We start from the raw sequence: 115,343 nt of genomic DNA on the forward strand, positions 1-115,343 counted from the left end.
CGCCGCCAGTTCGGCTACAACAACGACTTCCTGTCCATCCAGATCGACCCCGATGACTCCAACCGGGCCGTGCTCTTCGCCAACCAGGAATACACGAACGACGCCATCATGTACCCCGAGGACATGGACGGAGCCGATCAGCGGGCGATCAGTCGCGAAGCCCACGGGCTGACCGTTGCCGAACTCATCCGCACGGACGAGAAGTCGACGTGGACGATCGATGTCAACGGAAAGAAGAACCGCCGGTTCCTCATCGACACCGAATACGAGTTCACCGGTCCCGCTGCCGGTTCCGATCTGCTGCGGACGAAGGACTACCCGAACGGTGACAAGGCGCAGGGCACTCTCGGCAACTGCTCGGGCGGGCTCACGCCCTGGGGCACTCTGGTGTCCGGTGAGGAGAACTTCAACTCGTACTTCAAGGCGCAGGGCACCTCGGCGGCCGATAAGCGCTACGGTCTCGACAGCGAAGACTCGGCCAACGGGTGGGAAGCCGATGTCGACCGATTCGATACGAACAACCCGGGCTACGCGAACGAAGCGAATCGCTTCGGCTGGATCGTCGAAGTCGACCCCTGGGACCCGAACTCCACCCCTCATAAGCACACGAACATGGGCCGCTTCAAACACGAAGGGGCGAACATCACGATCTCCGATTCGGGCCACGCCGTGGCCTATATGGGAGACGATGAGAAGTTCGACTACCTCTACAAGTTCGTCTCGAAGGACACCTACGTCGAGGGCGACCGCGAACACAACAAGACGCTGCTGACCGACGGCGACCTCTACGTCGCGAAGTTCACCGGCAACTCACCGAAGTCCGAGATCGACGGCAGCGGTGAGGTGCCCGCTGACGGCGAGTTCGACGGCAGCGGACAGTGGCTTCCGCTGGTCAAGGACGGCAAGTCGCAGGTGTCCGGATTCTCCGTCGAAGAGGTCCTCGTCAACACCCGACTGGCCGCCGACAAGGTCGGACCGACGAAGATGGACCGCTGCGAAGACGTCGAACCGAACCCGGTCAACGGCCGCATCTACGTCGCCTGCACGAACAACTCCGACCGCGGCACCGACGGGAAGGCCGCCGCAGATGAGGCCAATCCGCGCACGGAGAACCGCGACGGGCACATCGTCGAGATCACCGAGCGCTCCGGCGATCATACGGGCACCGAATTCGACTGGACGCTGCTGTTGGTCTGCGGAGACCCGAAGCAGGGCGACGCCACCTACTTCTCCGGCTTCCCCGCCGATCAGGTCTCACCGATCTCCTGCCCGGACAATGTCGCCTTCGACACCGCCGGAAACCTGTGGATCTCCACCGACGGTGCTCCCGACGGCATCGGCTACTGCGACGGGCTGTTCAAGGTCACGATCGACGGTGACCAGCGCGGTCGGGTCGAACAGTTCCTGTCCGTGCCTCGCGAAGCCGAGGTCTGCGGACCACTCGTCCACGACGAGTATGAGTCAGCTTTCGTTGCGGTCCAGCACCCAGGTGAGGACGGCTCCTATGCCGATCAGCACTCGCAGTTCCCCGACTATGTCGACGCGACCGATGTCGATAAGGGAGTGGCCGCGATGCCGCGGCCCACGGTCGTGCAGGTCATCAAGGGCGACGGCGGATCGGCACCGGATCCGACTGAACCGCCGAAGGACCAGGACTCCGACGCCGACGGCACAGATGAAGGGGCCAAGGACTCGGATGAGAACGGCAGCTCAGATGGTGCCGGAACGGGTGAGGACACCGATGCCAAGGGTGACAGGACCGGAACGGACGCCGACAGCTCCGGATCGACTGCCGGGTCGCAGGACGGTGCGAAGGATGCCGCGGCAGCTGGTGCGGCCGCGAGCGCCGGAAGCGACGGCGGCTCCGGTTCGGGCGGCTCCGGCGGATCCGATTCGGGCGGCGGTTCTTCGAACGACGGCTCGGGTTCAGGCGGGTCCGGTTCAGGTGGGTCCGGCTCGGACGGCGGTGAACTGCCGTGGACCGGTTCGGACAGCACTCTGCCACTGCTCGGCGGCGGAGCAGGTCTCCTCGCCGTCGGCGGTGCGATGGCGACGGCCGCTCATCTGCGTCGGAAGAACGCAGACGGGACGGAAAGCGAGCAGGGCTTGCCGACGGAGACTCAGAGCGACTGATGACTCCAGGACCATAAGCTGAAAAAGGCCAGAGGCGACACTGCCTCTGGCCTTCTTCGACTCCGCAGTGCGTGCGGACTCTGATGTGCTCAGATGGTGACGGGGCCGTTCTCCGTGTTGAAGCTCACCGACATGATGCCCGGCGTCCCGTGGGGTGCGGACCAGTCGATGTTGATCTCAGAGATCGGCTTGGCATCCTGAGTGCCCAGCCAATCGCGCAGACGATCGCGGTCCCCGGCGATCTGCAGGGTGTCGATGTCGACGCCCTCATTCGTCTTGTACGTCGACGGGTGCTGCGAGGAGTCGGCGGACCACTTGATGAAGAACGGCAGCTGGGGATCGGCGATGAGCCCCTTGACACCGATCTGCAGCCACCGAAGTTCCAAACCGGACTCCGGCGTCCGGTTTCCATCGACAGCCTTGCGCTCGAGGCGGGTTTCGACTGCGGTGAGATCGTCGACCGAGACGCACCAGCCCATCCAGCCACCGCCGAGCTCGGAACGAGCCCGGACCGCCTGACCGAAAGGGGTCGAGAGAGCGGCCGGATGCTCCAAGGCTTCCACGACTTCGAGGTAATGGCCGTTCGCTAGGGGGAAGATGAGGTTTCTGGTGCCGAATCGAGGATGCACACCGCCGTCGTAGGGAGCCACTCCGAGCTTCTCCGCGATCCGCTCGGCGGTCGCACGATAGCCGTCAGGTTCACTGGCGTATGACACATGATCGAGTTTCATGACTCGACAATCGCATAACCTGGCTCACACTGCCCCTTAGGCTTACCTAAGAAATCGTGACCGATGTCACTGATTGCAGTGCCTGACAGTGGAGATCAGCCTCCTGTGGCACTATTCGTCCATGGACCCCTCCGCGCGCATCCCCGTCCCCCACGGTGCTCGTCCACACACCTACACGGCGAAGCAGGTCTCCTCCGGAAGCAGGACCTCCGATGTCGGCGCGAATCCACGTCGATCGACGTTCTTCGTCCGGTGGCTGCCGCGGGTGCTCACCCTGCTCGCTCTCCTCATGCTCGCCCACCTCGTGGTTCCGACAGGCGGCTGGGCGGATGCGGCGCTGAACTGGGTCTGGACCTGGCTGGTACCGATCACACCGGTCGACTTCGTCTCCTCCGTGGTGCTCGTCATCCTCGCGGGGGCGCTCGCAATCGGAAAGCGAGTCGCCTGGTGGAGTTTCCTCGTCCTCATCGCGCTCGTTCTCCTCGCCCTCGGATTGATCGCGGTGCTCTACGCCCTCGTCGACCCGAGGCTGCTCACCTGGGACTTCGCCACTGGTTCCGTGCTGCCGCTGTTCACCCTCATCGAACTCGTCCGTCACCGCCGGCACTACACGGCGAAGACCCAGCCGCGCGGATTCCTCAAGGCCCTCCTCATCCTCATCGTCGGAATCGTCATCGCCTGTGCACTCGTGCTCACGATCCAGTACGTCATCGGAGGCCTGAATACGGTCCAAGCCAAACAGATCCTGGCTGAGCTCTTCGGGCTGCGGGAGGAGACCGAATCGAGTTGGATGCTGACTTTGTTCGGCTTCTGCTCCGGCGCAGTGATCATCGTCGCCTTCTGGACGCTGCTGCGCTCGCAGCGGCAGACCGAACGGATCGGCTTCGCTGAGGAGAAGTCGATCCGCGGCCTTCTCGCCGCTGAGCACTCGGATTCCCTCGGCTACTTCGGCACCCGTCGCGACCGTTCCGCCCTCTTCACCGGCGGCTGCATCGTGAGCTACCGCGTGGAGAAAGGCGTGTGCCTCGTCGCCGGAGACCCGATCGGCCCGCACTCCCGGTGGAACGAAGCGGCCCGTGAATTCGTCTCCCACGCGAGGTCCTATGGCTGGATTCCGGCGGTTCTCGCCGCCAGCAGACAGGGCGCTCAGGCGTATCAGGCCGCCGGGCTGCGCGTCCTTCTCGTCGGAGACGAGGCCGTGCTCCACAGTCGCGACTTCTCCCTGCGGTCGCTGCCAGAGGTCAACCGCTCAGTCGCCAAACTCACCGCCGCCGGATACGCCGTCCGGATCCGACGTCAATCGGAGATCTCCATCGACGAGCTCGCCGCCCTGGCCGACTTCGCCGAAGATTGGCGCGCGGGGGAGACCGAACGCGGATTCTCCATGGCACTCGGGCGCTTCGGCGACGGTGCCGATGGCCAGTGTCTCGTCGTCGAGGCTCTCTTCCCCGACGGCGACACCACTCACGCGCGTACCACCGCAGGACTGCTCAGCTTCGTGCCGTGGGGAGACAATGGAGTCTCCCTCGACCTCATGCGGAGGCACCCTTTGGCCGAGAACGGGGTCACCGAGTTCATGGTCGCCGGTCTCATGACCGAAGCAAGTGAGATCGGCATCGCCTCTGTGTCGTTGAACTTCGCAGTCTTCCGCTCCGCGTTCGAGCAGGGCAGGGAACTCGGAGCAGGACCGGTTAAGAGGCTATGGCGAAATATCCTGCTCTTCGCCTCACGGTTCTGGCAGCTCGAATCGCTCTACCGCTCAAACGAGAAGTACCATCCCGAATGGGTGCCGCGGATGCTCTGCTATCCCGACAGCTCGTATCTCGCCCGCATCGGCCTGGCTGTCAGCATCGCCGAGGGGTTTCTCACGCCGCCGTCGATCTTCGGTTCCGGCCCAGTCGGCCAGCCTCTCTACAGCCGGGAGGAAGCCGCGGAGCTGCTGACCGTCCCGCCCGCAAACGAACCGACCGCGGCGCCGAAACGCGTATCCGATCAAGTCGAGTACCGGCTCAGAGTGCGTGAGTCGATGCTCGCGGCCGGAGTGGAGCCCTATCCCGCCGAAGCGAAGGTCACGGCGCTCAGCGGGCGTGTGCTCAGCGTCCGCAACCACGGTGGAGTCGTCTTCATCGATCTGCTTTCGGAAGGCCGTGGCACTCAGCTGCTCATCGAACGGCAGGCAATGGACTCGGAGTCGTTCGCAAGACTGCACCGCTGGGTCGCCCGAGGAGATCGCATCGACGTGACAGGAACTCCCGGTCGCTCCCGAACCGGCACGGAGTCCTTCCTCGTTGTTGACTGGTCGATGGCCGCGAAGTCGCTGCAGCCGTGGCCCAGCCTCCGACAGGGTGTGCGCGACCCGGAGACGAAGGTCCGCCGACGCTACCTCGACTTCACCCTCAACACTTCTGCACGCGACGTCATGGTCGCCCGGGCGAACGCCTTCCGTTCGCTCCGTGAGACCCTGCAGAGCCGGAACTTCCTCGAGGTGGAGACGCCGATCCTGCAGACGGTGCACGGAGGAGCCAATGCCCGACCGTTCCAGACGCACATCAACGCTTACCACCTCGACTTGTTCCTGCGCATCGCACCCGAGCTGTATCTCAAGCGCCTCCTCGTGGGCGGGTTCGACCGCGTCTTCGAGATCGGACGCAACTTCCGCAACGAGGGAGTCGACGCCACTCACAATCCCGAGTTCTCGATGCTCGAGGCCTATCAGGCCGGCGGCGACTATTCGACCATGCGCGAACTCACACGCACTCTCATCGTCACCGCCGCCGAAGCATCTCTGGGCACCACCGTGGTGCGAGGAACCGTTGACGGCGTCGAACACGAGGTCGATCTCGCCGACGACTGGACGACGGTCTCTCTGACCGAGGTCGTCTCGGACAAACTGGGGATCGAGGTGTCCACAGCCACCGACGTCGAGACGATGCGGTCCCACGCCCGGGCGGTGGGGCTCGAACCGCGTCCGAACTGGGGATGGGGGACTCTGTTGCAGAAGATCTATGAGCAGGTCGCCGAGTCATCGACCATCGCTCCGACCTTCTACACGGACTTCCCGGCCGAGACCTCGCCGCTGACCAGGCAGCATCGCCGCAGCCCGATGCTCGCTGAGAAATGGGACCTCATCATCTTCGGCTCCGAGATCGGAACCGCATATTCCGAACTCGTCGACCCGGTGATCCAGCGTCAGCGGTTGACCGCACAGTCACTGGCCGCAGCCGGAGGCGATCCGGAGGCGATGGCGCTCGACGAAGACTTCCTCCTCGCCCTCGAACACGGAATGCCCCCGGCCGGTGGCATGGGAATGGGACTCGACCGACTCGTCATGCTGCTGACGAATCAGTCGATCCGCTCGACCATCGCCTTCCCCTTGGCCAAGCCGAAAGGATATTGAGGTGCCGGGGCGGATCGCGGGGACAGGGCCGACGGCGAGGGCAGAGACGATCACCGGTTTCGAGCGGTTTGCAGGGTGGGGACTGGCTGTGGCCGTCATCGTCTTCTACAACACCTGGACCTTGGCCTTCCTCAGTCCGTACACGGATCCGCTGGCCGGCTACATCTCTGAACTCGCCGCCGACAACCAGCCTGCTGCCTGGGTGTTCCGCGGTGGTGACCTCATCTCCGGGATGCTGATGGTCCTCATCGCCTGCCGCACGCTATCCGGCTCGCGCGTCCAAGTGCGCGACTGGAGGTGGGTAGTCGCCGCCGGGACGGCGCTGACGGGGATCGGAACGATCGCCGATGTCATCTGGAACATGCCATGTTCGCCGAGCTTCGACGATGCGTGCCGGGCCGCCGCCGACTCCGGTGCGCTGGAGCCGGAGTTTCTCGCCCACACCATCACCTCTTCGGTAGTCACTGTGGCGGTGTGCGCGAGCATGATCGCTGCAGCGATCCCCAGCCGCGGGCCGCGACGCTGGGTGCCGGTCATCCTCACGGTCCTCATCGTGCTGTCCTCGGCGGTCTCGGGGGCCATCGAAGAGCTCATGCGCTCGGGCCAGGGCTATGTGCAGATCTCGCAGATCCTCATCGTCTCCGGCTGGATCGGCTGGCTCGCCGTCGATGTGCACCGCCCACTGATGATCGAGCGCGTCCTTTCCGATGCCGAAGCCCTCGCCGATGGTCGCTGAGAACCCGCTGGCCCGGTGGGCCGTCGAAACCATCGACGGGCACACCATCTATCGCATTGCCGCTCGAACGGCAGGACAGCCCGTGCATGACCGGCCGCCGGTGCTCCTCCTCAACGGATGTGCGATCCCGGCAGGCGGGTGGTCGCCGGTCATCGAGGGTCTTCCCGGCCATAACGTCCTCGCGCTCGATCGTCCGGGTTTCGCCGGCACCCCGTTCGGCGGGGGAGTACCCGACCTCGCCGGGGAGACGGCACTGCTGCAGCAGGTCCTCACCCGGCACGGGGTCACGAGACTCACAGCCCCCAGCACAGCTGCCCGCTCCATGACCGTGCGGGCTGTCATCGTCGCGCATTCGATGGCGGCCTTCCGCGCCGAGGCTCTTGCCAGGCTCCGTCCGGAACTCGTGGCCGGGATCGTTCTCGTCGACCCCTCGGTCGAGTTCGACAGGGTCAGGGGCCTGGCGGATCGACTCTTCGGAGGGTCCCAACTGCGGTCGGTCCGTACTCTGCTCTCATCGCGGAAGATCAGGTCGATCAGCGCTTCGATCGCGCACCGAGGCTTTGTGCGGGAGACGGTGTCCGGCACGGTCCTCGACGAGGGGGTGTTCAAGGACCCCTACGCTGATCCAGAAACCCTGACCTCGGCGTTCGCGGAATGTCTGAGCTACCGCTCGCAGGCGGCAGACCTCACCGCCCTGCGGGCGAGCACGGGAGAAGTCCGGGTGCCCACTTCGGCCCTTTTCGCCTCGGGCCTGCCGGGGCAACGACGACTGCGCGCCCTCGAAGCCGGACTCACCCGCCTCGAGACCCGCGTTGTCTCCGGTTCGGCACATCTCATGATGATCGACCGCCCGGATGAGATCATCCGGGCGGTCGAGGAGAACGCTGCGCGCTGAGACGTCAGCGCTTGTCCGAAGTCGGCTCAGTGGCCCTCGGCCTTGAAACGCTCGATCGAGGCGTTGATCTCGGCCTCGGCGGCTTCGCGGCCGGCCCAGCTGGAACCCTTGACGTACTTGCCGGGCTCGAGGTCCTTGTACCGGGAGAAGAAGTGTTCGATCGAGTCGAGCATGAACTTGTCCACGTCCGAGATGTCGGTGTAGGAGTCCCAGCGAGGATCTCCGGCGGGCACGGCGAGGACCTTGTCGTCGCCTCCGGCCTCGTCTTCCATCTGGAACATGCCGATGGGACGGATGTCGATGAGCACACCGGGGAACAGCGGCTCGGGCAGCAGCACGAGCACATCGAGAGGGTCGCCGTCGTTTCCGAGCGTGTCCTCGATATAGCCGTAATCAGCGGGGTACTGCATCGAAGTGTAGAGGTAGCGATCGAGCTTGACCCGACCGGTCTCATGATCGACTTCGTACTTGTTGCGGGACCCCTGGGGGATCTCGATTGTGGCCAGCAGTTCCATAGTGCTCCTTCACGTTAGGGGTGCATCACTAGAATAGATGGTACAAGTCCCCGTCACCGCCCACCGACGGCGACCGCCTCACGGTCGTCGAGGAATGAGAGCCTGCGTTTGAACGACACCGATGCGCCGCAGAACCCGTCGGACTCCGGCTCCCCGCGCCGCGACCGCAGAGAGGCGACCTCGCGGCGGAAGAAGGGCGGTGCGATCACCGCAGGGATCATCGTCCTCGCCCTCGGTGCCTATGCCGCCGTCGACGCCTACGACCTCGTGCCCGGCCTGCCCGGCGTGCTGACCACCGAACCCCAGGTCGAGGTCCAGACCGTGCCCACTCCGCAGGCCCACGCCCAGCAGGTGCCCGCCCCCGCCTCGGCGGTCGACGATTCCGCTCCTGTGCCCACACAGATCCCGAAGACGATCGACGCCGTGCTCAAGGATTCGAAGGTCAAGGGCTTCGGCCTCGAGGTCCGTGACGGGATCAGCGACGACGTCCTCTACGCGAAGGACGAGACGAAGCCGCGCACTCCCGCCTCCGTGACGAAGGTGCTCACAGCGGCCGCCTCACTGTCCGCGATCGGCGGGGAGAAGCGTTTGGCGACGACGACGGACTTCGACGCGGACACGAACACCCTGACGCTGACCGGCGGCGGCGATGTGCTCCTGTCGGCCGGAGACTCCGATCCCGGTTCGGTCAACGGGCACGGGGGACTGCGGACCCTGGCCGAAGACACCGCGGCCGCCCTCAAGGACCAGAACATCACCGAGGTGGCCCTCAACCTGGACACGAGCCGCTACGTCGGCGAGGACTTCGACTCCGGCTGGTCCCGGTCCGATATCGCCAAGGGCGTGATCACCCCGATCCAGCCGATCATGGTTGACACCGCCTACGTCGGGTCGAAGAACGCCGACTGGCGGGGCCGCAGCGAACACCCGGCGAAGGACGCGTTCTCGATCTTCGAAAAAGAGCTGAAGAAGACCGGGATCACCGTCACCGAGGCGACCGACCGGTCCGAATCCGAGGCGCCGTCCGAGTCCGAGAACCCGAAGGAACTTGCCCGGGTGGAATCGGCGACGATCTCCGAGATCGTCGAATACGCTCTCGTGCACAGCGACAACGTCGTCGCCGAGATGCTCGGCAACGAGGTCGCCATCGCTCAGGGGCAGGACGGCAGCCTCGAGAACGGTCCCAAGGCGGTCCTGGAGGCCCTCGGCGAATCCGTCGATCTCGGGCGCACTCACCTCGTCGACACCTCGGGGCTGTCCTATGACAACCGGATCGCCCCGCACGATCTCACGACCGTGCTGCAGGCCTCGGTCGTCGCCGATGACTCGCTGGCAGGGCTCGTCAGCTACTTCCCCGTCGGCGGACTGACCGGCACCCTGCACGACCGATTCCTCGACGAGAGGAACGCCTCAGGGGTGGTGCATGCGAAGACCGGAACGCTGTCGACCGTGACCTCCCTGGCCGGGGGAGTGCTCGACGCGGAAGACCGCTACCTCGTATTCTCCATCCAGATCGACGACGTGGATAAGGACAAGATCTTGGAAGCCAGAAAGACCGTGGACGATATCGTCACAGCCCTCGCGAACTGCGGCTGCCGATGATCATCGACGAGAACTTCGCCGCCCGCACCGCCCGTGAGCTCGTCTCCGCGGCGAAGGTCCCCGAACCGGGTGTGCTCGACGGACTCGTCGAGGGGATGAAGGACAATGCGCTGACCGCCCAGGACCTCGTGCTCGACTCGTTTCTGCTGCCGCCGGAGCACGCCGATGATGTGCGCGGACGGCTCGCCGCCGGTTCCGTGCTCGTCCTCGACCAGGTCAGCTGGGTCAAAGCCAACGCGCAGTCCGTCAATGGAATGCTCGATGAGGCGGCCCTGCCCGCCCCGGTCAGCCCCGCCACCGCGAAGGCCGGCGCCGTCGAGGTCGCCGGGGTGCTCTCACTCCTGTCGACTCGCGTGCTCGGCCAGTTCGACCCCTTCGCCGTGGAGACGGGACGGCTGATTTTCGTCGCCCCCGCCGTGCTCATCGCCGAGAGGGCCATGGACGTCGATCCGCGTGACTTCCGCATGTGGGTGGCCCTCCACGAAGCCACCCACCAAGTGCAGTTCGCGACCGCGCCCTGGCTGCGCGAACATATGCGCACCCTGCTCTCCGGAGCCGTGTCGACCCGACTGACGATGCCGGGAGTCGGCGGGATCGTCGACCTCTTCGCCACCCTCGGCCGCATCGTCAAGGGCGAGGCCAGCATCATCGACCTCATCCGTGACGAGAACATGCGCACCGCACTCGACGAGGCCACCGCGATCCTATCCCTGCTCGAAGGCCACGCCGATGTCGTCATGGACGAAGTCGGAGCCGGTGTCATCCCGAGCGTGCGCCGGCTGCGCCGCAAATTCGAGGCCCGCCGCGATGCCGCCCAAGGCGGGTTCCTGACGAATCTGCTCGGAATGGACCTCAAACTCGCCCAATATCGCGACGGAGCGAAGTTCGTCCGTGCCGTCCGCCGCGAGGTCGGACAGAAGGGCTTCTCCCGCATCTATGCCGAACCCGCGAACCTGCCGCGCACGGCCGAAATCCACGAACCGCAGCTCTGGCTCGACCGTGTCCACGGCTGAGGGGCCGCGCAGCGCATCGTCGCCGAGGCGGCCGACCCTCGACCCGGCCAGCGCAGCCATCCGCAATGCCGTGCGCGCAGCGCTCGCCGTCGCAGAATCGTCTGTCCCGGGCCTCATCGTCGCAGTGTCCGGGGGAGCGGATTCGATGGCGCTGCTCCACGCGACCGCATTTCTCCATCGACGCGGTGAGATCCGGGCCCGTGCCGTCACCGTCGACCACGGCCTGCAGACCGTCACCGCCGAGGTGGCCGACCGGGTTGCTGTCACCGCCGAATCCTGGGGCGTGCCCGCCGAGGTGATGAGGGTGAGCATCGATGCCGGTGAGGAAGGCCTCGAAGCCGCGGCGCGCACCGCCCGCTACGCGGCCCTCGAAACCGCTCGGGCCGCGGCCGGAGCCGACTGGATTCTCACGGCCCATACGCGCAGCGACCAGGCAGAGACCGTTCTGCTCGGCCTCATGCGCGGATCGGGCACCCGGTCCCTGGCCGGGATGAGCCCGTTGGCCGGTCGCCTCATTCGTCCCCTGCTCGGCCTCGACCGAGACCAGACCGAAGCGTCCTGTCAGGCACAGGGCATCGAGATCTGGAACGATCCGATGAACGCCGACACCGCGTTCACCCGAGTCCGGGCTCGGCAGCTGCTGGCCGGACTCGAAGCCGATCTCGGCCAACCGATCACCGCGAACCTCGCCCGCACCGCCGACCTCTGCCGAGCCGACGCCGATTTCATCGACGCCCACGCCGAAGCAGCAGGGCAGACGATCCGCGGAGCCGCCTCGGTGCCGGTGGAGGTCTTCACCGCACTCGACTATGCCGTGCTCAGCCGCGTCGTGCGCGACTGGGCGATCTCACTCGGAGTTCCCGGACAGAACCTCGGAGCGGTGCGGGTCGCCGAACTCTGTGCCCTCATCTGTGACCGCAGGCGCGGTCGACTGTCCCTGCCCGGGGACACGGAAGTCGTCGTCTCCGACGGGCGGGCCGTGTTCCAGCCGGCCGCGAAGGCCCGCTGAGACTCAGCTCAGCCGCGGCCCGCCCGCCAGTTCGCCGCCGGAGGCGATGAGTCGACCGCCCTTGAACACATCCCTGTCCCTCGGGCAGTCCATGATCGCCGAGGTGACCGTGTCGGCGTCGACGAGCACGAAGTCCGCGGGAGCGCCCACCGCCAGACCGAACCGGGAATCGTCGACCAGAGCCGAACCGTCGGAACGAGCACCGGCCATGACCTGCGCTCCTCCGCGTGAGGCGATGTCGAGACAGCCTTCGATATCTGCGTCTGCACGGAACCCGTTCGTAAACGCCAGCTGCCAGGTCCGGCGCAGCAGATCGCCGTCACCATAGGGACTCCAGTAGTCCCGCTGACCGTCCTCGCCGAGTCCCAGAGCCATTCGGCGCTCACGGATGAGTCTCTGCGGCAGCGCACCCTTGGCCGGGGCAACCGTCGTCAGGGCCACTCCCGCCTCGGCGAGGACATCGAGGATCCGAGCGACCGCGGGTTCCGGGTTCGTGTTGAGAGCGAAGGCATGGGAGACCGTGACCTGCCCGGCCATACCCGCGGCTCGAGTACGCGCAGCGATTTCCTCGAGCGTGAAGAGTCCCGCGGTGCCCGCCTCATGGAGGTGGATGTCGATGCCCTTGCCGTGCTTCTCAGCCAGGCCGAAGACGACATCGAGGTGGGAGACCGGATCCCGGTCGTAGAGCAGCGGATCGAGTCCGCCGACGAGGTCCGCGCCCTCGCCCAGAGCCGCATCGAGCAGCTCTTCGACGCCCTGCTCGTGCACGATTCCAGCCTGCGGGAAGGCAACGATCTGGAAGTCGAGGACATCGACATGAGCCTCGAGCGCGGCCCTGACCCCGTGGAAGCGCTCGAGACCGCAGTCGGCATCGACCTGTGCGTGTGAGCGGATGCGCGTGCCTCCGGACGCGATGATCTTCGCAATTGCGTACGCGGCCTGATCGGCGACGCTGCGCTCGCCCTGCCGCCAGTTCTCGCGATCGTTCATGATGTACCCGTGCAGAGTGCCGTCGGCGGTGTGCGGACGGAACGTCTGGCCCATCCGATTCGAATCCAGATGAGCGTGGACATCGCCGAGGCCAGGCAGCAGGATCCGCCCCGCCCCGTCGATGACCTCGGTCCTGGTCGATGTCGTCCCGGTCGCCGGTGGCGCGGAATCGGGGGCGGCATCCTCGGCGGGGGAGAGGCGAGAGAACCGTCCCTCGGTGATCTCGACGTCGACGGCGGGAGCATCGGGCGTGCGAGGGAACAGGCGCACATTCTTCACAACGATCATGTGCTCAGCCTACGACCGTCAAACGGTATACCATCGGAAGCTGTGCCTGTCTGCGTGCCTCTATGGGGCCGCGGCCCGCGCGCACGACGACTGCAGCGGTCTGAAAGGATGAGGCCATGACGACTTCGCCCGTGCAGGGATTCCGACGCAACCGCGGCCTCGACGTTCTGGCCCTGGCCTGCCTCGTCCTCATCGCCGCCTCGCTGCGCCCAGCCGCCTCCTCCCTGGGGCCCGTTCTCTCCGAAGTCAGCGACGGATTCTCCCTGGCCGAATGGCAGACCGGTCTGCTCACGGCTCTGCCGGGACTCGTGTTCGCCATCTGCGGCATCATCGCCGTACCCCTGCTCAAGCGCCTCGGTCTGTTCTCCGCTCTAGCCCTGAGCGCCGCCCTCATCGTGGCAGGCATCGGTCTGCGCGCCATCGTCACCGAATGGGTGGCCTTCGCTCTGCTCACGGTCCTCGCCCTGGCCGGAATGTCGATCGGCAACGTCATCCTGCCGGTCTACGTCAAGTCCCGCTTCCCGCACCGGCCCACCCTGGGCGCGACGACGTTCACGGTCTCGCTCGGCCTCGGTTCGATGCTGCCCTCGCTGCTGACTGCGCCTCTGGCCGAACAGTTCGGCGGGTGGCGCTTCGGTCTCGGCTTCTGGCTGGTCCTGCCCTTGTCCGCGCTCATCACCTGGACGGTGCTGCGGACACTGAAGTCCGTGCCCGTCCTCTCCGGACAGGCCGCGGAGCCCGGTGGGCAGCAGGAGGAGGCGCCGCCTCGGCGAGCGGTTTTCACCTCGCCCAAGGCGCGGTATATGGCCATGTTCTTCGGCCTCCAATCGGCCAATGCCTATCTCCAGTTCGGATGGCTGCCGCAGATCTACCGCGACGCCGGGCTCGACCCCTTCCTCGCCGGGATCATGCTCGCGATCGTCACCTTCGGCGGTCTGCCCGGTGGATTCCTCGCCCCGCAGATCATCGTCCGGGGCATCGCCCCGCGCGCCTTCCTCGTCTCCTTCGGGGCCAGCGCCGTCGCCGGCTATACCGGACTGCTGCTCAGCCCGGTCAGCCTCCCCTGGCTGTGGGCGGCTCTGCTCGGATACGGCGGATTCGCGTTCCCCGCCGCGCTGGCGCTCATCACCTCCCGCACTCGCGAGGTCTCCGTCACCGCCTCGACTTCGGCGTTCGTCCAGTCCTCGGGCTATGTGCTCGCCGCACTGTGCCCCCTGGCCGTGGGCGGACTGCTCGGGGTCAGCGGCGGCTGGCAGGTGCCGCTGTGGTTCATGGTCATCATCTCCGCACTCATGGCGATCACCGGTTGGCTGTCGGCCGGTCCGGGGACCGTCGACGACGAACTGGCACCGACATCCGGGCCCACTGGCACCGGTGAGGCAAAGTGACCCATAATGGAATCTCCAGGACCCGCATCTGAGGAGAATCGACACTCGTGGACATCAACGATCTCGGCAATGACATCGAAAAAGTACTCGTCTCGGAAGAGCAGATAGCCGCACGACTCGTTGAACTGGCCGCCGCCATCGATGCAGACTACAAAGACAAGGACATCCTCCTCGTCGGCGTCCTCAAAGGCGCCGTCATGGTCATGGCCGACCTTGCCCGCGCCCTGCACTCTCCTGTGACGATGGACTGGATGGCCGTGTCCTCCTACGGTTCGGGCACCAAGTCCTCCGGCGTTGTGCGGATCCTCAAGGACCTCGACACCGACCTCACCGATCGGCACGTCCTCATCGTCGAAGACATCATCGACTCCGGCCTCACTCTGTCCTGGCTGGTCCAGAACCTGCGCACCCGCGGAGCTGCCACCGTCGAGATCTGCACTATGCTGCGCAAACCCGAAGCCGTCAAGGTCGACATCGACGTCAAGTACGTCGGCTTCGACGTGCCCAATGAATTCGTCATCGGCTACGGACTCGACTATGCGGAGAAGTACCGCAATGTGCCGTTCGTGGCGACCCTGGCCCAGCACGTCTACAGCTGAGTCCGCTGGCACCGCTTTTTACGCCCGCGGCGAACCCGGGCCGAGTCCGGGGTCTGTGACGGAATAGATTCGGCACGCATTCGGGCTATAGGGGTGCGAAGTACTAGGCTGTGGGGGATGTTCCCAGGCAGCCTCGGTAGCCTGAAACGGTTGCCCACATCTTTTTCCTGAGAGGACTTATGGCCGAGTCGAACAAACGTCGCCCCCTGCTGAACAAGGCGACGAAGGGCCCATTGGTCTGGATCGTCCTGGCGCTGCTCGTCGTATCGATCGGTGCTCTGCTGTTCAGTCAGTCCGGGTTCAGCCAGATCGACACCGAACAGGGTCTGCAGTTACTCAAGGACGACAAGGTCGAACAGGCCAAGATCGTCGACAAGGACCAGCGCGTCGACCTCACTCTCAAGGACGACTACAAGGTCGACGGCAAGGACTTCGGCAAGAAGGTCCAGTTCTTCTACGTCGAACAGCGCGGAGAGCAGGTCGTCAAGGCCGTCGACTCCGCCGGCCCGGACAAGGGCTTCACCGACGAGGTGCCCAAGCAGAGCTGGCTGATGTCGCTGCTGGGCACGCTCATCCCGTTCGTCATCATCTTCGTCGTCTTCTGGTTCCTCATCTCGCAGATGTCGGGCGGGAAGATGATGAACTTCGGCAAGTCGAAGGCGAAGCTCGTCAACAAGGAGAACCCGGACGTCACCTTCAAGGACGTCGCCGGAGTCGACGAGGCGCTTGAAGAGCTCGAAGAGATCAAGGAGTTCCTCGCCGAGCCGGAGAAGTTCAAGGCCGTGGGAGCGAAGATCCCCAAGGGCGTGCTCCTCTACGGACAGCCCGGTACGGGCAAGACCCTGCTGGCCAAAGCCGTCGCCGGTGAGGCCGGAGTCCCGTTCTACTCGATCTCCGGTTCCGACTTCGTCGAGATGTACGTCGGCGTCGGTGCCTCCCGAGTTCGTGACCTGTTCGAACAGGCGAAGTCGAACGCCCCCTGCATCATCTTCATCGACGAGATCGACGCCGTCGGCCGCCAGCGCGGCGCCGGAATGGGCGGCGGACACGACGAGCGCGAACAGACTCTCAACCAGCTGCTCGTCGAGATGGACGGATTCGACGTCAAGACGAACGTCATCCTCATCGCCGCGACCAACCGTCCCGACGTTCTCGATCCGGCGCTGCTGCGTCCCGGTCGCTTCGACCGGCAGATCCCCGTCGAAGCCCCTGATATGAAGGGCCGCAAGCACATCCTCGAGGTCCACGCCGCCGACAAGCCGCTGGCCGACGAGGTCGACCTCGGGCAGGTGGCGAAGCGGACCCCCGGATTCTCCGGTGCGGACCTGGCCAATGTCCTCAACGAGGCGGCCCTGCTCACCGCACGTGAGAATGCGAAGGTCATCGACAACCGGATCCTGGATGAGGCCATCGACCGTGTCATCGCCGGCCCGCAGAAGCGAACGCGACTGATGAACGACAAGGAACGCCTCGTCACCGCCTACCACGAGGGCGGGCACGCACTGGTCGCCGCGGCCATGAACCAGACCGACCCGGTGACGAAGGTGACGATCCTCCCGCGCGGACGCGCACTCGGCTACACGATGGTGCTGCCCAGCGAGGACAAATACTCGACGACCCGCAACGAGCTGCTCGACCAGCTCGCCTACGCCATGGGCGGGCGTGTGGCCGAGGAGATCGTCTTCCACGACCCGACCACAGGTGCCAGCAATGACATCGAGAAGGCGACGAACATCGCCCGGAAGATGGTCACCCAGTACGGAATGAGCGAGAAACTGGGCATGGTCAAGATCGGCGACGACCAGTCCGAACCCTTCGCCGGCCGCGGTTACGGCGGCGGCGACGAATACGGGGATTCGACCCTGTCCTCGATCGATCGCGAGGTCCGCGGTCTCATCGACTCCGCGCACGCCGACGCCTACTGGGCGCTGACGCACAACCGCGATGTGCTCGACAACCTCGCCTACCAGCTGCTCGAACGCGAAACGCTGGACCAGGCCGCCCTCGAGGAGATCTTCGCCCCCGTCGTCAAACGCGCCACCCGCGAAGTGTGGCTGGCCCACGACGATCGCCCCGTGTCCGAACGCGGCCCCATCGTTCCGCCCGCACCGCAGAGCGAACGCAGCGACGGTGAAGGATCGACCGGCGCCGAGGTGGACACCACCGACATCCCCGGAGCCGGACCCACGGGCGTCAGCGGACCCCACGTCCCGCACAACCCGCCCGGACCCGAGAACCCGAACGGCCCGACCGGCCCGACGGGCGGCCCCACCGGGGGACCGACCGGAGGACCAGGCACAAGCGGTCCGGGAACCGGGGGACCGGCGACGAATGACACGAACGAAGACAGAGGGAACAACGACTGATGGCCGATATCGAAGAGGTCTCCGCCGGTCTCGGCCCCGCCCCCGCAGGGCAGGACAACAAGGTCGACCAGGAGCGCATCGCCGCTGCCGTGCGTGAGATCCTCATCGCCGTCGGCGAAGACCCCGACCGGGAAGGACTCGTCGAGACCCCGCACCGGGTGGCTCGAGCCTATGAGGAGATCTTCGCGGGACTCCACCGCGACCCGGCCGAAGTCCTCGGCGTCACCTTCGACATCAGCCACGAGGAACTCGTCCTCGTCCGCGATATCGACCTCTACTCGACCTGCGAACACCACCTCGTGCCCTTCCACGGAGTCGCCCACATCGGCTACATTCCGAGCAAGAACGGCAAGGTCACGGGACTGTCGAAACTGGCCCGCCTCGTCGAGATCTATGCGCGGCGCCCCCAGGTGCAGGAACGCCTGACCTCACAGATCGCCGACGCGCTCGTCGATCATCTCGAACCGCAGGGCGTCATCGTCGTCGTCGAAGCCGAACACCTGTGCATGACCATGCGCGGAGTGCGCAAGCCCGGAGCCTCGACCATCACCTCGGCCGTGCGCGGGCAGCTGCGCGAAAGCGCCTCCCGAGCAGAAGCGATGAGTCTCATCCTCGGTCGCTGAGGCAGAACACGGATCACACAGCGATGGACGAAACAGCCGCTAAGACGACGCAGATCATGGGCGTCCTCAATGTCACCCCCGACTCCTTCTCCGACGGCGGGCTGTGGTTCGACCATGACCGAGCCGTCGCCCACGGACTCGAACTCATGGCAGCCGGTGCCGACATCATCGACGTCGGTGGCGAATCGACGCGTCCGGGATCGGCCCGCGTCGACGAAGCCGAAGAGCTGCGCCGAGTCGTCCCGGTCGTCCGTGAGCTCGCCGCAGCCGGAGCTGTCATCAGCGTCGACACGATGCGTGCCCGCGTCGCTGCAGAATCCCTGGCAGCCGGAGCTCATATCATCAACGACGTCTCCGCCGGACAGTCGGACCCCACCATGCTCAGCGTCGCCGCCGAGTCCGGAGCTCCCATCGTGCTCATGCACTGGCGCGGCTACCTCGATCAGGCTTCGGCGACGTTCCACTACGACGATGTCGTCGCCGAGGTGATCTCCGAGCTGCGCACCCGCATCGACGAAGCCATCGACGTCGGCGTCGAACCGGCGAATATCATCGTCGACCCCGGCCTCGGGTTCTCGAAGAACGCCGAACACAACTGGCAGCTGCTCTCCGCGCTCGACGAATTCGCCGCCCTCGACCACCGACTCCTCGTCGCCGCCAGCCGGAAGCGCTTCATCGCCTCCCTGCTCAGCCCCGACGACCCGAAACAGGCCGAACAGGCGGCGAAGGATCAGGCCACGGCCACGATCTCCGCGATCTCCGCGCAGGCCGGTGCCTGGGCGGTCCGCGTCCACGATCCGGCCACCTCGGCGGTCGCCTGCAAGGTCATCGCCGCGGTCAGGGAACACTCCGCAGCAGCGGCACACCCGGCAGCGGACTCCGGGACTGAGGGATCCGGGCGATGACCGGCGCAGAGTCGGCCCCCGACCGCATCGAACTGCGCGGACTGACGGTGCGCGGCAACCACGGCGTCTTCGACTTCGAGAAGCGCGAGGGTCAGGACTTCATCATCGACGTCACCCTCCACACCTCCGTCGCACGTGCCGCGGCCACCGACGACCTCGCCGAGACGATCCACTACGGCGAACTCGCCGAAGACGTCGCCGGAATCGTCGAGAACAACACCTTCGACCTCATCGAAACGCTGGCCGAACGCATCGCCGACCACTGCCTGAGCCTGTGCGAACACGTCGAGGTCGTCGTCCACAAACCCTCGGCACCGATCCAACGGACCTTCGACGATGTGCGCATCCGAGTCGAACGCAGACGCGTCGACTCTGCCGCCGCCTCGGTGAGGGAGCCTGCAAGGGCCGCGGACGCGCCGCGCGGTTCGGGCGACACGGCCGAGGGCGAGACCGAAGCGTATCTCAATCTCGGGGCGAACCTCGGCGATGCCGCGGACACCCTCGACCAGGCGGTGGCCGCCCTCGACCGGCATCCGGACATCACCGTCACCCGCCGGTCCTCACTCTTCCGCACCGCCCCCTGGGGCGGAGTCGACCAAGCCGACTTCCTCAACCTCGGAGTGCTCGTGACGACCACATTGTCGGCTCTCGAACTGCTCTCGGTGGCACAGGGCATTGAAGTCGCCTGCGGGCGGACGCGCGAACTCAGGTGGGGACCCCGCACCCTCGACATCGACCTCATCCGCTTCGGAGACGAGGACGGGGAGCAGCGCAGCAAGACCCCGCGACTGACGCTGCCGCACCCGCACGCTCACGAACGTGCCTTCGTCCTCGCGCCATGGGCGGAACTCGTCGGAGACACACTCATCGACACCCCACAGGGACGCCGCCCCATCAGCGCGGTCCTGGCCGAACTCGACGACCAGGACATCGCTCGGATCACCTCTGGATAACCGCCCGCGATCTGAGAGACTGGGAACCATGCAGAGAACCTCCTCGTCCACCCTCGCCGTCTGGGCCGTGATCGGCACGGTTCTCGCGATCGTGGTCGACGTGGTGCTCGAAAGCCAGGGGTTCTCACTGCCGGGACTGCCGTGGTTCGCCATCATCGGCATGCTCGTCCTCGCAGCCATCCTGTTCCTGCTCGGCTGGCCCATCAAGAAATGGAACGACGGTGACCGGACGAAGGAGATCGACCCGATCCAAGCGGCGAGAGTGGCGATCATGGCCAAGGCCAGTGCCCTGACCGGGGCCGGACTGGCCGGCTGGTACCTGGGCAACGCCGGCTACTACTTCCTGTCAGCCCCCGGGATCCGCAATGATCTGGCCGCAGGTATGCTTGTCGCGATGATCTCGGCCGCAGTGCTCATGATCGTCGGTATGATCGTCGAGGGATTCTGCGAGATCCCACCCCAAGACCCGCCGGGAGCTGAAACAGCATGAACCGCGACCTCTCCTTCTCCATCGGAGCCGATGTGCCCTTCAACAGGGTGAGTCCGAAGTACGGGCTGAAAGAGGTTCTGGCGTCACTGACGCTGCTCGTTCCGATGCTCATCGCCGGGCTGGCCTTCGCGATCATCTTCAACTCCGAGGTGCCCTGGCTGCACCTCATCTGGATCGCCGTCCTCGTCTACGGCATCATTTCGACGATCATCATCCTCCGTCAGGCTCGCGCCATCGGCTATGCCGAACGGGAGGACGACCTGCTCGTCCGCCGCGGCATCATGTTCCACCGCGCCACCGTCGTGCCCTACGGCCGACTCCAATTCGTCGACGTCGACGCCGGCCCCATCGACCGCATGTTCGGCCTGGCCACCGTCAAACTGCACACCGCGTCGGCCGCCACCGACGCGACGATCCCCGGACTGCCCCGCGCCGAAGCCGATCGCCTGCGCGACAGCCTCGCCGGACTCGGCCAGGCCAATCTCGCCGGGCTATGACCATGAGCGACGCATCTTCACCCGAAACCCCGAACCCCGGCACCGAGGCGGCCGCACCGGAGGTCTGGCACCGCGTCCATCCGCTGACGCCGATCCTCGAGAGCCTCGGCGTCCTCGTCGGCATCTTCATCGCCGCGGCCTACGGTCTGCAGAACTTCTTCCAGAGCGCCGTCGAAGACCTCGCCTCCGGCCGGTCCGTCAACCTCACCTTCGCCGAATGGCTGGGCGCTCACCCGCTGGTGATCCTCGCCGTCGTCGGCGGAATCATCCTGATCCTGGTCCTCACCGCCTTCTTCAGCTGGCTGGCGTGGCGAGTCATGGGGTATCGGGTCGACGCCGAGGCGATCTACTACCGTCGGGGGCTGCTGTCGAAGAAGCTGCGCAAGGCCCGTCTGGACCGCGTCCAGTCGATCGATCTGCAGCAGAAGCTGCTGCCGCGCATGCTCGGCATGGCCGAACTCGTCTTCGATGTCGCCGGCGGCACCGACTCGAACATCTCCCTGAAGTACCTGTCGAAGAAACGTGCCGAAGAGCTGCGCGATGAACTTCTCGCCGCGGTGAAAGCGAAGAAGAACGCATCCGCGACGTCTGCGACGTCCACCGATGCGGTGCCCGGAGTCGCAGCCGACCACGGTGGGACCGAGGCCGATACAGAGGCAGGCGGCGGCGCAGGAGCCGATGCATCTGCGGGCGACACTGCACGCTTCGGCGCCGGTGGCCACGACAGCCCGGACCCAGGTGCGGACGGAGAACAGCCGGGCATCGACCGCTCAGTGCCCGAACGCAGCGCCGACAGCATCGGAGTGCGACTGAGCAAGCGCCTGGGCGTCCTGGCCGACGACGTCTCCCACGAAGCGGAACGGAGCCTCAACGACCTGCTGGCTCCGTACAACCTCTCGGCCGATGTCGGCGAAGAGGGAGAGATCATCCGTGTCCCCGCCCATCGGGTCATCGTGTCCTCCCTGCTCAACACCGGAACGCTGATCTCCGTCGGCGTCATCATCGTCCTCGTCGCCATTGCCGTCGTGTTCCTCCTCGTCGGAATCGAGGAGGCCTTCCTCCCGATCCTCATCGGTGGATTGCCCGGCATCTTCGCCGCGTTCGCCGGGTTCAAGAAGAACCTCGACAATGCCAACTTCGTCGTCCGCATCAGCGAAGACGGATTGGCCGTCAGCCACGGACTCTTCTCCACCTCCCGCAAAGTCATCCCGCTCGACCGGCTCCAGGCCGTCTGCCTCCACCAGCCGCTGCTGTGGCGCTGGGCCGGCTGGTGGAGGGCCGAATACAACATCGCCAGCGACGGCGGAAAGAGCGACGAGAACCTGCTCCTGCCGGTCGGCGATATCGACCAGGCACTGCTCATGGTGGGTCTCGCTCTGCCCGACCCGCAGCTGCCCGAAGGCATCTCGGCCGACGGCCTCGTCCGGTCGGCCATGTACGACAGGAAATCCACACACCCCGACGCAGCGGCGGCCGAGGAGCTGTTCCACGCGCAGCCGCGCTCCTCACGGATCCTCGACCCCCTCGTCTGGAGACGACGGGCCTATGCCCTCACCGATTCCCTGCTCGTGCTGCGCCTGGGAGTCCTCGATCGCCGGGTCGACTTCGTGCCCCATGTCAGGGTCCAGTCCCTGCGCTACTACCAAGGGCCGCTGATGAGGTCGCTGAAACTGGGCAGCGTGGCCGTGCACTCGACCGCCGGACCCATCACCCCGCTCGTGAAGCATCAGGACGCCGAAGCTGCCAAACGCTTCTTCACCGAACATGCCGAACGTACTCGGATCGCCCGCCAACGCTTCGACGCCGCCGCGAAGTCGGCACACACCGGCCCCATCGAGACTCACGAGGAAGACAACGGATGAGCCAGGACGACGCACCACGGCTGGGCATCGGAATCATCGGCTGCGGCCGAGTCGGAGCCAGCATCGGTGCCGCCTGGAGGCAGGCCGGTCACGCGATCATCGGAGTCAGCGCCACCTCGACGGCCAGCCTCGAACGTGCCGAGGACATGCTGCCCGGAGTGCCGGTCCTCGACCCCGACGCGATCACCGAACGCGCCGAACTCGTGCTCATCGCCGTCCCCGACGACGAGATCGCACCACTGGTGACCGGACTGGCGAACCTCGGCCGCATCCATGCCGGGCAGATCCTCGTGCACTGCTCCGGCCGATACGGAACGGACGTCCTCGAGGCCGGGACCCGCCTCGGCGTTCTGCCCATCGCTCTGCACCCATCCCTGACATTCACAGGCACCGAGGTCGATCTCAGCCGTCTGCGGCAGGCGACGATCGCGGTCACTGCGCCCGCGCCGATCCGTCCGGTGGGCGAGGCTCTCGTCGTCGAACTCGGTGCCGAACCGATCGACATCGCCGAGGCGGACCGTCCTCTCTACCATGCGGCCATCACCCACGCGTCGAACCATTCGATCACGATCCTCGCCGAGGCCATGGAACTGCTCGCCGAGGCAGGGGTCGCCGATCCGTCGGCCGTCCTCCACGCCCTCGTCGACGCCAGCGTCGCCAACACCATGCAGAACGGACCGAAGGCGCTGACCGGACCGATCAGCCGTGGTGATGTCGGAACCATCGAAGCGCACCTGGCGGCACTGAGCGAGTTCAGCCTCAGCCGATCGAACCCGGCCGTGCGCAACAGCTACATCGCACTCGCCCGATCGACGGCCGCGAAAGCACTGGCGATGGGACGGATCACAGAAGCTCAGGCACAGCAGATCCTGAGCGCTCTGGACTGACCGCCGAATTCCCCCGTGCGGCCCGTCCACGGTAGCCTTGAAGCATGGCGAATACCGACTCGAAGACACCTGAGAACGCAGACCTTTCACCCGAACACCTCGATCCGGAACAGATCCGGATTCGAAAGGACAAGCGCCAGCGTCTCCTCGACGACGGAACCGATGCCTACCCGGTGACGGTGCCCCGCACCCACAGCCTCGCCGAGGTCCACGCCGCCCACGACGGTCTCGAAGCGGGGGAGGAGACCGAGGCTGTCGTCGGCGTCATCGGCCGAGTCGTCTTCGTCCGCACCACCGGCAAACTCTGCTTCGTCACACTGCAGTCCGGTGACGGCACCCGCCTGCAGGGCATGCTCTCGCTGCGTGAAGTCGGTCAGGAGCGCCTGGACGACTTCAAGACCGACGTCGACCTCGGCGACTTCCTGTTCCTGCACGGAAAGGTCATCAAGTCCAAGCGCGGTGAGCTCTCCGTCCTCGCGGACTCCTGGACCATGGCGTCGAAGGCCCTCCGCCCGCTGCCCGGATTGCACACCGAACTCGCCGAGGACACCCGCGTCCGCCAGCGCTACCTCGACCTCATCACCCGCGAGCAGGCTCGGGAGACGATGCTCACCCGTGCCAAGGTGATGTCGTCGCTCCGGAAGACCTTCGCGGACCAGGACTTCGTCGAGATCGAGACGCCGATGCTGCAGACCATGCACGGCGGTGCCTCGGCACGCCCGTTCAAGACGCATATGAACGCCTACGACATCGACATGTACCTGCGCATCGCCCCGGAGCTGTTCCTCAAGCGGGCGGTCGTCGGCGGAATCGAGAACGTCTTCGAGATCAACCGCAACTTCCGCAACGAGGGTGCTGACTCCACTCACTCCCCGGAATTCGCGATGCTCGAGGCCTATCAGTCCTTCGGCGATTACCATTCGATCGCCGATCTCACGAAGACCCTCATCCAGAACGCCGCCCAGGAAGCCACCGGATCGCTCGTCGTCACTCTCGACGACGGCACGGACTACGACTTCGGCGGAGACTGGCCGGTCGTGAGCATGTACGACTCCCTATCCGAGCTGTCCGGCGTCGAGGTGACCCCGGAGACCGGACTGGACGTCCTCGACAAGATCGCCGCCGACAACGGCGTCGACATGGGCGGAGTCTTCCGCTCACACGGAAAGTACGTCGAAGAGCTGTGGGAGCACTTCTACCAGGACAAGCTCTGGGCTCCGACCTTCGTCACCGACTTCCCGGTCGACACCTCACCACTGGTGCGTGAGCACCGGACGAAGAAGGGCGTCGTGGAGAAGTGGGATCTGTATGTGCGCGGCTTCGAGTTGGCCACCGGCTATTCGGAGCTCGTCGACCCGATCATCCAGCGTCAGCGTTTCGAGGCTCAGGCCGCGGACGCCGCCCGCGGTGACGACGAGGCGATGGGCCTCGACGAGGACTTCCTCATGGCGATGGAGCACGGAATGCCGCCGACCGGCGGAATGGGCATGGGACTCGACCGTCTGCTCATGGCGCTGACCGGTTTGGGAATTCGTGAAACCATTCTGTTCCCATTCACCAAGCCTTTGGCTTCTTCGCAGGAGGACTCGGCTCAGGAGGGCTGATCTGATTATGTTGGATATCCTCAAAGCGCTGCTCCCGTCGATCTGTGTGGGATTGCTGTTCTGGTATGTGTTCCGGAATATCGTCCGCGCAGATCGCAATGAACGCGAACAGGTAGATAAATACTATTCAGAGATTGACGTTAGCGAAGTCGACGATAATCCCCGAACGGATGTTAAGATGACAGCGACAAAAACCTCTGATTACGAAAAGAGTGAACATGGCAAGGGAAATGCGCCTCGTTCTCACGGATGATTTCGACGGAAGCGAAGCGGCGGAAACCGTTCGTTTCAGCCTCGACCAGGCGACGTACGAACTCGAGCTCTCAACCGAGAATGCCGACAAACTCCGTGAGACGTTCGCCCCATTCATCGCCAAAGCACGTCGTGTAGCCAACACCGGTGGCCGTGGCCGCCGTGCGGGCTCGTCGGGCCCCAAGCGGGACACGGCGAAGATCCGCGAGTGGGCTCAGAACAACGGGTACCAGCTCGGTGATCGTGGACGGATCCCGCTGGAGATCGTCGAAGCATACGAAGCAGCGGAGAAGTAAGAGGCTCATTCGAAAGCCGATAACTTCCGATTAGACCCGAGGGGTCAGCGAATTGAATCGCTGGCCCCTCGGTCTTTTTGTGCTCGACCTCGGAAATTTCAATTGCCCTCATCCGGCGATGCGGCAACACAGCAGTGATGAATCATCACAGACAATTGCCAGGTGGAGAGTAGTTGAAAATCATATCGATTGATGCCGCAGCCAAATGATTCGAAGAAGCTGCACACGAATCAAGGGAGCCTGCACTGCGGCTGAGGAAAGACCTCTGCTCACCGCACGGCTGTTGAAGTCGGTTCAGTTCTCCGGGTTCAATTGAATTCGTGCCGCACTCATATGCTCCGGGTCTCCGGTCTGCAGAGCGTACAGCCCCAATTCGACGGGCGACGTCGAGTAGAGCTCGCCGCAGTGCTCGGCGAACCTGGGCCAGATCCGAGCGCCGGCTTCCACGTATCGCGCGCTCGTGTTCTCGAACGCTGAGGCCGAGACACTGGCGTGATGGAACATGAAATCTCTGGCCGGATCGCCGATTGCCGCGGTCGTCCAGTCGAGGATGCTCAGATTGACGGGTCCGTCCATGAGCTGATGAGCCGGGTACACCTCGCCATGAGTCACGGTTGAGAACGACGGCCAATAGCTGTCTTCGTCGAGCCACGCGGTCCACCGCCGGAGCAGGGACGGCGCCACCTCGAACTCGGCGGCGACGTTGTCGATGTCTTCGCGCTTGCGCTGTCGGATCTCGGTGGGGGAGAACTCCGGAATGCCTGTGTCCCGAACGACAGCCGGGTCGACGGTGTGAAGTTCGGCGAGGACTGATCCGAGCGATGCGGCATACTCGGAGGATTCGACATCGAAATGCCACTGCGGCTGACCACTGTCATCGATCGTCAGTCCGGGTGTTCCCGGCAGCAGCGGGTAGGCGATGAGGTCATTCGAGTGGATCTGCCAATCGGGGACCGCGACGCTCAGATGCGGTGCGATGGCGCCCAGGAACCGGCCCTCGACGGCGGCGCGGGCAGAGACATCCGGACGCCGAGGGATCCGGAGCACCCACGCTCCGCCGTCGACCGCCTCGGCGATGGCGACCTGGAAGTCGAGGCCGAGCTCGTTGATGACGATGGAATCGGTGATGATGTCGAGACCGTGGGCCCGGGCCAGGTCCCGGATGATCGTGGGATCGGTGGGCATGTCTGCGTCCTCTCTGACGTTGCTGTGTGGGTCTCGAGTCTAGAGAATTTCGCCCACAGCCAAACGGTTTCGGCTGATGGCGAAACCTGCAATAGAACCGCGGTCGTGGTGGTTAGGCTCAGAAGAATCAGAAGACCGAGGAGGATGAATATGTTCGAGCGGTTCACCGACCGAGCACGACGCGTCGTGGTGCTCGCGCAGGAAGAAGCGAAACTTCTCAAACACAACTACATCGGCACCGAGCACATTCTGCTCGGCCTCATCCATGAGGGTGAAGGTCTGGCAGCGAAGGCACTCGAGGGTATGGACATCTCCCTCGAGCAGGTGCGCGACCAGGTCCAGGAGATCATCGGTCAGGGACAGCAGGCTCCGAGCGGCCATATTCCCTTCACCCCGCGGGCGAAGAAGGTCCTCGAGCTCAGCCTCCGTGAAGCACTGCAGCTGGGTCACAGCTACATCGGCACCGAGCATATTCTGCTCGGCCTCATCCGTGAGGGCGAGGGCGTTGCCGCGCAGGTGCTCGTCAAGCTCGGCGCGGACCTCGGACGCGTCCGCCAGGAAGTCATCAAGCTGCTGTCGGGCTACCAGGGCAAGGAACCCGTGTCCGCCGGCGGCCGCGAAGAGGGAACTCCCTCGGGATCGCTCGTGCTCGACCAGTTCGGCACCAACCTCACCGCTGCGGCCCGCGAGGCCAAGCTCGACCCGGTCATCGGCCGGCACGAGCAGATGCAGCGCGTGATGCAGATCCTCTCGCGTCGCACGAAGAACAACCCGGTGCTCATCGGTGAACCCGGTGTCGGCAAGACGGCTGTCGTCGAAGGACTCGCACAGGCCATCGTCAACGGCGATGTCCCCGAGATCCTCGCCGACAAGCAGCTCTACACACTCGACCTCGGTTCGCTGGTCGCAGGCTCCCGCTACCGCGGTGACTTCGAGGAGCGTCTGAAGAAGGTGCTCAAGGAGATCCGCACCCGCGGCGACATCATCCTCTTCATCGACGAGATCCACACCCTGGTGGGTGCCGGAGCCGCCGAAGGTGCGATCGATGCCGCTTCGATCCTCAAGCCCATGCTGGCTCGCGGAGAGCTGCAGACCATCGGTGCGACCACGCTGGACGAGTACCGCAAGCACATCGAGAAGGATGCCGCTCTCGAGCGCCGGTTCCAGCCGATCCAGGTTCCCGAACCGTCGCTGGCGCATTCGATCGAGATCCTCAAGGGTCTGCGTGACAAGTACGAAGCGCACCACAAGGTCACCGTCACCGACGGAGCCCTGGCAGCCGCTGTCAACATGTCCGATCGCTACATCAACGACCGGTACCTGCCGGACAAGGCGATCGACCTCATCGACGAAGCCGGTGCCAAGCTGCGCATCTCGCGTCTGTCGGTTCCCCAGGAGGTGCGTGACCTGGAGGAGAAGATCCTCGAGGCCCGCCACCGCAAGGAAGCCGCCATCGATGCTCAGGACTTCGAACTGGCAGCCTCGGAGCGCGATTCCGAGATGAAGCTGCAGAAGGAGAAGGAAGAGCAGACCGAGGCGTGGCGCAAGTCCGGCACCGACACCTCGAAGGTCGTCGATGCCGATCTCATCGCCGAAGTGCTCGCCTCTGCCACCGGCATTCCGATCTTCAAGCTCACCGAGGAAGAGTCCTCGCGTCTGCTGCGGATGGAAGACGAGCTGCACAAGCGCGTCATCGGTCAGGACGATGCGGTCAAGGCGATCTCGCGGGCGATCCGTCGTACCCGCGCCGGGCTGAAGGATCCGAAGCGCCCCTCCGGCTCGTTCATCTTCGCGGGCCCCACCGGCGTCGGCAAGACCGAGCTGGCCAAGGCTCTCTCGGAGTTCCTCTTCGGCGATGAGGATTCGCTCATCAGCCTCGACATGTCCGAATACTCGGAGAAGCACACGGTTTCGCGACTGTTCGGTTCGCCTCCGGGATATGTCGGATACGAAGAGGGCGGTCAGCTCACGGAGAAGGTCCGCCGGAAGCCGTTCTCGGTCGTCCTCTTCGACGAGGTGGAGAAGGCCCACTCGGACATCTTCAACTCGCTGCTGCAGATCCTCGAGGATGGTCGACTGACCGACTCGCAGGGTCGTGAGGTGGACTTCAAGAACACCATCATCATCATGACGACCAACCTCGGTACGCGTGATGTCTCGAGCGGACTCCAGCTCGGATTCCAGGTCGAGGGTGACACGAAGACCAACTACGACCGGATGAAGCAGCGGGTCAACGAAGAGCTCAAGCAGCACTTCCGTCCCGAGTTCCTCAACCGGGTCGATGACACGATCGTGTTCCCGCAGCTGAGCATGGTCGAGATCATCAAGATCGTCGATCTCTTCCTCGAACGTCTCGACGTCCGCCTGGCCGATCAGGGCATGAAGGTCGACGTCACGGCCAAGGCGAAGGATCTGCTCGCCGAGCGCGGCTACGATCCCGTCCTGGGTGCCCGTCCGCTGCGTCGGACGATCCAGCTCGAGATCGAGGACACTCTGTCGGAGAAGATCCTGTTCAAGGAGATCGGACGCGGCCAGACCATCAAGGTCGACGTCAAGGGCGAAGGAAAGGACGCTGAGTTCACCTTCGAAGGCATCGAGACCGAGAGCCTGAAGCCCGCTGAGGATGACGAAGGCGAACTCGCAGGTCTGGGTTCGTCCGGTTCGAGCGGATCCTCGGAGACCTCGGCCTGATCGTTCATCACCTTCTCGGATAACGCATAAGAGTCCGGGGAGTCGGCAGCAGCCGACTCCCCGGACTCTTTCGTGTTCGCCTCCGGCGATGGTGTTGAATGTCGGTATGAGCTCACATGCAGGCGACTTCGATCACGGACTGATCTCCGAGGACCATCATTCAAAGCACGAACTCCCAGGAGGTCTGTACCTGCGACGAGCGAGGACCGGCGATGTCAAAGGCATCGAAGCCCTGGTCGCCCCACTGGCCGGTGAGCGGATCCTGCTCGCCAAGGACACGGTGACCTACTTCGAGTCGCTGCAGGAGTTCTGGCTGGTCGTCGACCCGCAGCCCGATGGTTCCGAGATCCTCGCCGGCTGCGGCGCCCTGCACATCATCTGGGCGGATCTCGCCGAGGCGCGCACGGTCGCCACGTCACCGGACTATCGGGGCAGGGGAGTGGGCAAGGCGATCATCCAGCAGCTGCTCGCCGATGCTCGTGAGATCGGAGTCGACCGGGTGTTCTGCCTGACCTTCGAGACCGGATTCTTCGGTTCGCTCGGCTTCGAACCGATCAAGGGCATCCCCGTCTCACCCGAGGTCTACGTCGAGCTGCTTCACTCCACCGATGAGGGCGTCGCAGAGTTTCTCGACCTGGCCAGGGTCAAACCGAATACCCTGGGCAACTCACGGATGATCAAATACCTCTGAGGCAGACCCTGATCCTGGCCGTCACCGGCGGGCGTCGGTCTTGGCCACGCTCTCACCGGCCAGTGTAGGCGACTGCCGCACACGCACCGTCCAGTGGCGACGTCTGCCATGTTCGGGTCCTGATTCAGCTGTTCGGCAATGCCAATCGGCCATCGACCTGTTGTGCCAGACCGTCGTCGACGAGGTCGGAGATGAGCCGATTGATCCTGTCCTGGTCCGCACTGAGTTCACGCACTCGCGCCACCGCCGTGGCCGTCGATTCGGCCAGTGAGTCGAGAAACACCGGGTCGAAGTCGGTCACCGAGGCGGTGAAGACGTCGAGCCGGACACCGCGTCGGTCGTCCCCGGCGACGTGCGCTGCCTTGAGGACATCCATGATCGCGCCGCGCAGCTGTCGATCGGTGCCTGCCCACTTCTGAGTCTTCGGTTTCGTCGCCGAGGCGGGTCTGCCCAATCGGTTCCATGTGCAGATGTCCTGGAGCGGGCAGGCGGGGCAGTCGGGATTGCGTGCCGTGCAGACGAGGGCCCCGAACTCCATGACTCCGGCGTTCCACTCAACGTGCTTGTCCTCGGGCACCAGGGCGGCCGCCCAGGCAGTCTCCTTCCGGCCAGGTGAGGTGGTGGGGCGTTCCCGGCCCGCGAAGAGGCGGATGAGGACCCGACGCACGTTCGTGTCGAGCACGGTCGTCTTTCTGCCGAAAGCGAAGGAGGAAACCGCGGCGGCGGTATAGGACCCGATGCCCGGCAGTCGTTCGAGCTCTTCGGTCGTTTCGGGAACCCGGTTGTCCAGGTCCGCGGCGATGACTTCGGCGGCTTCCTGCAGTCGCAGCGCTCTGCGCGGATAGCCCAAGCGATCCCAGGAGTGGAGGACTTCGGCGGTCGGGGCGGCGGCGAGGTCGGCTGGTGTCGGCCATTTGTCCATCCACGCACGCCATCGCGGTTCGACTCGGGCGACAGGGGTCTGTTGGGACATGATCTCACTGACGAGGATTGCCCAGGCACTCGTCTTCGGGTGCCTCCACGGCAGGTCGCGGGCGGTGTCCTCGAACCAGGCGATGATGGTGTCCTGGACTCGTCTGAGCACAGGTTCGGACACCTCGGGGAAGGCGGAGGTCGACCCGGAGGGATTCGATTCGGGACCGGCTCGGTGTGTCATTTGGATGCTCAGTCGCTTCGGCCTAGGCTCAAAGCGATGACTCCTTCCAATCGTGGTTCGCAGCCGAACAGAGCTGCCGGGCAGCCTCGCCAGTCTAGCGGGAAGCTGCCTGCTCACGTGTACCGCCGACGCCGTATCACGCTTGCTGTGGCCAGCCTCCTCGTCCTGGGGCTTCTCGTGCTCGGAATCGTCGGAATCGTCAAAGCCATCGGCGGCCGCAGCGACGGATCGGACAAGGTTGCAGCCGAGGAGACTACCCCGGCCGAATCGACGACGGCGGCACCGGTGCCGGATAAGAAGGCAGCGAGCGGAAAGTGCCCGGAGGACAAACTCTCGCTGAAGGCGAAGGTCGATCCGAAATCCGTGAAGGATGGGAAAGAACCCGAATTCGGCATGGTCATCGAGAACGGCCACACCGCCACGTGCCTCATCGAGGTCGGTACCGATAAGCAGGAATTCATCGTCGAAAAGAACGGTGATGTCGTGTGGTCGTCGGAGTACTGCGCGGCGGCGAAAGACGAGAATGCCGAAGCTTCCACGGAGTTCGCACCGCAGTCGGAGAAGACTGCGAAACTCAAATGGAACCGGATCAAGGTCGACAAGAACTGCAACCGCGAAGACGCTGACTTCGCCCCCGGCGACTACGAGCTCATCGTGAAGCTCGATGACAAGAAGAGCGAACCGACGCCGTTCGAGCTCGAGAAGAGCGCCGCCGATAAGGCCAAGGAGAAGAAGGCCGCGGAGGAGAAGAAGAAAGCCGACGAGGAGAAGAAGTCGGAAAAGGAATCCGGCGAGAAGGACTCCTCGGATGAGAAGCAGTCAGAGGAACCGCAGGACTGAGTCCTCAGGCACCACGGTAGGAGCCGACTCCCCAAGAGTTCCCGTCGTGGTCGCGGAAGTCGAATTCGCGGCCGCCGTAGTCTTGAGTCGCTACCGGTCGCACGATCGCATGCCCCAGGTCGACGATCTCCTGGTAGAGTCGGTCCACTTCTCGTTCGGTGTCGACGACGACGTAGATCGAGCTTCCGCCCACTGCATCGAGTGCCGATCCGTCGTTGCGGACCGAACCGAACATGATCCCGCCGTTGTCACCGAGCGCGAATTCGGCATGCTCGACGAGGGCCGGGTCCTGCTCATTGCGCACGAGCAGTCTTTCGGTGAACCCGAGCGTGACCAGCAGTTCGATCGTCGCTGCGGCATCGGTGGTCCGGAAGGCGGGAAAAACTGTCGTGGTCATGACACCAGGATGCTCCAAAACCAAGCGAAAGTCCCGAACTTTCTCACTTCTGCTCCCGAAGACCCTGCTTCGTCAGCATCAGTTCGACCGCCCCGGCGATGTGTTCGCACTCCTCGACCTCCATCTTGTCCGGTGCCGCCACATTGGTCATGGCTCCCTTGGCGACGACGGCATGAGTGATGCCCAGTCGTTTGGCTTCGTTGAGGCGTTGGCCGAGATTGGGGACATTGCGGATCTCCCCTGACAGGCTGACTTCGCCGATCGCGACGAGGTGGCGAGCCAGCGGCTTGCCGAGCAGCGCCGAGGCCAGGGACATGCAGATCGCGAGGTCGCTGGCCGGCTCGGAGAGCTTCGCTCCGCCGACGGTGGCGGTGAAGACATCGCTCTTGGCGAGGTCCGCCTGCGCGACGTTCTGGCTGAGCACAGCCAGCATCATCGCCACTCGGGAGGAATCGACTCCGGAGACCGAGCGACGGGACTGGCCGCCGGCGGATTCTGTGATGAGCGATTGGACTTCGACGAGCAGCGGTCGCTTGCCCTCCTGCGTCACCGTTAGGCAAGTGCCGGGCGGATTCGCACCGCTGCGCGAGAGGAACAGTCCCGACGGGTCCTCGAGACTCTTGATCCCGTTCTCCTCCATATCGAAACAGCCCACGTCGTCGGTGGGGCCGAAGCGATTCTTCACCGCGCGCAGCATACGCAGACGCGAATGCCTCTCACCTTCGAAGGTGCATACGACGTCGACGAGGTGCTCGAGAAGGCGAGGACCGGCGATCGTGCCGTCCTTCGTGATGTGGCCGACGAGCACAGTCGGCAGAGACCGGGCCTTGGCTTCCCTGATGAGGGCGGAGGCGACTTCGCGGACCTGGGTGACTCCGCCGGGGATGCCTTCGACCTCGGAGGATGCCAAAGTTTGGATCGAGTCGACGACGAGCAGCTCCGGCTGTTCGGATTCGATCATTCCCAGTACCGACCCCAGATCGGTCTCGGCGGCGAGGAGCAGCGAGTCGGCCAGGGCATTGATCCGTTCGGCGCGCAGCCGCACCTGACCGGCGGATTCCTCACCGGTGACATAGAGAACCTTGACCCCGAACATGGCGATCTTCGCGGCGACGTCGAGCAGCAGCGTCGACTTGCCGACCCCCGGCTCGCCGGAGAGCAGGACAACGGCGCCAGGCACGATGCCACCGCCGAGCACCCGATCGAACTCGGGGACGAACGTCGATCTCGCCTGCGCGAGCGACGAGTCGATCTCGCTGATCGGCTTCGCCGCATTGGATTTCTTGATTTTCGTCTTCACCTTCGACGAGTTCGCGCCCTTTTCCTCAAGGGTGCCCCAGGCCTGGCATTCGGGGCAGCGTCCCAACCATTTGACTGTCGAATAGCCGCATTCCGAGCATGTGAAAGACATACCGCAATTCTGGCACGGGCCGCTGACACGAGAGTCCTTGCTCGAGAGTCCGGCCTCAGTGACAAGGAGAGCTGGCCGGTGCGCACTGCAGCGGGGGAGCCCGGTGAATGCAGAAGGGCGCCCGACGATGAGTTCGTCGGACGCCCCTGCCGGCAGAGTGCGGCAGCCAGGTCAGTCGAGCGTGGTGAGGATTCGGGGACCATCCTCGGTGATGGCGATCGTGTTCTCCGAATGGGCACCATTCGAACCGTCGGCCAGGCGCAGGGTCCAACCGTCCTTGTCGACGGACAACTTCTTCGAGGTGAACGACCACCAGGGTTCGATCGCCAAGGTCAGACCCGGTTTGAGGACCAAGCCGCGACCTCCCTTTCCGCGGTTGGGCACGTGCGGATCCTCGTGCATCGTGTGGCCGAGACCGTGCCCGCCGAAGTCGAGGTTGACGGGGATGCGGTGGGCATCGGCCACGTCACCGATGGCCTTCGAGATATCGCCGAGGCGATTGCCTGCTTGGGCGGCGCTGATTCCGGCTTCGAGGCCGGCCCAAGTGGTGTCGATGAGTCGTTGGTCCTCGTCGCTGCCGTTGCCGACGACGACGGAGCGTGCGGCGTCGGCGACCCAGCCGTCGATGGATACGGCGAAGTCGAGGGTGAGCACGTCGCCGTCCTTCATCACGTAGCTGTGGGGCTTGCCGTGGAGGACGCCGTCATTGACGGACAGGCAGATGACGTTGCGGAAGGGGCCGGAGCCGAAGGAGGGGGCGTAGTCCCAGTAGCAGGACTTCGCTCCGGCATCCTCAATGAGCTTCCGCGCGGTCTTCTCCAGGTGCATGATGTCCATGCCCGGTTCTGCGATCGAGGTCAGCTCGGCCAAGGTCTTCGCGACGAAACGGCCGGTCACCGCCATCTTGTCGATCTCGGCGGGCGTCTTCAGCTCAATCACAGGGGTCTCCTTAGGCGGGGTGCAGGGTTTCAACAGCGTTCACTGGTCCAGACTCGATTTTAGTCCTCGGCAATGCCGAAGTCGCGGCCGCACCCGGATCTGTGGGCAAGCAGACAGTCGCGGTCGGAGCTCAGCGTCACTCTGTTCGGTCTACCGGACAGCCGACTTCTGCCCGAAACCTGCTCGTTCAAGGGTTCGCTCGAATATCGCCCCGTTTACGTCGTGTGATTCGAGCGAGCCCTTGATCGATGCGCGAAGGCGGGCGTTAAGAGGGAGGGGACCTCTCGGAGGTGGGGTCGTGAACCAGGCAGCAGTTCCGACTACGGGCAAGGATGCTTGTGTCTTGATTTCCCGGTGCGTAGGGTGCGGAGCATGAGGCACATCATCATGGCTTACAGCGCAGGCATCGCTCTGGCAACTTCGGTGTTGTCGGGTGAAGAGGACCTCCGTGCAGGCGGGCCCTGGGTTCTCACGCTCATCGTCTTTCCCGCCTGCTCACTGCTCTGCCTCGCCTTCATTCTCCGAGACCACCGGCGACGGGAGCGTGCAGACAGCCAGTGCAAGCACGATTCTGCATCCTCGAGTGCAGAGCCAGACGAGAGCGTGAGCAGAGATCGCTGAGGACGCAGTCCTGCACGAGAGTTGATCAGTCAACGCGAAACTCGAAAGAGTCGTCACTGGCGACGACTTTTTCGAGTTTCGCGTGACCTGAGCGCGATTGCGCGTCAGCTGAGACTGGTGTCCGACTTCTGCGGTCGTGCAATGAGCCAGCAGATCGGTCCGACGACGGGCAACAGCAGGACGATGATCGCCCAGACGAGTCTCACCCGAGGGTCGAGTCCTGATCGGGCGATGCTCACCATTGCCCAGATGAGCAGGACGACGAGCACTAGGACGACTCCGGACCAGATCACGTCATAGGCGGCGGGCAGTAGCGGATTTTTGCTCATGGCATCAATCTACCTTGGTTTTTGTACGAAAGTCGCTCGTTCAGGGGCCAGCGCGGATATCGCGTCGTGTACCACGTGATATCCGCGCTGGCACTTGAACGACGTGAAGGGTCGTCGGTGGGCCGGTCTGCGCTTCGATCAGCCCACCGGCCCACCGGTCGAGGACCTCACTTCGCCCCAGAGGACTCAGCTCTCTCAGAGGAACTCGACTCCCTGCGCCAGCGGCAGCTCTCCGGAGTAGTTGATCGTGTTCGTGGCCGGGCGCATATAGGCCTTCCACGAATCCGAACCCGACTCGCGTCCGCCGCCGGTCTCCTTCTCACCGCCGAAAGCACCGCCGATCTCCGCACCGGAGGTGCCGATGTTGACGTTGGCGATTCCGCAGTCGGAGCGGGACAGGAACTTCTCGGATTCGGCGAGTTCGGCTGTGAAGATTGCCGAGGACAGACCTTGCGGCACTCCGTTGTGGATCTCGAGTGCCTCATCGAGATCCGAATATGTGACGACGTAGAGGATCGGGGCGAACGTCTCCTCTTTGACCACTGCGCTCTGACTGGGCATCCGCACGACGGCGGGTTCGACATAGTGAGCATCCGGACGTTCATCGGCGAGCACCCGGCCACCACCGCAGAGGATCTCGCCGCCCTCTGCCTCTGCCTGTTTGAGGGCCGCCTGCATCGCATCGAACGAACCCGAATTGATGAGCGGTCCCACGAGCACTCCGTCATCGGTCGGCGATCCGATGCTCAGCGTCTTGTATGCGGCGACGACCTTGTCGACGAACTCGTCGGCGATGGACTCGTGCACGATGAGCCGCCGCAGCGTCGTGCACCGCTGGCCGGCCGTTCCGGCGGCCGCGAAGACCACTCCGCGCAGCGCCAGATCGATATCGGCGCTCGGGGCGACGATCGCCGCGTTGTTGCCGCCGAGCTCGAGCAGGATCTTGCCGAAGCGCTCGGCCACGACGGGTCCGACCTCGCGACCCATCCGCACCGATCCCGTCGCCGAGACCAAGGCCACGCGTTCATCCCGGACCATCACATCTCCGATGTCCCGGCCACCGACGAGGACGGGTGCGAGGTTCTCCGGTGCCCCCACCTCGGCGGCGGCCCGGGTCAGCAGCGACTGTGCCCCGAGGGCGGCGAGCACGGCGTTCTCTGAGGGCTTCCACACGACCGCGTCACCGGCGACCAGGGCCAGGGCGGTGTTCCAGGAATACACGGCCACGGGGAAGTTGAATGCGGAGATGACCCCGACGACGCCGAGGGGATGCCACGTCTCCATGAGCCGGTGACCCGGCCGTTCGCTGGGCATGGTCTTGCCCCACAGCTGCCGGGACTGACCGAGTGCGAACTCGCAGATGTCGATCATCTCCTGGACTTCGCCGGCCGCCTCGGAAGGGGTTTTGCCGGCTTCGACAGTGATGATCTTGGCCAGATCCTCCTTGTGCTCGCCGAGCAGCTGTCCCCACCGCTGCACCAGCTGACCGCGGACGGGAGCGGGCACGTCCCGCCAGGTCTCGAACGCGGTCTGGGCTGCGGCGATCTTGTCCGCCGCTGTCTGCACGGTGTCCGCGGCGATCGTGCCGAGGCCCTGTCCCGTGATGGGGGAGCGGGCCGGAAGGCTCGCCGAGGCGGCCGATCCCTTGAGAGCGGATGCGTCTACTCCGCAGGCGCTCAATCCTGAGGTGAGGAGGTCGGTGATGGTCTGATCGGTGGGCAGTGCAGTCATTGCTGTCCTTTCGTCGTCTGCTGTGTCGATCGGTCGCTTGGCCGGTCGGTGGAGTTCAGTCGTTGCGGGGAGGTGGGAGATGAGGGGCGGGTGTGCGAGGCCTCAGATCACGTTGAGCTCCTTGCGCAGTCCGGTGGTGGCGAAGCGTCGTTTGTCCATGGGAGCCACGTCGACGAAGGGGATGCGGCCGGTCATGAGGTCGGCGACGACCTCTCCGACGGCCGGGCCCATGAGGAAGCCGTGACCGGAGAACCCGCAGGCGTAGAAGAATCCCGGCCTCTCCTCGGCCTCGCCGATGAGGGCATTGTGGTCGGGCGTCATCTCATACAGTCCCGCCCACCCGTGTTTGGCCTCGACTTCGCCGAGTTCCGGGGTGCGGGCTTCGATGTGCTCGGCCAGGGTGGCCAGCCAGTTCGGGTCGCGTTTGTCGTTGAAGGACCAGTCATCGACCTCATCGGGGCAGCCGAACAGCAGCCCGGTTCCTTCCGGGTGGACGTAGTAGCTGGTGGAGAAATCTATCGTGAAGGGCATCTGCGAGGTGTCGAAATCGACGGGCTCGGAGACCATGATCTCCCGCCGCAGCGGCTTCACGGGCAGGTCGACCCCGGCCATGTCCCCGATGGGGCCGGACCAGGCTCCCGCCGCGACGACGACCTGTTCGCAGCTGATCGTGCCCTGATTCGTGATCACCGAGGTGGCCATGCGATCCGTTCCGCCGTCGGTGTCGAATCCGGTGACCTCGCAGTTCTTGACCACCGTGACCCCGCGCTCGCGGGCGGCGGTGACGAAGCCTGCGACGACGGCCTCGGGGGTGCAGTGACCGTCGCCGGGATTGAACGCCCCGGCGATCAGCCCTTCGGTGTTGACGAACGGGGCCAGCTCGGCCACCTCGGCGATGGTGAGCATCCGCGAATCCAGCCCCATCCGCTGTTGCAGGGCCACGTTGTCGGTGAACGCGCGCACGTCGTCATCGTTGTCGAGGAGGAACAGATAGCCGTTGCTGACCAGGTCGATGTCGACGCCGAAATCGGTTTCGAAGTTCCGCAGCACTTCGAGCCCGCGGGCGGCCAATGCGATGTTGACCTCGTCGGAGAATTGGCAGCGCACACCTCCAGCGGCCTTCGACGTCGATCCGGCTCCGGGGGTGTTGCGTTCGACGATGACGATGTCGCGGACTCCGCGTTCGGCCAGGTGGTAGGCGATGGCCGCTCCCATGACGCCGGCGCCGATGATGACGACGGAGGCTTCGGCGGGCAGGGCTCTGGACGTGTCGGGGACCCCGTCGGTGTGAGGGGTGGTGGCTGATGCGGTGGGGGATTCCACGGTTCACCTCGCTGTCTGCTGCCGGGGCGACCGTCGTTGGTCGCCCCGGAAACGGAGAGTGCCGACGGCGATGTCGGCGTTTGTGTCTTGACTTCATTGTGGTTGCCATCACACTTAAGAACAAGGGAGAGTTTGTGAACATTGTGTTCAAGAAACCTAAAGACAGGAGAGCGCTGCCATGACATGGACGCTCGGACAGCTGCGCACATTCGTCGCTGTGGCCGAACTCGGATCGATGACGCGGGCGGCCGACCACCTCGGCTACAGCGTCGGGGCCGTGTCCCAGCACATCTCAGCCCTGCGCAGAGTCGTCGATTCCGACCTGTTCCGACGGCGCGGCCGTGGGCTCGTCCTCGCCGAAGCCGGGCGCACCCTGCTGCCCAGGGCGCGGAACATCCTCGCCGCTCAGCAGCAGGCGGAGATGGCGATGCTCGGCCGGGACTTCCGCAGCGAGGCCATCGTCACCCTCGGCGTCTTCGGATCGGCATCGACGACGGCGCTGCCGAAGGTGGTGCGGGCGCTGGCCGAGCGCCATCCGCATATCGAAGTCCGGGCGCGGGAGATCAATGTCGAGACCATGTCGGCCGCCGTCATCGACGGGATCATCGACCTGGGGATCGGGATCAACTACCCGGCCGCGCCGCTGCCGCCGATGCGCGGGCTGAGTTGGGAAGCTGTGGCCGAGGAAGACTTCGGCATCGTCGTCCCCGCGGGGACGTCCCGGCCGAGCGATGACGATCTGGCCGAGGCCGACTGGATCCTACCGCCGGCCGAGGAGCTCTTCGGCCGCGCGATGCGGTTGGCCACCTCGGCGCTGGGAATCAATGCGAAGGAGACCCATATCGTCACGGACACCGCGGTCGCGCTGGCGCTCGCCGGAACCGGGCTCGGCCTGACCCTGGCGACGCCGATCATGATGTCGTTGGGTGGGTCCGACGTCGACCTCCACCCCGTCGTCGAGGCGGGCGGACGCGAGATCATCGTGCTGACTTCCCCGGACCCCAGCGATCCGGTCCGGGCGGTCGCTAAGGTGGTCACCGAAGTCTTCGCCTGAGATTCCGACCTAGGATGAGGACATGAGCTTCGACCATCAGTGGAATAAGGTACGCAGGGCCAACCCCGACCATTCGGCGAACTACGCGCAGCGGTGGCGAGATCTTGCGGCCGCCGGGCATGACATCGGCGGTGAGGCCAGGTTCGTCAACGCCATGGCTCCGCGGGGATCGCGCATCCTCGATGCCGGCTGCGGAACCGGCCGGGCCGGCGGACTGCTCATCGACGAAGGGCACACCGTCTTCGGCGTGGATCTCGACGAATTCCTCATCTCCGTCGCCGAGGAGGACTTCCCCAGCGGTGAATGGCACACCGGCGACCTCGCCGACTTCGATTTCGCCGGCGCCGGGATCACCGAGATCGATGTGGCCTTCTGCGCCGGAAACGTCCTGTCCTTCCTCGATCCCGCCTCGCGCCGGCAGACCTTGGGCAATATCAAATCGACGCTCAAACACGGCGGCCGGTTCGTGTCCGGCTTCGGTGCCGGACGCGGGTATGATTTCGACGATTTCATCGAGGACGTCAAGGCCACGGGGATGTTCGTCGACCAGAAGTTCTCCACCTGGGAACTCCGCCCCTTCGAAGCTGACAGCGACTTCCTCGTCCTCATCGCCGAAAGGCTGTGAGCCGGTCGATTCGCAAGGGCGGCAGAATTAGGCTGGGATCGACCCATACTGCTGATCAACTGAAGGAGAATGATCATGATCTTCATCGTCGTGAAATATGACGTGAAACCCCACAGTGTCGAGAAGTTCCCCGAAGCCGTTCGGGCCTTCACCGAGGCGACCCGCGCCGAACCCGGCAATCTCTTCTTCGAATGGTCGAAGAGTCTGGAGAACCCGAACGAGTTCGTTCTCGTCGAGGCATTCACCGATGAAGGCGCAGAACCGCACGTCACCAGCGATCACTTCGCCGCCGGCCTCGAAGCCATGCGCCCGCACCTGGTGTCGACCCCGAAGATCATCTCCCGCAAGATCGACGGTGAAGGCTGGGACGAAATGGGCGAACTGAAGATCGACTGATCGCCTACCAGGCCTTCAACACCGGTCGATCGAGCACATAGACTTCTGCCATGGCGACCAAAGCGCAGAACATCGCATCGATCGAAAAGGCCCTCGGCGAACCATGGGCCGCCACCCGTGCTCGCTTGGAGGCGGCCGGGGGAGCGTCGGCGAGTCACAAAGAGCTCGCCGACGCTCTCTATCCCCAGTTCGACGGCAGAGTCGACAACCACGGCTGGTGGGTCCAGGGCGCCGTCGTCGCCTACGAGCAGGAGATCGGACGCCGAGTCCCCGGCCAGCGCGCCGACGGCACTTTCGACGTCGCCGTCTCCCGCACCATTCCCGGCGATCGTTCCGCACTCATCGAAAAATTCGCGTCCCTCGTCGGCGACACCCTCAACGAGGTAGCCCTCGACGGTGATCCCCGCACCTCGGAGACGGCGAAACGCTCCTTCTGGAGAGCGAACCTCGACGGCGGCATCAAGGTCGAAGCCGCAGCCGAGACGAAGAGCGAAGACAAAACCCTCTTCGTCCTCACCACGTCAAAGCTTCCCAGCCCCGAAGCCCTCGAGGAATGGCGGGCCTTCGGCAAGGACTTCCTCAAGCAGCTCTGAGCTCTGACCGTCCGGCAGTTTTGATCGACCGCCGGTGGAACAGCTCCGACCTCTTGTGAGCACGGCAGCTCCGAGACACCCGATCCGCCTCAGCCGATGATCGGGTTCCAGACTCCGAACATGTGAGCCGCACCGATCGCGACCGCGCAGACAGCCAGACTGAGAAGCACCGCCACGACATCTCGGACCGCGAAACTCGACCGCCTGCGCCACGTGCGGCCCGGACGACCGAATGCCCGTCCCTCCATCGCCATCGCCAGGTTCGTTGCCCGGCGAATCGAGACCACGAGCAGAACGAATACCCCGCTGAAGAGGCTGCCCGTGCGCCGCAGAAGCGAACCGCCCGCGACACCTCTGGCCCGCCTGGCCATCGCCAGCACCTGCCACTCACTGACCAGCAGTCCGAGCAGACGTGAGGCCGCGAGAACCGAGACCACAACCACCTCTGGCAGCCGCAGATGCTGAATGAGCGCATCGGCGAGATCACGCGGATCGATCGTCGACGCGAGCACGATGAGCGGGATCGCCAATGCCAAGGCACGGACGAAGATCGCCGCGGCCGCGGCCAGCGACCCGGTGGTGAACAGAATCGGACCGAAGTCGACGACCACATCCCCAGTCTTCTCCGCCAACAGCGCCGTGCCCCAAGCGGCGAGCAGAGCGCCGGCGGGGAGGAACCACAGCCGCTTGGCCGCGGCCACCAGATCGAGTCCCGTCGCCGGCAGCGCCAGCACTGCCGCGAGCAGCACCACCCCGGCAGAGATGAGATCAATGCTCAGCAGCGCCCCGACCATGAGGATGAGGGCCACTGCGATCTTCGTCAGCGGATTGCACCGAGCCAAAGCGGTGGAACGCACCACGGGGATGAGCTGTCCCGGATCCTGTACGGCGACCTCAGGGGAGGGGCGAGAACGCACATCGAGACTCTCACTCACCGCGATCACCCGCCCTGACACGCGATTCCGACTCGTCGACGACATCGCGATCTGCACTCAGGCAGCCACCGAGCTTGAGGACATCGGCACCTATGGCCTCGAGGAACGCCTGATCGTGGCTGACCGCGACCACCGCGGAACCGTGTACCAAGGCGTCGAGGAACATCTCCACCAACCCCGCCCACGTCAGCGCATCCTGACCGAAGGTCGGCTCATCGACGATGAGCACCCGTGGCCGGGGCGCCAGCATCGTTGCCACCGACAGGCGTCGCTTCTCCCCACCTGAGAGACTCTGCGGATGAGCCTGCGCCAACCCGGTGAGACCGAGTCCCTCAAGAAGCTCATCCACCCGTGCCTGCGACTCGGCGGCAGACCATCCGGCCAGTCGGGGGCCCAGCTCGAGTTCGGTCGCCACGCTCGAGGTGAGGAACTGGTGTGCCGGTTCCTGGAAGACCATGCCGATGCGCGCCGCCAGCTGCTTCGACGGCCAGGCGAATGGCCGGGCCCGTTTGGCTCCGTCCCGCAGGGGCGCCTCGGCGAGGACCTGTCCGGAGAATTCGGGCAGAAGGCCCGCCAGGGTCAGGGCCGTGGTCGATTTGCCTGCCCCGTTCGCACCGACGATTCCGAGTGCCTGACCGGCACGCAGGCTCAGGTCAAGGTCGGTCGCGGCGGGGGTGGCCATGCGCGGTCGAGCAACGCTGAGCCGATGGGTGCGCAGCAGAACCTCGCCGAGGCGGCCCGTCGTCCTATTGATTTCTGCGGTTCCGCCTCGGCGCGGGTCGGGGGAGTGCCGCGGCATCCAGATTCCGCAGTCGATGAGCGTCTCGGTCAGGGCCGCCTCGGTGAAGATCTGCCCCGGAGGGCCTTGGGCGGCGATGCCTTCGCGGCCGAGCACGATGACCCGATCGACGTGATCGAGCCACAGCTCCACCCGGTGTTCGACGATGAGCATGGTCGCCTGTGTCTCGGCTTGCACGGTGAGCACGGCATCGCGGACCTCGGTCGCTGAGGCGGGATCGATATTGGCCGTCGGTTCGTCGAGGACGATGACCTCCGGGGCCATCGCATGGATCCCGGCCAGAGCCAGCCGCTGTTTGTGCCCACCGGACAGAGCGGCACTCGGATGCCCCGGCGGCAGATCGAGTCCCAGCGCCTGCAGGGACTCGGGGACCTGAGCGTCGATTGTCTCGGACGGGAGTCCGAGGTTCTCCATCCCGAACGCCACATCATCACCGATGCGGGAGAAGATCACCTGAGAATCGGGATCTTGGAGGACCAGCCCGGTGCTGCCTCGGCGGGGATCCGGTTTCTCACCGCCGACGAGGAGTTCACCGGTGGCCTCACCCGATTCCTCGGGCAGGACACCGGCGACGGCGTGGAGGAACGTCGATTTGCCGGCCCCGGAGGCGCCGAGCAGCAGCACTTTCTCTCCGGCCGTGATCTGCAGATCGAGCGGTCCGACTGCCGGCTGGTCACGGTCGGTGTGTGTCCATGAGAAGCCGGCGGCCGTGATCGGCAGCGCCATCAGCGCAGTCGGCCTGAGGCGAAGGAGCTGAGCGCTCCGGTAGCCGCGATCGCCCGGTAGGCGAACCAGGCGCCGATCCCGGAGATGACGAGGCCGGAGACGATCGCGCAGACTGCGTAGATCGCCTGGAAGCCGAACTGCCATTCGGCGTTGTACATGATGTTCTCGCTCACTGCCATGAACGCAGCCGCCAGCATGCCCGATGCGGCGGTGACCCACAGGGTGAAGCGCTTGTAGCCGAAGGCGGCGAAGACGAGTTCGGCACCGAGGCCCTGCAGCAGACCCGAGAGCAGGACGGTTGCTCCGAAGTGAGAGCCGAGGACGGCTTCGACGATGGCGGCGATGAGTTCGCACAGGAGCGCGGCACCGGGTTTGCGGATGATGGCACCGGCGAGCGGACCGGCCAGCACCCAGAGTCCTGCGATGAGACCGATCGACGGCGGGAATGCCTGGAAGGCGAGTTCGAGGACCTTCCAGCTCAGCGCCAACACCCAGAACACAAGCCCCACGGCAATGCCGAGAACGGCGGTGGTGACATAGTCGACCACCCGCCACTGTTTGGATTTCGGCGCCGCGGTGAAGGCGCGTGAAGAGGTGGGGGTGGTGCTCGGCGTAGTGGTATTCGGCATTGTGCCTCCTCATTTCAAGGAGGGGTGAAGAGTCTCGACTTCCTTCGGCGGTGCTAACCGCATCAGGTTCGAGGGTCTGCAGCTTCTTCTGCACTCTCAGCGCCCCTGACGGCGCTCCCCTGTCGTAGCCACCACTGTACAACAGGGGAGCGGGGCAGCGACCGGGATCCGTGGCGACGCGGAGGCCGGGGGCGGTCATCGAGGATTCACTTCCCGTTCCCATTCCCGTCGATGGGCCTCGAACAACCGGACACTACTGGTCAGTAGGAATGGGCGGGTGAATACGCATCGACTTAAGAGACCGCTCAGTGCCCTGTCTGCCGCTACCCTGCTCGCCGCTCTGGTGGCGGCCCCGGTTCCCGTGCGTGCCGAGCCATCTCTCGGTTCCGGAGGGTCGACCGCGACCCAGGGCGCGAATGCCGACTCTGCTCAGACTCCGAGCCCTGACCGGACGGATTCGCCCGCCGAGGCGGATGCTGGGAGCGAGGCTATCACCGATACCGTGTTGCAGGTCGGGGCCGACTCCACGGCGCGCAACCTCTCGTGGATGAGTGAGAGTGCCGGTGGGGGAGAGGTCCGGTGGGCGCCGGCGAGTGAGCTCGTTGGCGGAAAGCTCCCCGCCGATGCTGACAAGGCTGAGACCACGGACTCGGGCCTTGCCGCCGACCTCAAGCGTCACTTCAACCATGCGAGCATGACCGACCTGAAACCTGGCATTGACTACGCCTACCAGGTCGGCAGCGAAGAGGACGGGTACACCGAGGTGGAGCAATTCACCACAGGATCTGCTGGAGGAGACGACGAATTCCTCGTCTTCGGCGACCCCCAGGTCGGCGCCGGAGGCGGAGATCCCGACGACGCTGCCGGTTGGGACCGGACCCTGTCCTCGGCAGTGGCCACCGCTGACGAACCGAGCTTCTTCTACTCGCTGGGAGACCAGGTCAACTCCGCCGGCAACCAGGAGCAGTATGCTCAATACCTGGCACCGGAAGCGACCCGCACGATCCCGCAGGCGACGACGATCGGCAACCACGATGTGTCTTCGAAAGCCTATGAGCAGCACTTCAACCGACCGAATGTGAGCCAGGATCACGGCGGTGGCGGCGACTACTGGTTCATCGACGATGGAGTCCTGTTCCTCAACATCAACTCGAACAGCCCGGACGTGGATGCCCACGCCGAGTTCATCGACGAGGTCGTCGCCGAGCACGGAGACCAGGCACGCTGGACTGTTCTCGGGTTCCACCACTCGATCTATTCGACGGCAACACATTGGGACGACCTCGACGTCAAACGGCTGCGGAAAGCGATCCCTCCGGTCGCGGCCCGCAATGACATCGACCTCGTCGTCTCCGGCCATGACCACATCTTCAACCGCACCTTCCTCATGGACGGCGAAGGCAAGCGAGTGAAAGGGTCGGAAGCGGGAGCCGAGGAAGAGAAAGAAGACGGGCAGACGCTCTACCTCACGCTGACCTCCTCGTCAGGGTCGAAGTTCTATGACTACGTTCCCGGCCTCGACTGGGAAGGCAAGAGCGTCCACAACGACGTGCCCGCCTTCACGCGGGTCCGGGTCAGCGACGAGGCGCTGCGGGCGACGACCTATGAGGTGCCGGCAGGCGGGGCACCGGCCGATGGTGAGCGCGCGGAGGCGCAGGCCGCAGCCGAGCAGATCGACGATGTCGAACTCAGGCGCGCCGAGGCGGAAGAACCAGCCCCGGATGACGACGCGGAGGCCGATGCCGGTGTCGAAGCCGGCGCCGAAGCCGATGCAGGTACCGACTCCGGGGCAGGCGCTGATGGTGCAGGTGCGAATGATGACGCCGACGGTGCTGGAACGGGAGACGACGCGGACCCAGGTGCCGATGGTCCGAGTGCAGATGCCGATGCTGGTACGGGTGGCACCGCCTCCGACAACGCCGCCTCCGACGGTGCTGCCTCGGGTGGTGTCGGGTCTGACGGTACCGACGACGGGAGCGGAAACGACGCCGGCACGGCAGATGCCGGCACTGCCGACTCCAGCGCCGAGGCAAACGGTGCAGAAGCGAACGTCGCAGGAACGGGCGATGATTCGGATTCATCCGGGACCGCCTCGGCGAGTGGGGATGGAGACCTGCCCCGCACCGGCGGTGGGCTCGCACTGCCCTTGGCCGTCGGCGCGGGAGCGCTGGCACTCGGCGCGACACTTCTCGTGGTGAGCCGTCGCCGTCGAGGTGCCGGGCTCAGCTGATCAGCACCTCCTGGCTGATCAGCACGGCGCTGCCGATCAGCTGGGAACCACCATGACCGGGCCTTCGGCGTGGTTGAGGACTCCGCGCGAGACGGATCCCAGCAGTGCGCTGCGGATCCGTCCGCGCCCACGGGTGCCCATCACCGTCAGCTGTGCGCGGGAGCTGATCTCGACAAGAGTCTCAGTCGGATCGCCGACCGGCACCGAGGTGGTCACCGTCAGATCCGGGAACTGCTCCGACAGCGTCCCGGCTTCCGTCTCGAGTGATTCGGACAGCTGCCTCTGCCGACGCGCGGTGACCTCGGAGCTGAGTTCGAGGTCGGGGTACCAGTAGAGCCATTCCTCACCGGCCGGCAGCACCACGACGAGTTCGAGTTCCGTGCCGCGTAAGGCGGCCTCGGCGGCTGCCGTGAACATGGCGACCCGACCGCTGTCGGAACCGTCGACCGCGACGACGACTGGGCCGTTGCCGGCCGTTGCCGAGGCCGACCGTTCGGAAACGACGATCGTCGGGCAGTGAGCGTGGGCAGGCAGCGCCGTGGACACGGATCCGAGGACTCGACCCATGAAACCGCCGCGGCCGCGGGCGCCGACGATGGCGACCTCGGCATCGGCGCTGAGCGTGACGAGCGCACCGGCGGAATTGCCGGGTGCCGTGCGGAAGGACTTCTCACCGGAGTAATCGCGCAGAAGTTCGACCGCCTCGGCGAGGGTCTTCTCTGCTTCCTTCTTCGCCTTGTCATCCTCGGGTTCACTGGGGATGGAGGCCATATTCGGATAGATCATCGTCGGCAGCTCATAGGCGGTGACGACGGTGAGAACAGTTCTGCGGCGTTCGGCCTCGACTGCGCCGTAGCGGACGGCTTGGGCGGCGAGTTCCGAGCCGTCGAAGCCGACGAGGACGCCGAGTTCGAGGCTGAGGCCGGATTCGGACGAACTGGTTTGAGCAGACATCTCGCACCTCTCGATCGGGGCCTGTCCAACCCAGACGCCGACGACGGCCCCGACTGGCGGTATCGTCCGCGTCGCTTTCAGTCTACCAAGACGGTTCTACAACTTGTAGAAAAAACGTGGGGCGAGAAGGTCCGTCTCACCTGGGCGTGCATCTGGCTCAGACGCGGAAGCCCAGATGGGCCAGTGCGATGCGCAGGATATGGTCCTGGCCGTAGCAGAGCTCGCCGACGATATCGGGACGCATGGTCTCCTCGGGGGTCAGCCAATCGAGGCTGAGGGCATCGGCCCGCGGGGTGCATTCGCCGCGGACCTCCATGATGAAGCACATGGCGATCGCATGCTGGCGCGGATCGTGGAGGAGGGCCGAACCCTCGGTGGGGAAGTACTCGGCGATGTGGAACGGGCTGATTGCAGGCGGAATGACCGGCAGCGCCATCGGGCCGAGGTCGTTCTCGGCATGACGCACCAATGCGGTTCGGATCGTCTCGTGGAAGCGGATCCTCCCGCCTACGACCTCGCGTCCGAGGGTGCCGTCCTCGAGGCTGCGCAGCAGCAGGCCGATGCGTTCGACATTGCCGGTCTCGCCCACCCGCACTGGGATGGCGTTGACATAGGGGATCGGCATGCGTCTGCGCAGGCGCGCGTATTCCGCGTCGTCGAACCAGTTCTCGTCGAAGTCCAGGGCAGTCCGAGTCATGACCCAATATTCCCACAACCATCCCTCGCGGCAGAAGAGCATGGGGACCCCGTTGGTGAACTGGGACACGCTTCGGGTAAAATATCTTGATGTCGAGATAAATTTCCGACCGGCAGGGACCTGTCGAGTGACGTGGCCTACAGTTGTGTCAGCACTATGTGACCATTTCCGGTCAAGGACTATGAAGGGGTATCCATGATCAATCATGAAGTCCGCACCTACAAGAGCTCAGAGAACCTGGCTCGCGAAGATCAGCTCGCATGGAAGATCGCCGAGGTCGCATCCGACCCGACGCCGGTCGATTCCGAAGTCACCGAAATGGTCATCAACCGCGTCATCGACAACGCTTCCGTCGCTGCCGCATCCGTGCGCCGCTCCGCTCCCACCCACGCTCGCGAGCAGGCTCAGGCTCACCCGTTCAATCCCGGTGCCAACATCTTCGGCCTGCCGGTGACCGACCGCTTCTCACCGGAATGGGCCGCTTGGGCCAACGGTGTGGCCGTGCGCGAACTCGATTTCCACGACACCTTCCTCGCCGCAGAGTACTCACACCCCGGTGACAACATCCCGGCAGTGCTCGCAGTCGCCCAGCACAAGGGCATCGGCGGCAAGGACCTCATCAACGGCATCGCCACCGGCTACGAGATCCAGGTCGACCTCGTCAAGGGAATGTGCCTGCACGAGCACAAGATCGACCACGTCGCCCACCTGGGCCCCTCGGCCGCAGCCGGCATCGGCGCCCTGCTCCACCTGCCCACCGAGATCACCTTCCAGGCCGTCCAGCAGGCCCTGCATGTGACCACCGCGACCCGTCAGTCGCGTAAGGGCGAGATCTCGTCCTGGAAGGCCCACGCTCCGGCGTTCGCCGGCAAGATGGCCGTCGAATCCGTCGACCGTGCGATGCGCGGCGAGGGAGCCCCGAACCCGATCTACGAAGGCGAGGACGGCTTCATCGCCTGGATCCTCTCCGGCCCCGAAGCCCGCTACACCATCCCGCTGCCGGGCAAGGGCGAATCGAAGCGTGCGATCCTCGACACCTACACCAAGGAGCACTCGGCCGAGTACCAGGCTCAGGCGCTCATCGACCTCGCCCGCAAGCTTGGCGGGCAGATCGAGGACCTTTCGAAGATCAAGCGCATCGTCATCCACACCTCGCACCACACCCACAACGTCATCGGCACCGGTGCGAACGATCCGCAGAAGATGGATCCGAAGGCCAGCCGTGAGACCCTCGATCACTCGATCATGTACATCTTCGCCGTGGCCATGCAGGACCAGGGCTGGCACCACGAGCACTCATACGCTCCCGAACGCGCCGGCCGTCCCGACACCGTCGAGCTGTGGCACAAGATCGAGACCACCGAGGATCCCGAGTGGACCCGCCGCTACCACTCGATCGACCCGAACGAGAAGGCCTTCGGCGGACGCGTGGAGATCGAATTCGAGGACGGCTCGACGCTGACCGACGAGATCGCCGTCGCCGACGCCCACCCCTTCGGCGCCCGTCCCTTCGCCCGTGCGAACTACATCGAGAAGTTCAAGACCCTGGCCGAGGGCATCGTCTCCGATTCGGAGCAGACCCGGTTCCTCGATCTCGCCGAGAACCTCGAGAGCCTCGACGCCAAGGGCGTTGCGGAACTGAGCTTCACGGTCGACGGACTCGAGCACAGCGGATCGAAGGGCATCTTCTGATGCTCGGTGCACAGGCAACCCCCGCCGAGCGCCGCGCCAAGTTCCGCGAGCTGCTCGCAGGCGACGAGATCGTCCAGTTCCCCGGCGCCATCAACCCGATCAACGCTCAGATCATCGAGCAGACCGGCTTCGAAGGCGTCTACATCTCCGGTGGCGCGTTCTCCGCGGCCATGGGTCTGCCCGATATCGGACTGACCACCCTCACCGAGGTGGCCGACCACGGACGCAATATCGCCCGAGTGACGAACCTGCCGACCTTCATCGACGCCGACACCGGATGGGGCGAAGCCATGAATGTGGCCCGCACCGTCCAGGAGTTCGAGGACGCCGGAATCTCGGGCATGCACCTGGAGGACCAGGTCAACCCGAAGCGCTGCGGCCACCTCGACGGCAAGGAGGTCGTGACCGCGGCCGAGATGTCCAAGCGCATCAAGGCCGCCGTCAAGGGGCGCCGAGACGAGAACTTCGTCATCTGCGCCCGCACCGACTCCCGCGCAGGGGAAGGCCTCGACGCCGCCATCGACCGGGCGAAGGCCTACGCCGATGCGGGAGCGGACATGATCTTCCCAGAGGCGATGCGAGATCTCGGAGAGTTCGAGAGATTCGCCTCCAGCGTCGATGTGCCGATCCTGGCGAACATGACGGAATTCGGAAAGAGCGAACTGTTCACCACCGAACAGTTGGCGAATGTCGGAGTCAAACTTGTGATCTACCCGGTCACGACTCTGCGCATCGCCATGGGTGCGATCAAATCGGGCCTGCAGACCATTCGGGACAAGGGCACTCAGGTGGACCTGCTCGAGGGCATGCAGACCCGCGCGGACCTGTATGACACGATCGACTACGCGGCGTACAACGAGTTCGATGCCGCAGTCTTCAACTTCTCACAGGAGGGTCACCAGTGACCGAAGAAATCAAGAAGGGCCTCGCCGGTGTCGTGGTCGACACCACCGCAGTGTCCAAAGTGGTCCAGGAGACCAACTCGCTGACTTACCGCGGCTACCCCGTGCAGGAGCTCGCCGCCAAGCGCAGCTTCGAGGACGTCGCCTACCTCATCTGGAACGGCGAACTGCCCACCGAGGCGCAGCTGGCGGAATTCCAGGAACGCGAACGCTCCCAGCGTGAGATCGATGGCAAGCTCGTCGACCTCATCCTCGGCCTGCCCAAGGACTGCCACCCGATGCACGTCGTGCAGACGGCTGTGGCCTACCTGGGCGCCGTCGACCCCGAGGCCGACACCGAGGGTGCCGAGGCGAACCTCGCGAAGGCCGAGCGTCTCTACGCCCAGCTGCCGACGATCGTGGCCATCGACCACCGTCGCCGTCACGGCCTCGACCCCGTCGCCCCGACGAAGGACCTCGGCTACGCCGCAAACTTCTTCAAGATGGTCTTCGACGAAGTTCCTGCCGAGGAGGTCGTACGCTGCTTCGACGTGTCGATGATCCTCTACGCCGAGCACTCGTTCAACGCCTCGACCTTCACCGGTCGAGTCATCACCTCGACCACATCGGACCTGTACTCGGCAGTCGCCGGTGCCGTCGGGGCGCTCAAGGGACCCCTGCACGGCGGAGCGAACGAAGCCGTCATGGCGATGCTCGAAGAGGTCGGCACCGCCGATAAGGCTTCGGCCTGGATCGACGAGGCACTGGCGAAGAAGGCGAAGATCATGGGCTTCGGCCACCGCGTGTACAAGAACGGAGATTCGCGCGTTCCCACCATGCGCAAGGCCTTCGAGGACATGGTCGCGGTGAAGGGTGCGAACGATCTGCTGGATCTGTACAACACCTTCGAAGAGGACTTCGTCGGGCGCAAGGGCATCTACCCGAACCTCGACTACCCCTCGGGCCCGGCCTACCACCTCATGGGCTTCGACACCGAGCAGTTCACCCCGATCTTCGTGATGGCACGCATCACCGGCTGGACCGCTCATATCTTCGAGCAGCAGGCGAACAACGCCCTCATCCGTCCCCTGAGCGCCTACGACGGTGAGGACCAGCGCGAGGTTCCCGACAACCGGGGCTGACCTCTCGAAAGGCAGAACACACATATGAGACCAGACGGCTCCTACCGTCCGGTCGATCTCGAGGGTTTCGACTTCACCGTCTCCGGTGGGGTCGGAACCCTCGTCATTGATCGGACCGAAAAACGCAATGCGATCTCCCGGCCCATGTGGCGGGCGCTGCCGCAGATCATCGCGAACGTCGATGCCGACGATTCGATCGGCGCGCTGGTGATCACCGGGGCCGGCGGGCACTTCTCCGCCGGTTCGGACATCGCCGACCTCAACGTCGCACTCGCGGACTTCTGGGAACTCAACTCCACCGCCGAGGCGGCCCTTGCGAGCTCGCGGACACCGACGATCGCCGCGATCACCGGCAACTGCGTGGGCGGAGGGACGGAGATCGCCGCGGCCTGCGACATCCGCATCGCCGCCCCCGGATCGATCTTCGGCGTCACCGCAGCCAAACTCGGACTCGTGTACCCGGCCGGACCCACGAAGCGGCTGGCTGAGATCCTCGGCGACGCCTGGGCACGGTACCTGCTCATCACGGCCTCGATCGTGAAGTTCGAGAAGATGGCCGAACTCGGGTTCTTCCACGAAGTCTCCGACACCCCGCTCGAGACGGCACAGGCCCTGGGGGAGCGGATCGTGGGACTGTCCCGGCTCAGCCAGGTCGGTGCCAAGGCGATCCTCGACGGTGAACTGACGGAGGACACGGAGCCGCCTCGGTGGCTCGATGACGCCTACCGGGACGAGATCATCCGCGGTCAGGAAGCCTTCTTCGCCAAGGAGCCGCCGGAATTCGGCTTCGCCAAATCCGCATGGCAGAACGGTCCCCAGGTTCGTTCTCACGGAGTCCCGCGGAGAGGATAAACTGAGCGAATGCGCCTAGCAGTCCTCGATATCGGCTCCAACAGCGTCCACCTCCTGGTCGTCGACGCCCACGTCGGAGCACCGCCCCTGCCGGCCACCTCGCACAAGGAGGTGCTCCGACTCGCCGAATTCCTCAGCGACGACGGAACGATCGACTCCGAAGGGCAGGAACGGCTGCGCTCCTTCATCGCCGATGCCGTCGAGATCGCCGAAGACCAAGGCGCGGAGCAGATCCTCGCCTTCGCCACCTCGGCGGTCAGGGAAGCTCCGAACGGGATCGGACTCATCGAATCGATCAACGCTCAGCTCGGGGTCACCCTCAACGTGATGTCGGGTCGGGACGAGGCCCGCGTGACCTTCCTCGCCGCCCGCCGCTGGTTCGGGTGGTCGGCCGGGAAGATCCTGCTGCTCGACATCGGCGGCGGCTCGCTCGAGATCGCGGCGGGTCAGGACGAATACCCGCAGGCGGCCGTGTCGGTTCCGCTCGGCGCCGGACGCACCTATTCCGAGTTCCTCCCGGACCCGATGCCCACTGAAGAGGACATCCACCGCCTGCGCAAACATGCCCGGGCGCAGATCGGACGCATCGCCGGCGACATCAACAGGGTCGGAGTGCCCGACCAGGTCGTCGGGTCGTCGAAGACCTTCCGCTCGCTGGCCCGCATCGCCGGCGCAGCCCCGAGCGGAGACGGAATCTATGCTCCGCGGAAGCTCTTCCGCCGCGACCTCGAAGGCATCATCGACACCCTCGCCTCCCGCACCCCCGAGGAACGTGCCACCCTGCCCGGCGTCTCCGAAGCCCGAGCCGGACAGGTGCTGGCCGGAGCGATCGTCGCCGAGGCGGCCTTCACGATCTTCGACATCGGCGTCATGAACATCTCCCCATGGGCGCTGCGTGAAGGCATCATCATGCGCAAACTCGACCTCCTCGACTCGGCCGAACAGTCATCGGCGATGCGCGTCGAGCCCGTCGCCGCCCTCGACTGAGCCTTCGGCGGGTCGCACGCCGACGTTTCCGGACACGGTTGAGCCGCCTTCGCATCTGTCGGATTGCTACCGGAATTCAGGTTCGCCTGCTAGTTTTTGATTAGTCGCCGAGGCGGCACCCGCACTGATCTGCCCGTGCCGACATCGGTGAAAGCCCGAATCTTCTGACGGAAAGCACGAATCTGCTGATGCGAAATGGTGAGCTGTCCCCGAACTTCCGCGACCAGGCGCTGGAGACTCTGAAGAAGACGAGCGCGGCCGACCCGCTCGACGTCTTCGTCGTCGGCGGGGGAGTGACCGGAGCAGGATCGGCCTTCGACGCAGCCACCCGCGGACTCAAGGTCGGCGTCGTCGATGCCAAGGACTGGGCCTCGGGTACCTCGTCCCGGTCCTCGAAGCTCATGCACGGCGGACTGCGGTACCTCGAGATGCTCGACTTCAAGCTCGTCGCGGAGGCGCTCAAGGAACGCGACCTGCTGCTCCAGCACACCGCGCCGCACCTCGTCGAACCCGTCGCCTTCGTATTCCCCTTCGAGCACCGCCTCATCGACCGGGCCTTCATCGGCTCCGGCGTGCTCCTCTACGACACGATGGCCACCCGGCCGGGCCGCAAACGGGCTGTGCCGATGCACCGCCACCTCGGGAAGAAGGCACTGAGCGCCCACTTCCCGGGCTTGGCCGACGACGCCGCCGTCGGAGCCCTCGAATACTATGACGCGAAGGTCGACGACGCCCGCTTCGTCATGAACCTGGTCCGCTCGGCCGTGAGCTACGGAGCCGCTGCCGCCAACCACGTCTCCGTCATCGGCTACCTCCACGACGGCGATCAGGTCACCGGCGTCCACGCCCGGGACGAGATCACCGGTGAGGAGTTCGACATCCACGCTCGCCGCACCATCCTCGCCGGGGGAGTCTGGACCGAAGAGCAGCAGGATCTGGCGAAGGCCGATGCCGGGCTCAAGGTGCTCGCCTCGAAGGGCGTGCACATCACCGTGGCCGAAGACAAGATCAAGGCCGACCCGAACACCGGAATCATCTCGAAGACGGAGAAGTCCGTCCTCTTCGTCATCCCCTGGGAAGGCTACTGGGTCATCGGCACCACCGACACCCCGTGGAACGAAGACGTCGACGCACCGGTGGCGACCTCGCAGGACATCGACTACCTGCTCGAACATGCCAACGCCATCCTCGCCGACAAACTCACCCGCGAGGATGTCATCGGCGTCTACTCGGGACTGCGTCCGCTGCTCCAGCCGGTCGTCAAGGAAGGACAGGCCTCGACGAAGGTCTCCCGCGAACACACCGTGATGGAGGTCGAGCCGGCCCTCGCCGCGATCGCCGGCGGCAAGTTCACCACCTACCGAGTGATGGCCGAAGACGCCGTCGATTTCGTCCTCGGCGACGATGCGAAGGACCGCAGGTCACTCACCGAATCCGTGCCGCTGCTCGGTGCCCAGGGCGTCGGTGCACTGAGGCGCGGCCAATCCGGAATCGCGGAGAAGTACGGATGGGACGAGTACCGCGTCAAACGACTCATCCGCCGCTATGGCACCCTCATCGAGGATCTGCTCGACCTCGTCGATGAGGATCCGGAGCTCGGACAGCCTTTGGACGGCGCCGAACGCTACCTGCGCGTCGAAGCCCACTACGCGGCCGCCGCGGAGGGGGCCGTCCACCTCGGCGACATCCTGGAGCGGCGGATGCGGCTGAACTACGAGACTCGCGACCGGGGGAAGAACGCCGCCGAGGCGGTCGCGGCCATCGTCGCACCCGTCCTCGGGTGGGACGACGACCGGCAGACGGCCGAGGTCGAGGCGTTCAACGCCCACGTCGACGCCCAGGTCGCGGCCGAATCCACCGACGATGACGCCTCGGCGGCGGCCCTGGTCGGTGCGACCCTCCACTGAACCGTTCACAGAGAAGTGCGGGACCACAACCGAATACCGACAATCGAATATCGACCGACCCCGGAGCACCCTCCGGGTCGACCATCGACCGGGACACCCTCCGGAAAGACAAACAATAGGAGTTTGTGAGATATGGGCACCATCTTCCTCTTCGAGATCGCCGGTACGGCGATGCTCATGCTGCTCGGCGTCGGCGTCGTCGCCAATGTCGTCCTCGGCAAGACCAAAGGCAACGGCGGAGGCTGGCTGCTGATCTCCTTCGGCTGGGGCCTCGCGGTCTTCGCCGGTGTCTTCGTCGCTTATAAGACCGGCGCACACCTCAACCCCGCCGTGACCTTCGGCATCCTCGCCAGCGGAGCCGACGAATATGCACCCGGCATCGCCGTGACTTTCGGCAACACCATCGCCTATCTCGCGGCCGAGATGATCGGAGCGATGCTCGGCGCGGTCCTCGCGTGGGCCGTGTACAAGAAGCATTACGACGAGGAGAAGGACGCTGGCAACATCCTCGGCACCTTCTCCACCGGTCCGGAGCTCCGCTCCTACGGCTGGAACTTCGTCACCGAGGTGATCGCGACATTCGTCCTCGTGTTCGTCATCCTCCTCTTCGGCAAGACCCCACACGAGCTTGGACCCTTGGCCGTCGGCCTCCTCGTCGTCGTCATCGGCGCTTCGCTGGGCGGACCCACCGGCTACGCCATCAACCCGGCGCGTGACCTCGGTCCGCGCATCGTCCACGCACTGCTGCCGATCCCGAACAAAGGCGGCTCCGACTGGGCGTACTCGTGGGTGCCGATCGCCGGACCGCTGGTCGGCGGCGTCGTCGCCGGTCTGGCCTCCCAGGCATTCGTCTGAGTACGATCACAGACAACTGAGCACGCTCACAGACAAACCACTTCGACACAGGAGTCAGAATGAGTCAGGAAAAGTTCATCCTCGCCATCGACCAGGGCACCACCTCGTCGCGGGCGATCGTCTTCAACCATGACGGGCAGATCGTGTCGTCCGGCCAGCTGGAACACGAGCAGATCTTCCCTCGCGCCGGCTGGGTCGAGCACGACCCGGTTGAGATCATCAAGAACACCAACGAGGCGATCGGCCAGGCCCTGGCTCGGGCGAATATCAACCGCCACCAGCTCGAGGGCGTGGGCATCACGAACCAGCGTGAGACCACCGTCATCTGGAACAAGAACACCGGCGAACCCGTCTACAACGCCATCGTGTGGCAGGACGCACGCACCCAGAAGGTCTGCGACGAACTCGCCGGGGACGAAGGACCGGACAAGTACAAGGACCGGGTGGGTCTGCCCCTGGCGACCTACTTTGCCGGCCCGAAGGCCAAATGGATCTTCGACAACGTCGACGGGGTCAAGGAAGCCGCCGCGGCCGGGGACCTGCTCTTCGGCACCATGGACACCTGGGTGATCTGGAATCTCACCGGCGGGGTCAACGGCGGAATCCACGTCACCGACGTCACCAACGCCTCGCGGACGATGCTGATGAACATCGACACCCTCGACTGGAACCCTGACATCGCGGCAGATATGGGCATTCCCCTCGAGATGCTGCCCGAGATCAAGTCCTGCTCGGAGATCTACGGCTACGGGGCGAAGAACGGACTCATCATCGACACCCCGATCTGCGGCATCCTCGGCGATCAGCAGGCTGCGACGTTCGGTCAGGCCTGTTTCGAGAAGGGTCAGGCGAAGAACACCTACGGCACCGGCAACTTCATGCTCATCAACACCGGCAATGAGCCGGTGGCCAGCAAGAACGGTCTGCTCACCACGGTCGCGTACAAGATCGGCGAGGACGATGCCGTCTACGCGCTCGAGGGGTCGGTGGCGGTGACCGGTTCGCTCGTGCAGTGGCTGCGCGACAACTTCGGCATCATCAAGGACGCCCCCGAGGTCGAGACCCTGGCCAAACAGGTCGAGGACAACGGCGGCTGCTATATCGTGCCGGCGTTCTCCGGACTCTTCGCCCCGCACTGGGAGTCCGATGCTCGCGGCGTGATGGTGGGTCTGACCCGGTATGTGAACAAGAACCACATCGCCCGTGCCGCCCTGGAATCCGTGGCTTTCCAGTCGCGCGAGGTCCTCGACTCGATGAACCTCGACTCCGGTGTCGAACTCACCGAGCTCAAGGTCGACGGAGGCATGGTCGCCAACGAGACGCTCATGCAGTTCCAGGCCGACCTCCTCGGCGTGCCCGTCATCCGTCCCGAGGTCATCGAGACCACGGCACTGGGTGCGGCCTATGCGGCAGGCATCGCCGTGAAGTTCTGGAACGGTGAGGACGACGTGAAGGGCAACTGGCGCGAGGACAAGCGCTGGAACCCGTCGATGGACGACGAGACGGTCGACCGCCTCTACCGCCTCTGGAACAAGGCGGTGGAGAAGTCGAAGAAATGGGTCGACGACGACACCGAAGCCCTCTACGCCTGAATTACTACCTGACGGCGGCCCAGCAACCTCGCGCGAGGTTGCTGGGCCGCCGTCAGGTAGTTCTGGGGAGGGGGAGCCGCGTTAGACTGGAAGAGATGAGCAAGAAGTCGAAGTCCCAGCGGAAGGTGTTGACCACCAAGAATTCTGCGCGCTCGAATTCGAAGCGCCATAAGGAGTACTTCGACAAACACGACGTCTATGAGAAAGACGCCCATCACGTCTCCGACAACCGGATCAGGCTCGGCCTCTCCAGCTCCTCCGTCTCACCCATGACCGTCGAAGAGACCTTCACCCAGGCAGCCAAACACGGCTACGACGGCGTCGAGATCATGGTCACCCATAACACCGAGACCCGCGACGTCGACCTCATCAACGGGCTCGCCGGCGACACCGGACTCGACGTCATCTCCCTGCACGCCCCGACCCTGCTGTTCCTGCCCCGAGTGCTGCACAAAGACCATTGGGAGAAGCTGCGGATCACCGCGAACCTCGCCAAGGCAGTGGGCGCCGACACGGTCGTCCTCCACCCGCCGTTCCGCTGGCAGGGCGAATACGCCCTCGGCTTCGTCGACGGCGTCCGCCAGGTCGCCCAGGAGACCGGTGTGAGACTGGCCGTGGAAAACATGTACCCCTGGCGGGCCGGCCTGCGCGAGATCCAGGTCTACTACCCCGACTGGAACCCCCTGGACGAGGACTACGACGACCTCACCTTCGACTTCTCCCACGCCTCCACCGCCGGCATGAACGCATTGGAGACGGTGAGCGAGATCTTCGACCAGCTCCGTCACGTCCACCTCACCGACGGTGCCGGCTCCCTCAAGGACGAACATCTCGTTCCGGGCGAAGGCACCATGCCCGTCGCCGAGACCCTGCAGTACCTCGCCAAACACAATTGGCAGGGCGACGTCGTCGTCGAGGTCAACACCCGATTCGTCCGCAGACAGTCAGCGCGCGAGAAGATGCTCGCCGACTCCATCGCCTTCGCCCGTGAGCACCTCGGCCTCGACGCGGATACTCCACGTCGCAACGCCCACAGCCACACCCGCACCTCCGAGCACAAGTCCTCGCAGTCCGGATCATCCGGCGCCGAGAGCTGACCCTGCGAGCGCCTGCGACCTCGCACATCACCCTGCCCGTCTTCGCCTCGCTTCGCTCGGTCACGCATCGGCACGCTTCAGCGCATGGACACCCACCGACCACCGCACATCAGATATCGAAAGGCTGACGCACTTTGACCACCATCGCCTCCATCGGAACCGGCAACATGGGCACGGCCCTCATCCAGGGAATCCTCACCGCCGACGCGAGCATCACCGTCCGCGCGACGACGAACTCGACCGACTCGGCGCAGCGGCTCCGCAGTGATCTGCCCACCGCCACGGTCACCTCGCTGGAGGATGACGCCGAAGCGAATCGGAAAGCCGTGTCCAGCGCCGATTTCGTCTTCCTCGGTGTGAAGCCGTGGATGATGGCCGATACCCTGCGCGAGCTCACCGACGACCTCGACCGGGACTCCGTGCTCGTGTCCATGGCAGCCGGTGTCGCCGCGGCTGACCTTGCGAAGCTCGCCCCCGAGAATCCGATCGTGCGGATCATGCCGAACACGCCGAGCGCCATCGGCCACGGCGTCATCGCACTGGCCCCCACCGCCGAGGTGACCGCCGCCAGTGTGGACACACTGAAGTCCCTGCTGTCGGGCGCTGGCCTCGTCGTCGATCTCGACGAATCCCAGATCCCGGCCATGACCGGCATCTCCGGGTCCGGAGTGGCGTACTTCTTCCTCCTCGCCGAAGCCATGATTGCCGCGGGCGTCAAGCAGGGTCTCAGCGAGGACGTCGCCCGCCAGATGGTCGTGGCCACCGCCGACGGTGCCGGCCGACTCCTGACCGAGAAGCCCGACCCCGCCGCTCAGCGTCAGGCCGTGAGCAGCAAGGGCGGAACGACCTTGGCCGGTCTCCAGCAGTTCCTCGACTCCGGGATCTTCGATATCGCCGAGGCGGCCGCGCAGGCGGCAGCAGACCGTTCCCTGGAGATGGAACAGGAGAACTCCGAGGTCATCAACGGCTGAGCCGGATCTCCCCGTTCAGGGGAGGACGTGGGACGAGCGGGCGATCGACACGGCCTCATGCCGGGTCCGTGCCGAGAGCTTGACCATCGCCGTATTGAGATAGGACTTCACCGTCGACTCGCGCAGCGACAGCGCCTCGGCGATGCGGGCATTCGGCCATCCCAAGGCGACATGCGAGAGGATGTCGGTCTCCCTCGGCGACAGCCTGACTGCGGGTACCGGCGTCTGGAAGCTCTCCGGATTGTGTCCGGAGAGAATATCGGCCAGGCGCGCCTCGATGCCGGTGAGCTTCTCCCTGGTCTCCTCATCGACGATCCCGGAGCGGATCGCCCTCAGCTCGGCATAGGTGTGCCGGAGAGCTTCGCGTCCCGAGGGATCCAGATCCGGGTAGAGCGGTTCCTCCTTGACAGGGCCGCGCGGTTCCTGCCGGTATCCGAGTCGAGCGAGATCGACCGAAAGCTGTCGTACCCGTCTGACGAGGTCTCCCGTCTGCGGGGCAGCGGCGTTGTAGTCCGCGCGGTGGCCGCAGTAGACCATACCGGTGACCTCACCGCCGTGCAGAGTCGGGACGGCGACGAGGACGCGGATGCCCTCGCCGAGCACCTCCTCGTCGTAATGGTGGGTGATGAGCGGGTCGATCTCATAGTCGCGGGTCAGCTGCGGAGTGCCTTCGGTCATGGCCCGACCGCCGAGGCCGCGCCCGGTGCTGACGATGAGGTTCGAGAGCAGGTCCTTGTCGGCTCCGGCGACGGCTTCGACCGCGACCGAATCCTCTTCGACCATACCTCCGAAGACGACGTCACCGGTGCCGCTCTGGTGCAGGGAATCGACGGCTTCGACGAATAGGCGACGGGTCTCGACCTTGAGTGCCCGCGTTTCCTTGGCGTGCGCATTCATGTGAACAAGCTACCAACTTTCGGTGGTATTCCCTAGCGCATGCTGAACGTTACCTTTGGGTCATGTGATTCAGGACACTGATGTTCTGTCCATTCAAAGGAGAAAGAATGACTGACCCTGTCAACACCGGTGTTGACTTCCTCGCAGAGGAGGAGAAGCCGGAGTTCAAGGCCCTCAAACGCAAGCGCTTCTCGGTGGTGATCCCGCTGTCGATCGCGTTCCTCGTCTGGTACTTCCTCTACGTCATCCTCAGCACGTACGCCCACGACTTCATGTCGACGAAGGTCGTGGGGGAGATCAACATCGGACTCGTATTCGGGCTGCTGCAGTTCGTGACGACCTTCGCGATCACGATGTTCTACGTCTCGTTCGCCAACAAGAAGCTCGACCCTCCCGCGGAGGCGATCCGTGAACGACTGCAGGCCGAATCGGAAGGACACCGCTCATGAGCACTCTGGCAATCGGAGACTTCGTCGCTTCGGGAGTCGACCTCCTCAGCGCAGCGACCACCGAGGTGGAGAACAACCCGGTCCTCAACATCACGATCTTCGCCGCATTCGTCGCGGTCACGATGTTCATCGTTCTGCGGGCCAGCCGCAACAACAGATCCGCCTCGGACTACTATGCGGGTGGCCGGTCGTTCACCGGACCGCAGAACGGCTTCGCCATCGCCGGTGACTACCTCTCTGCCGCATCCTTCCTCGGCATCTGCGGTGCGATCGCCGTCAACGGCTACGACGGATTCCTCTACTCGATCGGCTTCCTCGTCGCCTGGCTCGTCGCTCTGCTCATCGTCGCCGAACTCATGCGCAACACCGGCAAATTCACCATGGCCGACGTGCTGTCCTTCCGCCTCAAACAGCGCCCCGTACGCATGGCAGCAGCCCTGTCGACCCTGGCGGTCTGCTTCTTCTACCTGCTCGCGCAGATGGCCGGTGCCGGCGGGCTCGTGTCTCTGCTCATGGGGATCGACGGCAAGGTCGGCCAGTCGCTGGTCATCGCCGTCGTCGGCGCGCTGATGATCATCTACGTTCTCGTCGGCGGAATGAAGGGCACCACCTGGGTGCAGATCGTCAAGGCGATTCTGCTCATCGCCGGTGCTTTCGCCATGACCATCTGGGTGCTCGCACTCAACGGCTTCAGCCTCTCGACCCTGCTGGCCTCGGCCGTGGACAACGCAGCCGAAGGAGTCGGGGAAGGCGTCCTCAACCCGGGTCTGCAGTACGGCGAGAATCCGCTCGACTTCATCTCCCTGGCACTGGCGCTCGTGCTGGGCACGGCGGGTCTGCCCCACGTGCTCATGCGCTTCTACACCGTCCCCACGGCTAAGGAAGCTCGCCGATCCGTGGTGTGGGCGATCTGGCTCATCGGTGCGTTCTACCTCTTCACCCTCGTGCTCGGCTATGGTGCGGCCGCACTCGTCGGCGCCGACGCGATCAAGAACGCTCCTGGCGGCGTGAACTCCGCGGCGCCGCTCCTGGCGCTGCAGCTCGGAGGGCCGCTGCTCATGGGCTTCATCTCCGCGGTCGCGTTCGCCACGATCCTCGCGGTGGTGGCGGGCCTGGCGATCACCGCGGCGGCCTCGTTCGCTCACGATATCTACGCAAACGTCATCAAGAGGGGCAAGGTCGAAGACTCCGAGGCGGAGGTCAAGATCGCCCGTCGCACCGTCGTCGTCATCGGTGCGGTCGCGATCATCGGCGGCATCGGAGTGCAGGGGCAGAACATCGCATTCCTTGTGGCGCTGGCCTTCGCCGTCGCCGCCAGCGCGAACCTGCCCACGATCGTGTACTCGCTGTTCTGGAAGCGCTTCACCACCCGCGGTGCGGTGTGGTCGATCTACGGCGGACTGATCTCGGCGATGGTGCTCATCGCCTTCTCGCCGGTCGTCTCCGGCTCCGAGACCGCGATGATCCCCGGTGCCGACTTCGCGATCTTCCCGCTGTCGAACCCCGGCATCATCTCGATCCCGCTCGGCTTCATCCTCGGGTGGATCGCCTCGGTGACGGATCGAACGGTGGAGAGTCCCGAGCTGGCCGCCGAAATGGACGTCCGTGCCCATACCGGATTCGGCGCCGAGGAGGCTGTCGAGCACTGACCCATTCCGCCATCCGCGTGTTCGAAGTGCAGACGACCCGATTCCGATCAGCACGCATGCACTTCGAACACGCGGTTGTGGATACCGCAGCGTTATGGCCGCGTCGTGACCATCTCGGCGCACGCACCCTTGCGCTGAGAACTCGGCTGCAATCGAGTACCACGCGGGGGCGGAGGCGCCGCTGACTCAAACGCCGTGGACTGTTGACAGCATGCGGACTCGGACGTCTTATGGGTGTGGATGCCGAGGGCGATTCCACAGGCGGTTGAGGAGGCCTTGTCGGAGTCTCATTCGTAGCGACAGTCTTGCCGCATGTACAACGTGGTCCGCACCAGTGAACTCAGGGCGCGTGGGGTGCAGAGCAGATGCATCCGTGACGCCAAAGACTGCTGCCTTTTGGCACTCACTCAAGGGATGTATTCTGTCATCGCCCGCTGCTCGAATCTCAGACATGGTGCGATAGCGGAGTTCATCACGGACGAAGCGTGGATTCACAGAGTCGTCGAGCAGACCGACCCGGAGTCGGGGAGGCCTCGTTTCGAACTCCTCGATATGTTCGAGAAGCTGCGAGTGGCTTCGTACCCGCACTACCGATTTGACGACGTGATCTGGGGAGTCTCCGCCGCATTCGTCCATGACCTTCCGCTGCATCGACCGCCTCGGGGGAAGGTCTTCATCGCTCACCCGAAGAAGCGACACAACAGCGCCGACGTGTCGAGGACGTCGAAGACCGTTCCTGAAGAGGACGTCGTTCGCATAGGCAAGATGTCGTTGACTTCACCCATTCGCACCGCCTTCGATCTTATCGGCCAACTTGGTGAACCGGAGGGCTTCGTCGCACTCGAACGGTGTCTGCGCAGATCAGCATTCGGGTCTGACGAAGGGGCCGACGAGGCGGCAAGATTCGGATATCCGCCGGACACTTTGGGATTAGCTGAGCTCTGCATTGCTGAAGACTTCATGCCTGTGCTCGGCCGGCTGTCAAAGGGCCAAGCGAGAGCTCAACGTCTGCTGTCTTCAGCGGGGCCGCTGTCGGAAAGCTACGCAGAGAGCCGTTTCGTGTACAACCTCATGCAGCTGAGACTGACCGGATTCAGCCAGCAAGTCAGGATCCGGGACGGGCACACGGTCATCGCTCGCGTGGACTTTCTGCACGAGAAGTCGCGGACTATCGTGCTCATCGACGGCTTCTCCAAATATGCCGATAACGGAGTTCGGCTCATTCGGAAAGAGGTCCGTCAATTCAATCGGCTGCTGGAGCTCGGGTACAGAATCGTCCGTCTGAGCTTCGACGAGGTGACCCACCTTGAAGAGTGCGCAACCAAACTCTTCGGGCAGGCCCCGCAGCTCAGGGCGTTCATCGCCCCGCGAAAACGGTCCGGTGCCCGGCAGAGCCGGACTTAACAGCCGTGGCGAGACATTGCTGTGCGACCAGACAAGTGTTCAGCTGCTTCGAAATGCAGATGCCCTGACCGAAGTCACTGCGTCCACACTTCTGACCAGCGATTGTCGCTGGCCGCGGCAGAATGGCCAGTGGAATGCAGCTTGGTGGGCGTCGTGGGTGCGCATATGGCGAATGGATGTGATGCACCCGAGGTGGGAAGCTGTAGACTGGTTCGAGTTGCCGATCGCGGTATGTCTGCACCGGGTTTCACCTGGGTGAATGTCTGCCGACCACGGGTGATGTGCGGGCGTAGCTTAATGGTAAAGCTTCGGCTTCCCAAGCCGATGACGCGGGTTCGATTCCCGTCGCCCGCTCTCATACCGCGCACCCACACTGGCTATGCCAGCGATCCGAGACCCACGATGCGGGGTGATCGCCGCTCGCAGCGTGTGCCGCCGCGGTGGTGTCGGACCTGACCGGTGCGCCAACTGCTTCGAAATGCAGATGCCCCGATCGAAGTCACTGCATTCACGCTTTGAACCCGCGGTTACCTCTGGCACCGCTTCGCAGCCTACGGGCGGCCGGCGAAGCGGCCGAGCAGCTCGACGTGACCGGCGACGATGAGCAGATCCTGTTTGCCCACGCGGGTCGTCGGATCGGCGTAGGTGAAGTCGCGGCCGGGGCTCTTGATGCCCACGATCGTCACTCCGTACTTGTCGCGGACACCGGACTCGCTGAGAGTGAAGCCCTGGATCTCCCGCGGCGGCCGCATCTTCACCACGGCGAAATGGCCCTCATCGAACTCGATGTACTCCATCATCCTGGAGCTGACCAGGTGGGCGACGCGGCGACCTGCGTCCGACTCCGGGTAGAGCACATGGTGGGCGCCGATGCGGTGGAGGATCTTGCCGTGCGACGGCGAGATCGCCTTCGCCCACACCTGCGAAACGCCCAGGTCGACGAGGTTGGCGGTCGTGAGCACGCTGTCTTCGATCGAGGTTCCGATCCCGACGACGGCAGTCGAGAAGTCACCGGCACCGACCTGCCGCAGTGCGTCGATGTTCGTCGAATCGGCTTCGACGACGTGCGTGAGTTTGCCGCTCCAATCCTTGACGAGCTCGGGGTTGTGCTCGATGGCCATGACCTCGCGCCCCAGGCGGGCAAGAGTCGCCGCGGTCGAGGACCCGAAACGCCCCAGTCCGATGACCAGGATTGAAGTGTGTTCGTTAGCCAACGACCGGCCTTTCCTCGGGGTAGCGGTACAGGCGCACCGAATCCTGCATAGACAGTGCAGCCGCCAGTGTAATCGTACCGAGTCGACCGATGAGCATGATCACCGACAGAACATAGAGTCCCGAATCCGGCGAGGTCGCCGACACCCCGGAGCTCAGACCCACGGTGCCGAAGGCGGAAATCACCTCGAACAGCACCCGATCGAGCGGTTCCGCACTGATCTGCAGCATCGTCAGGGTGCCGATGAAGACGATCATCGCACCGGTGAGCAGGATCGAGATCGACAGTTTGATCGTCGACGACGTCAGCCGCCGGCCGAACACATGCACGTCCTGCAGACCCCTGGCCTCGGCATACGCAGCGAGGACGAGCACGGCCACCGTCGTCACCTTGATTCCGCCGGCCGTCGACGACGAACCGCCGCCGATGAACATCATGAGGTCCATGAGCAGATGCGACGCCTGGCTCATGTCAGCGACCTCCATCGTCGCGAAGCCGCCGGATCGGGGCATGACCGCCATGAACAGCACTTCGACGAAGGTGTGGCCGGCATTCTTATCGCCCAGGGTCGCTGGGTTCGCCGACTCGAACAGCGCCAACAGCAGCAGTCCGATCGCCAGCACCGTCGTCGTAGTAGTCAACGTCAGCTTCGTATGGAGATCCCAGCGGCTGGGCCGGTTCCAGAACATCGCGACCATGAGCACGACGGGGAACCCCAGCGACCCGACGAAAACCCCCGCCATGAGCAGGGACAGAATCCACGGATCCGAGGCGAAGTACGCCGCCCCACCTTCGTGGATGGTGAAACCGGCGTTGTTGAACGCCGAGATCGAGTAGAACACCGAGTACCAGATGGAGTCGCCGAGCGATTCCCCGCGGATGAGGAACCGTGGGAACAGCAGCACCGCGAGGATCGACTCGGCGGTGAAGATGGTGATGACCACTGTCTTGAGCAGCGAGCCGACCTGGCCCAGATTGAGCGCCGAGGTGGCCTGCTGAGCGATCAGGCGCTGCCGGACTCCCAGCCTCCTGGAGACCGCCATGCCCAGCACCGAGGCGAGGGTGAGGATTCCGAGACCGCCGACCTGGATGCCGGCGGTGATGACCGAGATCCCGAAGTCCGACCAGTACTCCTCCGTGACGACCGGGGTCAGTCCGGTCACGCACACGGCTGAGACCGCCACGAACACCGAGTTCGCGATGTGCGTGGCCTGATCGACCGAACCGGGGTCGCGCATGCTCGCCGGCAGCATCAGCAGGATCGCGAACGCCGCGACGACGGCGACGAAGGACCCGATCGCCAATCGAGCCGGTGAGGCCACGGCGAGGTCGTCGACGAAGTCACGGACCCACCGGCCCGGCTTCAGCAGCCGATCGAAGCGCGGCGAGGAATTCTTGGACACAAGCACCATGGTAGAGCCGGTGGCCCCGGAATCGGCGCAAGTGAGCTGTGCCATATAGCATGGTGGGCATGGCCGAAAATGATGTGTATGTCGTTTGGGACGACGAGGTGACCGGTTACAACTTCGGTCCCAGCCACCCCATGCACCCTCTCAGGCTCGACCTGACAGCGAAGCTCGCCGACGACTTCGGACTCTTCGACGCAGACAACGTCCACGTCAATCCCATCGGTGAGATCGACGAGGCGAAGCTCGCCCGCCTCCACGACCCCGACTACATCGCCGCGGTCAAGCAGGCCGGCACCGAGGAGGGCCTCGAGGAGCAGGACGCGAACAGATACGGAATCGGCACCGAGGATGTTCCCGGGTTCGAGAATATGCACACCGCCTCGGCGCTGCTGTTCCAAGGCAGCGTCAACGCCGCGAACGCGATCATCTCCGGAGACTTTCGGCGCGCGGTGAACTTCTGCGGCGGAATGCACCACGCGATGCCCGGCAAGGCCAGCGGGTTCTGCGTCTACAACGACGCGGCCGGAGCGATCACCGAATTCCTCGACGCCGGATACGAGCGCATCGTCTACCTCGATATCGACGCCCACCATGGTGACGGTGTCGAGACGTTCTTCTGGGACGACCCGCGAGTGCTCACGATCTCGATCCACGAATCGGGGAAGTTCCTCTTCCCCGGCACCGGATTCCCCGCCGATATCGGGGGACTCAAGGCGGCCGCCTCGGCGGTGAATATCGCTCTGCCCCCGCGCACGGGCGACGCGGACTGGCTGCGCGCCTTCGACGCCACCGTCCCGCAGGTCGTCGCAGCCTTCGAGCCTCAGGTCGTCGTCTCCCAACACGGGTGCGACGGTCACCGGGCGGACCCGCTGACCCATATGCGCCTGAGCGTCGACGCGATGCGCATCGCCGCCGAACGCATCCGCGACCTCGCCGTCGACCATGCCGATGGACGCTGGCTGTCCGTCGGGGGAGGGGGCTACGCGATCATCGACGTCGTGCCCCGCGCATGGGCGAACCTGCTGGCCGTCGCCGCCGGCCGCGATATCGATCCCGGAGCCCGGATCCCCGGACGCTGGGCCTCCTACGCGCAGACGAAGACCGGGCGCGAGGCGCCGCTGTCGATGACGGACGGCTTCGATGGGGCGTTCGAACCATGGTCGAAGGGGTTCGACCCCGAAGTCGAACTCGACCGTGCCGTGATGGGCACTCGGAAGAACATCTTCCCTTTCTTCGCACTCGACCCCTACTTCGACTGAGCGGGGGCTGCTTCGACTGAGCGAGATCGGTCGACGCCCGTCGACCCAGCCGAACGCGAGTCCGGCCCGGCCGTGCACGCCACCCGGACCGAACCCGATCCCCGCGTCCGCGCGGATCGCCCGGCACCGCCGTTGTGGATCTGGACACAGTTTTGGGAAAGCAGGCGGCCAAGCGATAGAATTGCACGGTTAGTTCAATGGGTGGGCACCTGATGTTCACCCTCCACCGACAAGCACAAGGGGTACCCGAGTGGGCTCAGTCATCAAGAAGCGCCGCAAGCGTATGTCGAAGAAGAAGCACCGCAAGCAGCTTCGCAAGACACGTCACCAGCGTCGCAACAAGAAGTAAGACCCAACGGTCCTACGCCCCCGCTCGAGTGATTTCTCGGCGGGGTTTGTTGCACCCGATGAGGAGTGAGCCATGGTCGATCTGACCTTTCTCACACGTGTCGACTGCCATCTGTGCGCTGATGCGCTGCAGACCGTCACCGAGGTGGCTGCGGGCAGAGATGTGACCGTGACCGAGATCGACATCGATACGGATGACGATCTGGCCGCGCAGTACGGCTGGGACGTTCCGGTCGTTCTCCTCAACGGGCGACAACACAGTTTTCATCGAGTCGATAGGGATCGGCTGTCCAAGGCGCTCCACGCCTTGGGTGCATGAGATCGATTGAAGGAGTGAGGCGGATTCGTGGGCGAGATTCTGTCCGCCAACAGGATTGAGGGTGTCGTTCGCAAGGACGTACCCGAGCGCGTGATATCCCGACTCCCGATCTATCTGCAGACCGTCGAGACGATTGCCGCCACCGGCCAGGACACAGTTTCGTCGGAGGACCTTGCCGCCCGCAGCGGTGTGTCCCCGTCGATTCTGCGCAAAGACCTGTCCCAGCTGGGACGATCGGGAACCCGTGGTGTCGGCTACTCCTGTCCGGAGCTGGCCGCGACGCTGCGGACTTTCCTCGGCCTCGACCGCGACCGCCGCGTCGCCATCATCGGCGCCGGACGTCTCGGCTCGGCACTGGCCGACTACGCCGGATTCCGTCGGCGCGGCCTGCGTCTGACCGCCGTCTTCGACATCGACGAGGAGAAGATCGGCACCTCCATCGGTGCCCTGACCGTCTCTTCCCTGGACGACCTTCCCGCCTGGTCCGAACACATCGACCTGGTGGTCATGGCCGTCCCCGCAGCCGCGGCACCCGCGGCGGCCCAGAAGGCCGTCGAAGCAGGTGTGCGCGGCATTCTCAACTTCTCACCCACCGTGCTCGACGCACCGGATACCGTGCGTGTCCATCAAGTCGACTTGGCCAGTGAGCTGCAAGTACTCGCATACTATTCGGCGCTGGACACGGCACCGCTCAACCCTGGTTTTGAGGAGCACAGGAATTGACTCTCTTGGTTCTCGGCATTTCACATCAGTCGGCTCCGATCGACATGCTCGATCGAATGGCCTTCGGCGCCGGTGAGGTCGGCACTCTGCGACGGGACGCCCTGGCCGGAGAGAACATCGAGGGACTCGCCGTGCTCTCGACGTGCAATCGCCTCGAACTCATCGCCGACGTCTCCGCCTTCCACGGGGGACTGGCCGACCTCGGCAACGCGCTCGTGTCGTCGATCGACAAAGAATGGTCAGATATCGCCGGGCACTTCTACGCCCACTACGACCACCAGGCCATGGAGCACCTGCTCAAGGTCGCCTGTGGACTCGACTCCATGGCCATCGGCGAAGCCCAGATCCTCGGTCAGCTCCGGACGGCGTTCACGGAATCGCAGTCGGACAAGGCACTGACCTCCGAACTCTCCCAGGCGCTGCAGCAGGCGCTGCGTGTGGGCAAGCGCGCCCATTCGGAGACCGACCTCGGAGACGTCGCACGGTCCCTGTTCGGTGCAGGCATCGAGGCATCGGCCGCGCACATCGGGTCCCTGCGTGCAGCGAATGCACTCGTCATCGGCGCCGGAGCCATGTCGGGGCTCGTTGTGTCCGGGCTGCACAAGGAAGGCGTCGCCCACATCACCGTGCTCAACCGGACGCTCGACAAGGCCGAACGCCTCGTCGCCGAGGTGGGCGGACGTGCCCGCGAACTCACCCCGCGCATCATGGCCGAGGAGATCGCCGACGCCGACCTCATCGTCTCCTGCACCGGTGCCCGCGGAGTCGTCGTCAGCCGCGACGACATCGTCGCCGGACTCTCGCAGAACCCCAAGGGCGCGGCGAACAAGGCGTTCATCGACCTCGCCCTGCCGCACGACATCGACCCCAGCGTCCGCGAGTTCGAACATGTCGCCCTCTTCGGCCTCGGCGAGATCCGCGAACTGCTGCGCGGCTCCGATAAGGAAAGCGATGCGAAGGTCGCCGGCACCATCGACGAAGTCCGCGCCATCATCGCCGCTGAGCTGGAGAACATCGCCACCGGCAACAAGGAGCGCTCGGTCGCTCCGACCGTGACCGCTCTGCGCTCCCATGCCAAAGATGTGCTCGCCTCCGAGACACAGCGCCTGGAGAAGAAGCTCGGCGACTCCGTCGACGAGAAGGCGTTCGCAGAGATCCGCAAATCCCTGCACCGGGTGGCGGAGAAGCTCATCCACACCCCGACCGTGAAGGTCAAGGAACTCGCGGTGACCGAATCCGAGGTCGACTACGCCCAGGCTCTCATGCAGCTCTTCGACCTGCCGGTCAACAAAGTCGCCCACGCCAAGACCGCTCCGGAGACGAAGGTCGCGAAGGCCGCCAGCGCGCATCATGTCGAGGCCGACGGCATCCGCCCAGTCGCCGATCACACCCTCAACATCGTCGAACCCGAACACTTCACCGGCCGCACCGTGCGTCTGGGCACCCGTCGGTCACAGCTGGCTCGGTCCCAGTCCACGGCGATCGCCCACCAGATCGCGGCTCTGACCGGCTGGCGCGTCGAGATCGTCGAGGTCGTCACCGAGGGCGATGTCAATATGTCGCCCCTGGCCGGTTTCGGCGGCACCGGAGTCTTCGTCTCCGCCGTCCGACAGGCCCTCCACCAGGGCAAGATCGATCTGGCCGTGCACTCGCTCAAGGACCTGCCCACCACCCCCGAGGTGGGAATCCAGATGGCAGCCATCCCACCGCGCGTCGACCCGGCCGACGTCCTCATCGGCCGCGACGGACTGAGCCTGAACGACCTGCCCTCCGGGTCCGTCATCGGCACCGGTTCGCCGCGACGTGCCGTTCAGCTTCGTGCCGCACGTCCCGATATCGAGGTCCGCGGAGTGCGCGGAAACGTCGACACCCGAATCGCCCATGTCCGCGACGGGCGCCTCGATGCAGTCGTCCTCGCCGCCGCCGGAGTGCGTCGCATCGGGCGGCTGGCCGAGGCCACCGATTCGCTCAACTTCGATGTCATGCTCCCGGCCCCGGGCCAGGGAGCCTTGGCGGTCGAGACTCGCAGCGCCGACAGCGCCTTCGCCACCACTGCGGACATCCTCGACAGCGACGCCGAGGTGCGGGCGGCTCTGCGCCGGATCCACGACCAGACGACCGACCTCGCCGTGACCTGCGAGCGCGCGATCCTCTCCCGTGCCGAAGCCGGCTGTTCGGCTCCGATCGGCGCGCTGGCGAAGATCGAGGGCACCGAGTTCATCGTCGACGCCGTGATGGCCGATGATGACGGCAAGCTCGCCCGCACGCGTCAGAGCACCGAGCTGCCCGCCCTGCTCGACGTCGACTGGAGCAGCACCGGCGAGCAGCAGCTGTCGGTGACCGCGAAAGAACTCGCCCGTATCGCCGACGAACTCGGCACCGCGGCGGCCGAGGATCTGCTGGGACGGCTCGGCATCGACCCGGCCGCCAGCGCCGAACACCTCACCCCCGTCAAGGCTCAGGAGCAGGGATGAACAGCGAACCGACAACGGGCCAGGTGCAGCCGCGCCGACTCCTGCCGGCTGCTCCGCGCGTCGTCTTCATCGGCAGCGGGCCCGGCGAATCGGGTCTGATGACGATGCGCGGCGCCGAGATCCTCGCCACCGCCGAAACCGTCGTCTATGACGCCGATGTGCACTCGGAAATCGTCACCGCCTATGTGCCGCAGGCCGCAACGCTCATCGATGCCGCCGACCTCGGAGTCGCCGCCTCGACCCGAGGTCGCCGCATGGCCGAACTCGCCCGCCCGGACAAGACCGTGGTGCGGCTGAGCTCGGACGACGGAATCATCTTCACCACGACGACAGCGGAAGCCGGAGTCTGCCGCAAGGAACAGGTCGAGGTCGAAATCGTGCCCGGAGTGGGACTCTCCGCCTCGACGGCTGCCTACACCGGAACGGCTCTGACGACCAACCGCGTCCGGTCGGTGCGTTTCATCGAAGCTGGACCGCAGACCCATGTCGACGTCTCCCGCCACCGGAACACGACCCACGTGCTCACCGGCAGCGCAGCCGCCCACGAACAGGCCATCGAAGCCCTGCTCGCCGACGGCTGGGACGAGGACACGAAGGTCCTCCTCGGGTGGGGGATCTCCACCATCGAGCAGACGAGCGTGGAGACGACTTTGCAGCAGGCGCTGTCCATGGCGCAGACAGGTTCGGATCGTATGGTGGTGATCATGGGGCAGGGAGTGGAATCCAGAGGAGAGCTCAGCTGGTTCGAATCCAAACCGCTCTTCGGCTGGCAGGTGCTCATCCCGCGGACGAAGGAACAGGGCACCTCCACCGCCGAAGCCCTGGCCGAGCTCGGCGCCGTCGGCACTGTGGTGCCGACCATCGCCGTGCAGCCGCCGCGCACCCCGACCCAGATGGAGAAGGCGATCCGCGGCCTCGTCGACGGATCCTACGAATGGGTCGGCTTCACCTCGGTGAACGCCGTGCGTGCCGTGCGCATGTGGTTCGAAGACTTCGGACTCGATTCCCGTTCGATGGCCGGCGTCAAGGTCGCCGCCGTGGGCGGGCGCACCGCGGCAGCGCTGGTCGACTGGGGGATCACCCCCGACCTCGTCCCCGACGGGGAGCACTCCGCACGCGGGCTGGCCGCGGCCTGGCCGGACTTCGTCGATGACATCGACCCGATGAACACGGTCCTCCTGCCTCGTGCCGATATCGCCACCGAGGTGCTTGTGGCCGGACTGCTGGAGAAGGGGTGGGACCCCGACGACGTCACCGCCTACCGCACCGTGCGCGCCTCTCCGCCGCCGGCTCCGATCCGCGAGTCGATCAAGGCCGGAGACTTCGACGCCTTCCTCTTCACCTCCTCATCGACGGTGCGCAACCTCGTCGGCATCGCCGGCAAACCCGCCCCCACCTCGGTGATCTGCTGCATCGGCCCGGCAACGGCGAACACTGCAGCCGAACACGGACTGCGCGTCGACGTCCTTGCCGAGGAAGCCAACCTCACCTCTCTCATCGACGGTCTCGTCGAATTCGCACTCACCCAGCGCGCCGATGACTTGGAAGCCGGGATCTCCCCGCAGCGTCCGAGCCAGAAGCGCCGCAGAAGGAAGGCCTGACATGTCATTGGTTCCCGGAACCGTCCGTCCCCGTCGGCTGCGGTCGACCCCGGCACTGCGTCGCCTCGTCTCCGAGGTGCGACTCCACCCGACCGAGCTCATCCTTCCGATGTTCGTCAAGGAGGGCCTGAGCGAACCTCTGCCGCTGGGCGGAATGCCCGGAGTCGTCCAGCACACGATGGACTCACTGCTCGAGGCAGCCCGAGAAGCGGTGGCGGCCGGAGTCGGCGGACTCATGCTCTTCGGCATCCCCGAACACAAGGATGAGATCGGCTCACAGGCCGATGACCCCGACGGCATCCTCAACCGGGCGCTGTCGCTGCTGGCCGGCGAATTCGGCGATGACACCGTGATCATGGCGGACCTGTGCCTCGACGAATACACCTCCCACGGCCACTGCGGAGTCCTCGACGAGGCCGGTGCGGTCGACAACGACGCCACCCTCGACCGCTACGCCTCGATGGCGCTGGCCCAAGCTCGCGCCGGGGCCGAGGTGCTCGGGCTGTCAGGCATGATGGACGGCCAGGTCGCTTACTGCCGGGAAGCCCTCGACGCCGCCGGATTCACCGACACCGTCGTCATGGGCTACACCGCGAAGTATGCCTCCGCCTTCTACGGTCCCTTCCGCGAAGCCGTCGACTCCGAGCTCAAGGGCGACCGCAAGACCTACCAGCAGGATCCCGCGAACGGTCGCGAGGCGCTGCGCGAACTCGGCCTCGACCTGGCCGAAGGCGCCGACATCGTCATGGTCAAGCCGGGTCTGCCGTATCTCGACGTGCTCGCCGAGGTGGCCCAGGAATCCATCGTGCCCGTATGGACCTACCAGGTATCCGGAGAATACGCGATGATCGAATTCGCGGCCGCCGCCGGAGCCATCGACCGGGAGAAGGCGATCGAGGAGTCCCTCATCGCCTTCAAACGTGCCGGTTCCGATGCGATCCTCACCTACTGGGCAACCGAGGTCGCCCAGCGCCTCCAGTCCGAGGCCGCAGGCCATCTGACCAAGCGCAGCGCCGACGGAGGCCGGTGATGACCGAGCCTCGCTGGCTGTCGGCAATCGACCAGAGGGCCTGGCGCAGCTACCTCAACGGCTCTCAGCTGCTCAGCACACAGCTGGACAAGGAACTGCGTGAGAAGCACGGCATCGGTCTGCCCGAATACGAGATCCTCGTGCGTCTGTCCGAACACGACGACCGGACGATGCGGATGGCGCTGCTGGCCACCGATACGACGATGTCCCGATCACGACTGACCCACAGCGTCGCCCGAATGGAGAAGCGCGGACTGCTCGAGCGCTCCGCCATCCCCGAGGACGGCCGAGGGGTCAACTGCGTGATGACCGAGGCCGGATGGCAGCTGCTGCGAGCCGCGGCCCCCGACCATGTCGCCGGAGTCCGCAGCCACCTCGTCGATCTCCTCGACCCCGAGGAGATGGAGACCCTGGGGCGGATCTTCACCAAAGTCTTCGACCATATGAGCGACATCGACGGCTCCTGAGCCGTCCCCACACATCACTGAGAACGATCCCGGGACGAAACCCGACCCGCGAAGAATCAGAGGAGAACCATGACGACAGCAGAGACGAACGGTCACATCACCGATCGGTCCGCCGCCCTCTTCACCCGCGCCGAGGCGGTCATCCCCGGCGGAGTGAACTCCCCGGTCCGCGCGTTCAAGGCCGTCGGCGGAACCCCCCGTTTCATCACCGAGGCGACCGGTGCGTGGCTGCGCGACGCCGACGGCAACGACTACATCGACCTCATCGGATCCTGGGGTCCGATGATCATGGGCCACTCCCGCCCCGAGGTCGTCGCCGCCGTCCAGGAAGCCGCCGTCAAGGGATTCTCCTTCGGCACCCCGTCGACCGGTGAGGTCGAACTCGCCGAGGAGATCGTGCGCCGCGTCGATCCCGTCGACCAGGTGCGCCTCGTGTCCTCGGGCACCGAGGCGACGATGTCGGCGATCCGTCTGGCCCGCGGTTACACGGGACGGTCGAAGGTCGTGAAGTTCGCCGGCTGCTACCACGGTCACGTCGACTCGCTGCTGGCCCAGGCCGGCTCCGGACTGGCCACGTTCTCTCTGCCCGACACACCCGGAGTCACCGGAGCCCAGGCACAGGACACAATCGTCGTTGACTACAACGACGCCGCCGGTCTCGAAGCCGTATTCGCCGAACAGGGTGAGGACATCGCCTGCGTCATCACCGAGGCCAGCCCCGGCAATATGGGCGTCGTGCCTCCCCGCGACGGTTTCACGAACACCATCCGCCGGCTGACCAAGGCCCACGGTGCGCTGATGATCAGCGACGAAGTGATGACCGGTTTCCGCGTCTCCGCCGCCGGCTGGTACGGCTATGAATCCGAGACTCTCGGCTACCCAGAGGGCCCGGCCGACCTGTTCACCTTCGGCAAGGTCATGGGCGGCGGCTTCCCGGCAGCGGCCTTCGGCGGTCGCGCCGAGATCATGGCCCACCTCGCCCCGTCAGGCCCCGTCTACCAGGCCGGAACGCTCTCGGGCAATCCGGTGGCCACCGCTGCCGGTCTGGCCACGCTCAAGCTGACGACCGAACTCGACGTGTACTCGCACATCGGTCGCGCCGCGGACATTCTGCGCCCGGCCGTCGCTGCGAGCCTGGAAGCCGAAGGCGTCGCCCACGTCATCCAGTCGGCGAACTCGATGTTCTCCGTGTTCTTCACCGACACCGACGTGACGAACTACGACCAGGCACGGGCTCAGAACGTCGACCGCTACACCGCCTTCTTCAACGCCATGCTCGATCAGGGCATCCATATGCCCCCGAGCGCGTTCGAAGCCTGGTTCCTGTCCTACGCCCACACCGATGAGATCCTCGACCGGATCATCAGCGCCCTGCCGGCGGCGGCCAAGGCAGCGGCCGCGGTTCCGGAGGCCGGGAAGGCGCAGTCATGACCACCATCCACCTCGTCCGCCATGGCGAAGTCGACAACCCCGACGGCATCCTCTACGGGCGTCTGCCGCATTTCGGTCTCACCGAGCGCGGACACGAGATGGCCGTGCGCGTGGCCGAGCACTTCCACACCGCACCCACTCGTCCGGTCGAACTCGTCGCCTCCCCGCTGCTGCGGGCACAGCAGACGATTCGTCCCCTGTCGAAGTCCCTCGACCTGCCGGTGTTCGACGACGACCGGGTCATCGAGGCGGCGAATTCCTTCGAGGGACAGAAGCTGGACGCTCGTCGGCTGGCCGAGCCGAAGAACCTGGTGCGCCTCTACAACCCGCTCACCCCGTCCTGGGGAGAGCCGTACAAGCAGATCGTGCTGCGCATGCGGGCCGCAATGGCCAGTCTGAGAGCCAAGCTCGACCTCCACGGTCCGGACGCCGAAGGAGTCATCGTCTCCCACCAGCTGCCGATCTGGATGACGCGCCTGTCGGGGGAGGGACGTTCGCTCGTCCACGACCCGCGCAGACGCGAATGTGACCTGGCTTCTATCACCAGTTTCACATTCGATTCCTCCACACTGGTGTCCGTGAGTTATGAGAGCATCTGTGCGGATCTGCAGCCGGGCACCGCGGTGGCGGGAGCATGAGTTTCGGACGCCGTTCCCTCAACCGTCGGGCCCTCTTCACCTCGGCACTCGCCGCCGGAACGGCCCTGGCGCTCAGCGCCTGCAGCGAGAACGATGAGCTGGCCGATCAGGCCGGATCCGACCAGGGGTACGTCTCCGGCTCGGGAGTCGTCTCGCAGGTGGCGGCCGAGGACCGCGGCGAACCCCTCGATCTGAGCTTCGAGACCCTCGACGGGAAGTCGATGTCTCTGGCCGATCTGCGTCCCACCCCGGTCGTCGTCAACCTCTGGTACGCGGCATGCCCGCCGTGCCGGAAGGAAGCCCCCGACTTGAAGTCCGTGTCCGAGGAATTCGGGGACAAGGCCCAGTTCATCGGCGTCAACGTCCGCGACCAAGAGGCTGCGGCCAACGCGTTCATCCAGAACTACCAGGTGCCGTACCCGAACATGCTCGATTCGAACGGTGAGATGGTGTCTCTGCTCTCCGGAGTCCTGCCCCCGCAGGCCACCCCTTCGACGGTGGTCCTCGACGCGAAGGGCCGGGCCGCGGCCAGAGTCGTCGGTGAGATCGATGCCTCGACTCTCAAGGGACTCATCGAGGACGTGCTGGCCGAGTGAGTGGACTCGGGGCGGACTTCGCCCAGACCGTCCTCTCCGGCCCGCTGCTGCTGGCTGCCGGCGCAGCGGCCCTGGCCGGACTCGTCTCGTTCGCCTCCCCGTGCGTGCTGCCCCTGGTTCCCGGCTATGTCGGGTACGTCACCGGGCTGTCCGGATCATCGCTGAGGGACAAGCAGACGTGGCGAGTGGTCGTGGGCATCAGTCTGTTCGTCCTCGGCTTCACCGTCGTCTTCGTGCTGCTGGGGACCAGCTTCTCCGCGCTGGGAGCGCTGTTCTCCCAATGGCAGTCGGTCATCCTGCGCGTCCTCGGCGTCATCGTCATCCTTGCCGGGTTCGTGTTCATGGGCGGATTCGGTCTGCTGCAGAACGAACGTCGCATCCGTGCCAGACCGAAGGCCGGACTCTGGGGTGCACCGGTGCTCGGAGCGACCTTCGCCCTCGGATGGGCACCCTGTGTGGGACCGACCCTGTCGGCGGTGCTGAGCATGTCTGTGAGCTTCGGCGGTGACGGGATGATCTGGCGCGGAGCGCTGTTGGCCTTCGTCTACTGTCTGGGCCTGGGCATCCCGTTCATCCTCCTGGCGCTGGCGATCCACAAGGGCGCGGGGCGACTCGTTTGGGTGCGGAAGCATCAGACCGCGATCGTGCGGGCCGGGGGCATCATGCTCATCATCCTCGGTGTGCTCATGGCCAGCGGCGTATGGAACATGTGGATGACCTCTCTGCAAGGTCTCATCAATGGATTCGAAGTGGTGATCTAGTGGCGGGCTCAACCGAAGGCTCGGAGAAGACACAGCCGAAATCGGGTGCGAAGACGACGGCGAAGCAGGGAGACAAGCCTGCCGCGAAGTCGACCGTGACGCAGCCGCAGCTCGGGTTCATCGGCATGTGCCGGTGGGCCTGGACCCAGCTGACGACGATGCGGGTGGCACTGATCCTCCTGCTCATCCTCGCCCTCGCCTCGATTCCCGGATCTCTGCTGCCGCAGCGGATCCAGGACCCGGGCCGGGTGAACACCTTCCTGGAGAACAACGGTGCCTGGGGACAGTTCCTCGACACCATCCAGATGTTCGACGTCTACTCCTCGGTGTGGTTCTCCGCGATCTACCTGCTGCTGATGATCTCCCTCATCGGCTGCATCATCCCGCGGACGAAGCAGCACTGGAAGGCGATGCGCTCGTCCCCGCCCAAAGCACCGAGGCGGCTGTCCCGGATGCCCGGATACGCCGCCTTCACCTCGGCGCAGGCAGAAGCAGAGACCCGTGAGGATGCGGATGAGGCGTTCCTCGACGCAGCGGAGGCCCGGCTGAAGAAGTCCGGGTACCGCATCAACCGCCAGTCCGATCACATCGCCGCCGAACGCGGCTATCTCCGCGAGACCGGCAACCTCGTCTTCCACATCGCGCTGCTCATGGCAACCCTGACGATGGCGATCGGATCGCTGTTCGGCTACGAAGGTCAGCGCATCCTCGTCGAGGGCGAGACGTTCTCGAATTCGCTGGTCTCCTACGATTCCTTCGAACCCGGCTCCTACTACGATGCCGACAACCTGCCGGATTTCCGGCTCAAGCTCGACTCCTTCACCTCCACCTTCGACGATCAGGCGGCGGGCAACCAGTTCGGTCAGCCGCGCACCTTCGATGCGAAGGTGACGACGACGGCGGACGGGACGACCGAATCGCACGTCCTCAAGGTCAACGAACCGGTGCGCGTGGGCGGCGTCGGCGTTTATCTCACCGGCAACGGCTACGCCCCCGAGGTGACCGTACGTGATGCGAAGGGCGATATCGTCCAGTCCGGTCCGCAGGTGTTCATCCCGGACGGAGGGGACCCCGGTTACACGTCCGAGGGCGTCATCAAGGTCCCGGACTCGGCCGGCACGCAGATGGGCTTCGTCGGGGTGTTCCTGCCGACGGCCGCGCAGAATGAGGACGGTGAGCTGATCTCGAGCTTCGCCGAGCTGCGCAACCCCTACCTCGTGATGAGCGGGTACACCGGCGACCTCGGCCTCGATTCCGGAGTCCCGCAGTCCGTGTACTCCCTCGACGCAGAGAACATGACGGAGATGACCGACGAGTCGGGCAACCCGCTCGTCATCCAGCTCGCCGAGGGGGAGACGCAGAAGCTGCCGAACGGCGGTTCGGTGACCTTCGACGGAGTCAAGAAGTACATCGCCGTCGACATCTCCCAGGACCCGACACAGGCGCTCATGCTCATCAGCGCGATCCTCGTCCTGGCTGGGCTCGGCCTGTCCCTGTTCGTTCCCCGCCGACGCGTATGGGTGCGGATCAAGAACGGCGACGCCGAGGTGGCCGCCCTGGCCCGCGGTGAGGATCCGATGGTCGAGCGTGCCGTCGATGACCTGGTCAAGGACCTGCGCGATCCGGAACCCGATGAGGGTGAGCACGGTGACGACGACGAAAGATGAACCCGAAGTACTACGCGGAGTAGAATAGCCGCGGAGTGCGCGTCGCCGGTGGCTTCGTCACGGAGTCGGCAGCGCGCGCACCGACATATGGTCAGACAGAGAGTCTGGCAGCAGCAACCTGCGACTGAAGAGCACTTCAGCGGTGCGGAGGATGAATGGACGTCAACACTGACCTCGCAATGTGGTCGAACCAGCTGATCATCTCGGCGATGATCGTCTACGCCGTCGCCATGATCTTCTACGCCTTCGATCTCTTCGGCGCGCGTGAGCTCAAGACCTCCGAAGCCGAGGTCGCCACCTCGGCCAAGGCCACCACGGTGCGGCGGACGAACCGGAAGACGGCGACGACTGCCGTCCTCGACCGGCCCGGTGACGACGACTCCGCGACGGTGAAGTCGTCCCGGAAGAACAAGCACCGGGGCGCCCGCATCGGCACCTCGCTGCTCGTGCTCGCCATGCTGCTGCACGTCGGCGGCGTGCTCACTCGTGCCCTGTCTGTCTCCCGCGTGCCGTGGGGCAACATGATGGAGTACGTCCTCACCGCCACCGCGATCACCGTCATCGTCTTCCTCGTCGTGCTGACGAAGAAGGACGTGCGCTATCTGGGAACGTTCGTCTCCGGGGGAGTGCTGCTGTGCCTGGGACTGGCGATCACCGTCTTCTACACGCCTGCCGCGAAGCTCATCCCGGCGCTGGATTCGTACTGGATCGCCATCCACGTGCCGATCGCGATCCTCTCGACCTCACTTCTCTACATCTCTGCGATATTGGCAGTCTTCCAGATTCTGAAGAGTGTGCACGAGACCAAGGATCCGAAGTGGCTGCGGTTCCTGCACCGTCTGCCCTCGAGCACTGACCTCGAGCGGATCTCCTACCGGATCGCGGCAGTCGGCTTCATCACCTGGACGTTCACACTCATTGCCGGTGCCATCTGGGCCGAGGTGGCCTGGAGCCGTTACTGGGGCTGGGATTCGAAGGAGATCTGGACGTTCGTCGTCTGGGTCATCTACGCCGCGTACCTGCACGCTCGTGCGACCCGCGGTTGGGGCCCGACGAAGGTGGCTGTGCTCAACCTCATCGGCATCGCCTCGGTGATCTTCAACTTCACCGTCGTGAACATGTACTTCAACGGCCTGCACTCGTACTCCGGGCTCGACTGAGGCGCGGGGTCGCTCTCAAGGCCGCTCTGACGTAGCCGAATTCTGCTGACGGCCCAGTCTGAGGCGAACAGCCCATGTTTGAAACAGGGCTCTCCGCCTCAGACTGGGCCGTTTGCGTGCTGATTCGATGCCGTGATCTGGCGGCGGACGACCGTTTCGGCTCGGGCTGCTCTGAAATCACGACGTTCCTCAGTGTGTATTTCAGAGAAAGCAATGACTATTAGTTGAATCGCAGCATGGCAACGCGCCTGCGATATCGATGCCGTTGTCGAACAGCGGCAGTGCGGCGCGGCTGCGGCAGGGGGTGAGAGCGGGAAGCTGCTTGTCCGCGAAGACTTGTCTGCTTCACGGCAGCAGCTGGCAGTCGAGGGGCCTCTTACCGCGGAGACGTCTTCACACGAGGATGATCTCGCACGGCAGAGGCGTCAGCACGCGAGGATGGTCGAGCTCGCCGGAGACGTCAGAACGCGAAGATGGTCTCGCACCGATGAGGCGAAAGTGCGCCGAGGATGTGCTCAGTTCGAGCGGCCGCGGCCGTCGCCCTTGGTGCCCCGGTCATCAGAATCGGCTGACGTATCAGCGGAGGAATCAGCGGGATCGCCGTCATCTTCCGGCTTGCCAGAATCATCGCGCGGAGATTCCTTCTCGTCGTTGTCCTGAGCCGGAGGCGCATGCTTGCCGAGCTTGAGTTCGCGATCGACCTGTCGCAGATAGTCCGGATCATCATCCGGGGCGACCTGACCGCGAGGGCGGGTGCCGCGGGTGGGCTTGTCTTCCGAACCGCGTCCGAACAGATACCAGAGGATGAACCCGAGGACGGGGATGAAGAGGATGATGAGTGCCCATACGGGTTTGGGCAGGACTCGAATCAGACCCCGATCGCGCAACAGGCAATCGAAGAGTCCGTACAGTGTCACCGCTGCCGCCAGGACGATCGCGGCAATGAGTAGTCGAGCCATGCAACAAGGATAGTCCACCAACCTGAGCGCGGCCTCCAGCGGGCGGTGACAAGACTGTCACGATCGGAGGCTAAAATGAGTTCAATGCGCACCTTCTGGCTCTACACACTCGCTCGCTTCGGCCTCATCATCGCCGCCGGCCTCGTTCTGTTCCCGTTCCTCGGCTTCAATCTCGTCATGGCGATCGCCGCCATCATCATCGGCGCGCTGCTGAGCTACCTCTTGCTCGGCAAGATGCGCGCCCAAGCAGCGACCGAGATCGAAGCGAAGGTCGCCAAGCGAGCCTCCAAGCCCAAGCGCGTCGGCGCCGATGAAGCGGCAGAAGACGAGATCGTCGAGGAGCGCCTTGGAGAAGACGGCGACCAGTCCAAATGAACTTGTGGCTCAGCCGAATGAGCTGCGGCTCGGCTGAGCCGGCTCAGATCCGAATGAGCTGGGGCCTTTCAGCGCGCTGATCCTTGGAACGCCAGGCGGCTGAGCCTTGGAACGCCAGGCGTCAGCACTGAAATGCCTCAGAGTGCCAGGCCGAGACCCATCAGTGCGGAGAAGGCCAAACCGGTCAATCCAGTGGATTTGATCGGCGGAATCAGGCCAGGGCCCGTTGTGCCGCTGAGCACCGTCTTGAGTGGGTTGAGTGCTGGGACGAGGGCAAGGATCGCCAAGGCCACGGCGGGATGTCCGTCGAGGATCGCCAGCGCCAGCAGCGCGAATGGCAGCAGCACGAGCACCGCATAGGCGATGCGTGCGGCATTGTCGCCCATCCTCACGGCCAGGGTGATCTTGTCTGCCTCGATGTCTGTCGGGATATCGCGGAGGTTGTTGACCATCAGCACAGCCGAGGCCAGAGACCCGATTGCCACGGCACCGGCCCAGCCGCTGAGGCTGAGATGACCGACCTGCATCCACATCGTGCCCAAGGTCGCCACGAGCCCGAAGAACACGAACACGAAGACCTCGCCGAGGCCCATATAGCCATATGGTCGTTTGCCCCCGGTATAGAACCAGGCGGCGGCGACGGCTGCGGCTCCTACGACGAGGAACCACCAGGCCTGTGAAATGAGGATGAGCACGATGCCCGCGACTCCGGCCAGGCCGAAGAAGATGAAGGCGGCCCGTTTGACCTCGTGAGGTTCGGCCAGTCCGGTCGCGGTGAGACGGACTGGTCCGACACGTTCGTCATCGGTGCCGCGGATGCCGTCGGAGTAGTCGTTGGCGTAGTTCGAGCCGATCTGCAGGCACAGGGAGACGAGGAGAGCGAGGAATCCGCGCAGCAGGATCTGTCCGAAGCTGACGTGGTCGTCCTTGCCCGAGATGTCGTCGAGGATGAAGGCGGTGAATCCGCCGAGCGATCCGATCGCGGCGCCGGTTCCGATGAGGACGGGTGCGAGAGCCAGGGGCAGAGTTCGCAGTCGAGCTCCAGAAATCCACTGGGCGGCATCAGCCATAGTCCTCGCTCACCTTCCTGTCGAATTGTGGAGCCGTCTTATGTTACCGGTAGTTCACCGGTATGGGTATTCGCATCACGCGCGATGAGATCGGCGGCGATGCGGGCCGCCGCCTGGCGATCGGGTTTGCCGATCGACCGGTTCGGAATCTCGGCGACCGCGAAGACGAGCTGCGGCAGCAGCTGCCCCGTCATCCCGTGATCGAGGGCGTTGAGTCTCTGTGCCGATTCTTGCGGATCCTCGGCTCCGACACCACCTCCGCCGTCGGCGAGGCGAACGAGCGCGACGATCCGTCTGCCCCATTCCTCGTCGGGCACCCAGGTCACGAGCATCTCCTCGATTCCCGCCTTCTGCCAGCTCGGCAGCAGGCCGGTCTCCAGGGCGTGCGGGGAGACGTTCGTGCCCCCGGAGACGATGATGTCGTCGGCTCGACCGAGCACGCTGAGCACACCGGAGTCGATCCGGCCCAGATCGCTGGTGTGCATGATCCGCCGTCCCGCCTCGTCGACGGTGAAGGCGGGGGACTCGACCGGTCTGATGGTTCCATCGATGCCGATCTCGACGTAGCCGTCGGCGACGACGGGGCCGCTCAGATCGATCGTTCCCGCCTCGGTGATGGTGACGTCGACGCCGTCGAACGGAACCCCGTCATAGACGCAGCCGCCCGCCGTCTCGCTCATCCCGTAGGTCCGTACGATCGCCAGGCCCGCGGCCTCGGCACGCTCGAGCAGGGACGGTGAGATCGCCGCCCCGCCGAGGAGGATGTGCGTGATCCGTGCGGCTGCAGCGGTCGCCGCGTCGTCCTCGAGGATGCGGTGGAGCTGGGTGGGCACGAGCGAGGTGTACGTCGGTCGGTCGCCCGCCCGTTCCAGCAGAGTCGCGACCTCGGCGGCGAAGGACTGGGCGGTGAACCTCGCCGAGGCGGCCCTGACCGGGGCGCGGCCCGCCAGACGGGCGCGCAGTTCGACTTGGAACCCGGCGATGTGGTTGACCGGCAGGCACAGATGCCAGTCACCCGGCCCCGAGAGGAACCGTTCGGTCGCCCGGGCCGAGGTTGTCAGCGCGTCAGCTGACAACGCCACCGCTTTCGCCTTCCCTGTCGACCCGGAGGTGAAGAGGATGAGGGCCGGAGCGGGAACAGGTCCTGCCCACTTGCCGGGGGACGCCTCGGTGACGGCACCGTCCCGATCCGAGGGGAGGATGAGGATCGAGGTCCTGGTCAGTGCCCGATCAATCGCCTCGGGCAGCTCGTGAGGGCTGAGTTCGCGCATGGACACAGTTATGGGAACCGGCCGCTCAGTAGTACCAGGGGAACGCCTGAACAGGCGTTGACTGACGCTGGCAGTGTTTGAACGCTCGAGCTGACCAGGGGTTATAGCGTTTATTGCGTTGACTGAAGTTGGTCATTTTCGACTCTCTTGCGGACTCTGTGCGGACTATGGAGACGCTTGCGGGCTTGTGATTCCATTGTCGCATCCTCTGAGTAGGAAGTGCCTACGGGTGGCGTCTTTCGAGCCTGATGTTCATACGCGGCTTCAGCACCGACTTGTTATGAGATCGTGGTTCTCACTGACGAAAAGGCCTTTCAAAACAGGCATAATCGGAAGTATGACGGCTATGGCTTTTGACGAGGTGTTTGACCGCCTCTACTTCTCCGCGACGAGCGAGCACGACAAGGGATCAAAGTTCGAAGAACTCCTCGAGTCGTACCTCCAAACGGAACCAAAGTACGCCGACCAGTTCTCAAAGGTCTGGCGGTGGCAGCACTGGCCAGGCCGAGCAGGGCGGGTCGACACTGGTATTGATCTCGTCGCCGAAGACCGCTACACGGGTGAACTCGTCGCGATCCAAGCAAAGTTCTACGACCCCGAGCGAAAGCTCGAGAAACACCACATCGATTCGTTCTTCACCGAGCTTGGTAAGGAACCATTTGCTCGGGGCGTGATTGTGTCATCAACTGATCAGTGGTCATCACATGCCGAAGCAGCCCTGGCTGGTCAGACGAAAGAAGTCCAACGTATCCGATTGCGCGACTTCGCGGAGTCCACAATTGACTGGTCAGTCTTCGACCTCGACCGACCCCACGAGCTGACAGCCAAGCCAGGCAAACAACCACGCAAATATCAGCGCGAAGCCATCGACGACGTCATCGACGGATTCACCAAAAATGATCGTGGAAAACTGATCATGGCGTGTGGCACAGGGAAAACCTTCACAGCGCTAACTCTGGTCGAGCAGTATGTGCCAGCGGGAGGCAGTGTTCTCTTCCTCGTACCATCTATTGCGTTGTTACAGCAGACGCTGAATGAGTGGACTGCGCAGGCCAACGTGAATCTGCGGCCTTTCGCTGTGTGTTCCGATACCTCTGTGGGACGGAAGCAATCTGAAGATGTGTCCGTCCACGATCTTGGATTCCCAGCCACAACTGATCCGAGTAAGTTGGCGGCACGTTTCAATATCTCGACCGGCGACGATTCGATCAGCGTGGTGTTTTCCACCTACCAGTCCATCGACGTTATTCATCAAGCTCAGCAGTCGGGTACCCAGCGGGGAGAGGCCGGGTTGCCCGGAATGGGTGCATTTGAAAAGGGGTTGCCGGACTTTGACCTGATCATCTGCGACGAAGCCCACCGCACCACTGGCATCTCCCAGCCAGGAGCCGATGACTCGGCGTTCGTGCGCGTGCACAATGACGAATTCATCCGCGCAAAGAAGCGCCTGTACATGACGGCTACTCCGCGGATCTATGTGGAGGACTCGAAAGCAAAGGCCGCGCAGGATGGTGTGGCCGTGTATTCGATGGACGACGAATCCACCTACGGGCCTGAGTTCCACCACCTCGGATTCGGACGGGCAGTGGAACTCGGACATCTGTCTGACTATAAAGTCCTGATTCTCGCAGTTGACGAAGCCTCTGTTGCGACGTCGTTCCAACGACTGCTGTCAGAAGACGGTGACCTCAACCTCGACGACGTAGCCAGGATTGTTGGGTGCTGGAATGGCCTGTCGAAGCGCGGTGTTCACGGGCAACGACTGGCGATCAACGATGATTCTCCTATGAACCGGGCCGTGGCGTTCGCTCGGAACATCAAGGAATCAAAGGCTCTGGCGGACCAGTTCGAGAAGATCGGACGGGAACTCCTTGTCAACCGTACTGATGATCAATCGAAATTGCGGATGGAGGCTGAACACGTCGACGGTACTTTTAACGTCCTTGAACGCTCCAAGCGCCTTGAGTGGTTGCAGGAGGAAGCCGGTCCCAACACATGCCGGATCCTCACAAACGCGAAATGCCTGACCGAAGGTGTCGATGTTCCCAGCCTAGATGGAGTCCTGTTCCTTAACCCGCGCAACTCGCAGGTTGACGTTGTTCAGGCTGTTGGCCGTGTCATGCGTAAAGCACCCGATAAAGAGTACGGGTACATTGTGTTGCCCATCGCGGTGCCGGCGGACCAGGATCCTGAAACGGCGTTGAATGACAACAAGAAGTACAAGGTCGTGTGGGACGTGCTGCAGGCATTGCGTGCTCATGATGACCGTTTCGAAGCGATGATCAACAAAATCGACCTCGACAAGGGCGCGAACAAAACGGTCGATGTCATCGGCGTCGGAACCGGCGACGAAGACACGGACTCTGACCGGTCATCGGGACAGGACAGTGCCGAAGCATTGTTCTCGATGGTCAATGCTGTTGCCTGGGAGAACGCGATCTTCGCCCGCATGGTCAAGAAGGTCGGTGACCGCAGGTATTGGGAAGACTGGGCTGCTGATGTCAAAGACATCGCCGACCGACAGACCGCCCGCCTGCTCTCCATCATTAACGACCCTGACAATACGGTGGTTGATGAACGGTTCTCTGAGTTCGTTTCAGCCCTGCGGGCGAACCTCAATGATGGGATCACTGACAGGGATGCTGTGGACATGCTTGTCCAGCACATGATCACGAAGCCGGTTTTCGATGCCTTGTTCGATGACTATGACTTCACTGCCCATAACCCGGTGTCGAAGGTCATGGACACCATGCTCGCGGTGCTGGGGGAGTACAACCTGGACACGGAGACGGGGAAGCTCGATGAGTTCTACCGGTCTGTCCGGATTCGTGCTGAAGGAATCGAGTCAGCGCAGGGCAAGCAGAAGATCATCACCGAACTGTATGAACGCTTCTTCAAACTCGCATTCCCGAAGACCGCTGAGTCACTCGGAATTGTCTACACCCCTATTGAAGTCGTGGACTTCATCCTGCGATCAGTCAACGACGTTTTGAAGGAACACTTCGGCACCACAATTTCAGGTGAGGGTGTTCATGTGCTCGACCCGTTCACTGGTACGGGCACGTTCATCACCCGTCTGCTCCAATCAGGACTGATTGACCCGGCTGACCTTGCGCGGAAGTACGCCAACGAGCTGCACGCCAACGAGATTCTGCTCATGGCCTATTACATTGCCGCGATCAACATTGAGGCCACCTTCCACGGCCTCCAACGCGAAGCAGCTGCAGAAAACGGTTCCGACCCGGACCAGGTGGGGTATGAACCGTTCGAAGGGATCGTGCTGACTGACACGTTCCAGATGACGGAGAGCGGAGACACCCTCGACGAGGTGATCTTCACCGGCAACAATGACCGGGTCATTGCTCAGAACGGCCTGGATATCCGAGTCATCTTGGGGAACCCGCCCTACTCTGTGGGGCAATCCAGTGGCAACGACAACAACGCCAACCAGACATATCCGACATTGGACGAGTCGATCCGGTCAACGTATGCGGCACACTCCACGGCGACGAATAAGAACTCCTTGTATGACTCATACATTCGCGCAATCCGCTGGGCGTCCAACCGAGTTCTCGACTCACAGAACGGTGGTGTCGTCTGCTATGTCTCCAATGGTGGATACATCGACGGCAACACCGCAGATGGCCTGAGGAAGACCCTCACGGACGAGTTCCATGACGTTTATATATACAATCTGCGCGGAAATACTCGCACTTCGGGCGAGCACGCTCGTCGCGAGGGCGGACAGGTGTTTGGGCCCGGATCGCGAGCTACGGTTGCGGTGATGGTATTGGTGAAGCGGCCCGGACGAGTGGACGAGTGTGTGCTGCACTATAAAGACATTGGTGACTACCTGGATCGGGCGACAAAACTCGCTACTGTCGAGGAGAACTCACTGATTTCCCTGGACTGGGACACGGTCAAACCGAACCAGTACGGCGATTGGATCAATCAACGCGACCCCAACTACGAAAACTACCCCATCATCGCTGACAAGAAGGACAAAACGGGTCGTACTATCTTCTCTGTTTTCGGCAGAGGAATAGAGACTGGCCGAGACGCATGGGTGTATAACTCATCGCGGGAAAAAGTTGCTTCGAACGTCGAGAATATGATCGATTTCTATAACCGCGAAGCTGACCGGTGGGAAGAATCCGGAAGGCCTGAGCCAGTAGGAGATTTCATTGGCACTGATCCTACGAAGATTAGTTGGGCTCGTAGTTTACGTAACGCACTGAAGAAGTCTGAGCGCCTTGAATTTGATGCATCACACTGTCAAGTTGGCGTTTATAGACCATTTAACAAGCAAAACGTGTACTTCGCGCGGTTGCTCAACCATGAGCGTGGACAGATGCCGAAGTTGTTCCCGACCCCGGACACCACCAATGCCGGGTTCTACTTGACCTCGCCTTCAACCCATTTTCCGACGTTCGCTGTACTTGCTCTCTCATCGGTGCCTGATTTGCACCTGTTGGATACGGGGCAATTGTTCACGCGCTACTCTTATTCGTCCCCAGACGAAGATGCTCTGCTGTCGAGCCCGACCAGACGAGACAACATCACGGATTGGGCGTTGAACGAATACAGAAAGACGTATGGTGACGATATATCGAAAGACGACATCTTCTTCTACGTCTATGGTCTATTGCACTCGGCTGACTACCGCACCACGTATGAAGCCGAACTGAAGAAGACACTGCCTCGCATCCCTCAAGTCAAAGGCCGTGAGAGATTCGACGCATTCGTGAACGCCGGGCGCGAACTCTCGGCGCTGCACATCGGATATGAAGAAGTCGATCCATTTCCTCTGACAGAGACGGTAGCGACTGTGGCTCCAGAAAATGAGCTCGAAAGATTTGCCGTCACGAAGATGAAGTACGGGGGCAAGTCGGGGGCTTGGGATAAGACGGTCATCAAATACAATGCCTACATAACTATCGAGGGAATCCCTGAGGAAGCCCAGCAGTACATGCTGGGATCTAGATCGGGCATCGATTGGATTCTTGAGCGCTACCAGGTCAAGGCAGACAAGGCATCCGGCATCGTAAACGATCCAAATGATTGGGGTCGTGAACACGATCAACCGCGCTACATCATTGACCTGATCGGAAAAATCACCACGTTGAGCCTGGAAACGATGCGCATCGTGGACGATCTACCTCCACTCCAGGTGGACTGACCAAACCATCGCGATATGTGAGATTGAGCGACCGATCTGACAACAAGGAATTACGTTTGTCTTCTATCCCCGAACCTAAGCGTTGGCCGTCTACTCAGCCGATTTACCACTACACAACGCCACACGGCCTGTTGGGAATATTAGAATCCCACTCCATATGGGCGAGTGAAGCTGCTGGTTTAAACGATCTCGACGAGATTCGTCAAGGATGGGACGAGATCGAAATATTTCTGGAAAGTAACGATCCTGGAGGCGATTTTGGATGGGTCCTACACGAGTCCCTGAGGGCCGCCAACGATCTATCGCAATCAGTTTTCGTGGCCTGCGCGTCAAGCCGCGACGATGATGCGGCCCAGTGGGACCGGTATGCGGCGGGTGGTCTAGGCTACGCCCTCGAATTTGATACGTCAGTTGCTTTCGGTGTCAAAGCCAACAGCTCTGAGCCCTCTGACTGGGCGGACAAGTTTATTGCCGAGAATAGCTACTTGCGCACTGATTGGGATTACGCGATCTATGGGCGCGAACAACTCCACCAGCATTTGGAACTGATGTGGACGAGCATTGCGACTCAACTCAAACGAGCGGAGGACAATCCGACTACAGCGTTCCACAAGGCCCTTCGCGTTGACAGCTTTGAAGCTGCGAAATCAACGCTGGCGTGGCTCTCACCGTATGGTTTCGAACGCCTCGCATACCGATATAAATCTTCGGGATTCGAGAGTGAGCAAGAGGTGCGATGCACTCTGCGAATTCGTGACGCAGAATCCGCAGTGAGACACCGAGTGTCACCTTACGGAATCACCGGATACGTTGAGCTATCTGGGTTGCCGAATGAACATCGATTCGACCATATCGCCTGGCAGGGCACCGATATTTATAGGGAATTGCGGTTGCCGCTGCAGAAGGTCATCGTGGGGCCAAGAATTGACTGGCGTACGGGTAAGACCGCGGTCGAGCGATTGCTCCGTTCAGCGGGCTACGACGGCGTGGAAGTCACTCGCAGCAGGGTTCACTTGAGATGACTGTCCGGTCTAGTTAAGATTCCAGCCTTGAAAAGTTGGCCAAGCAATCAGACCGTTACCAGTGGCCGATCTAATCTTGGGACGTTGATACGAAGCTCAGTCAAAACGTGTCCTGGCCTGTTGTGCCGAACATCCGAGCGCGGCAGCGATGTCTTCCCACTGGTCTCCAGCCGCGCGCGCTTCGCAGATGATGGCGCTTCGAGCCTGTTTTGCAGCTATCTCGGTTAAACGAAGTGCCCCCAGCATGTCGCCGAAATCGTCAGCATCGCTGATGCTTCTCGCGAACGACACCAGTACGTTGAGCGCATGGGTCCGTTTGGCTACCAGGCCTTCAAAATCAGTATCAATCACTCTGGTACTCCATTCGACTTGGCTCTCTCCATGGCCCTGTAAACCGTTGCGCGGCTGACTCCCATCAGGCCTGCGACCTCAGAAATGGTGTGCTCGCGGGATTCGACCAATTCGACTAGGTGGCGTTCTTGTGCGCGGGATAGTTTCGGTTGCTTGCCGCGAAGGCGGCCGCGGGTTCGTGCGACTGCCATTCCTTCACGGGTTCTAGCGCGGATCAGGTCGGATTCGAACTCGGCGAACACAGCCATGATCGAGAAAAACATTCGGCCCATGGGGTCAGTGGGGTCATGGTTAGAGCCACCTAGAGACAGTGCCGCACCCGTCGCCTGAATCTCCTCGGCGATATCACTCGCGTCTCGCACAGATCGAGCGAGCCGATCCAGCTTGGTAACCACAAGAGTGTCTTGCTCTCGCAGAGCTGCAAGGGCCTCCCTCAAGCCGGGCCGCTTGCGGCTAGTCCCGGATAGTCCCACGTCAACGTATATCCGGCTGTCGGCGACGCCCAAATGGTTCAGGGCAGTACGTTGTGCGGTCAAGTCTTCGTCTTGATGATGCGTCGAGCATCTGGCGTATCCGATCAACATAGTCAGTTCCTCGTCTTGTCTCAGATATGGGACCGTGACCGGGCATTTCACCGGGCGGGTCTTACGGACACCCGTTAGGGCATGTTTTCTTCCCAGGCGGGAATGTGCGGTGCACGGACGCTTTACGAACGCACCCCAGCAAACTGCATGGTGCCGCCGACTTTCGGATGGGGCTGCGTGGCGGAAACATCGACGCGGAGCTGAGCATGGTCCGAAGCGAAGCCGAGACGGACCTCTGACTTATCGATCTTCGGTGGAGGCGTGACGTCCAGGCGGGCGTCCAATCCCTTTGGCAACCGGGTGTATACCTGATCAATGAATCGGTGAGCGCGGTTCACGCGATCGCCATACGAGTATGTGTGAACGGGGTCTGGGCGCTCCTGCAGTAGCTGTCGCCACGCTCTGCCGGTCGAGTCTCTGCCTGACTGTTCAATGTCTGGGCGGCGGTCCTGAACTGCGGGATCCGAGTGCGCGTTCCAGTCTCCTCCGACGATGAGCCCATCGGCGGCGCTGGCGTGCTGAAAATCGTTCGCCCATGCGATTGCGGTTTCGGTGGATACATCCAGCTCGTATCCGGTTTTCTGTGGGGTGTACCGTCGTCGCTTTTCGTTAATCGACGGGTCGTGTACAACGGCGGTCGGGCGGTACAGTTCAATGTCCTGGTGCATGGGAGTGTATACGGTTGCGACGGTCAAGGCGGTTCCGTCGAAGTCGATGGTCGCGCCTGCTGCTGCGAGGAGCAGCTGATCCCTCCGTTCGTGGACCGAATTGTCATCGCAAATGAAGCGCTGCTCGACGAGGCGCGTCGCATCGACATTCGTGACTTCCCGGTCGAGGCTGACGAGCATCAGTGTGCTGGCCTCCTTCGGATTGGGCGCCCTGTCGAGGGGCTGCCTGGGTCCGATGACCTTGTAGCCATGCTGGTTGGCTGACTTTTCCAGAGCGGGACGAGCCGAGTTACATACGGCGATCAGTCCAATGACGTCCCACCGCTCTCGGAAAAGGTGGTTGAAGACGTGCCTGCGGCGGGTGCGGCTCTGCTTCTCCTTGTCGCCCAGTTCCATTACGTTCCAGAACATAGCGCGAAGTGCGTTTCCCATGGTTAATACCCTCCTGGGTAGAGAAGACGGTCTGTCGAGTGGGTGAATCAGTAGGGGCTGGCGTCGCCGGTCTCGATGTCGCGGCGGAAGAGTTCTTCTTCCTCTTCGTTTCTAGCGAGGGCAGATTCGAGGTCGAGGCGGGTCAGGGCGATGATTTGCTTTCTGCCCTCATGGTTTGCTGCTGCGTAGGAGGGTGCTCGCGCGGTGAGTAGCCGGTGCACCTCGGCCCACTGATCAGTCGCGAGCAGTGGATCTCCTTGGTACGCCAGCGTGATGGCGTCCGAGGCAGGCACGTCGCCGGCGAAGTGCTCCCGGAAAACGTAGGTTCCGTCGGGCAAGAAGTGCGCGTCGAGCCTGTTCCGTGACGGCGTTCCTAGCTCATGCACGTCAAGCTCGGTCACCACAGCTCACCCGCCTCCGCGTCGGACCTGGTTAAGCGGCTCGAATACTCGCTGCGCGCCTCGGCGTACTTCTCCTTCCATTCGTTGACGGTCTCCGCCAGCGCCTGGGACTGGGCGTTGAGAAGTTCTGTCTCGGCGGCGTCGGAGTCCGCGAATGCCGCCTCGATGTCGTAGCCCTCCGCGAGGAGGGCAGCCCAGCCCTCCCAGCCGAGCGGGTCGACGAGGGGGACCACTCGGCTCTTCTGACCGGGTTCCCACAAGGGGCCCGAGATCAGGTCGCCGCTCTCGACGTCGAGCCATACCCCGGAGTCCGAGCGGCCGCTTGCCCGCAACCCGCCTGCGCTGCTCACGATCCGAGCAACGTCGGCGATCGAAATTTCTGCGATGTTCGTCATGGTGGTGAATCTCCTTGCTCTGGAGCGGTCGCGCTTTCAGATGATGTGATGGGTCTCGAAGTTCGTGACGTTATGGTCGCTCGGCGTGAGGCCGAAAGCCTCGTCCAGGACATCTGGCACCGCCGCAAGGCCGGTCTCAACGCTTGTTCCAGTGGCCTCCGACATGTCCAGCACCGCGTCTGCCCCGCTCTCCGCCAGTGATAGACCGCGGCGGCGGAGTGCACTGCGGGCGGCCGACATTCGTCCTGCGGGGACACGCCAGCGCCCACTGGCGGCAGATCGGACCCGCGGATGATTGTCCGCCGCGAGAGTCTCGCGAGCCCACGGCGCGAGTCCCGGGTTCCGTGCAAGCGCGCGACGCACACTGGGGGACTCGTCTGCTGCCAGGATCTCCTGCTCCGCCTGGCGCAGCGTGCCGCGCCGTGCACGCTCCGTTCGGACCGCCGGCGCAGGGTCGTAGGTGGCCTCAGGGCGGTGTCGGGCCGACAGCTTGCGCTGCTCGATCGTGCCTCGTGCCCACGCGGTCTCGACGCTCATGTCGTCCGGCATGCCGCGGTCGCCCATCTGGCGCAGGTGACGACGCTCGCGGCGAATAGCAGGATCGCAGCACGTGCAGCGGATCTGCTGATCGTGCGTGTCATGTCCTCGACACATGTGATGCCCCCTCCCTTCCGTCTCTGCTAGTGCTCGGTGATGGAGCAGATGAAGCAAGAGTAGGCGCCGTTTTTCGCAGGAGGACGATTTCGGCACGGTAGCAGTAGGAGGGGACAAGTGGCCTTTTCTCAGAGAATTGCTGGGCTGTATAAGCGCCAATATTTCTGGTTGAAAGAGCTTGACAAGTTCGTGAAGGTGGAGCGCTGGAGAGGGTTTTGTGTGTTCAAAACCCTAAAGGTCGTGAATGCGGCGAGGGCCCCGTGAGATCGGTCCGCCCGGATCGCCAGGGGAACCGCTCTACGGGGCCATCGCATCGACATTCTGCGGCGACAAGTCAAGGACTGTCAAGGGATGGGGGTGAAGGCGGTCAATACCTCCAATGCCTCTTCAATGCCAGCCTCAACCTCCAATGGGGCTATTGCCCCTAATGGGGGTGCGTAGTGTGGGTAGAGGGGTCGATAAGGGGCCTAGATGCTTATGCGAGCGGCGTGGGCCCACCTGGATCGTAGGGTGAGAGGCTTGCGTGAGGGGCACCAAAAACGCGACAGACGACTCCAATAGTGGCATCAGAGGTAACGCCAGCGACCTTCCTCGGGTCCTTCGGATTGCGACCCCGGCTACATATGACCTGATTGTGGGGGAGGCGCCTGGTTCACCGGAGGGTGGATCACGGGGCGCTTGGAGTACCAAATCTCCGGCTGGCGCTCGCCGTTGAAGGTCGAGTGGTCCTTGATGGTTCCCTGCATCGTCACTGCATCCCTAGGTTCCCGACCGTTGCTCTCGGAGGCGAACCAGCGCACGAGGTTACCCTGAGACGTCCGCATGATGTAGAGAACGCGAGGGAGTTCATGGTCGCCGTACACCTTGTCGGCCACCTCGACACGGGCAGTGATCGAGACCTTCTGATCCTTCTGGCCCAGCCAGCGTGAACCAGTCGGGCGCGGGGAGTGCACAGCGGGGCAAGAGGAAGCCTGATCCACCGCTCTTGGCCAGAGCCTTCTGGCGCGCGTCTTCGAGACGCTCTTGGTAGCGAGTGAAGCCGTCCAGGGGCGCTCGCGGCGGTGCCTGCCTCGCGCACGGCATGTACTCGGTGGTGAGCGCGTGGCGCAGAGCGGCTTGGTAGTCCGTGGCGGGGGTTATGACCGGATCCAGATGCGCGCTCGACCGGCTTGTCCTTGTCGGCCTGTGTAGGCGCGAGGCGCTGACGCAGGGGGGTCGTCGGGGCCTTCTGCGATGTAGCGATCCACCTGGTCGGGTACAGAGTGCTCGCCCTCTCCGCGCTTCACGTAGACCTTGCCATTGAGGTGGTGTGCGACGACTGCCGGCGACATGACGTCCCCCGCCTTGACCTTGCGCTCCGGCCCTGTGCGGACGTTGCTGATGTTGATGCGGTCGGGTTCCTCCTGGCAGGCTCCCTGGACGCGAACGGTCGCGTTCTCGTGCACGAAGATCGGGTCAGAGGGGTCCTGCTGGCGCTGGCTGTAGTCGCCCGAGCACGTCGACGGCCCGGTAGGGGCCCGAGGTCTCCCTGAAGATGGAAGTTGTCACACTGCCCATCTGGGAGACCTCGACGTGCCCTAGCCTATTTTTACCATGCCCTGTCTCACCACGTTCTGCTGACTCGACGAGCTCGGGCTTGAAACCGTCGGACAGGATTTGTCTGCGGATCGTGCCGTGCTCGAGTGTCGAGTCGTCGAGTCGGATCGATGGTGCCGGAAGTGCGGCTGCGAGGGCGTGCCCCGGGACACCGTGGCACGCCGGCTCGCATATGAACCGCTCGGGCACCGATCCACGAGGTTGCTGATACGGGTGCGTCGTTACAAGTGCTCTGGGTGCGGACGGGTGTGGCGACCGGACACCACGAAGGCCGCGCCGCAACGGGCGAGGATCTCCCGCGGCGGGCTGGCGTGTGTGGGGGAGGGCCTCGTCCTCGATCATCTCTCCGTCTCCCGCGTTGTCGCCGGCCTCGGAGTGTCGTAGTCTGCTGCGAACAGTTCAATCCTCGACGAGGGCACCCGGCGTCTTATCGACGACCCGGCACGGTTCGACGGCGTCACCACGATCGGCGTCGACGAGCATGTTTGGCGACACACCCGTCACGGAGACAAGTACGTCACGGTGATCATGAACCTCACCCCGAACCGGAACAAGACCGGCCGGGCGCAGCTTCTGGACATGGTCGAGGGCTGCTCGAAGGCCGTGTTCAAGGAGTGGCTCGCTGGGCGGCCGAAGGCGTGGCGGGACGGGATCGAGGTCGTCGCGATGGGCGGGTTCACCGGGTTAAAGACCGCCGCTGCGGAAGAGCTCCCCCGCCGCGGTCCCGGTGATGGATGCCTTCCACGCCGTCTGTCTCGCCGGTGACGGCCTGGACCGGTGTCGGCAGCGCGTCCAGCAGCAGACGCTCGGGCATCGAGGCCCCGCCGCTGACCCGCTCTACAAGGCCCGCCGCCCCCTGCAGACCGGTGACAGTCTCCTCGCCGACAAGCAACGAGATCGGCTCGAGGCGCTGTTCGCGGCTGAAGAGCATGTCGGGGTCGAAGCGACCTGGTACATCTACCAGCGTGTCCTCGCCGCCTACCCGGAACCCGATAAGACCAAGGGCAAGGCGATGATGCAAGCCGTGATCGGTGCCGTCACCACTGGTGTCCCCGCGGCGCTGATCGAGATCCGCAAGCTAGGTCGCACACTGAAGCAGAGGGCTGCGGACATCCTCGCGTTCTTCGACCTACCCGGCACCAGCACGGACCGACAGAAGCCCTAAACGGCCGCTTCGAGCACCTCCGCGGGACAGCGCTCGGCTTCCGAAACCTCAGCTACTACATCGCGAGATCGCTGCTCGAGGCCGGAGGATTCAGTCCCCACCCACACCCTCGTCCGTGAAGAGCCCCAAACGGGCTGAAAGGCTCAAGAGATCACGCTGAGGGCTTGAAGCCCGAGCTTGCGACGATGAAAGGTGCCCAACGTATTTACACTGACGGCCTGCCTCCCCGCGATTTTCAACTTCATAGCGCACTTCCAATAACGCGAAGCGGAATCGGGTGCGCGCCTGGTCAATTGGTTGAGTCGGCGCGACGAACCGAGCTCTCTCGCCTGCTCGATTGCTCTCGCGTGCATTCGCCTCTGGCCTCAACGCCGCGACGGACAAGGTTGACGCAGTCCCGGGGCCACTGCGTACCGATCTCTCCCCCGGCGACGCGAGCAGCGTAGTAGTAGCCGATCAAGAGTCTGACAACATCGTCGGGGTTGATCTCCAGGTCCATTTCGCCATTTTTTCTCGCCTCTTCGAGTACCGCCAGCAGCCGGGCACGCCGCACGCGGACTACTTTCTGTCGGTACTGCTCGATGAGATGCGGTTCCCTCTGTTCGAGGGCCAAAGCATTTCCGAGGAGCCCGATGCCCTCGGGCCTGCTAATTGCCGCATCAAACATCTCGAGCTCGGCGATGAGGTTGTCCCAGACGTCGTCAAATGTGGACGCAGGGCCTGTCGCTGCAATTGAGGACACTGCGGATGTGACCAGGTCGTCCTTATTGCTCCAGCGTCGATACAGAGTTGGCTTGGTGACGCCGGCTTCATCGGCAATCGCCGCCATGGTCGTACCGTCGTAACCCTGCTTTCCGAGCAGGATGAGTGTGGCCGCAAAGACCCGCTCTTCAACCCCGGGCGCACGAGGGCGACCAAGCTTCTTTTCTTTAACCGACTTCTTCTTTTTCATGTCCTTGACATCTTCTCACGCTTCCCACTATCTTTACTTTACCGACACGGAATGTAATGATCAAGTTGGTGTGACTGGGACACGACAGCGAAATCAGGAGCACCCTCCTATCAGAATCGAGACACTTCATGACTCAAGCTTCGAGCGTGTATTCGCTCGGCGTCGCCGAGTTCGCAGATGGACAGCGAACCATACTTGTTCGGCGAGACGACAGAACCGTTGATCTCGGAGAGTACGCCGCCAATCCACCGCATTCCATTCCGGAAAAAATAGAGGACAGTCTGCGTGCGACTAGTCTGGATACGCTTCTCGCCGGCGGACCTGAAGCCTGGGCGCAATTTGAGACAATCGCACTGGCTGCTCTCACTGATGCGGTAGCAGTCAATAATCCGGATTCGTTTCGGCTAGTGCGTCCCTTCACCGTTGCCGACTATGTCGACTTCTACGCCTCGCGGGACCACGCACAGAATGTGGGGTGGATCTTCCGTCCAAGAAGTCCGGACCTGCCGGCAGCATGGTTCGCGCTGCCAATCGGCTACCATGGACGATCCAGCAGTGTCGTGGTCTCTGGTACACCCATCCGACGTCCTGCGGGCCTCACCCGTCAGGGTCAGAGCATCAGGTTCGGACCCTCAATGAAGCTCGACCTCGAAGCTGAAGTGGGCTTCGTTGTCGGCACTCCAAGCAAGTTGAGCGAGTCCGTCAGCATCGACGACTTTCAGTCACATGTATTCGGTGTCTGCTTAGTCAATGACTGGTCGGCCCGCGACATTCAGTCATTCGAGTATGTGCCGCTGGGCCCGTTCCTTGGGAAGTCTTTCGCCACCACGATTTCCCCATGGATCACTCCCTTGAGTCAATTGCACGGCTCGAGGATCAGGGTGCCGAGTGAAGATGATCCCAACCTCGCTGAATATTTACGGAGTTCAGAACCGTGGGGCCTCGACCTCGAGCTCGAAGTCGTCATCAACGGTGAAGTCGTGAGCCGCCCGCCCTATTCGCACATGCACTGGTCACCGGCGCAAATGCTTGCCCACACCACAGCCAACGGCGCGCCTTTGAGCACCGGCGACTTCTTTGCCTCCGGGACCGTCAGCGGCCCGGACCTCACCATGGTGGGCTCCCTTCTCGAACTGACGAAGGACGGGGCCGAACCGTTCAGCACAAAGCGAGGGGCACTCGGCTACCTCGAAGATGGCGACACGGTCGTGGTGCGCGGCCGTGCGAAGTTCGCCGACGGCTCAACCGCCGAACTCGGCAGCGCGGAAGGCACTATCTACCCCACTGCCCACACACACTTAATTCCGGGGACCAGCACTCTCGCAGACACTTACAACTCCGCATCGAACTGAAAGGCACCATCTTGGACATCGCTCCCATTCGCGTCGTCGTCACCGAGGAAGACACCGACGGAACAGCCCGCGTCTCCTCCGACGGACCTGCACCACGCATCTTCCACCGTGATCACCGACCGGTAGCCATGACCGACCTCTGGCAGATCTCACATGTACCGGCTCGCACACACGAGGACGGCAGACAGAAGCCTGACGAGCCGTTCGTCCTCGCCCCAGACGCCGGTGGTGTCAAGTTCCGCATCGTTCAATTCGACCCCGAACCGGAGCACACCGGCGAACGCGACGATGGCCAGAACGTCTTCGCTGAGATGGGCGCAGAAGGCGAACACGTCAACGGTGCCCGACACCCCTACATGCATCGCACGCAAACCGTCGATTTCGGCATCATCCTCCAAGGCAGCATCACGATGCTTCTCGACGAGGAAGACGTCGATGTCAGCGCCGGCGATGTCGTCATCCAACGCGGCACAAACCACGCGTGGTCGAATCGGACCGATCAGCCATGCCTCGTCGCGTTCATCCTGGCCGACGCCGACTCTGAACCTACCCCCACGCACTGACGAACGAGATAACCAATGCACAATGACGTGATCCACCATCCACCCAACGAGTCCGCAGAAACGCACTCCTCCACAACGAACACCTATGCAGGATCCGGCCTCACAGGAAAAAACAACCCGATCCTTGCCGCAGGTCGTGCCACATTCCTCGACGACATCGACCTTCCGGGGTGCATGACGATGAGTGTCCTGCGGTCTCCGCACGCATCAGCGACCATCGACCACATTGACACCACGGATGCGCTCACCATACCGGGAGTCGAACTGCTCATCACCGGCGAAGACGCGGTCGAGCACAGTCTGAAGATGGGACCGGCCGGCGCATTCGATTTCCTCTCTGTGAAGCAATCGGACCGCTACCCGCTCGCGGTAGATTCAGTGCGCTACGTCGGCGAACCCGTGGCGGCCGTCGTCGCTACAAGCTCCCAGACAGCTGCGCGTGCCATTGCCGCCATCGATGTCCACTACACCCCGCGCACACCGGTCGTCACAGTTGAACAAGCCCTCGCCCCCGATGCACCATTGGTTGAATCCAGTTGGACGGACAATCTCATGATCGACTGGGAGTTCGGTAAAGGAAGCCTAGTCAACGGCTGCGCCGGCACCTTTGAGACGATGACTACGGCCGCGCTGACTGCCGCAGGGCGGCTCACCTGCGGTCGAATTATCCCGACCTCGCTCGAACCTCGCGGGATCATCGCCCAATGGGACCGCTGGACCGGCTCTATGACGGTCTGGGCATCTACACAAGGCCCGCACGTACTCAAAACTCAGCTCGGCGGAGTCCTCGGACTAGATGATTCCAAGCTGAGAGTCATCATGCCCAGCGTTGGAGGGGCCTTCGGCGGCAAGATACCGATCTTTCCCGAGGACATCCTCACAGCTTGGGCCGCAATTCAGTTGGCGTGTCCGGTGAAGTTCGTCGAAGAACGACATGAGGCGCTGCCGGCGGCTGGCCACTCGCGAGACATCGCCTGCGACTACAAGGTCGCGTTCAGCAGCGACGGCGTCATCGATTCCCTCGACATCGAGCTCGCCGCCAACCTTGGAGCGCCTCAAACCTTCGCCGGTTACCTCATGGCCATCGTCACAGCAGGATGCATTCCGGGGTCCTACGACATTCCCAACTCGCACGTGCATCTCCGCGGAGCCGTCACCAATCTTGGACCCTGGCAGGCCTATCGCGGATACGGCAAGGAAGCAGCCACATACTTCCTCGAACGAATCCTCGACGAAGTCGCGGACATCAGCGGCGTCGATCGAGCCGAGGTCCGGAAGCGGAACTTCGTGACCTCAGACCAGTTCCCTTACCAGCTCCCGTCTGGATGGATCATGGATTCAGGCGACTACCAAGGCACACTCGACCAGGTGCTCGAACTCATCGACGCAGAATCCTTCGAAACACGACGAGCTGCCGCGGCAGCCGAAGGACGAGTACTCGGTCTGGGATTCGCCCACGAACTTACCCCAGAAGGATCCTCGCGACCTGGTAGCCTCCTCGGGGGCACCGACAGCACCACCGTGCGCATCAGCCCACGTGGCTACATCACGGTGCTGACCGGAGTTACCTCACCCGGCGGAGGCAACGAAACCGGTCTTGCCCAGATCGTCGCCGACGTGCTCGGTGCTGATATCGACCACATCACCGTTGTGCAGGGCGACACCCTGTCCTGTCCCCATGGAAATGGCAACTACAGCTCGCGTAGTCTCACGATCGGTGGTGCATCCGCACGACTTGCAGCCGAAGACTGCCGCCGTAAGATCGACACTGTCGCAGCGCGGAAGCTCGGGGTTGTTGAAGGTACTCTGACCTTTTCACGGGGAGTCATTCATTCGTCCGCGACGGATGCGTCGACGACTATCGGGGAGATAGCCGGTGAAATCTATCGTCATCCGCACGGTGTTCTTATGGACGGAATCGAGCCGAATCTCGAATCAACCAGGTCCTTCAAGATGCCCAACGTTCATCATCAACCGGAGCGTACTGGGCTCTACAACCAGTACCCCACGTGGTCTTTTGGCGCACTCGCGTGCATCGTCGAAGTCGATCCTGCCACTGGTGCCGTGACCGTTGTCGAATTCGCGCTTTCCCACGACTGCGGAGTTGTCGTCAATCCGACCCTTGCGGAGGCACAGCTGCACGGTGCCGTGATGCAAGGAGTTGGGGCCGCACTGTACGAAGAATTCACCTATGACGAGCGCGGGAATCCTGAATGTCCAAGTTTGCGCGAGTACACCCTTCCCTCTGCCAGAGAGTGGTTCCCGATCACCATGGGACATCGCTCGACGCCATCGCCATTCACACACGGCGGAATGAAGGGTGTGGGCGAATCGGGTATCAGCGCACCCTCCCCCGCCATCGCCTCGGCGATTGAAGACGCGCTGGCCGGGTACGAGTCGCGACTGAAAGTGAAGCTGAAGACCGTTCCCTTCACCCCGGAAAGAGTCTGGAACGCAATAGAGGAGGTGCGCGCATGATCGTCTCTCAACGCGGCGACTACGGCGCGGAGGTCGACTTCTTTCGGCCCGAAGACCTGCACGCGCTCTTCGACACTCTGCAGAATTCCCCGCAGGACACGCTTCTCCTCGGCGGCGGGATGACGGCGATGCCCTACCTCAATCGCAACGAGTGGAGCACCTCCTGCATCATCTCCCTCAGCAGAGTTGCCGAATTGCGCGGAATTCAAGTCTCCGCGACAACTCTACGCATCGGTGCGAGCACCACCCATACTCAAGTGGCAGAAAGTGCAGAGGTGAGAGCCCATTGCCCCGTCTTGGCCGTCGCCGCGGGGTCCATCGGAGACCTGCAGGTGCGTAACCGGGGGACCATCGGCGGGGTCGTGGCGTTTGCCAACTCAGGAGCTGACTACCTGACAGTGCTCACGGCGCTCGATGCAGTTGTCATCCTACGCTCAGCCCACGGCAGCAGACGGATGCCGGTCCGCGACTTCCTCACCGGCGCCCGGTCCACTGCGTTGGTACCTGGCGAGGTCGTTGAGGCGGTCGAGGTCGCATGCGATCCTTCACAACGTGCGCGCTACCTGCGCCTCACCAGGATTCAAGGTGCTCCTCCCGTCCTCACAGTGGCGGCCGTTGCAGGACGGCAGCGGGAGACCCTCAGCATCGGCGGAGCAACACCGATCCCCACGCTTCTCGGACGGAAGGTGTTCGATGCCGAGGAGGACGAGATCCGCGACCTCGTGCTCTCTGCGGTGGCGGACCCCGCCGGAGAGACACATGCACCCGGCCGCTATCGACGCCACATGGCCGCGGAATACTCCGTCCGGGTGCTCAAAGAATTGGCTGACAGTCTCGAGAAGGAGCGCTCATGACACGCACTGTTTCGCTTTACGTCAACGGCAAGCACCAACAGTCGGCAGCAGATGCAGGCACCCCACTGATCGACCACCTGCGACACGGGCTCGGGCTAACCGGTGGCCACGTCGGATGCAGGAGCGCAAGTTGCGGAGCATGCACCGTACTTCTCGACGGACGCACCGTTAAATCATGCTGCGTGCTCGCCGTCGAAGCAGACGGTGCCCAAATAGAGACAGTCGAAAACGGCGACGACGAGCTCGATGACGTCCAACAAGCGTTCGTGGAGGCTCAAGCCATGCAATGCGGCTTCTGCACGCCCGGCATGATCGTCTCCGTACGAGCGCTGCTTGCGGAGAACCCGCATCCCAGCGACGACGAGGCCCGCGCAGCAATACGAGGCAATCTCTGCCGCTGCACCGGGTACGCCAACATCCTCAAAGCCATCACCATGGCCGCCGAGAACCGCGACGAGAGTTCACTCTCGACCGAGTGACACCATCAAGGCAGTTGGTCCACGTATCACCTCACAACGATGAGCCGGACGATTTCCCGCTCACCTACACCAAAGAAAAGGTCAACGATGACAACTACTCACCACGCTCCTGCGGGAGCCAAATCTCCACGGCAAGCTGCCGTCGCCAGCCTAATCGGCACCATGATCGAGTGGTACGACTTCTTCGTCTACAGCACAGCTGCAGCTCTAGTCTTCAACCACCTTTTCTTCCCAAACTTCGACCCAACGGCCGGAACGTTGCTCGCTTTCTCTACCTTCACCGCCGGCTTCATCGCGCGACCTATTGGCGCAGCGATCTTCGGCCACTTCGGCGACCGGATCGGGCGCAAACCAATGATGGTCCTCACGATCCTGATCATGGGTATTGCTACGGTCCTCATTGGCTGCCTGCCGTCCTACGACTCCATCGGGATGCTAGCTCCGCTTCTGCTCGTTACTCTTCGCATCATTCAAGGCTTGGCCCTTGGCGGCGAATGGGGTGGTGCCGCACTAATGTCGACGGAGCACGCATCGGAAGCAAATCGGGGGTTCTTTGGAAGCTTCACGCAGGCGGGCCTTACTGTCGGACTCGTGCTCGCCATGCTCGTCTATCTGCCACTCAACCTGCTCAACGACGCGGAGATGGAGGCCTGGGGCTGGCGGATCCCCTTCCTGCTCAGCTCAGTCTTCGTGATCGTCGGAATCCTCATGCGCCTCAAGCTCACTGACACCCCCGACTTCAAGAGAGTCAAGAACTCCAATGAGCGCGCGAAGATGCCGCTTGTAGAAGTGGTACGCAAGTTCCCCCTGCAGGTGATCTGCATTGCTGGTGCCTCAATGTCATCGGGCATCCTCTTCTACCTAGTGGCCACCTACAACCTCGTCTACACCGCGGACGGTTCGATCAGTCGCAGCTTCATGCAGATACTGGTGATGACCACGTCTGTTCTCGGATTCTTCGTCGTCCTCGCGGCGGGCAAGATGTCAGATCGCTTCCCACGCCACAAGGTGTACCAGTTCGGTTTGATCCTCATCGCCATCATCGCAGTGCCCTTGTATGGGGCGCTGGACAGCGGTAACGCGGGTTTCATCGTGGTCACTTACATTCTGGCAACGATCGCGCTCTACATCCCTTACGCAGTTCAACCTGCGTTCTTCTCCACGGTATTCTCCGCTGATGTCCGATACAGCGGGCTTTCCCTGGGCGTGACGTTGGGACACCTCATAGGCAGCTCCATTGCGCCACTCATCGCAGGTGCGCTGGTAGCAGCAACAGGGAGTTCGTTCGCCGTCGCCGGGTATTTGCTTGTCGCCACTGTGATCTCCTTTGTCAGCGTCATCGCCCTCGTGCGGCTCCGGCGACGCACGGAGTCTGCGCCGGAGCCCTCCGTAGTGGTGTAAAAGGACCTCGAACACACAATGGAGTCAGCAATGGATTCCGAATCCAAAGCACAGATCGCTGGGCTTGTCCTCGCAGCCGGCCAAGGACTCCGCCTTGGGGCCGCCAAAGGCATTTTGATCGATTCGGACGGGACTCCACGCGTCAGGCGGGTGTGCGACCAGCTCACCGCTGCCGGGTGCCGGCCGCTGGTAGTGCTCGGGCCCGAAGCGTCGTACATACGGTCGCTCCTGCCACCGGAGGCTTCCAGCGTCGTGGTGAGCGAAATGTGCGAAGGCGGTGCACCCACACCTAGCCTCGGGCTTTCGCTCAGAACTGGACTGCGAGTTTTGACGCAGACGACAGCGCAAGCGTGTGCGATCATGCTCATCGATCTGCCAGGAGTCGCCGCCGCAGCGGTGCTCCGGGTGGTCGAGAGGGCACACACGTCAAGCGCCCGAGAGCTGGCGAGCGTTCGAGCGCGTGGCACCTGGGGAGGGCAACCGGGCCATCCTGTTGTGCTCGGTCGTTCGCATTGGCCCGAAGCACTCGATTCTGCCCGAGGAGATCAGGGAGCGCGGATGGTCTTATCTAGGCCAGGCACGGTCGTCGTCGAGTGCGGAGATTTGGGCCACGGGAACGACATCGATGAAGTGAGTGATCTCGAAAGATACGGAATGACAATCGGTACTACGCCGCGGCAAAAGCTCACACCCGACTCAACACCGCGGCCGAAACCCTGAGGAGGGACATGCGCGACATTGCTGATGAACTGAGAACTTGGGTTGGCTCGGAAATTTTCGCGCTAGCTACTGTCGTCAGGACGTGGAAGTCATCACCGCGACCGGCCGGAACGATGATGGCCGTCAACAAGCGTGGCGAGGTCGTAGGAAGCCTGTCCGGCGGATGCGTCGAAGGTGCCGTCTACGAACTCGCCCGCGAAGTCATGACCGATGGCAAAACACGCATGGCACACTACGGCGTGAGTGCTAACGATGCTTTCGCCGTCGGTCTCAGTTGCGGCGGCCAGCTCGATGTCGTCATCACGTGTGTTGGGAAACAAGGAACAAATGTTGAAGTTCTAGGGAGGTCGCTGGACCTTCTCGAAGAAGACCGTGCGTTGACTCTCGGCATTCCGCTCCCTACCTCGGGAATCTGGCCTGCAGAAACTAATAAGGAAGGCAGTCTTACGGCCGTGGGCACCGCAACAAACTTCTCGGTTTCCACAGACCTTGAACTGCACCGATGCCAAAACGAATCGTCGGAGTTCCTTCCCGAAGTCTTCTACGTGCGGGAAGAGCCTCGCCCTCGGTTCCTTGTGTTCGGGGCCATTGACTACGCGCAATCACTAGCTGAGGCCGCGGCATTCTGTGGCTACGAAGTGACAGTCTGTGATGCTCGCCCGGTCTTTGCCACGGCGGCGCGGTTTCCTGCCAGCAACGTAGTCGTCGAATGGCCACACCGGTACCTTGCCCGCCAGATCGCCGAGGCCCGTGTCCATCGTTCGACGGTGATCGCGGTGCTGACCCACGACATGAAATTCGACGTTCCGCTACTCGAGGTGGCGCTTCGCAGTCGGGCTGAATACGTCGGAGCACTGGGCAGTCGACGCACCCATGCCGTACGAGTGGAAGCGCTCAAAGAAGCCGGCGTCCCTGGAGGGCTGATTCGACGGTTGCATGCTCCCATTGGGTTGGATCTCGGCGCCGAGACACCGCAGGAGACGGCGATATCGATCATGTCCGAAGTCATCCAACTCAAGCGTCAAGGAACCGGAGATCCGCTGAGCGCGATCGATGGCACCATTCACCGACCAGTAGGCGTGGAATACGCTGCCGTATGACTGGCTGCGCACCACACAGCGCGTTGCGGCATCCCGAGACGCCCTGTGGAGGTACCTTCCTCGGTGAGATATATCAGCTCTGTGTCACAGAACGACCTCGTTGTCATGCCTACAGCCTCCTCGGGCCGACATGAAACTGAGAACTCCGACACGCCGCCGACACGAAATTGAGATTCCGACACGAAATCCGAGAACCTACACTGGCGGGTGACGTCGACCTGGATGGGCGGGAGGCCGACATTCGCGCGGTCCTGATTCAACATTTCGATGGGAGCGACAGCGGTAGGGATGTCGGAGGGACTGACATTGAAGTCACGGTAAGAGGCAAGCGATTCGACAGGGTCTCTCGAGTGGGGGCACTCCCGGTGGGAGGCTGCGCGGGCCGGGGCGGCAGATGGTGCGGACCATGCTGGCGCGGACCAGGCTGCGTCGGACCAAACTGGGGCATCACACTCTCCTCCTGCTGTTAGGTGCCAGCATATCCAGGAGCATGGTCTTGAGGTATCCATTCGTGGGGGAGGGGAGGAAGACGACGCCGCTACTTCGACATCATCCCCACCTCGGTGCGGGACGCGTACCTCGGAAATACTCCCCGGAGGCGGTTCCTACGATGGAGCGCTTTCTGGGGGTCGTGTGTACTCGGGGGCTCCATTGTGGTCATGAGGATTCTTTGTATTCGATGGATGCATTGCGTCCCTGGGATCCAGGGGATTCGGGTGTGCTTCTTCCGACGATGCGCGTACCCCGAATATTGCGGGTACTTGACAGGGGCGTTAGCCTAAGAAGCAACAGCGAGGCCTGCCGAGGTGGAAGCTTCTTAGGCTAACGACCTCATTCTGGAAAGTATTCTGGCACGGATTTCGGGGTAGGTGCATCGAGCGGAAACGCACTTCCCGCAAGCACTCAATGGATCCAAAGGATGCACTGATCACATTGAACACAAAGAATCCTTCGCACGCACCACAGAGGCACCCATCGCAGGAATACACTCTCCAGGAGTAGCGCGCTCCACCCGACGGAAAGTACCTCCAAGGGGTATGTCTGCAGAGGGTATGCCATTCCCGTGAAAGGAGGGGGTGGGGGCACCCACAAACCATCCACTTACAGGTACTTCATGGGGTCAATGGGTGGGGTATCGGGCGGTACGTCATCGGCAGGGGTCGAATTCGGGGAGTCGTGCCCTATGGGTTGAGGAATGGGTGTCTCTACGGTGGGAGGTGCATCCTTCGAAGGAAGGGCGGGGTTGGCACCCAGCACGGGGCAAGGCTCCGACGCTTCCTGACCAGCATCAGCACACCAAAACGTCGCATCCGACACCTCCATGCGCTTGTCGATCTCAGCCGCAACACGGTCATAATCTGGGTGCTTCAACGCCTCAACGCTCATCTCTTCCGTGCTCGTTCCGGCCCTGAGAAGTGACCTCCACTCCGGCTCCTCTACGTACCGCACCGGCGTCAACTCATCAGGTTCAAGCACACCCCTCAGCGCCTTGACGCTACTAGGCGAAATGAACCCGCCCTGAAACTCCAGCGCGGTACCTTCGGTCACGACTGCGCGCCCTCGGCCACGACACGTATTCGTCAACTTCGACAGTTCCTTCAACGGCATTTCCAGCACCATGTTGGTCAGCGTCGGGCCGCCTGATCCGTACATCACTCGCGTACCCAGATTCGCTTTCGTCTCACCGCTCAAAAACTTCACGTCAGGCCGCTGAGTTGCGAACGCACAAATCATCCCCACGAACCGCGACAACCGCGCCAGCGATGACTGATTCGCCTGAGTTTCCTTCTGTTGCTCGCCATCGCCAAGGCCCGACAGCTCAGCGGCCTCGTCCACAATCACGAGGCACGGTGCGTACGGCTGCCCCTGGACCTTCAGCAGGTCGCCCTCCTCGTCGGCGCCTTCCTTTCCAGACCACAGCTGGCGCGCCAGCCAGTCCTGCCGGGCGTGCATTTCCGCGACCGCCTCAACCACACCATTGATGCAATCCTTGCCGGGGAAATACCTGACTCCGGGGAGGCGTCCAGCCCACACGAAATCCACGCCCTTCGGGTCCGCGATAATCACGTCCCAGCCGCGCACAATGGCTTGCGCCACCAAGAGACGGAGGCCCACAGTCTTGCCCGACTTCGTCTTTCCGCCGATCAAGGCGTGAGGGTCCGTGGCGTCAGGGTCCCACCACAGCGGGAAAGTCTCGCCCGAGTCGGCGTCCTGAGCCTCCCCCAGGTACAGTGCGAGAGGGCTCGGTTTGTTCGCATCGATCCACTTCCAGGATCGCGTTTGGGGGAGCCTCACTGAGGTGAGGAGGGGCTCGCACAAGATGGCGCGCACGGTTCTACCTGACGAGTTCGTCTCTAACGTCCACGGCGACCCCCAATGTGCCAGCCGCTCCCGAATCTCGGCACGGTCCCTCTCCATCGACGTCTCCCGCCATCCCGGAGGCAGTGGACCGACAACCTTGGCCGGGGTTACGTCCCCACGGAACGTGACCTTGATGGGTGCACCACGTATGGACGCAGTGCGGCCGTCCCACTCTTCACCGCCGGTGATAACCCCGGCCAGGGCCTTCTCTACGCCTGTGCGGGACTTTTCTCGCTCGTACCCTGCCAGCATCCACCATCGGGCTGGTGCGAGGATAACCAGCCCGCCCAGGAGGCCCGAGAGGGGCCAGCTTCCTTGCGCGAGCCACACGGCCACGCCGATGCCCAACAGGAGCGCACCGAGGCCCCAGAGGACCCTCCGGGGCGTCCTCCAACAAAGCACCACCGCCGACGTGACGATTTCCCCAGTGGAGGTCCACCCCACAGCATTCCGGCCCGCACGCCTCACCAGGACGATGCCGACGACGAGAAGCAGAACGAGGGCAGCGGTGTAGCGGCGCGTGCCAGGGCCGGTGGGATCGACAGCAGGCCCAGGAGGAAGCCAGCCATCGCCATCCACTGCCCTAGGCCGACGAGGACGCGACGAGGCTGCTGGTATTCGTCTCTGGACCCGGCGACAAGCCAGCCTCCGAACATTAGAGCTAAAGCCAAGATCGGCCCGATCAGTGCACTTCCAGTCATCATTCAACAACTCCCTCGTGGAGTTCTTCCGGGTTCTTGTACTTCATTTTTGGTGCCCCTCTTCCATGGCCGACTCCGACACCGGGTCTAGCGATTCACTCGTTTGGTGATCTTCTTGATCGTCACTTGCCTTGCCCGGCCGGTACCTGGCTCCCTTGCCTATGAGGCGAACCACGAAAGGTCCACACACCCACCACAGGGCCACGGGAGCACCAATTCCGACGATTGGGGAGTTCCACCCGACTACCGGCTTCTCCGGGGCGTCTATCGCGTCCTCAGCTTTCTGAGCGTTCTTGCTCGCGCGCGCCTGGCCAGCATCCTTGCATGGTGTGAGCTTCGACTCCAGCGCGGACTGCACCTCGTCCGCGCTGGAGCGCTTCTCCAAGCGCAGAGTTTTCCCAGAGAGATTCGGTGAGGCTCCCTCGTGCGTGGGCCACACCACAACCACCAGATCGCGCCTCTCTCCGTTCTCCGTGATGGTGTGCGGCTTCCTGCCCGAGTCCTCCAGAGCGGTCTCCACGGCCTCATACGCCCATTTGGGCGCGTCATCGGGGCTATAACGAACTTTCACTTCTTCGGGGGCACAAGCGAACGCACCGTTCCCACTTGACCCGGTTTTCCCGGCGATCATCACCAGGACGACGACGGCGAGAAGTCCCAGGAGGACAACGACGGAGAGGATCCCCAGAAGACGTCGGAGACCTTTGGGTCCTGCCGCGATGGCAGCCCCTGTCGCCACCGCACGGCCCAGACCTTTGCCGCGACGTCTCATGGCCGTCGGATCGAGTTCCGCCGGATTCCCCACCCCGGTGGAGCAACGAAAGGGACGCTGACCTCCCACTCGTTTTCGTCCTGCCGTAGACGGAGGTGACCGGCAAACGGTCTGAGACAGTCGTCCGCAATCATCTGAAGGGCCTCAGCCAACTTAATTCGCTCGCTCTGAGTGATCAGGAGGAGATGGACATTCTTTGCGATGGACAGCTGATGGAGCACTTCATGGAGACGCTCAACGTCCTCCGTGGAGGCGTCCTCTACTATCTGCCCATCGAGACCGTCCACCACAACCAGCGTCGGCTCCGTGGCCCCGTCGACCATGGCCTCCAGGATCGGAAGCGCGCGGTCAAGGCGCGGTTCGACGAGGTGTTCATCGACATCCCACTCGTAAGTTAGACCCAGAACGAAAGCTTTCCCCGCCCACTGCCGTGTGAGTGCGCGCGCCAGGTTAGTTTTGCCGATCCCGTGTCCGCTCACCGTAATGTGAGGCTCTGCGCCCCAGTCCCAGTACTTCTCGCCACGGGCCGCGACGATCCGACCAATGACCGGACGGGCGCGCTGCTTGTCCTTCGTGTTCATGCTGCATCCTTCGTCTCGTCAAGGAGGGCTTCCACGTCCTGTTTGGCGTCCTCCCCGGAGCGTGGGTTCCTCGTGGCCGTGGCCACCACGGCGTACGCCACGCCCGGGAGCCGGTTAAGGAGGTCCCAGCCCCCTGTCTGTTGAATTCCTTCGCGCAGGAGGGCCACGAGGCCTTCTGCGTCGCGGGCCGGTGATTGTTTGACGGACCAGGCGACGACTGCATCCACCTGTGTCTTAAGTTCCGGCATGGACTCGGCATGGGCCGCTCCCGCGATAGCCCACGCAGAGCGCTGGTGCTCCCGGTGTTGGCCCCCCGCCATCCAGGCCTTTGGAGTCTTGTGTTTAAGCACGCTGGGTGCGTGCTCCGCACCCACCGCATCCCATCCAGGCTTACCCAACGGGGCGACAACCAAAGCGTTCGGCCATCTCCCTACCACTGAACCGAGGACAGTTCCGGCACCCGGCAGGTCAGCCAAGATGGAGGGCGAAACGGCCTTCTGCCTCCCCTTCACCGAACGTGCCGTGGGCGGCACGAGGGTTTCGACTGAGCGCCGAATAGCTGTGGGGCGGACTCCGCGGAGTTCCGCTTCCTCGTTGAGCCGATCCCGATTCCGTTCCAGAAGTTCGCCCATTATCGTTAGCACGGTTCGTGCGTAGTCCGTTTGGAGCGTGTGCGTCCCGGTGTCCTCGCCGCGCTCGACGGTGACGGCCTCGATTGCGCCCGTCCCTACTCGGAGGCACAAGCCAGTGTTCGTCGCCCCGGGGTCTACTGCGAGCAATGGAGGCCATACGCGAGCCTCTACGGCGGCCTGTGTGCGTTTCTCACGGGCGGTCATGGTCTACAACCCCGCTCGAGACTTGTTCTCCTCCACGTCTCTCTCTGAACGCGGTGATTGCCCCTCGAATCAGGCTGGGGGACGCTACCACCGCAGCACCCGCCAGACCGATGGCCAAAGCAATCCAGGGACTCGCAATCACTTGCAGGGCTCCGCTGACAACTGCTCGGATGACCATGAACACGATGGTCATGGCTAGGGCCATTAGCGCCTTCGCTAGTGTGCCTCGCGTGCTAATCCACTCATCCCAGTCTGCGCGGAGTTGCGAAATCAGTCCTGCGGACTTGGTAAATTCCTTGGGCGCCCACGACGACGTCGTCCACATACTCCTAGCGAAGGATGTGGCGAAGAAGGCCAGGCCCGTAGCTGCAATCTCCAGGAGCCCGGACTGGGACAACGCCCAACCCAGCGCGAAAAGAGCGCCACCCAGCAGAATAACTGCTGCGACCTGCCACTTGTGCCCACCAGATTCCTCATGCAAGAAGCCGATTCTCATGACTTCAGCTCCTTGAGCTTGCGAACTCTCTTTTCCAGCCAAACCATGTCGGACTCGGCGGGCCGGGCCGGAATGCGGTCGATTTCGTCTACTGCTCCGCTGACTCGTAGAGCCACCTGACGGTCACGCACTTCGTTCGGGCGGTATCGTGCCGCCGCTGCGAGCTTCGCTTGGCGAAGCCGCGTCTCCTTCGATCGCTTGTCTGGCACATGTACTCCTTTGTCTGTTTGTACGTGACCGTCGAAGATCATGCTAGTGCCAGAAATAGAAGCAAAAAGATGAGATGTACTATAACAATCTGAATCACAAGCGGAAAGAACTCTCCGTTTGACCAGTTGAAACTTGAAGACAGTGGGGCACCAGAAATTTGTAGTGAGTTCTTCAAGATTGGCCTTGACAATGTTTTGGTGGAGGGGATGAGGGGAGGTCGACCCGAAGAGCGTATGGATCGGGTCGACCTCCCTTGGAGCTTATCCACTTGTTATAGGCATTTGTCGTTCTGAATAACTGGTGGAGTGGCACTCTGCGATACGGCGAGACAATCATCGACCACTCGCTGATCGGGCGCATCACAAAGTCACCTCTGTACCCAAGCTGACCCTGTCGGGGCTGTGGCTTGGCTGATCCCCTTCCCCAAAAGCGACTTTCGCCCCGAGAGCCGTAATCTGCTCGGACAGGTAGCACTACTGGCCATGCCCCCGCAGGGAGTCATGGCTGAGCTACACCACCACTGTTGGATGATCAGTCCTACTGGTGAGGTATCCCCGTCCGAGGCGGGCACCCACCGCGCTAAAAGGTGGGGACTACTCGGAGACCTGAGATATTTAGCCGGTCAGGTCGCTACGCACACCGGCATGAGGCTTGACGCCAGGCGCTCATTGGCCTGTCTTGCGGGTCAGAAATCACCCCGCTCGATGGCGTGGTGTCTTGGGTGCGTGTATTGCCCTTGGCCATGCAGGGTGAAGGAAAAGCAGCTGTTGGAGTCGTTGACCCGATCAATGCTGTTCGCGTCAACAGGCGACAACCTTGTCGCGAGGAAGCGCGGGGCTTTGGTTCCATGCAGCGGCGATAGGCTAAAGGCGCTGGGCCTCAGGTGGGATTCAAGGCAGACGGGGGCGCTT

The 115,343-nt window shown here is 63.6% G+C and carries 102 protein-coding genes, 1 tRNA gene, 1 pseudogene and 1 riboswitch (1 of these 105 cut by a window edge); of the genes and pseudogenes, 67 read left to right on the top strand and 37 right to left on the bottom strand.

The genetic code is table 11. From position 1 onward, the window contains the following. Positions 1–2,133, top strand: the 3' portion of a protein-coding gene (locus AC239G_RS05190; RefSeq protein WP_139468665.1) for a PhoX family protein. 408 nt of this gene lie to the left of the window's left edge; only the last 2,133 of its 2,541 coding nucleotides appear in the window; its start codon lies off the left edge, out of view; it ends in the stop codon at positions 2,131–2,133. Positions 2,134–2,222: 89 nt separating this feature from the next. On the opposite strand, the gene AC239G_RS05195 is transcribed toward AC239G_RS05190, so the two are convergent. Then, positions 2,223–2,864 (bottom strand): VOC family protein, encoded by a 642-nt coding sequence (locus AC239G_RS05195; RefSeq protein WP_101545790.1) that lies wholly within the window; start codon positions 2,862–2,864, stop codon positions 2,223–2,225. 121 nt (positions 2,865–2,985) lie between these two features. On the opposite strand from AC239G_RS05195, the gene lysX reads away from it, so the two are divergent. From lysX to AC239G_RS05210, 3 genes are read left to right on the top strand one after another with little or no spacing between them, the layout of a single operon-like run. Beyond that, positions 2,986–6,261, top strand: coding sequence for a bifunctional lysylphosphatidylglycerol synthetase/lysine--tRNA ligase LysX (gene lysX, locus AC239G_RS05200; RefSeq protein WP_139468663.1), 3,276 nt, complete (start codon positions 2,986–2,988; stop codon positions 6,259–6,261). Between the two features lies 1 nt (position 6,262). After that, positions 6,263–6,997, top strand: coding sequence for a DUF998 domain-containing protein (locus AC239G_RS05205; RefSeq protein WP_180345610.1), 735 nt, complete (start codon positions 6,263–6,265; stop codon positions 6,995–6,997). Next, positions 6,987–7,892 (top strand): alpha/beta fold hydrolase, encoded by a 906-nt coding sequence (locus AC239G_RS05210; protein ID WP_487489937.1) that lies wholly within the window; start codon positions 6,987–6,989, stop codon positions 7,890–7,892. The genes AC239G_RS05205 and AC239G_RS05210 overlap by 11 nt, the downstream gene beginning before the upstream one ends. A 26-nt stretch (positions 7,893–7,918) precedes the next feature. Here the strand turns inward: AC239G_RS05210 and AC239G_RS05215 are convergent, their stop codons facing one another. Next, on the bottom strand, positions 7,919–8,407 hold the full coding sequence (locus AC239G_RS05215; protein ID WP_101545791.1) for an inorganic diphosphatase: 489 nt from the start codon (positions 8,405–8,407) through the stop codon (positions 7,919–7,921). Between the two features lie 108 nt (positions 8,408–8,515). On the opposite strand from AC239G_RS05215, the gene dacB reads away from it, so the two are divergent. From dacB to tilS, 3 genes are read left to right on the top strand one after another with little or no spacing between them, the layout of a single operon-like run. Continuing rightward, entirely contained in the window at positions 8,516–10,009 is a 1,494-nt protein-coding gene (dacB, locus tag AC239G_RS05220) for a D-alanyl-D-alanine carboxypeptidase/D-alanyl-D-alanine endopeptidase (protein ID WP_446655903.1), read from the top strand. Next, positions 10,006–11,022: a zinc-dependent metalloprotease gene (locus AC239G_RS05225; RefSeq protein ID WP_446655902.1), complete on the top strand. Its 1,017-nt coding sequence runs from the start codon at positions 10,006–10,008 to the stop codon at positions 11,020–11,022. Before dacB ends, AC239G_RS05225 begins: the two co-directional genes overlap by 4 nt. Beyond that, complete coding sequence (gene tilS, locus AC239G_RS05230; protein ID WP_446655901.1) at positions 11,009–12,031, top strand: tRNA lysidine(34) synthetase TilS; 1,023 nt, start codon at positions 11,009–11,011, stop codon at positions 12,029–12,031. The genes AC239G_RS05225 and tilS overlap by 14 nt, the downstream gene beginning before the upstream one ends. Positions 12,032–12,034: 3 nt before the next feature. On the opposite strand, the gene AC239G_RS05235 is transcribed toward tilS, so the two are convergent. After that, complete coding sequence (locus AC239G_RS05235) at positions 12,035–13,309, bottom strand: amidohydrolase family protein (RefSeq protein WP_446655900.1); 1,275 nt, start codon at positions 13,307–13,309, stop codon at positions 12,035–12,037. A gap of 116 nt (positions 13,310–13,425) precedes the next feature. Between AC239G_RS05235 and AC239G_RS05240 the strand changes: the two genes are divergently transcribed. From AC239G_RS05240 to AC239G_RS05295, 12 genes are all read left to right on the top strand, one after another. Next, positions 13,426–14,697: an MFS transporter gene (locus tag AC239G_RS05240; RefSeq protein WP_487489938.1), complete on the top strand. Its 1,272-nt coding sequence runs from the start codon at positions 13,426–13,428 to the stop codon at positions 14,695–14,697. 47 nt (positions 14,698–14,744) lie between these two features. Continuing rightward, positions 14,745–15,296, top strand: coding sequence for a hypoxanthine phosphoribosyltransferase (hpt, locus tag AC239G_RS05245; RefSeq protein ID WP_139468656.1), 552 nt, complete (start codon positions 14,745–14,747; stop codon positions 15,294–15,296). A 179-nt stretch (positions 15,297–15,475) separates the two neighbouring features. After that, positions 15,476–17,662 (top strand): ATP-dependent zinc metalloprotease FtsH, encoded by a 2,187-nt coding sequence (gene ftsH / locus AC239G_RS05250; protein ID WP_139468655.1) that lies wholly within the window; start codon positions 15,476–15,478, stop codon positions 17,660–17,662. Further along, the gene (gene folE / locus AC239G_RS05255; protein ID WP_139468654.1) at positions 17,662–18,285 is read left to right on the top strand and encodes a GTP cyclohydrolase I FolE; all 624 of its coding nucleotides are present in this window, start codon (positions 17,662–17,664) and stop codon (positions 18,283–18,285) included. The genes ftsH and folE overlap by 1 nt, the downstream gene beginning before the upstream one ends. A gap of 23 nt (positions 18,286–18,308) precedes the next feature. Continuing rightward, entirely contained in the window at positions 18,309–19,190 is an 882-nt protein-coding gene (gene folP / locus AC239G_RS05260) for a dihydropteroate synthase (protein ID WP_218973642.1), read from the top strand. After that, positions 19,187–20,143: a 2-amino-4-hydroxy-6-hydroxymethyldihydropteridine diphosphokinase gene (gene folK, locus AC239G_RS05265; RefSeq protein ID WP_139468653.1), complete on the top strand. Its 957-nt coding sequence runs from the start codon at positions 19,187–19,189 to the stop codon at positions 20,141–20,143. The genes folP and folK overlap by 4 nt, the downstream gene beginning before the upstream one ends. Positions 20,144–20,171: 28 nt before the next feature. After that, positions 20,172–20,633 carry a DUF3180 domain-containing protein gene (locus AC239G_RS05270; protein ID WP_139468652.1) on the top strand — a complete coding sequence of 154 codons (462 nt, stop codon included), beginning with the start codon at positions 20,172–20,174 and terminating at the stop codon, positions 20,631–20,633. After that, the gene (locus AC239G_RS05275; protein WP_139468651.1) at positions 20,630–21,130 is read left to right on the top strand and encodes a PH domain-containing protein; all 501 of its coding nucleotides are present in this window, start codon (positions 20,630–20,632) and stop codon (positions 21,128–21,130) included. Before AC239G_RS05270 ends, AC239G_RS05275 begins: the two co-directional genes overlap by 4 nt. Before the next feature lie 2 nt (positions 21,131–21,132). Continuing rightward, complete coding sequence (locus AC239G_RS05280) at positions 21,133–22,992, top strand: PH domain-containing protein (protein ID WP_248283964.1); 1,860 nt, start codon at positions 21,133–21,135, stop codon at positions 22,990–22,992. Continuing rightward, positions 22,989–23,879 carry a Rossmann-like and DUF2520 domain-containing protein gene (locus AC239G_RS05285; protein WP_139468649.1) on the top strand — a complete coding sequence of 297 codons (891 nt, stop codon included), beginning with the start codon at positions 22,989–22,991 and terminating at the stop codon, positions 23,877–23,879. Before AC239G_RS05280 ends, AC239G_RS05285 begins: the two co-directional genes overlap by 4 nt. A gap of 44 nt (positions 23,880–23,923) precedes the next feature. Beyond that, positions 23,924–25,483: a lysine--tRNA ligase gene (lysS, locus tag AC239G_RS05290; protein ID WP_139468648.1), complete on the top strand. Its 1,560-nt coding sequence runs from the start codon at positions 23,924–23,926 to the stop codon at positions 25,481–25,483. Positions 25,484–25,701: 218 nt separating this feature from the next. After that, positions 25,702–26,031 (top strand): histone-like nucleoid-structuring protein Lsr2, encoded by a 330-nt coding sequence (locus tag AC239G_RS05295; RefSeq protein WP_092015973.1) that lies wholly within the window; start codon positions 25,702–25,704, stop codon positions 26,029–26,031. Positions 26,032–26,325: 294 nt separating this feature from the next. Here the strand turns inward: AC239G_RS05295 and AC239G_RS05300 are convergent, their stop codons facing one another. After that, a complete protein-coding gene (locus AC239G_RS05300) occupies positions 26,326–27,216 on the bottom strand; it encodes a macrolide 2'-phosphotransferase (RefSeq protein ID WP_139468646.1) in 891 nt (296 codons plus the stop codon). Positions 27,217–27,366: 150 nt separating this feature from the next. Here AC239G_RS05300 and AC239G_RS05305 point away from each other — a divergent pair, with 150 nt between their 5' ends. Together AC239G_RS05305 and AC239G_RS05310 are read left to right on the top strand one after the other, a co-directional pair. Next, the gene (locus AC239G_RS05305; RefSeq protein ID WP_139468746.1) at positions 27,367–29,907 is read left to right on the top strand and encodes an ATP-dependent Clp protease ATP-binding subunit; all 2,541 of its coding nucleotides are present in this window, start codon (positions 27,367–27,369) and stop codon (positions 29,905–29,907) included. A gap of 106 nt (positions 29,908–30,013) precedes the next feature. Next, the gene (locus AC239G_RS05310; RefSeq protein WP_446655898.1) at positions 30,014–30,598 is read left to right on the top strand and encodes an amino-acid N-acetyltransferase; all 585 of its coding nucleotides are present in this window, start codon (positions 30,014–30,016) and stop codon (positions 30,596–30,598) included. Positions 30,599–30,722: 124 nt separating this feature from the next. Here the strand turns inward: AC239G_RS05310 and AC239G_RS05315 are convergent, their stop codons facing one another. Continuing rightward, positions 30,723–31,754 (bottom strand): HhH-GPD family protein, encoded by a 1,032-nt coding sequence (locus AC239G_RS05315; RefSeq protein ID WP_139468644.1) that lies wholly within the window; start codon positions 31,752–31,754, stop codon positions 30,723–30,725. A 36-nt stretch (positions 31,755–31,790) separates the two neighbouring features. Between AC239G_RS05315 and AC239G_RS05320 the strand changes: the two genes are divergently transcribed. Then, positions 31,791–32,594 carry a hypothetical protein gene (locus tag AC239G_RS05320; RefSeq protein WP_248283963.1) on the top strand — a complete coding sequence of 268 codons (804 nt, stop codon included), beginning with the start codon at positions 31,791–31,793 and terminating at the stop codon, positions 32,592–32,594. A 4-nt stretch (positions 32,595–32,598) separates the two neighbouring features. On the opposite strand, the gene AC239G_RS05325 is transcribed toward AC239G_RS05320, so the two are convergent. The 6 genes from AC239G_RS05325 to AC239G_RS05350 all read right to left on the bottom strand — a co-directional run bounded on the left by AC239G_RS05325 (position 32,599) and on the right by AC239G_RS05350 (position 39,345). After that, positions 32,599–32,991 carry a VOC family protein gene (locus AC239G_RS05325; RefSeq protein WP_139468643.1) on the bottom strand — a complete coding sequence of 131 codons (393 nt, stop codon included), beginning with the start codon at positions 32,989–32,991 and terminating at the stop codon, positions 32,599–32,601. Positions 32,992–33,034: 43 nt separating this feature from the next. Then, the gene (gene radA, locus AC239G_RS05330; RefSeq protein WP_446655897.1) at positions 33,035–34,402 is read right to left on the bottom strand and encodes a DNA repair protein RadA; all 1,368 of its coding nucleotides are present in this window, start codon (positions 34,400–34,402) and stop codon (positions 33,035–33,037) included. Between the two features lie 171 nt (positions 34,403–34,573). Then, positions 34,574–35,341, bottom strand: a complete 768-nt coding sequence (gene map, locus AC239G_RS05335; protein WP_139468641.1) for a type I methionyl aminopeptidase — start codon at positions 35,339–35,341, stop codon at positions 34,574–34,576. 725 nt (positions 35,342–36,066) lie between these two features. Continuing rightward, a complete protein-coding gene (locus AC239G_RS05340; protein ID WP_172173788.1) occupies positions 36,067–36,291 on the bottom strand; it encodes a PLD nuclease N-terminal domain-containing protein in 225 nt (74 codons plus the stop codon). A gap of 195 nt (positions 36,292–36,486) precedes the next feature. Beyond that, entirely contained in the window at positions 36,487–38,022 is a 1,536-nt protein-coding gene (amaB, locus tag AC239G_RS05345) for an L-piperidine-6-carboxylate dehydrogenase (protein ID WP_482401547.1), read from the bottom strand. A 102-nt stretch (positions 38,023–38,124) separates the two neighbouring features. Continuing rightward, positions 38,125–39,345: an NAD(P)/FAD-dependent oxidoreductase gene (locus AC239G_RS05350; protein WP_446655895.1), complete on the bottom strand. Its 1,221-nt coding sequence runs from the start codon at positions 39,343–39,345 to the stop codon at positions 38,125–38,127. 178 nt (positions 39,346–39,523) lie between these two features. Here AC239G_RS05350 and AC239G_RS05355 point away from each other — a divergent pair, with 178 nt between their 5' ends. From AC239G_RS05355 to AC239G_RS05370, 4 genes are all read left to right on the top strand, one after another. After that, positions 39,524–40,399 (top strand): LysR family transcriptional regulator, encoded by an 876-nt coding sequence (locus tag AC239G_RS05355; RefSeq protein WP_139468638.1) that lies wholly within the window; start codon positions 39,524–39,526, stop codon positions 40,397–40,399. A 22-nt stretch (positions 40,400–40,421) separates the two neighbouring features. After that, on the top strand, positions 40,422–41,024 hold the full coding sequence (locus AC239G_RS05360) for a class I SAM-dependent methyltransferase (RefSeq protein ID WP_139468637.1): 603 nt from the start codon (positions 40,422–40,424) through the stop codon (positions 41,022–41,024). Between the two features lie 75 nt (positions 41,025–41,099). Beyond that, positions 41,100–41,420 (top strand): putative quinol monooxygenase, encoded by a 321-nt coding sequence (locus AC239G_RS05365; protein ID WP_139468636.1) that lies wholly within the window; start codon positions 41,100–41,102, stop codon positions 41,418–41,420. A gap of 50 nt (positions 41,421–41,470) precedes the next feature. Beyond that, on the top strand, positions 41,471–42,013 hold the full coding sequence (locus tag AC239G_RS05370; RefSeq protein ID WP_446655894.1) for a hypothetical protein: 543 nt from the start codon (positions 41,471–41,473) through the stop codon (positions 42,011–42,013). Positions 42,014–42,102: 89 nt separating this feature from the next. On the opposite strand, the gene AC239G_RS05375 is transcribed toward AC239G_RS05370, so the two are convergent. Genes AC239G_RS05375 through AC239G_RS05385 form a run of 3 tightly spaced genes read right to left on the bottom strand, consistent with a single transcriptional unit; the run spans position 42,103 to position 45,102 of the window. After that, on the bottom strand, positions 42,103–42,930 hold the full coding sequence (locus tag AC239G_RS05375) for an energy-coupling factor transporter transmembrane component T family protein (RefSeq protein ID WP_248283961.1): 828 nt from the start codon (positions 42,928–42,930) through the stop codon (positions 42,103–42,105). Between the two features lie 10 nt (positions 42,931–42,940). Beyond that, entirely contained in the window at positions 42,941–44,473 is a 1,533-nt protein-coding gene (locus tag AC239G_RS05380) for an ABC transporter ATP-binding protein (protein WP_487489939.1), read from the bottom strand. Beyond that, positions 44,473–45,102: an ECF transporter S component gene (locus AC239G_RS05385; protein WP_139468632.1), complete on the bottom strand. Its 630-nt coding sequence runs from the start codon at positions 45,100–45,102 to the stop codon at positions 44,473–44,475. The genes AC239G_RS05380 and AC239G_RS05385 overlap by 1 nt, the downstream gene beginning before the upstream one ends. 22 nt (positions 45,103–45,124) lie before the next feature. Then, a riboswitch (TPP riboswitch) is annotated at positions 45,125–45,233 on the bottom strand. Positions 45,234–45,604: 371 nt separating this feature from the next. On the opposite strand from AC239G_RS05385, the gene AC239G_RS05390 reads away from it, so the two are divergent. Further along, positions 45,605–47,332, top strand: a complete 1,728-nt coding sequence (locus AC239G_RS05390; protein ID WP_487490107.1) for a purple acid phosphatase family protein — start codon at positions 45,605–45,607, stop codon at positions 47,330–47,332. Positions 47,333–47,368: 36 nt separating this feature from the next. Here AC239G_RS05390 and AC239G_RS05395 read toward each other — a convergent pair whose 3' ends face one another. Both AC239G_RS05395 and AC239G_RS05400 read right to left on the bottom strand, forming a co-directional pair. Then, complete coding sequence (locus tag AC239G_RS05395; RefSeq protein ID WP_139468630.1) at positions 47,369–48,286, bottom strand: universal stress protein; 918 nt, start codon at positions 48,284–48,286, stop codon at positions 47,369–47,371. 157 nt (positions 48,287–48,443) lie between these two features. Beyond that, entirely contained in the window at positions 48,444–48,983 is a 540-nt protein-coding gene (locus AC239G_RS05400) for a DUF4916 domain-containing protein (protein ID WP_139468629.1), read from the bottom strand. A gap of 195 nt (positions 48,984–49,178) precedes the next feature. On the opposite strand from AC239G_RS05400, the gene AC239G_RS05405 reads away from it, so the two are divergent. The 10 genes from AC239G_RS05405 to proC all read left to right on the top strand — a co-directional run bounded on the left by AC239G_RS05405 (position 49,179) and on the right by proC (position 60,959). Further along, positions 49,179–50,675, top strand: a complete 1,497-nt coding sequence (locus tag AC239G_RS05405) for an MmgE/PrpD family protein (RefSeq protein WP_139468628.1) — start codon at positions 49,179–49,181, stop codon at positions 50,673–50,675. Beyond that, complete coding sequence (gene prpB, locus AC239G_RS05410) at positions 50,675–51,580, top strand: methylisocitrate lyase (RefSeq protein ID WP_139468627.1); 906 nt, start codon at positions 50,675–50,677, stop codon at positions 51,578–51,580. The genes AC239G_RS05405 and prpB overlap by 1 nt, the downstream gene beginning before the upstream one ends. Further along, positions 51,577–52,698 (top strand): bifunctional 2-methylcitrate synthase/citrate synthase, encoded by a 1,122-nt coding sequence (locus AC239G_RS05415; protein WP_139468626.1) that lies wholly within the window; start codon positions 51,577–51,579, stop codon positions 52,696–52,698. Before prpB ends, AC239G_RS05415 begins: the two co-directional genes overlap by 4 nt. A 24-nt stretch (positions 52,699–52,722) precedes the next feature. Beyond that, positions 52,723–53,550, top strand: coding sequence for an enoyl-CoA hydratase/isomerase family protein (locus AC239G_RS05420; protein WP_446655892.1), 828 nt, complete (start codon positions 52,723–52,725; stop codon positions 53,548–53,550). Positions 53,551–53,559: 9 nt separating this feature from the next. Beyond that, on the top strand, positions 53,560–54,537 hold the full coding sequence (locus AC239G_RS05425) for a Ppx/GppA phosphatase family protein (RefSeq protein ID WP_139468624.1): 978 nt from the start codon (positions 53,560–53,562) through the stop codon (positions 54,535–54,537). A gap of 188 nt (positions 54,538–54,725) precedes the next feature. Continuing rightward, the gene (locus AC239G_RS05430; RefSeq protein ID WP_487489940.1) at positions 54,726–56,444 is read left to right on the top strand and encodes a glycerol-3-phosphate dehydrogenase/oxidase; all 1,719 of its coding nucleotides are present in this window, start codon (positions 54,726–54,728) and stop codon (positions 56,442–56,444) included. A gap of 132 nt (positions 56,445–56,576) precedes the next feature. Continuing rightward, a complete protein-coding gene (locus tag AC239G_RS05435; RefSeq protein WP_139907252.1) occupies positions 56,577–57,299 on the top strand; it encodes an MIP/aquaporin family protein in 723 nt (240 codons plus the stop codon). Positions 57,300–57,358: 59 nt separating this feature from the next. After that, positions 57,359–58,891 carry a glycerol kinase GlpK gene (gene glpK / locus AC239G_RS05440; RefSeq protein ID WP_487489941.1) on the top strand — a complete coding sequence of 511 codons (1,533 nt, stop codon included), beginning with the start codon at positions 57,359–57,361 and terminating at the stop codon, positions 58,889–58,891. Between the two features lie 95 nt (positions 58,892–58,986). Beyond that, entirely contained in the window at positions 58,987–59,988 is a 1,002-nt protein-coding gene (locus tag AC239G_RS05445; protein ID WP_139468620.1) for a sugar phosphate isomerase/epimerase family protein, read from the top strand. Positions 59,989–60,122: 134 nt separating this feature from the next. Further along, positions 60,123–60,959 (top strand): pyrroline-5-carboxylate reductase, encoded by an 837-nt coding sequence (proC, locus tag AC239G_RS05450; RefSeq protein ID WP_446655889.1) that lies wholly within the window; start codon positions 60,123–60,125, stop codon positions 60,957–60,959. A gap of 15 nt (positions 60,960–60,974) precedes the next feature. Here proC and AC239G_RS05455 read toward each other — a convergent pair whose 3' ends face one another. Continuing rightward, entirely contained in the window at positions 60,975–61,856 is an 882-nt protein-coding gene (locus tag AC239G_RS05455; RefSeq protein ID WP_446655888.1) for a helix-turn-helix transcriptional regulator, read from the bottom strand. A gap of 107 nt (positions 61,857–61,963) precedes the next feature. On the opposite strand from AC239G_RS05455, the gene AC239G_RS05460 reads away from it, so the two are divergent. From AC239G_RS05460 to AC239G_RS05475, 4 genes are all read left to right on the top strand, one after another. Further along, positions 61,964–62,305 carry a DUF485 domain-containing protein gene (locus AC239G_RS05460; protein WP_139468617.1) on the top strand — a complete coding sequence of 114 codons (342 nt, stop codon included), beginning with the start codon at positions 61,964–61,966 and terminating at the stop codon, positions 62,303–62,305. Further along, the gene (locus AC239G_RS05465; RefSeq protein WP_446655887.1) at positions 62,302–63,954 is read left to right on the top strand and encodes a solute symporter family protein; all 1,653 of its coding nucleotides are present in this window, start codon (positions 62,302–62,304) and stop codon (positions 63,952–63,954) included. Before AC239G_RS05460 ends, AC239G_RS05465 begins: the two co-directional genes overlap by 4 nt. 396 nt (positions 63,955–64,350) lie before the next feature. Further along, on the top strand, positions 64,351–65,358 hold the full coding sequence (locus tag AC239G_RS05470; protein ID WP_172173729.1) for a hypothetical protein: 1,008 nt from the start codon (positions 64,351–64,353) through the stop codon (positions 65,356–65,358). Positions 65,359–65,641: 283 nt separating this feature from the next. Beyond that, positions 65,642–65,712 (top strand) — tRNA-Gly (locus AC239G_RS05475). Positions 65,713–65,909: 197 nt separating this feature from the next. On the opposite strand, the gene AC239G_RS05480 is transcribed toward AC239G_RS05475, so the two are convergent. Together AC239G_RS05480 and AC239G_RS05485 are read right to left on the bottom strand one after the other, a co-directional pair. Further along, positions 65,910–66,572: a potassium channel family protein gene (locus tag AC239G_RS05480; RefSeq protein WP_101546810.1), complete on the bottom strand. Its 663-nt coding sequence runs from the start codon at positions 66,570–66,572 to the stop codon at positions 65,910–65,912. Continuing rightward, the gene (locus AC239G_RS05485) at positions 66,565–67,983 is read right to left on the bottom strand and encodes a TrkH family potassium uptake protein (protein WP_229664137.1); all 1,419 of its coding nucleotides are present in this window, start codon (positions 67,981–67,983) and stop codon (positions 66,565–66,567) included. Before AC239G_RS05485 ends, AC239G_RS05480 begins: the two co-directional genes overlap by 8 nt. Before the next feature lie 59 nt (positions 67,984–68,042). On the opposite strand from AC239G_RS05485, the gene AC239G_RS05490 reads away from it, so the two are divergent. The 14 genes from AC239G_RS05490 to ccsB all read left to right on the top strand — a co-directional run bounded on the left by AC239G_RS05490 (position 68,043) and on the right by ccsB (position 82,454). Continuing rightward, entirely contained in the window at positions 68,043–69,239 is a 1,197-nt protein-coding gene (locus tag AC239G_RS05490; protein ID WP_487489942.1) for an acetoin utilization protein AcuC, read from the top strand. 250 nt (positions 69,240–69,489) lie between these two features. Further along, on the top strand, positions 69,490–69,588 hold the full coding sequence (locus AC239G_RS05495) for a 30S ribosomal protein bS22 (RefSeq protein ID WP_009882927.1): 99 nt from the start codon (positions 69,490–69,492) through the stop codon (positions 69,586–69,588). A gap of 72 nt (positions 69,589–69,660) precedes the next feature. After that, positions 69,661–69,906, top strand: a complete 246-nt coding sequence (locus AC239G_RS05500) for a glutaredoxin family protein (protein WP_139468613.1) — start codon at positions 69,661–69,663, stop codon at positions 69,904–69,906. A 27-nt stretch (positions 69,907–69,933) separates the two neighbouring features. Further along, the gene (locus AC239G_RS05505) at positions 69,934–70,629 is read left to right on the top strand and encodes a redox-sensing transcriptional repressor Rex (RefSeq protein ID WP_039206526.1); all 696 of its coding nucleotides are present in this window, start codon (positions 69,934–69,936) and stop codon (positions 70,627–70,629) included. Further along, positions 70,626–73,103, top strand: a complete 2,478-nt coding sequence (gene hemA, locus AC239G_RS05510; RefSeq protein ID WP_487489943.1) for a glutamyl-tRNA reductase — start codon at positions 70,626–70,628, stop codon at positions 73,101–73,103. Before AC239G_RS05505 ends, hemA begins: the two co-directional genes overlap by 4 nt. Continuing rightward, positions 73,100–74,704 carry a bifunctional uroporphyrinogen-III C-methyltransferase/uroporphyrinogen-III synthase gene (locus tag AC239G_RS05515; RefSeq protein WP_487489944.1) on the top strand — a complete coding sequence of 535 codons (1,605 nt, stop codon included), beginning with the start codon at positions 73,100–73,102 and terminating at the stop codon, positions 74,702–74,704. Before hemA ends, AC239G_RS05515 begins: the two co-directional genes overlap by 4 nt. Position 74,705: 1 nt before the next feature. After that, positions 74,706–75,734 carry a porphobilinogen synthase gene (gene hemB / locus AC239G_RS05520; RefSeq protein ID WP_139468610.1) on the top strand — a complete coding sequence of 343 codons (1,029 nt, stop codon included), beginning with the start codon at positions 74,706–74,708 and terminating at the stop codon, positions 75,732–75,734. Continuing rightward, positions 75,734–76,201 carry a MarR family winged helix-turn-helix transcriptional regulator gene (locus tag AC239G_RS05525; RefSeq protein WP_139468609.1) on the top strand — a complete coding sequence of 156 codons (468 nt, stop codon included), beginning with the start codon at positions 75,734–75,736 and terminating at the stop codon, positions 76,199–76,201. Before hemB ends, AC239G_RS05525 begins: the two co-directional genes overlap by 1 nt. A 69-nt stretch (positions 76,202–76,270) precedes the next feature. Further along, positions 76,271–77,632, top strand: a complete 1,362-nt coding sequence (gene hemL / locus AC239G_RS05530; protein ID WP_139468608.1) for a glutamate-1-semialdehyde 2,1-aminomutase — start codon at positions 76,271–76,273, stop codon at positions 77,630–77,632. After that, the gene (locus AC239G_RS05535; protein ID WP_139468607.1) at positions 77,629–78,270 is read left to right on the top strand and encodes a histidine phosphatase family protein; all 642 of its coding nucleotides are present in this window, start codon (positions 77,629–77,631) and stop codon (positions 78,268–78,270) included. Before hemL ends, AC239G_RS05535 begins: the two co-directional genes overlap by 4 nt. Continuing rightward, positions 78,267–78,866: a TlpA family protein disulfide reductase gene (locus AC239G_RS05540; RefSeq protein WP_139468606.1), complete on the top strand. Its 600-nt coding sequence runs from the start codon at positions 78,267–78,269 to the stop codon at positions 78,864–78,866. The genes AC239G_RS05535 and AC239G_RS05540 overlap by 4 nt, the downstream gene beginning before the upstream one ends. Further along, entirely contained in the window at positions 78,863–79,627 is a 765-nt protein-coding gene (locus AC239G_RS05545) for a cytochrome c biogenesis CcdA family protein (RefSeq protein ID WP_139468605.1), read from the top strand. Before AC239G_RS05540 ends, AC239G_RS05545 begins: the two co-directional genes overlap by 4 nt. Then, the gene (gene resB / locus AC239G_RS05550; protein WP_229664134.1) at positions 79,627–81,294 is read left to right on the top strand and encodes a cytochrome c biogenesis protein ResB; all 1,668 of its coding nucleotides are present in this window, start codon (positions 79,627–79,629) and stop codon (positions 81,292–81,294) included. Before AC239G_RS05545 ends, resB begins: the two co-directional genes overlap by 1 nt. Before the next feature lie 155 nt (positions 81,295–81,449). Then, the gene (gene ccsB, locus AC239G_RS05555; protein ID WP_434594348.1) at positions 81,450–82,454 is read left to right on the top strand and encodes a c-type cytochrome biogenesis protein CcsB; all 1,005 of its coding nucleotides are present in this window, start codon (positions 81,450–81,452) and stop codon (positions 82,452–82,454) included. 515 nt (positions 82,455–82,969) lie between these two features. On the opposite strand, the gene AC239G_RS05560 is transcribed toward ccsB, so the two are convergent. Then, the gene (locus tag AC239G_RS05560; protein ID WP_139468603.1) at positions 82,970–83,413 is read right to left on the bottom strand and encodes a PLD nuclease N-terminal domain-containing protein; all 444 of its coding nucleotides are present in this window, start codon (positions 83,411–83,413) and stop codon (positions 82,970–82,972) included. 84 nt (positions 83,414–83,497) lie between these two features. Here AC239G_RS05560 and AC239G_RS05565 point away from each other — a divergent pair, with 84 nt between their 5' ends. After that, positions 83,498–83,788 (top strand): DUF4229 domain-containing protein, encoded by a 291-nt coding sequence (locus AC239G_RS05565; protein ID WP_101546796.1) that lies wholly within the window; start codon positions 83,498–83,500, stop codon positions 83,786–83,788. 137 nt (positions 83,789–83,925) lie between these two features. On the opposite strand, the gene AC239G_RS05570 is transcribed toward AC239G_RS05565, so the two are convergent. Further along, positions 83,926–84,858: a 1,4-dihydroxy-2-naphthoate polyprenyltransferase gene (locus AC239G_RS05570; protein ID WP_062861278.1), complete on the bottom strand. Its 933-nt coding sequence runs from the start codon at positions 84,856–84,858 to the stop codon at positions 83,926–83,928. A gap of 38 nt (positions 84,859–84,896) precedes the next feature. Further along, on the bottom strand, positions 84,897–86,129 hold the full coding sequence (locus AC239G_RS05575) for an AMP-binding protein (RefSeq protein ID WP_139468602.1): 1,233 nt from the start codon (positions 86,127–86,129) through the stop codon (positions 84,897–84,899). A 346-nt stretch (positions 86,130–86,475) separates the two neighbouring features. Here AC239G_RS05575 and AC239G_RS05580 point away from each other — a divergent pair, with 346 nt between their 5' ends. Then, the gene (locus tag AC239G_RS05580; RefSeq protein ID WP_487489945.1) at positions 86,476–91,308 is read left to right on the top strand and encodes a DEAD/DEAH box helicase; all 4,833 of its coding nucleotides are present in this window, start codon (positions 86,476–86,478) and stop codon (positions 91,306–91,308) included. A gap of 56 nt (positions 91,309–91,364) precedes the next feature. After that, positions 91,365–92,330: a DUF2971 domain-containing protein gene (locus AC239G_RS05585; RefSeq protein ID WP_487489946.1), complete on the top strand. Its 966-nt coding sequence runs from the start codon at positions 91,365–91,367 to the stop codon at positions 92,328–92,330. Positions 92,331–92,426: 96 nt separating this feature from the next. On the opposite strand, the gene AC239G_RS05590 is transcribed toward AC239G_RS05585, so the two are convergent. The 7 genes from AC239G_RS05590 to AC239G_RS05620 form a co-directional block, all read right to left on the bottom strand. After that, positions 92,427–92,681 (bottom strand): hypothetical protein, encoded by a 255-nt coding sequence (locus tag AC239G_RS05590; protein ID WP_487489947.1) that lies wholly within the window; start codon positions 92,679–92,681, stop codon positions 92,427–92,429. Then, complete coding sequence (locus AC239G_RS05595; protein ID WP_487489948.1) at positions 92,678–93,265, bottom strand: recombinase family protein; 588 nt, start codon at positions 93,263–93,265, stop codon at positions 92,678–92,680. The genes AC239G_RS05590 and AC239G_RS05595 overlap by 4 nt, the downstream gene beginning before the upstream one ends. A gap of 122 nt (positions 93,266–93,387) precedes the next feature. After that, the gene (locus AC239G_RS05600) at positions 93,388–94,365 is read right to left on the bottom strand and encodes a hypothetical protein (protein WP_487489949.1); all 978 of its coding nucleotides are present in this window, start codon (positions 94,363–94,365) and stop codon (positions 93,388–93,390) included. Positions 94,366–94,412: 47 nt separating this feature from the next. Further along, positions 94,413–94,766 (bottom strand): hypothetical protein, encoded by a 354-nt coding sequence (locus AC239G_RS05605; RefSeq protein WP_487489950.1) that lies wholly within the window; start codon positions 94,764–94,766, stop codon positions 94,413–94,415. Further along, positions 94,763–95,161 carry a hypothetical protein gene (locus AC239G_RS05610; protein WP_487489951.1) on the bottom strand — a complete coding sequence of 133 codons (399 nt, stop codon included), beginning with the start codon at positions 95,159–95,161 and terminating at the stop codon, positions 94,763–94,765. The genes AC239G_RS05605 and AC239G_RS05610 overlap by 4 nt, the downstream gene beginning before the upstream one ends. Before the next feature lie 36 nt (positions 95,162–95,197). After that, complete coding sequence (locus tag AC239G_RS05615) at positions 95,198–95,815, bottom strand: hypothetical protein (RefSeq protein WP_487489952.1); 618 nt, start codon at positions 95,813–95,815, stop codon at positions 95,198–95,200. Positions 95,816–96,951: 1,136 nt separating this feature from the next. After that, complete coding sequence (locus AC239G_RS05620) at positions 96,952–97,260, bottom strand: hypothetical protein (protein WP_487489953.1); 309 nt, start codon at positions 97,258–97,260, stop codon at positions 96,952–96,954. Between the two features lie 148 nt (positions 97,261–97,408). Between AC239G_RS05620 and AC239G_RS05625 the strand changes: the two are divergent. Beyond that, positions 97,409–98,695, top strand: a pseudogene (locus AC239G_RS05625) (ISL3 family transposase). A 170-nt stretch (positions 98,696–98,865) separates the two neighbouring features. Here the strand turns inward: AC239G_RS05625 and AC239G_RS05630 are convergent. Continuing rightward, positions 98,866–99,528: a TetR/AcrR family transcriptional regulator gene (locus AC239G_RS05630; protein ID WP_487489954.1), complete on the bottom strand. Its 663-nt coding sequence runs from the start codon at positions 99,526–99,528 to the stop codon at positions 98,866–98,868. A 128-nt stretch (positions 99,529–99,656) separates the two neighbouring features. Between AC239G_RS05630 and AC239G_RS05635 the strand changes: the two genes are divergently transcribed. From AC239G_RS05635 to AC239G_RS05670, 8 genes are all read left to right on the top strand, one after another. Further along, the gene (locus AC239G_RS05635; RefSeq protein ID WP_487489955.1) at positions 99,657–100,880 is read left to right on the top strand and encodes a fumarylacetoacetate hydrolase family protein; all 1,224 of its coding nucleotides are present in this window, start codon (positions 99,657–99,659) and stop codon (positions 100,878–100,880) included. An 11-nt stretch (positions 100,881–100,891) separates the two neighbouring features. Further along, entirely contained in the window at positions 100,892–101,443 is a 552-nt protein-coding gene (locus AC239G_RS05640; protein ID WP_487489956.1) for a cupin domain-containing protein, read from the top strand. A 15-nt stretch (positions 101,444–101,458) separates the two neighbouring features. Next, positions 101,459–103,921, top strand: a complete 2,463-nt coding sequence (locus AC239G_RS05645; protein ID WP_487489957.1) for a xanthine dehydrogenase family protein molybdopterin-binding subunit — start codon at positions 101,459–101,461, stop codon at positions 103,919–103,921. Further along, positions 103,918–104,775: an FAD binding domain-containing protein gene (locus AC239G_RS05650; protein ID WP_487489958.1), complete on the top strand. Its 858-nt coding sequence runs from the start codon at positions 103,918–103,920 to the stop codon at positions 104,773–104,775. The genes AC239G_RS05645 and AC239G_RS05650 overlap by 4 nt, the downstream gene beginning before the upstream one ends. Beyond that, on the top strand, positions 104,772–105,254 hold the full coding sequence (locus tag AC239G_RS05655) for a (2Fe-2S)-binding protein (protein WP_487489959.1): 483 nt from the start codon (positions 104,772–104,774) through the stop codon (positions 105,252–105,254). The genes AC239G_RS05650 and AC239G_RS05655 overlap by 4 nt, the downstream gene beginning before the upstream one ends. An 87-nt stretch (positions 105,255–105,341) precedes the next feature. After that, complete coding sequence (locus AC239G_RS05660) at positions 105,342–106,655, top strand: MFS transporter (RefSeq protein WP_487489960.1); 1,314 nt, start codon at positions 105,342–105,344, stop codon at positions 106,653–106,655. A 30-nt stretch (positions 106,656–106,685) separates the two neighbouring features. Then, positions 106,686–107,375, top strand: coding sequence for a nucleotidyltransferase family protein (locus tag AC239G_RS05665; RefSeq protein WP_487489961.1), 690 nt, complete (start codon positions 106,686–106,688; stop codon positions 107,373–107,375). Positions 107,376–107,383: 8 nt separating this feature from the next. After that, the gene (locus tag AC239G_RS05670; RefSeq protein ID WP_487489962.1) at positions 107,384–108,475 is read left to right on the top strand and encodes an XdhC family protein; all 1,092 of its coding nucleotides are present in this window, start codon (positions 107,384–107,386) and stop codon (positions 108,473–108,475) included. Positions 108,476–109,576: 1,101 nt separating this feature from the next. Here AC239G_RS05670 and AC239G_RS05675 read toward each other — a convergent pair. The 7 genes from AC239G_RS05675 to AC239G_RS05705 all read right to left on the bottom strand — a co-directional run bounded on the left by AC239G_RS05675 (position 109,577) and on the right by AC239G_RS05705 (position 114,473). Beyond that, the gene (locus AC239G_RS05675) at positions 109,577–110,623 is read right to left on the bottom strand and encodes a hypothetical protein (RefSeq protein WP_487489963.1); all 1,047 of its coding nucleotides are present in this window, start codon (positions 110,621–110,623) and stop codon (positions 109,577–109,579) included. A gap of 677 nt (positions 110,624–111,300) precedes the next feature. Continuing rightward, positions 111,301–111,540, bottom strand: coding sequence for a hypothetical protein (locus AC239G_RS05680; protein ID WP_487489964.1), 240 nt, complete (start codon positions 111,538–111,540; stop codon positions 111,301–111,303). A gap of 40 nt (positions 111,541–111,580) precedes the next feature. Further along, the gene (locus AC239G_RS05685) at positions 111,581–112,276 is read right to left on the bottom strand and encodes a hypothetical protein (protein ID WP_487489965.1); all 696 of its coding nucleotides are present in this window, start codon (positions 112,274–112,276) and stop codon (positions 111,581–111,583) included. Positions 112,277–112,305: 29 nt separating this feature from the next. Beyond that, a complete protein-coding gene (locus AC239G_RS05690) occupies positions 112,306–112,890 on the bottom strand; it encodes a hypothetical protein (RefSeq protein WP_487489966.1) in 585 nt (194 codons plus the stop codon). Then, entirely contained in the window at positions 112,887–113,726 is an 840-nt protein-coding gene (locus AC239G_RS05695; protein ID WP_487489967.1) for a hypothetical protein, read from the bottom strand. Before AC239G_RS05695 ends, AC239G_RS05690 begins: the two co-directional genes overlap by 4 nt. After that, entirely contained in the window at positions 113,713–114,222 is a 510-nt protein-coding gene (locus AC239G_RS05700; RefSeq protein ID WP_487489968.1) for a hypothetical protein, read from the bottom strand. The genes AC239G_RS05695 and AC239G_RS05700 overlap by 14 nt, the downstream gene beginning before the upstream one ends. Then, the gene (locus AC239G_RS05705; protein ID WP_487489969.1) at positions 114,219–114,473 is read right to left on the bottom strand and encodes a hypothetical protein; all 255 of its coding nucleotides are present in this window, start codon (positions 114,471–114,473) and stop codon (positions 114,219–114,221) included. Before AC239G_RS05705 ends, AC239G_RS05700 begins: the two co-directional genes overlap by 4 nt. Positions 114,474–115,343: the final 870 nt, after the last annotated feature.

The organism is Brevibacterium sp. Lmc1, assembly GCF_057654315.1.

Coding starts and splice junctions, on each gene's coding strand:
- AC239G_RS05195 (WP_101545790.1), bottom strand. CDS start 2,864: ATGAAACTCGATCATGTGTCATACGCCAGTGAACCTGACGGCTATCGT.
- lysX (WP_139468663.1), top strand. CDS start 2,986: ATGGACCCCTCCGCGCGCATCCCCGTCCCCCACGGTGCTCGTCCACAC.
- AC239G_RS05210 (WP_487489937.1), top strand. CDS start 6,987: ATGGTCGCTGAGAACCCGCTGGCCCGGTGGGCCGTCGAAACCATCGAC.
- AC239G_RS05215 (WP_101545791.1), bottom strand. CDS start 8,407: ATGGAACTGCTGGCCACAATCGAGATCCCCCAGGGGTCCCGCAACAAG.
- AC239G_RS05225 (WP_446655902.1), top strand. CDS start 10,006: ATGATCATCGACGAGAACTTCGCCGCCCGCACCGCCCGTGAGCTCGTC.
- AC239G_RS05235 (WP_446655900.1), bottom strand. CDS start 13,309: ATGATCGTTGTGAAGAATGTGCGCCTGTTCCCTCGCACGCCCGATGCT.
- AC239G_RS05240 (WP_487489938.1), top strand. CDS start 13,426: ATGACGACTTCGCCCGTGCAGGGATTCCGACGCAACCGCGGCCTCGAC.
- ftsH (WP_139468655.1), top strand. CDS start 15,476: ATGGCCGAGTCGAACAAACGTCGCCCCCTGCTGAACAAGGCGACGAAG.
- folE (WP_139468654.1), top strand. CDS start 17,662: ATGGCCGATATCGAAGAGGTCTCCGCCGGTCTCGGCCCCGCCCCCGCA.
- folP (WP_218973642.1), top strand. CDS start 18,309: ATGGACGAAACAGCCGCTAAGACGACGCAGATCATGGGCGTCCTCAAT.
- folK (WP_139468653.1), top strand. CDS start 19,187: ATGACCGGCGCAGAGTCGGCCCCCGACCGCATCGAACTGCGCGGACTG.
- AC239G_RS05270 (WP_139468652.1), top strand. CDS start 20,172: ATGCAGAGAACCTCCTCGTCCACCCTCGCCGTCTGGGCCGTGATCGGC.
- AC239G_RS05275 (WP_139468651.1), top strand. CDS start 20,630: ATGAACCGCGACCTCTCCTTCTCCATCGGAGCCGATGTGCCCTTCAAC.
- AC239G_RS05280 (WP_248283964.1), top strand. CDS start 21,133: ATGAGCGACGCATCTTCACCCGAAACCCCGAACCCCGGCACCGAGGCG.
- AC239G_RS05285 (WP_139468649.1), top strand. CDS start 22,989: ATGAGCCAGGACGACGCACCACGGCTGGGCATCGGAATCATCGGCTGC.
- lysS (WP_139468648.1), top strand. CDS start 23,924: ATGGCGAATACCGACTCGAAGACACCTGAGAACGCAGACCTTTCACCC.
- AC239G_RS05295 (WP_092015973.1), top strand. CDS start 25,702: ATGGCAAGGGAAATGCGCCTCGTTCTCACGGATGATTTCGACGGAAGC.
- AC239G_RS05300 (WP_139468646.1), bottom strand. CDS start 27,216: ATGCCCACCGATCCCACGATCATCCGGGACCTGGCCCGGGCCCACGGT.
- AC239G_RS05305 (WP_139468746.1), top strand. CDS start 27,367: ATGTTCGAGCGGTTCACCGACCGAGCACGACGCGTCGTGGTGCTCGCG.
- AC239G_RS05310 (WP_446655898.1), top strand. CDS start 30,014: ATGAGCTCACATGCAGGCGACTTCGATCACGGACTGATCTCCGAGGAC.
- AC239G_RS05315 (WP_139468644.1), bottom strand. CDS start 31,754: ATGACACACCGAGCCGGTCCCGAATCGAATCCCTCCGGGTCGACCTCC.
- AC239G_RS05320 (WP_248283963.1), top strand. CDS start 31,791: ATGACTCCTTCCAATCGTGGTTCGCAGCCGAACAGAGCTGCCGGGCAG.
- AC239G_RS05325 (WP_139468643.1), bottom strand. CDS start 32,991: ATGACCACGACAGTTTTTCCCGCCTTCCGGACCACCGATGCCGCAGCG.
- radA (WP_446655897.1), bottom strand. CDS start 34,402: ATGTCTTTCACATGCTCGGAATGCGGCTATTCGACAGTCAAATGGTTG.
- AC239G_RS05340 (WP_172173788.1), bottom strand. CDS start 36,291: ATGAGCAAAAATCCGCTACTGCCCGCCGCCTATGACGTGATCTGGTCC.
- amaB (WP_482401547.1), bottom strand. CDS start 38,022: ATGACTGCACTGCCCACCGATCAGACCATCACCGACCTCCTCACCTCA.
- AC239G_RS05355 (WP_139468638.1), top strand. CDS start 39,524: ATGACATGGACGCTCGGACAGCTGCGCACATTCGTCGCTGTGGCCGAA.
- AC239G_RS05360 (WP_139468637.1), top strand. CDS start 40,422: ATGAGCTTCGACCATCAGTGGAATAAGGTACGCAGGGCCAACCCCGAC.
- AC239G_RS05365 (WP_139468636.1), top strand. CDS start 41,100: ATGATCTTCATCGTCGTGAAATATGACGTGAAACCCCACAGTGTCGAG.
- AC239G_RS05370 (WP_446655894.1), top strand. CDS start 41,471: ATGGCGACCAAAGCGCAGAACATCGCATCGATCGAAAAGGCCCTCGGC.
- AC239G_RS05380 (WP_487489939.1), bottom strand. CDS start 44,473: ATGGCGCTGCCGATCACGGCCGCCGGCTTCTCATGGACACACACCGAC.
- AC239G_RS05385 (WP_139468632.1), bottom strand. CDS start 45,102: ATGCCGAATACCACTACGCCGAGCACCACCCCCACCTCTTCACGCGCC.
- AC239G_RS05395 (WP_139468630.1), bottom strand. CDS start 48,286: ATGTCTGCTCAAACCAGTTCGTCCGAATCCGGCCTCAGCCTCGAACTC.
- AC239G_RS05400 (WP_139468629.1), bottom strand. CDS start 48,983: ATGACTCGGACTGCCCTGGACTTCGACGAGAACTGGTTCGACGACGCG.
- AC239G_RS05405 (WP_139468628.1), top strand. CDS start 49,179: ATGATCAATCATGAAGTCCGCACCTACAAGAGCTCAGAGAACCTGGCT.
- prpB (WP_139468627.1), top strand. CDS start 50,675: ATGCTCGGTGCACAGGCAACCCCCGCCGAGCGCCGCGCCAAGTTCCGC.
- AC239G_RS05420 (WP_446655892.1), top strand. CDS start 52,723: ATGAGACCAGACGGCTCCTACCGTCCGGTCGATCTCGAGGGTTTCGAC.
- AC239G_RS05425 (WP_139468624.1), top strand. CDS start 53,560: ATGCGCCTAGCAGTCCTCGATATCGGCTCCAACAGCGTCCACCTCCTG.
- AC239G_RS05430 (WP_487489940.1), top strand. CDS start 54,726: ATGCGAAATGGTGAGCTGTCCCCGAACTTCCGCGACCAGGCGCTGGAG.
- AC239G_RS05435 (WP_139907252.1), top strand. CDS start 56,577: ATGGGCACCATCTTCCTCTTCGAGATCGCCGGTACGGCGATGCTCATG.
- glpK (WP_487489941.1), top strand. CDS start 57,359: ATGAGTCAGGAAAAGTTCATCCTCGCCATCGACCAGGGCACCACCTCG.
- AC239G_RS05445 (WP_139468620.1), top strand. CDS start 58,987: ATGAGCAAGAAGTCGAAGTCCCAGCGGAAGGTGTTGACCACCAAGAAT.
- AC239G_RS05455 (WP_446655888.1), bottom strand. CDS start 61,856: ATGAATGCGCACGCCAAGGAAACGCGGGCACTCAAGGTCGAGACCCGT.
- AC239G_RS05460 (WP_139468617.1), top strand. CDS start 61,964: ATGACTGACCCTGTCAACACCGGTGTTGACTTCCTCGCAGAGGAGGAG.
- AC239G_RS05465 (WP_446655887.1), top strand. CDS start 62,302: ATGAGCACTCTGGCAATCGGAGACTTCGTCGCTTCGGGAGTCGACCTC.
- AC239G_RS05485 (WP_229664137.1), bottom strand. CDS start 67,983: ATGGTGCTTGTGTCCAAGAATTCCTCGCCGCGCTTCGATCGGCTGCTG.
- AC239G_RS05490 (WP_487489942.1), top strand. CDS start 68,043: ATGGCCGAAAATGATGTGTATGTCGTTTGGGACGACGAGGTGACCGGT.
- AC239G_RS05500 (WP_139468613.1), top strand. CDS start 69,661: ATGGTCGATCTGACCTTTCTCACACGTGTCGACTGCCATCTGTGCGCT.
- AC239G_RS05515 (WP_487489944.1), top strand. CDS start 73,100: ATGAACAGCGAACCGACAACGGGCCAGGTGCAGCCGCGCCGACTCCTG.
- hemB (WP_139468610.1), top strand. CDS start 74,706: ATGTCATTGGTTCCCGGAACCGTCCGTCCCCGTCGGCTGCGGTCGACC.
- AC239G_RS05525 (WP_139468609.1), top strand. CDS start 75,734: ATGACCGAGCCTCGCTGGCTGTCGGCAATCGACCAGAGGGCCTGGCGC.
- hemL (WP_139468608.1), top strand. CDS start 76,271: ATGACGACAGCAGAGACGAACGGTCACATCACCGATCGGTCCGCCGCC.
- AC239G_RS05535 (WP_139468607.1), top strand. CDS start 77,629: ATGACCACCATCCACCTCGTCCGCCATGGCGAAGTCGACAACCCCGAC.
- AC239G_RS05540 (WP_139468606.1), top strand. CDS start 78,267: ATGAGTTTCGGACGCCGTTCCCTCAACCGTCGGGCCCTCTTCACCTCG.
- ccsB (WP_434594348.1), top strand. CDS start 81,450: ATGGACGTCAACACTGACCTCGCAATGTGGTCGAACCAGCTGATCATC.
- AC239G_RS05560 (WP_139468603.1), bottom strand. CDS start 83,413: ATGGCTCGACTACTCATTGCCGCGATCGTCCTGGCGGCAGCGGTGACA.
- AC239G_RS05565 (WP_101546796.1), top strand. CDS start 83,498: ATGCGCACCTTCTGGCTCTACACACTCGCTCGCTTCGGCCTCATCATC.
- AC239G_RS05570 (WP_062861278.1), bottom strand. CDS start 84,858: ATGGCTGATGCCGCCCAGTGGATTTCTGGAGCTCGACTGCGAACTCTG.
- AC239G_RS05575 (WP_139468602.1), bottom strand. CDS start 86,129: ATGCGCGAACTCAGCCCTCACGAGCTGCCCGAGGCGATTGATCGGGCA.
- AC239G_RS05580 (WP_487489945.1), top strand. CDS start 86,476: ATGGCTTTTGACGAGGTGTTTGACCGCCTCTACTTCTCCGCGACGAGC.
- AC239G_RS05595 (WP_487489948.1), bottom strand. CDS start 93,265: ATGTTGATCGGATACGCCAGATGCTCGACGCATCATCAAGACGAAGAC.
- AC239G_RS05600 (WP_487489949.1), bottom strand. CDS start 94,365: ATGGGAAACGCACTTCGCGCTATGTTCTGGAACGTAATGGAACTGGGC.
- AC239G_RS05610 (WP_487489951.1), bottom strand. CDS start 95,161: ATGACGAACATCGCAGAAATTTCGATCGCCGACGTTGCTCGGATCGTG.
- AC239G_RS05615 (WP_487489952.1), bottom strand. CDS start 95,815: ATGTGTCGAGGACATGACACGCACGATCAGCAGATCCGCTGCACGTGC.
- AC239G_RS05630 (WP_487489954.1), bottom strand. CDS start 99,528: ATGAAAAAGAAGAAGTCGGTTAAAGAAAAGAAGCTTGGTCGCCCTCGT.
- AC239G_RS05635 (WP_487489955.1), top strand. CDS start 99,657: ATGACTCAAGCTTCGAGCGTGTATTCGCTCGGCGTCGCCGAGTTCGCA.
- AC239G_RS05645 (WP_487489957.1), top strand. CDS start 101,459: ATGCACAATGACGTGATCCACCATCCACCCAACGAGTCCGCAGAAACG.
- AC239G_RS05650 (WP_487489958.1), top strand. CDS start 103,918: ATGATCGTCTCTCAACGCGGCGACTACGGCGCGGAGGTCGACTTCTTT.
- AC239G_RS05655 (WP_487489959.1), top strand. CDS start 104,772: ATGACACGCACTGTTTCGCTTTACGTCAACGGCAAGCACCAACAGTCG.
- AC239G_RS05660 (WP_487489960.1), top strand. CDS start 105,342: ATGACAACTACTCACCACGCTCCTGCGGGAGCCAAATCTCCACGGCAA.
- AC239G_RS05665 (WP_487489961.1), top strand. CDS start 106,686: ATGGATTCCGAATCCAAAGCACAGATCGCTGGGCTTGTCCTCGCAGCC.
- AC239G_RS05670 (WP_487489962.1), top strand. CDS start 107,384: ATGCGCGACATTGCTGATGAACTGAGAACTTGGGTTGGCTCGGAAATT.
- AC239G_RS05680 (WP_487489964.1), bottom strand. CDS start 111,540: ATGATGACTGGAAGTGCACTGATCGGGCCGATCTTGGCTTTAGCTCTA.
- AC239G_RS05690 (WP_487489966.1), bottom strand. CDS start 112,890: ATGAACACGAAGGACAAGCAGCGCGCCCGTCCGGTCATTGGTCGGATC.
- AC239G_RS05695 (WP_487489967.1), bottom strand. CDS start 113,726: ATGACCGCCCGTGAGAAACGCACACAGGCCGCCGTAGAGGCTCGCGTA.
- AC239G_RS05700 (WP_487489968.1), bottom strand. CDS start 114,222: ATGAGAATCGGCTTCTTGCATGAGGAATCTGGTGGGCACAAGTGGCAG.
- AC239G_RS05705 (WP_487489969.1), bottom strand. CDS start 114,473: ATGATCTTCGACGGTCACGTACAAACAGACAAAGGAGTACATGTGCCA.